96 protein-coding genes and 2 pseudogenes (2 of these 98 running past the window's edge) are annotated in these 114,835 nt (G+C 72.2%); 51 read left to right on the top strand and 47 right to left on the bottom strand.

From position 1 onward, the window contains the following. Nucleotides 1-751, top strand: the 3' portion of a protein-coding gene (locus Q5425_RS07075) for an NAD-dependent epimerase/dehydratase family protein (RefSeq protein ID WP_308671278.1). Its footprint begins 287 nt before the window's first position; the window shows 751 of its 1,038 coding nt (coding positions 288-1,038); its start codon lies off the left edge, out of view; its stop codon occupies nucleotides 749-751. A 222-nt stretch (nucleotides 752-973) separates the two neighbouring features. Continuing rightward, nucleotides 974-2,188: pseudogene (locus Q5425_RS07070) on the top strand (peptide MFS transporter); the annotation flags it as partial. Nucleotides 2,189-2,482: 294 nt separating this feature from the next. On the opposite strand, the gene Q5425_RS07065 reads toward Q5425_RS07070, so the two are convergent. Continuing rightward, complete coding sequence (locus Q5425_RS07065) at nucleotides 2,483-5,275, bottom strand: BTAD domain-containing putative transcriptional regulator (RefSeq protein ID WP_308671277.1); 2,793 nt, start codon at nucleotides 5,273-5,275, stop codon at nucleotides 2,483-2,485. Nucleotides 5,276-5,439: 164 nt separating this feature from the next. Here Q5425_RS07065 and Q5425_RS07060 point away from each other — a divergent pair, with 164 nt between their 5' ends. The 5 genes from Q5425_RS07060 to Q5425_RS07040 all read left to right on the top strand — a co-directional run bounded on the left by Q5425_RS07060 (nucleotide 5,440) and on the right by Q5425_RS07040 (nucleotide 11,205). Next, nucleotides 5,440-7,239, top strand: a complete 1,800-nt coding sequence (locus tag Q5425_RS07060) for a BTAD domain-containing putative transcriptional regulator (RefSeq protein ID WP_308671276.1) — start codon at nucleotides 5,440-5,442, stop codon at nucleotides 7,237-7,239. Nucleotides 7,240-7,758: 519 nt separating this feature from the next. Beyond that, nucleotides 7,759-8,538, top strand: a complete 780-nt coding sequence (locus tag Q5425_RS07055; protein ID WP_308671435.1) for an aminotransferase class IV family protein — start codon at nucleotides 7,759-7,761, stop codon at nucleotides 8,536-8,538. A 95-nt stretch (nucleotides 8,539-8,633) separates the two neighbouring features. Beyond that, nucleotides 8,634-9,620, top strand: a complete 987-nt coding sequence (locus tag Q5425_RS07050) for a helix-turn-helix domain-containing protein (protein WP_308671275.1) — start codon at nucleotides 8,634-8,636, stop codon at nucleotides 9,618-9,620. Between the two features lie 239 nt (nucleotides 9,621-9,859). Beyond that, nucleotides 9,860-10,846: a ParB/RepB/Spo0J family partition protein gene (locus Q5425_RS07045; RefSeq protein ID WP_308671274.1), complete on the top strand. Its 987-nt coding sequence runs from the start codon at nucleotides 9,860-9,862 to the stop codon at nucleotides 10,844-10,846. Between the two features lie 59 nt (nucleotides 10,847-10,905). Beyond that, the gene (locus tag Q5425_RS07040; protein WP_308671273.1) at nucleotides 10,906-11,205 is read left to right on the top strand and encodes a putative quinol monooxygenase; all 300 of its coding nucleotides are present in this window, start codon (nucleotides 10,906-10,908) and stop codon (nucleotides 11,203-11,205) included. An 18-nt stretch (nucleotides 11,206-11,223) separates the two neighbouring features. On the opposite strand, the gene Q5425_RS07035 is transcribed toward Q5425_RS07040, so the two are convergent. Next, nucleotides 11,224-12,513, bottom strand: coding sequence for a condensation domain-containing protein (locus Q5425_RS07035; protein WP_308671272.1), 1,290 nt, complete (start codon nucleotides 12,511-12,513; stop codon nucleotides 11,224-11,226). A gap of 55 nt (nucleotides 12,514-12,568) precedes the next feature. Here Q5425_RS07035 and Q5425_RS07030 point away from each other — a divergent pair, with 55 nt between their 5' ends. Further along, a complete protein-coding gene (locus Q5425_RS07030) occupies nucleotides 12,569-13,594 on the top strand; it encodes an Ldh family oxidoreductase (protein WP_308671271.1) in 1,026 nt (341 codons plus the stop codon). A 6-nt stretch (nucleotides 13,595-13,600) separates the two neighbouring features. On the opposite strand, the gene Q5425_RS07025 is transcribed toward Q5425_RS07030, so the two are convergent. Together Q5425_RS07025 and Q5425_RS07020 are read right to left on the bottom strand one after the other, a co-directional pair. Beyond that, entirely contained in the window at nucleotides 13,601-14,743 is a 1,143-nt protein-coding gene (locus Q5425_RS07025; protein ID WP_308671270.1) for an acetylornithine/succinylornithine family transaminase, read from the bottom strand. A gap of 8 nt (nucleotides 14,744-14,751) precedes the next feature. Further along, nucleotides 14,752-16,266 (bottom strand): aldehyde dehydrogenase family protein, encoded by a 1,515-nt coding sequence (locus tag Q5425_RS07020; RefSeq protein WP_308671269.1) that lies wholly within the window; start codon nucleotides 16,264-16,266, stop codon nucleotides 14,752-14,754. A gap of 154 nt (nucleotides 16,267-16,420) precedes the next feature. On the opposite strand from Q5425_RS07020, the gene Q5425_RS07015 reads away from it, so the two are divergent. From Q5425_RS07015 to Q5425_RS06925, 19 genes are all read left to right on the top strand, one after another. After that, a complete protein-coding gene (locus tag Q5425_RS07015; protein ID WP_308671268.1) occupies nucleotides 16,421-16,672 on the top strand; it encodes a phosphopantetheine-binding protein in 252 nt (83 codons plus the stop codon). Further along, the gene (locus tag Q5425_RS07010) at nucleotides 16,669-18,042 is read left to right on the top strand and encodes a long-chain fatty acid--CoA ligase (RefSeq protein WP_308671267.1); all 1,374 of its coding nucleotides are present in this window, start codon (nucleotides 16,669-16,671) and stop codon (nucleotides 18,040-18,042) included. Before Q5425_RS07015 ends, Q5425_RS07010 begins: the two co-directional genes overlap by 4 nt. Next, complete coding sequence (locus Q5425_RS07005; RefSeq protein ID WP_308671266.1) at nucleotides 17,999-18,319, top strand: hypothetical protein; 321 nt, start codon at nucleotides 17,999-18,001, stop codon at nucleotides 18,317-18,319. The genes Q5425_RS07010 and Q5425_RS07005 overlap by 44 nt, the downstream gene beginning before the upstream one ends. Next, nucleotides 18,316-19,422, top strand: coding sequence for a beta-ketoacyl synthase N-terminal-like domain-containing protein (locus tag Q5425_RS07000; RefSeq protein WP_308671265.1), 1,107 nt, complete (start codon nucleotides 18,316-18,318; stop codon nucleotides 19,420-19,422). Before Q5425_RS07005 ends, Q5425_RS07000 begins: the two co-directional genes overlap by 4 nt. Next, nucleotides 19,422-19,922 carry a hypothetical protein gene (locus Q5425_RS06995; RefSeq protein WP_308671264.1) on the top strand — a complete coding sequence of 167 codons (501 nt, stop codon included), beginning with the start codon at nucleotides 19,422-19,424 and terminating at the stop codon, nucleotides 19,920-19,922. Before Q5425_RS07000 ends, Q5425_RS06995 begins: the two co-directional genes overlap by 1 nt. Continuing rightward, a complete protein-coding gene (locus Q5425_RS06990; RefSeq protein WP_308671263.1) occupies nucleotides 19,922-20,635 on the top strand; it encodes a methyltransferase in 714 nt (237 codons plus the stop codon). Before Q5425_RS06995 ends, Q5425_RS06990 begins: the two co-directional genes overlap by 1 nt. A gap of 13 nt (nucleotides 20,636-20,648) precedes the next feature. After that, nucleotides 20,649-22,304 carry a class I adenylate-forming enzyme family protein gene (locus Q5425_RS06985; RefSeq protein WP_308671262.1) on the top strand — a complete coding sequence of 552 codons (1,656 nt, stop codon included), beginning with the start codon at nucleotides 20,649-20,651 and terminating at the stop codon, nucleotides 22,302-22,304. Then, entirely contained in the window at nucleotides 22,301-24,430 is a 2,130-nt protein-coding gene (gene pabB / locus Q5425_RS06980) for an aminodeoxychorismate synthase component I (protein ID WP_308671261.1), read from the top strand. The genes Q5425_RS06985 and pabB overlap by 4 nt, the downstream gene beginning before the upstream one ends. Before the next feature lie 25 nt (nucleotides 24,431-24,455). Beyond that, on the top strand, nucleotides 24,456-25,655 hold the full coding sequence (locus Q5425_RS06975; protein ID WP_308671260.1) for a methyltransferase domain-containing protein: 1,200 nt from the start codon (nucleotides 24,456-24,458) through the stop codon (nucleotides 25,653-25,655). Next, nucleotides 25,652-27,463, top strand: coding sequence for an ABC transporter ATP-binding protein (locus Q5425_RS06970; RefSeq protein WP_308671259.1), 1,812 nt, complete (start codon nucleotides 25,652-25,654; stop codon nucleotides 27,461-27,463). Before Q5425_RS06975 ends, Q5425_RS06970 begins: the two co-directional genes overlap by 4 nt. Next, complete coding sequence (locus tag Q5425_RS06965) at nucleotides 27,460-29,250, top strand: ABC transporter ATP-binding protein (protein ID WP_308671258.1); 1,791 nt, start codon at nucleotides 27,460-27,462, stop codon at nucleotides 29,248-29,250. The genes Q5425_RS06970 and Q5425_RS06965 overlap by 4 nt, the downstream gene beginning before the upstream one ends. Nucleotides 29,251-29,273: 23 nt before the next feature. Beyond that, complete coding sequence (locus Q5425_RS06960; protein ID WP_308671257.1) at nucleotides 29,274-32,456, top strand: amino acid adenylation domain-containing protein; 3,183 nt, start codon at nucleotides 29,274-29,276, stop codon at nucleotides 32,454-32,456. Then, nucleotides 32,453-35,644, top strand: a complete 3,192-nt coding sequence (locus Q5425_RS06955; protein ID WP_308671256.1) for an amino acid adenylation domain-containing protein — start codon at nucleotides 32,453-32,455, stop codon at nucleotides 35,642-35,644. Before Q5425_RS06960 ends, Q5425_RS06955 begins: the two co-directional genes overlap by 4 nt. 14 nt (nucleotides 35,645-35,658) lie before the next feature. After that, the gene (locus Q5425_RS06950) at nucleotides 35,659-37,023 is read left to right on the top strand and encodes an aspartate aminotransferase family protein (RefSeq protein ID WP_308671255.1); all 1,365 of its coding nucleotides are present in this window, start codon (nucleotides 35,659-35,661) and stop codon (nucleotides 37,021-37,023) included. 5 nt (nucleotides 37,024-37,028) lie between these two features. Next, nucleotides 37,029-37,949: an NAD(P)-dependent oxidoreductase gene (locus Q5425_RS06945; protein ID WP_308671254.1), complete on the top strand. Its 921-nt coding sequence runs from the start codon at nucleotides 37,029-37,031 to the stop codon at nucleotides 37,947-37,949. Next, nucleotides 37,946-39,997 carry a GNAT family N-acetyltransferase gene (locus tag Q5425_RS06940; protein ID WP_308671253.1) on the top strand — a complete coding sequence of 684 codons (2,052 nt, stop codon included), beginning with the start codon at nucleotides 37,946-37,948 and terminating at the stop codon, nucleotides 39,995-39,997. Before Q5425_RS06945 ends, Q5425_RS06940 begins: the two co-directional genes overlap by 4 nt. Before the next feature lie 231 nt (nucleotides 39,998-40,228). Continuing rightward, nucleotides 40,229-41,269, top strand: coding sequence for a radical SAM protein (locus tag Q5425_RS06935; protein ID WP_308671252.1), 1,041 nt, complete (start codon nucleotides 40,229-40,231; stop codon nucleotides 41,267-41,269). Beyond that, nucleotides 41,253-42,548: an FAD-dependent oxidoreductase gene (locus Q5425_RS06930; protein WP_308671251.1), complete on the top strand. Its 1,296-nt coding sequence runs from the start codon at nucleotides 41,253-41,255 to the stop codon at nucleotides 42,546-42,548. The genes Q5425_RS06935 and Q5425_RS06930 overlap by 17 nt, the downstream gene beginning before the upstream one ends. After that, nucleotides 42,545-43,570, top strand: coding sequence for a hypothetical protein (locus tag Q5425_RS06925; protein WP_308671250.1), 1,026 nt, complete (start codon nucleotides 42,545-42,547; stop codon nucleotides 43,568-43,570). Before Q5425_RS06930 ends, Q5425_RS06925 begins: the two co-directional genes overlap by 4 nt. Here the strand turns inward: Q5425_RS06925 and Q5425_RS06920 are convergent. The 4 genes from Q5425_RS06920 to Q5425_RS06905 all read right to left on the bottom strand — a co-directional run bounded on the left by Q5425_RS06920 (nucleotide 43,560) and on the right by Q5425_RS06905 (nucleotide 47,315). After that, nucleotides 43,560-44,354 (bottom strand): hypothetical protein, encoded by a 795-nt coding sequence (locus tag Q5425_RS06920; protein WP_308671249.1) that lies wholly within the window; start codon nucleotides 44,352-44,354, stop codon nucleotides 43,560-43,562. The two genes, Q5425_RS06925 and Q5425_RS06920, sit on opposite strands and share 11 nt — an antisense overlap. 32 nt (nucleotides 44,355-44,386) lie before the next feature. Continuing rightward, nucleotides 44,387-45,232, bottom strand: coding sequence for a methyltransferase (locus Q5425_RS06915; protein WP_308671248.1), 846 nt, complete (start codon nucleotides 45,230-45,232; stop codon nucleotides 44,387-44,389). Beyond that, a complete protein-coding gene (locus Q5425_RS06910) occupies nucleotides 45,229-46,065 on the bottom strand; it encodes a sugar phosphate isomerase/epimerase family protein (RefSeq protein WP_308671247.1) in 837 nt (278 codons plus the stop codon). The genes Q5425_RS06915 and Q5425_RS06910 overlap by 4 nt, the downstream gene beginning before the upstream one ends. A 689-nt stretch (nucleotides 46,066-46,754) precedes the next feature. Next, nucleotides 46,755-47,315, bottom strand: a complete 561-nt coding sequence (locus Q5425_RS06905; RefSeq protein WP_308671246.1) for an EF-hand domain-containing protein — start codon at nucleotides 47,313-47,315, stop codon at nucleotides 46,755-46,757. Nucleotides 47,316-47,835: 520 nt separating this feature from the next. Between Q5425_RS06905 and Q5425_RS06900 the strand changes: the two genes are divergently transcribed. Next, complete coding sequence (locus Q5425_RS06900; protein WP_308671245.1) at nucleotides 47,836-51,033, top strand: BTAD domain-containing putative transcriptional regulator; 3,198 nt, start codon at nucleotides 47,836-47,838, stop codon at nucleotides 51,031-51,033. Between the two features lie 179 nt (nucleotides 51,034-51,212). On the opposite strand, the gene Q5425_RS06895 is transcribed toward Q5425_RS06900, so the two are convergent. The 3 genes from Q5425_RS06895 to Q5425_RS06885 are packed head-to-tail and all read right to left on the bottom strand — an operon-like array spanning nucleotide 51,213 to nucleotide 52,118. Beyond that, complete coding sequence (locus Q5425_RS06895; RefSeq protein ID WP_308671244.1) at nucleotides 51,213-51,602, bottom strand: hypothetical protein; 390 nt, start codon at nucleotides 51,600-51,602, stop codon at nucleotides 51,213-51,215. A gap of 30 nt (nucleotides 51,603-51,632) precedes the next feature. Beyond that, on the bottom strand, nucleotides 51,633-51,836 hold the full coding sequence (locus Q5425_RS06890) for a hypothetical protein (protein WP_308671243.1): 204 nt from the start codon (nucleotides 51,834-51,836) through the stop codon (nucleotides 51,633-51,635). A gap of 27 nt (nucleotides 51,837-51,863) precedes the next feature. Next, complete coding sequence (locus tag Q5425_RS06885; protein WP_308671242.1) at nucleotides 51,864-52,118, bottom strand: hypothetical protein; 255 nt, start codon at nucleotides 52,116-52,118, stop codon at nucleotides 51,864-51,866. Nucleotides 52,119-53,362: 1,244 nt separating this feature from the next. Between Q5425_RS06885 and Q5425_RS06880 the strand changes: the two genes are divergently transcribed. Together Q5425_RS06880 and Q5425_RS06875 are read left to right on the top strand one after the other, a co-directional pair. Beyond that, a complete protein-coding gene (locus Q5425_RS06880) occupies nucleotides 53,363-54,142 on the top strand; it encodes a class I SAM-dependent methyltransferase (protein ID WP_308671434.1) in 780 nt (259 codons plus the stop codon). A 210-nt stretch (nucleotides 54,143-54,352) separates the two neighbouring features. After that, nucleotides 54,353-55,986: pseudogene (locus tag Q5425_RS06875) on the top strand (ABC-F family ATP-binding cassette domain-containing protein). A 122-nt stretch (nucleotides 55,987-56,108) separates the two neighbouring features. Here the strand turns inward: Q5425_RS06875 and Q5425_RS06870 are convergent. Next, nucleotides 56,109-56,282: a hypothetical protein gene (locus Q5425_RS06870; RefSeq protein WP_308671241.1), complete on the bottom strand. Its 174-nt coding sequence runs from the start codon at nucleotides 56,280-56,282 to the stop codon at nucleotides 56,109-56,111. 381 nt (nucleotides 56,283-56,663) lie between these two features. Next, nucleotides 56,664-58,052 (bottom strand): lysine 2,3-aminomutase, encoded by a 1,389-nt coding sequence (locus Q5425_RS06865; RefSeq protein ID WP_308671240.1) that lies wholly within the window; start codon nucleotides 58,050-58,052, stop codon nucleotides 56,664-56,666. Between the two features lie 130 nt (nucleotides 58,053-58,182). On the opposite strand from Q5425_RS06865, the gene Q5425_RS06860 reads away from it, so the two are divergent. Genes Q5425_RS06860 through Q5425_RS06845 form a run of 4 tightly spaced genes read left to right on the top strand, consistent with a single transcriptional unit; the run spans nucleotide 58,183 to nucleotide 63,023 of the window. Beyond that, nucleotides 58,183-59,778, top strand: a complete 1,596-nt coding sequence (locus tag Q5425_RS06860; protein ID WP_308671239.1) for an amidohydrolase — start codon at nucleotides 58,183-58,185, stop codon at nucleotides 59,776-59,778. An 11-nt stretch (nucleotides 59,779-59,789) separates the two neighbouring features. Then, nucleotides 59,790-61,400 (top strand): apolipoprotein N-acyltransferase, encoded by a 1,611-nt coding sequence (lnt, locus tag Q5425_RS06855; RefSeq protein ID WP_308671238.1) that lies wholly within the window; start codon nucleotides 59,790-59,792, stop codon nucleotides 61,398-61,400. Nucleotides 61,401-61,426: 26 nt separating this feature from the next. After that, entirely contained in the window at nucleotides 61,427-62,194 is a 768-nt protein-coding gene (locus Q5425_RS06850; RefSeq protein WP_308671237.1) for a polyprenol monophosphomannose synthase, read from the top strand. Nucleotides 62,195-62,234: 40 nt separating this feature from the next. Then, the gene (locus Q5425_RS06845; protein ID WP_308671236.1) at nucleotides 62,235-63,023 is read left to right on the top strand and encodes a PIG-L family deacetylase; all 789 of its coding nucleotides are present in this window, start codon (nucleotides 62,235-62,237) and stop codon (nucleotides 63,021-63,023) included. Here Q5425_RS06845 and Q5425_RS06840 read toward each other — a convergent pair. Further along, the gene (locus Q5425_RS06840) at nucleotides 62,956-63,705 is read right to left on the bottom strand and encodes a DeoR/GlpR family DNA-binding transcription regulator (protein ID WP_308671235.1); all 750 of its coding nucleotides are present in this window, start codon (nucleotides 63,703-63,705) and stop codon (nucleotides 62,956-62,958) included. The genes Q5425_RS06845 and Q5425_RS06840 overlap by 68 nt on opposite strands. 48 nt (nucleotides 63,706-63,753) lie before the next feature. On the opposite strand from Q5425_RS06840, the gene Q5425_RS06835 reads away from it, so the two are divergent. After that, complete coding sequence (locus Q5425_RS06835) at nucleotides 63,754-64,362, top strand: NUDIX domain-containing protein (RefSeq protein ID WP_308671234.1); 609 nt, start codon at nucleotides 63,754-63,756, stop codon at nucleotides 64,360-64,362. Between the two features lie 100 nt (nucleotides 64,363-64,462). Here Q5425_RS06835 and Q5425_RS06830 read toward each other — a convergent pair whose 3' ends face one another. The 3 genes from Q5425_RS06830 to Q5425_RS06820 form a co-directional block, all read right to left on the bottom strand. Further along, nucleotides 64,463-64,810, bottom strand: a complete 348-nt coding sequence (locus Q5425_RS06830) for an RNA polymerase-binding protein RbpA (protein WP_003081521.1) — start codon at nucleotides 64,808-64,810, stop codon at nucleotides 64,463-64,465. Nucleotides 64,811-65,036: 226 nt separating this feature from the next. Further along, the gene (locus Q5425_RS06825; RefSeq protein ID WP_308671233.1) at nucleotides 65,037-65,801 is read right to left on the bottom strand and encodes a thymidine kinase; all 765 of its coding nucleotides are present in this window, start codon (nucleotides 65,799-65,801) and stop codon (nucleotides 65,037-65,039) included. A 21-nt stretch (nucleotides 65,802-65,822) separates the two neighbouring features. Continuing rightward, entirely contained in the window at nucleotides 65,823-67,223 is a 1,401-nt protein-coding gene (locus tag Q5425_RS06820) for an MFS transporter (RefSeq protein ID WP_308671232.1), read from the bottom strand. A gap of 142 nt (nucleotides 67,224-67,365) precedes the next feature. Here Q5425_RS06820 and Q5425_RS06815 point away from each other — a divergent pair, with 142 nt between their 5' ends. Continuing rightward, nucleotides 67,366-68,034 (top strand): transglycosylase family protein, encoded by a 669-nt coding sequence (locus tag Q5425_RS06815; RefSeq protein ID WP_308671231.1) that lies wholly within the window; start codon nucleotides 67,366-67,368, stop codon nucleotides 68,032-68,034. Between the two features lie 44 nt (nucleotides 68,035-68,078). On the opposite strand, the gene Q5425_RS06810 is transcribed toward Q5425_RS06815, so the two are convergent. Then, nucleotides 68,079-68,870 (bottom strand): glycerophosphodiester phosphodiesterase, encoded by a 792-nt coding sequence (locus Q5425_RS06810; RefSeq protein WP_308671230.1) that lies wholly within the window; start codon nucleotides 68,868-68,870, stop codon nucleotides 68,079-68,081. Nucleotides 68,871-68,936: 66 nt separating this feature from the next. On the opposite strand from Q5425_RS06810, the gene Q5425_RS06805 reads away from it, so the two are divergent. Beyond that, entirely contained in the window at nucleotides 68,937-69,317 is a 381-nt protein-coding gene (locus Q5425_RS06805) for a hypothetical protein (protein ID WP_308671229.1), read from the top strand. 133 nt (nucleotides 69,318-69,450) lie between these two features. On the opposite strand, the gene Q5425_RS06800 is transcribed toward Q5425_RS06805, so the two are convergent. The 5 genes from Q5425_RS06800 to Q5425_RS06780 all read right to left on the bottom strand — a co-directional run bounded on the left by Q5425_RS06800 (nucleotide 69,451) and on the right by Q5425_RS06780 (nucleotide 72,736). Next, nucleotides 69,451-70,431: a tyrosine-type recombinase/integrase gene (locus tag Q5425_RS06800; protein WP_308671228.1), complete on the bottom strand. Its 981-nt coding sequence runs from the start codon at nucleotides 70,429-70,431 to the stop codon at nucleotides 69,451-69,453. Nucleotides 70,432-70,958: 527 nt separating this feature from the next. Beyond that, nucleotides 70,959-71,399 (bottom strand): SRPBCC domain-containing protein, encoded by a 441-nt coding sequence (locus tag Q5425_RS06795; protein ID WP_308671227.1) that lies wholly within the window; start codon nucleotides 71,397-71,399, stop codon nucleotides 70,959-70,961. 2 nt (nucleotides 71,400-71,401) lie between these two features. Further along, the gene (locus Q5425_RS06790) at nucleotides 71,402-71,746 is read right to left on the bottom strand and encodes a metalloregulator ArsR/SmtB family transcription factor (protein ID WP_308671226.1); all 345 of its coding nucleotides are present in this window, start codon (nucleotides 71,744-71,746) and stop codon (nucleotides 71,402-71,404) included. Next, nucleotides 71,743-72,189: an SRPBCC domain-containing protein gene (locus Q5425_RS06785; protein ID WP_308671225.1), complete on the bottom strand. Its 447-nt coding sequence runs from the start codon at nucleotides 72,187-72,189 to the stop codon at nucleotides 71,743-71,745. Before Q5425_RS06785 ends, Q5425_RS06790 begins: the two co-directional genes overlap by 4 nt. Before the next feature lie 31 nt (nucleotides 72,190-72,220). Beyond that, nucleotides 72,221-72,736, bottom strand: coding sequence for an N-acetyltransferase family protein (locus Q5425_RS06780; RefSeq protein WP_308671224.1), 516 nt, complete (start codon nucleotides 72,734-72,736; stop codon nucleotides 72,221-72,223). A 43-nt stretch (nucleotides 72,737-72,779) separates the two neighbouring features. Here Q5425_RS06780 and Q5425_RS06775 point away from each other — a divergent pair, with 43 nt between their 5' ends. Together Q5425_RS06775 and Q5425_RS06770 are read left to right on the top strand one after the other, a co-directional pair. Continuing rightward, nucleotides 72,780-73,343, top strand: coding sequence for a helix-turn-helix domain-containing protein (locus Q5425_RS06775; RefSeq protein ID WP_308671223.1), 564 nt, complete (start codon nucleotides 72,780-72,782; stop codon nucleotides 73,341-73,343). Nucleotides 73,344-73,394: 51 nt separating this feature from the next. Then, the gene (locus Q5425_RS06770) at nucleotides 73,395-74,207 is read left to right on the top strand and encodes an MBL fold metallo-hydrolase (protein ID WP_308671222.1); all 813 of its coding nucleotides are present in this window, start codon (nucleotides 73,395-73,397) and stop codon (nucleotides 74,205-74,207) included. Here Q5425_RS06770 and Q5425_RS06765 read toward each other — a convergent pair. Beyond that, nucleotides 74,194-74,808: a TetR/AcrR family transcriptional regulator gene (locus tag Q5425_RS06765; protein ID WP_308671221.1), complete on the bottom strand. Its 615-nt coding sequence runs from the start codon at nucleotides 74,806-74,808 to the stop codon at nucleotides 74,194-74,196. The two genes, Q5425_RS06770 and Q5425_RS06765, sit on opposite strands and share 14 nt — an antisense overlap. Before the next feature lie 22 nt (nucleotides 74,809-74,830). On the opposite strand from Q5425_RS06765, the gene Q5425_RS06760 reads away from it, so the two are divergent. From Q5425_RS06760 to Q5425_RS06750, 3 genes are read left to right on the top strand one after another with little or no spacing between them, the layout of a single operon-like run. Further along, a complete protein-coding gene (locus Q5425_RS06760; protein WP_308671220.1) occupies nucleotides 74,831-75,286 on the top strand; it encodes an SRPBCC family protein in 456 nt (151 codons plus the stop codon). 44 nt (nucleotides 75,287-75,330) lie between these two features. Continuing rightward, nucleotides 75,331-75,936 (top strand): TetR/AcrR family transcriptional regulator, encoded by a 606-nt coding sequence (locus tag Q5425_RS06755; protein WP_308671219.1) that lies wholly within the window; start codon nucleotides 75,331-75,333, stop codon nucleotides 75,934-75,936. Next, the gene (locus Q5425_RS06750) at nucleotides 75,920-77,542 is read left to right on the top strand and encodes an acyl-CoA dehydrogenase family protein (protein WP_308671218.1); all 1,623 of its coding nucleotides are present in this window, start codon (nucleotides 75,920-75,922) and stop codon (nucleotides 77,540-77,542) included. Before Q5425_RS06755 ends, Q5425_RS06750 begins: the two co-directional genes overlap by 17 nt. Here Q5425_RS06750 and Q5425_RS06745 read toward each other — a convergent pair. Together Q5425_RS06745 and Q5425_RS06740 are read right to left on the bottom strand one after the other, a co-directional pair. After that, on the bottom strand, nucleotides 77,539-78,030 hold the full coding sequence (locus tag Q5425_RS06745) for a pyridoxamine 5'-phosphate oxidase family protein (protein ID WP_308671217.1): 492 nt from the start codon (nucleotides 78,028-78,030) through the stop codon (nucleotides 77,539-77,541). The two genes, Q5425_RS06750 and Q5425_RS06745, sit on opposite strands and share 4 nt — an antisense overlap. A 94-nt stretch (nucleotides 78,031-78,124) precedes the next feature. After that, nucleotides 78,125-78,658, bottom strand: coding sequence for a TetR/AcrR family transcriptional regulator (locus Q5425_RS06740; protein ID WP_308671216.1), 534 nt, complete (start codon nucleotides 78,656-78,658; stop codon nucleotides 78,125-78,127). A gap of 77 nt (nucleotides 78,659-78,735) precedes the next feature. Between Q5425_RS06740 and Q5425_RS06735 the strand changes: the two genes are divergently transcribed. Further along, nucleotides 78,736-79,947 (top strand): FAD-dependent monooxygenase, encoded by a 1,212-nt coding sequence (locus Q5425_RS06735; RefSeq protein WP_308671215.1) that lies wholly within the window; start codon nucleotides 78,736-78,738, stop codon nucleotides 79,945-79,947. Between the two features lie 276 nt (nucleotides 79,948-80,223). Here the strand turns inward: Q5425_RS06735 and Q5425_RS06730 are convergent, their stop codons facing one another. Genes Q5425_RS06730 through Q5425_RS06715 form a run of 4 tightly spaced genes read right to left on the bottom strand, consistent with a single transcriptional unit; the run spans nucleotide 80,224 to nucleotide 85,611 of the window. Beyond that, the gene (locus Q5425_RS06730; RefSeq protein ID WP_308671214.1) at nucleotides 80,224-81,324 is read right to left on the bottom strand and encodes an SWIM zinc finger family protein; all 1,101 of its coding nucleotides are present in this window, start codon (nucleotides 81,322-81,324) and stop codon (nucleotides 80,224-80,226) included. Next, nucleotides 81,321-83,846 (bottom strand): DEAD/DEAH box helicase, encoded by a 2,526-nt coding sequence (locus Q5425_RS06725; protein WP_308671213.1) that lies wholly within the window; start codon nucleotides 83,844-83,846, stop codon nucleotides 81,321-81,323. The genes Q5425_RS06730 and Q5425_RS06725 overlap by 4 nt, the downstream gene beginning before the upstream one ends. Before the next feature lie 44 nt (nucleotides 83,847-83,890). Next, a complete protein-coding gene (locus tag Q5425_RS06720) occupies nucleotides 83,891-84,673 on the bottom strand; it encodes an ABC transporter permease (protein WP_308671212.1) in 783 nt (260 codons plus the stop codon). After that, nucleotides 84,670-85,611: an ATP-binding cassette domain-containing protein gene (locus tag Q5425_RS06715; RefSeq protein WP_308671211.1), complete on the bottom strand. Its 942-nt coding sequence runs from the start codon at nucleotides 85,609-85,611 to the stop codon at nucleotides 84,670-84,672. Before Q5425_RS06715 ends, Q5425_RS06720 begins: the two co-directional genes overlap by 4 nt. A gap of 78 nt (nucleotides 85,612-85,689) precedes the next feature. On the opposite strand from Q5425_RS06715, the gene Q5425_RS06710 reads away from it, so the two are divergent. Continuing rightward, nucleotides 85,690-86,469: a TetR/AcrR family transcriptional regulator gene (locus tag Q5425_RS06710; RefSeq protein ID WP_308671210.1), complete on the top strand. Its 780-nt coding sequence runs from the start codon at nucleotides 85,690-85,692 to the stop codon at nucleotides 86,467-86,469. A gap of 32 nt (nucleotides 86,470-86,501) precedes the next feature. Here the strand turns inward: Q5425_RS06710 and Q5425_RS06705 are convergent, their stop codons facing one another. Together Q5425_RS06705 and Q5425_RS06700 are read right to left on the bottom strand one after the other, a co-directional pair. After that, on the bottom strand, nucleotides 86,502-87,575 hold the full coding sequence (locus Q5425_RS06705; RefSeq protein WP_308671209.1) for an alpha/beta hydrolase: 1,074 nt from the start codon (nucleotides 87,573-87,575) through the stop codon (nucleotides 86,502-86,504). Continuing rightward, nucleotides 87,569-89,104 (bottom strand): twin-arginine translocation signal domain-containing protein, encoded by a 1,536-nt coding sequence (locus tag Q5425_RS06700; RefSeq protein ID WP_308671208.1) that lies wholly within the window; start codon nucleotides 89,102-89,104, stop codon nucleotides 87,569-87,571. Before Q5425_RS06700 ends, Q5425_RS06705 begins: the two co-directional genes overlap by 7 nt. A gap of 69 nt (nucleotides 89,105-89,173) precedes the next feature. Between Q5425_RS06700 and Q5425_RS06695 the strand changes: the two genes are divergently transcribed. Continuing rightward, nucleotides 89,174-89,602, top strand: coding sequence for a hypothetical protein (locus Q5425_RS06695; protein WP_308671207.1), 429 nt, complete (start codon nucleotides 89,174-89,176; stop codon nucleotides 89,600-89,602). Here the strand turns inward: Q5425_RS06695 and Q5425_RS06690 are convergent. From Q5425_RS06690 to Q5425_RS06650, 9 genes are all read right to left on the bottom strand, one after another. Continuing rightward, a complete protein-coding gene (locus Q5425_RS06690) occupies nucleotides 89,599-91,710 on the bottom strand; it encodes a 3-hydroxyacyl-CoA dehydrogenase NAD-binding domain-containing protein (RefSeq protein ID WP_308671206.1) in 2,112 nt (703 codons plus the stop codon). The two genes, Q5425_RS06695 and Q5425_RS06690, sit on opposite strands and share 4 nt — an antisense overlap. Beyond that, the gene (locus tag Q5425_RS06685) at nucleotides 91,710-92,900 is read right to left on the bottom strand and encodes a thiolase family protein (RefSeq protein WP_308671433.1); all 1,191 of its coding nucleotides are present in this window, start codon (nucleotides 92,898-92,900) and stop codon (nucleotides 91,710-91,712) included. Before Q5425_RS06685 ends, Q5425_RS06690 begins: the two co-directional genes overlap by 1 nt. 127 nt (nucleotides 92,901-93,027) lie before the next feature. Further along, the gene (locus Q5425_RS06680) at nucleotides 93,028-93,657 is read right to left on the bottom strand and encodes a DUF998 domain-containing protein (protein ID WP_308671205.1); all 630 of its coding nucleotides are present in this window, start codon (nucleotides 93,655-93,657) and stop codon (nucleotides 93,028-93,030) included. Nucleotides 93,658-93,717: 60 nt separating this feature from the next. Next, complete coding sequence (locus Q5425_RS06675; protein WP_308671204.1) at nucleotides 93,718-94,944, bottom strand: hypothetical protein; 1,227 nt, start codon at nucleotides 94,942-94,944, stop codon at nucleotides 93,718-93,720. Between the two features lie 31 nt (nucleotides 94,945-94,975). Continuing rightward, a complete protein-coding gene (locus Q5425_RS06670; protein ID WP_308671203.1) occupies nucleotides 94,976-96,577 on the bottom strand; it encodes an allophanate hydrolase in 1,602 nt (533 codons plus the stop codon). Further along, nucleotides 96,574-100,122 carry an urea carboxylase gene (uca, locus tag Q5425_RS06665; protein ID WP_308671202.1) on the bottom strand — a complete coding sequence of 1,183 codons (3,549 nt, stop codon included), beginning with the start codon at nucleotides 100,120-100,122 and terminating at the stop codon, nucleotides 96,574-96,576. Before uca ends, Q5425_RS06670 begins: the two co-directional genes overlap by 4 nt. After that, nucleotides 100,119-100,754 carry an urea amidolyase associated protein UAAP2 gene (locus tag Q5425_RS06660; protein ID WP_308671201.1) on the bottom strand — a complete coding sequence of 212 codons (636 nt, stop codon included), beginning with the start codon at nucleotides 100,752-100,754 and terminating at the stop codon, nucleotides 100,119-100,121. Before Q5425_RS06660 ends, uca begins: the two co-directional genes overlap by 4 nt. After that, nucleotides 100,751-101,584 carry an urea amidolyase associated protein UAAP1 gene (locus tag Q5425_RS06655; RefSeq protein ID WP_308671200.1) on the bottom strand — a complete coding sequence of 278 codons (834 nt, stop codon included), beginning with the start codon at nucleotides 101,582-101,584 and terminating at the stop codon, nucleotides 100,751-100,753. Before Q5425_RS06655 ends, Q5425_RS06660 begins: the two co-directional genes overlap by 4 nt. 12 nt (nucleotides 101,585-101,596) lie before the next feature. Next, complete coding sequence (locus Q5425_RS06650) at nucleotides 101,597-103,066, bottom strand: amino acid permease (RefSeq protein WP_308671199.1); 1,470 nt, start codon at nucleotides 103,064-103,066, stop codon at nucleotides 101,597-101,599. 175 nt (nucleotides 103,067-103,241) lie between these two features. Between Q5425_RS06650 and Q5425_RS06645 the strand changes: the two genes are divergently transcribed. Further along, a complete protein-coding gene (locus tag Q5425_RS06645; protein WP_308671198.1) occupies nucleotides 103,242-103,907 on the top strand; it encodes a helix-turn-helix domain-containing protein in 666 nt (221 codons plus the stop codon). 125 nt (nucleotides 103,908-104,032) lie between these two features. On the opposite strand, the gene Q5425_RS06640 is transcribed toward Q5425_RS06645, so the two are convergent. The 3 genes from Q5425_RS06640 to Q5425_RS06630 all read right to left on the bottom strand — a co-directional run bounded on the left by Q5425_RS06640 (nucleotide 104,033) and on the right by Q5425_RS06630 (nucleotide 107,354). Further along, nucleotides 104,033-105,256, bottom strand: coding sequence for a ribonuclease D (locus Q5425_RS06640; RefSeq protein WP_308671432.1), 1,224 nt, complete (start codon nucleotides 105,254-105,256; stop codon nucleotides 104,033-104,035). Between the two features lie 98 nt (nucleotides 105,257-105,354). Beyond that, nucleotides 105,355-106,071 (bottom strand): response regulator transcription factor, encoded by a 717-nt coding sequence (locus tag Q5425_RS06635; protein ID WP_033291604.1) that lies wholly within the window; start codon nucleotides 106,069-106,071, stop codon nucleotides 105,355-105,357. 719 nt (nucleotides 106,072-106,790) lie between these two features. Beyond that, nucleotides 106,791-107,354 (bottom strand): DUF3000 domain-containing protein, encoded by a 564-nt coding sequence (locus Q5425_RS06630; RefSeq protein ID WP_308671197.1) that lies wholly within the window; start codon nucleotides 107,352-107,354, stop codon nucleotides 106,791-106,793. 88 nt (nucleotides 107,355-107,442) lie between these two features. On the opposite strand from Q5425_RS06630, the gene hemE reads away from it, so the two are divergent. From hemE to Q5425_RS06610, 4 genes are all read left to right on the top strand, one after another. Continuing rightward, complete coding sequence (hemE, locus tag Q5425_RS06625; RefSeq protein ID WP_308671196.1) at nucleotides 107,443-108,513, top strand: uroporphyrinogen decarboxylase; 1,071 nt, start codon at nucleotides 107,443-107,445, stop codon at nucleotides 108,511-108,513. Next, nucleotides 108,510-109,925 carry a protoporphyrinogen oxidase gene (hemG, locus tag Q5425_RS06620; protein WP_308671195.1) on the top strand — a complete coding sequence of 472 codons (1,416 nt, stop codon included), beginning with the start codon at nucleotides 108,510-108,512 and terminating at the stop codon, nucleotides 109,923-109,925. The genes hemE and hemG overlap by 4 nt, the downstream gene beginning before the upstream one ends. Before the next feature lie 160 nt (nucleotides 109,926-110,085). After that, the gene (gene hemQ, locus Q5425_RS06615; RefSeq protein ID WP_308671194.1) at nucleotides 110,086-110,778 is read left to right on the top strand and encodes a hydrogen peroxide-dependent heme synthase; all 693 of its coding nucleotides are present in this window, start codon (nucleotides 110,086-110,088) and stop codon (nucleotides 110,776-110,778) included. Beyond that, nucleotides 110,778-112,115, top strand: a complete 1,338-nt coding sequence (locus tag Q5425_RS06610) for a CoA transferase (protein ID WP_308671193.1) — start codon at nucleotides 110,778-110,780, stop codon at nucleotides 112,113-112,115. The genes hemQ and Q5425_RS06610 overlap by 1 nt, the downstream gene beginning before the upstream one ends. A gap of 29 nt (nucleotides 112,116-112,144) precedes the next feature. On the opposite strand, the gene Q5425_RS06605 is transcribed toward Q5425_RS06610, so the two are convergent. Then, complete coding sequence (locus Q5425_RS06605) at nucleotides 112,145-112,942, bottom strand: helix-turn-helix transcriptional regulator (protein WP_308671192.1); 798 nt, start codon at nucleotides 112,940-112,942, stop codon at nucleotides 112,145-112,147. 92 nt (nucleotides 112,943-113,034) lie between these two features. On the opposite strand from Q5425_RS06605, the gene Q5425_RS06600 reads away from it, so the two are divergent. Then, on the top strand, nucleotides 113,035-113,961 hold the full coding sequence (locus Q5425_RS06600; RefSeq protein ID WP_308671191.1) for an NADP-dependent oxidoreductase: 927 nt from the start codon (nucleotides 113,035-113,037) through the stop codon (nucleotides 113,959-113,961). Nucleotides 113,962-113,988: 27 nt separating this feature from the next. Here Q5425_RS06600 and Q5425_RS06595 read toward each other — a convergent pair whose 3' ends face one another. Next, entirely contained in the window at nucleotides 113,989-114,327 is a 339-nt protein-coding gene (locus Q5425_RS06595; protein ID WP_308671190.1) for a hypothetical protein, read from the bottom strand. Then, nucleotides 114,324-114,835: the 3' portion of a DUF692 domain-containing protein gene (locus tag Q5425_RS06590; protein WP_308671431.1), read on the bottom strand. 289 nt of this gene lie beyond the right edge of the window; 512 of the gene's 801 nt are visible here — the last part of the coding sequence; the start codon falls outside the window, past its right edge — the gene reads right to left on this strand; its stop codon occupies nucleotides 114,324-114,326. The genes Q5425_RS06595 and Q5425_RS06590 overlap by 4 nt, the downstream gene beginning before the upstream one ends.

Genomic DNA, 114,835 nt, shown 5'->3' with positions numbered 1-114,835 from the left:
GAACCTCCTGGCGGCGATGACGCGACGGGACATCGGGCAGCTCGTGCTCGCCAGTTCGGTCGTCATCTACGGCGACAGCAGGTACGACTGCCCCGAGCACGCGCGGGTCCGGCCGTCCCGGCGCACGCGGGCCGACATGGACGCGGGCCGGTACGAGCCGCGCTGCCCGGAGTGCGGTGCCGAGCTGGTGGCCAGTGCGGTGCGGGAGGACGACCCGCTGGACCCGCCGCGCAACGTCTACGCGGTCACGAAGCTCGCGCAGGAGTACCTCGTCGGCGCCTGGGCGAACGAGACCGGCGCCGCGGCGGTCGCACTGCGCTACCACAACGTGTACGGCCCCGGAATACCTTACGACAGCCCGTATTCCGGGGTGGCGGCGACGTTCCGGTCCGCGGTGCGGGCCGGGCGCGCACCCCGGGTGTTCGAAGACGGCGGCCCGACGCGGGACTTCGTGCACGTGAGCGACGTCGTCTCGGCCAACCTGGCCGCGCTGCGGTGGACGGGCGCGGGGATGCGGGCGTTCAACGTGGCCAGCGGCGAACCCCGCACGATCGGCCAGCTGGCCACGGCGCTGACCGAGGCCGCGGGCACCCCGGCGCCGGTCGTCACGGGGGAGTACCGCCCCGGCGACGTCCGGCACATCGTCGCCTCCGCCGACCGGCTGCGCGCCGAACTTTCGTGGCGCCCGGAAATCGGCTTCCACGCGGGCATGCGCGAGTTCGCCACGACCGAGATGCGTTACGCGTCGTGACGCGCCCGGCCAAGGATTCGCGGCGCTGGCTGGCGACTCTCTACCTCACGGACGTCTGGGAACGCTTCGGCTTCTACGGAATGCAGGCGATCCTGGTGCTCTACGCCACCACGCCCGTCGCGGCGGGTGGCCTCGGCTTCGACCGCGCCGACGCCACCGCGCTGTTCGGCGCCTGGATGGGGCTGATGTTCATGCTGTCCCTGCCCGGCGGCTGGGTGGCCGACCGGTTGCCTGGGACCGCGCCGGGCGCTGGTGGCCGGCGGCGTCGTCATCATGGCCGGTTACCTGTGCCTGGCGTTCCCGGCGCGGGCGGGGGCCGCGATCGGCCTGGTCCTGGTGGCGGCCGGCACCGGGCTGTACAAGCCCAACCACCTCGCGCTGATCAACCTGCTGTTCGGCGACCGGGCCCGGCGCGAGGCCGGCATCTCGCTGATCTACACCTCGATCCAGGCCAGCGCCCTGCTCGCCCCGCTGGTCATCGGCTACCTGGGCGAGCGGGTGCGCTGGCAGTGGGCCTTCCTGGCCGCGGCGGCCGTGCTGGCGGTGTGCGTGGTGCAGCTGGTGGTGGCCGGGCGCAGGCTCGGCCCGCTGGGGGACGCCCCGGGCCGGCCGCTGGGTTCGGTGCCCCGCCGGCTGTGGTTCGCGCCGTTGGTGCTCGTCGTGCCGGTCGCGGCCTGGATCGTGTTCGGGGTGACGGGGGCGATCGCCGTGGTGGCTTTGGCGAGCGTGCTCGCCCCGTTCGCCGGCTACCGCAGGCTCGGCTCGGCCCTCGCCCCGGCGGCGAGGACCCGGCTGCGGGCGTTCCTGTGGGTGTTCTCCGGTTCGGCGTTGTTCTGGATGATCGCCGCGCAGGACGGCTCCGTGCTCGCCTTGTTCGCCCGTGATCTGACCGACCGGACCCTGTTCGGCATGGAGGTCCCGGTCAGCTGGCTGCCCGCGGCGACCCCGCTGTTCGTGCTGTTCCTCGCTCCGGCGGCGGCGTGGGCGCTGCCGCGGATGGGCGGCCTGCCCCTGAAGTTCTCACTCGGCTTGCTGTGTGCGGGCGGCAGTTTCCTGCTGCTGATCGTGCCCGCACTGGCCTCGGCGTCCGGACGGGTTTCAGTCGGGTGGCTGTTGGCCGTCTACCTGCTGCACGCGTGCGGCGAGCTGATCATCGCCGCCGTGGGGATCGCCGCCACGGCGGACGTGGTACCGGCGGCCTACCTTTCGCAGGCGCTGGGGTTGTGGTGGCTGTTCGCCGCACTGGGCGGCGGCCTGGGCAGCCAGCTGGCGCGCGTGGTCGAGGTCCTCGGGCACCCGGTCTACTTCTTCGCCCTCGGCACGGTCGTGACGGTGACCGGGCTGGTCATGATGGCTCGGCGGCACGCCATCACCCGGGCGCTGTCGCACCCGGACGACGTGGCCGACCCTGCCCCGATGAAGCCGAGCCGCGCTTGAACCTCGCACCACTGCGTGGGCGTTTTTCGTCCCCCACCGGACCGGCAGGCTGTACGCGTTCCGGTACGCGCCGACGGCGAACCGGAGGAACACCCGGTGCCGGAAGGCTGCGACCTCAGCACCGCGATCCCCTCGGCCCCATTCTGGGAGACACCCACGACGCTGGTGTTCACCCACGAGCGCGGCGGCGTGAGCCGGCTGGTGCGCTGGGAGATCCGGTCCGGCCGGTTCGAGCACTTCGACCTGCCGGCCGTTCCCCATCCTGCGCCCTGTCCCGGGTTGAGCTTCGCAGCGTCACCAGCCCGGTCCTGCCGCGGCGCCGAGCCGGGTGGTGACCCGTTCGGCGTCCTCGTGGCGGCCCTGGATGCGGTACAGCTCCAGCGCGTCTCGCCACGCACTGCTCGCGCGGTCGTGCTCGCCGAGGTGCACGTGTACGGCGCCGAGCCGCTCCAGTGTCGTTGCCTCCTCGTAGGTGGCGCCGAGTTCCGTGTAAAGGTGCAGTGCACGGCGATGGAGCTCGGCCGCGCGGGGGTAGTCCGCCTGACGGGCATGGAGCACAGCCAGGCTGGCCAACGCGTCGGCTTCGCCGCGGCGGTCGTTGCTGCCGCGGCTCAACGTGAGGGCGTTGCGGCAGTGGGACAACGCCGTGTCGAAGTCGGCGAGCTCAACGGCGTAACTGCCGATCCGGTTCAGCGCCCGCGCCTCCCACACCGTATTTCCCAGCTGCCGGTACAGGGGAAGTGCGGTCCTGGCGTGGGTGATCGCTCGCCGGTGGTCGCCGCCGGTGGCGTGGGTCTGCGCGAGCACGATCTGCGCGTGGGCCTGTGCCGGTACGTCGCCGTGCCGTTCGGCCAGGGTGAGCGCTTCCTGGAGGTGGGCGAGCGCGTCCTCCAGGCGGCCCATCCTGGTGTAGGTGTCCGCGAGCATCCGGTGCGCAAGGGCTTCGGTGGCGTAGGCGCCGAGGCTGCGGGCGGCGCGAAGGCCCTCCACCCACGCGGCGACGTCGTCGGCCAGGAAGCCGCGGCGGAGGTTGAAGGTCGTCATGGCCCACGCGAGCTGCCAGACCGCCGCGTGGTCGCGGTCCTGCACGCACCGGTCCAGCACGGCGATCAGGTTGGACCGCTCGGCTTCCAGCCAGCGTAGGGCGGCCGCCTCGCTGCTCAGCGCCAGCGGCGCCGCACCGGGCGTGGCGGTACCGAGGTCCACCTCGGCGCTGTGCGGGTCGAGCAGCCGGTCGGCCCGATGCCCGGTTTGCAGGTAGAAATCGCGCAGGCGGGCGGACGCGGCGGTACGGCGGCGCTGCGGGACGTCGGCCGCGGCGACCTCGGCGGCGAAGAGCCGGACCAGGTCGTGCATGCGGAAGCGGTCGCCGTCGAGCCGCTGGACCAGCGACACCTTTTCCAGCGCCGACAACGCGGCGGCTGCCTCGGCCACGACGCCGCCGATCAGCGCGGTCGCCGCCGCGGTGCTGATGTCCGGACCGGGCGCCAGGCCGAGCAGGCCGAACAGCTCCGCCAGCGCCGGCTCCAGCGCGGAGTACGACGCAGACAGCACGGCGCGGATGCTCGCCGCCGGATCCGGGTCGTCGAGCGCGCCCAGCCGGGTGTTCTCGTGCTCGAGCTCCGCGACGGACGCTTCGAGCGGCTTGTGGGGTTCGACGGCCGCGCGGGCGGCGACGATGCTCAAGGCGAGCGGGAGCCCCGCGCAGTAGGTCACCAGCGCGGAGACGGCGGCGGGGTCCTGAGCCAGCCGCGTCGCCGGGAGCCGCGCGGCCAGCAGGTCATGGGACTCCTGAGCGGACAGCACGTCGAGGTGGACCGGACGAGCTCCGTGCGCGCTGACCAAGCCGACCATCTGCTCCCGGCTGGTCACGATCACCGTGCAGCCGGGGCTGCCCGGCAGCAGCGGGCGCACCTGTTCGGCGTCGCGGGCGTTGTCGAGGAGCAGGAGCATCCGCCGTTCGGCGAGGAGACTGCGGAACAGGGCTGATCGCGCTTCCAGGCCGCCGGGGACGGAATCCGGCTTCACCCCCAGTGCGTCCAGGAATCCGTGCAGCGCCTCGGTGGGGTGGACGGGTTTCGCGCCGGGACCGTAGCCCCGGAGGTTCACGTACAGCTGGCCGTCAGGGAAGCGGTCGAGGTGCCGGTGTGCCCAGTGCAGCGCGAGCCAGGTCTTGCCGACGCCGCCGCTGCCCCCGATCGCCGAAATCACCGCGGTGGCACCGGTGGTTTCGTCCTCGAGCAGGGCGTCGTCGAGGAGGGCCAGCTGCGCCGCGCGGCCGGTGAACAGCCTCGGCCGCCCGGGCAGCTGCCGGGGAACCGGCTGCCGGTCGGGGGTCCGGCGGCCCGGCAGCAGGACCGGGTCGGCGAGCAGGATGCGTTCGTGCAGCGTGCGCAGCGAGCGCCCGGGATCGCACCCCAGCTCGTCGGCCAGCCGCCGCCGGAGCCGGTCGTAGCGGGCGAGGGCTTCGGCGGCCCGGCCGTCTTGGTACAGCGCGAGCAGGTGCTGGCCGGCGACCCGCTCGTTCAGCGGCAGCGCCTCGCTGAGATCGGTGAGTTCGTCGACGACGTCGCGGTAGCGCCCGTGCTCCAGCGCCAGGTCGATGCGGTCCAGGTTGACGGCGAACCGTTTGTTCTCCAGCTGCTGTCGCAGCGTGTTGAACCACGGCGTGTCCGCGGTGGCGAAGGGTTCGCCTCGCCAGAGGCTCAGCCCTTCGCCGAGGAGCGCGAGGCGAGCGCTGCCCTCGGCGTGCGACGCCTCGTCGAGCAGCTTGGTGAATCGATGCAGGTCCACCGCGACCGGCGCGACGAGCAACCGGTAACCGCCGGATTCCCGGACCAGGTCGACCCCGGCGGTACCGGAAAGGGCGCGACGGAGCCGGTGAATGTACCCATACAGCGTATTGCGGACGCTGTATGGTGGCCGGTCTCCCCACACTCGGTCGATGAGCTTGTCGGCCGGGAGCAGGTGATTGGCCTCGACGAGCAGTGCAGCCAGCACCAGGCGCTGCCTGGCGTGTCCGAGCAAAAGCGGGTGGCCCCCGGCGAAGCCTTCGATCGGACCCAGCAGGCGGAATTCGATGGGCACGCGCACTCCTCCCTCCGAACCCCGACACGCGGACTACCTGCCGATACAAGATTCATCCTAGCCTTGTGCGGAATGGTTGAAGAGGCGCTGGAATGACGCCGGCCGCCGATCTGGTGGGTGCATTCCGCACGGCCACGCAAAACGGGGATCCGGGGGATGACGCGATGGAATACCGTATCCTGGGCGCACTGGAAGTGCGTGCGGACCGGGCCGGGGCGATCGCGCTCGGCAAGCCGAAGCAACGGCTGCTGCTGGCAATGCTGCTGGTCAAGGCCAACCGTCCGGTCGGTGTGCCGGAGCTGATCGACACGATGTGGGGCGAACGGCCGCCCCGGTCGGTGCTGGGAAACCTGCAAACCTACATTTCCTCGTTGCGAGGCCTGCTCGGCGCCGATCGGCAGGGCACACCCCGCATCGAAAGGCAAAGTGCCGGGTACTTACTGCGTGTACACAACCATGAGCTCGACTTGACGAATTTCGCCCGGTTGGTGGATCAAGGCCGAGCTGCGTCACGCACCGGAAACGACCCGGTTGCCGTCGAACTGCTCCGCCAGGCATTGGTGTTGTGGCGTGGCGAACCGCTGGAAGACCTCGACTGGCCGGGTGGCCCGATGGCCGAGGTGCTCCGCATCACCGAGCTGCGGTTGTCGGCCGTGGAGGACCACGCCGAGATCGGCCTCCGGCTGGGCCAGGCCCCGGCCCTGATTCCCGAGCTGTGCGCGGCCGTCGGACGGCATCCCCTGCGGGAACGGTTCACCGGACTCCTCATGCGCGCGCTCGCCGGATCCGGCCGGACTGCGGAGGCGCTGACCGCCTTTGCCGAGCTGCGCGAACGGCTCGCCGGCGAGCTGGGTGTCGGCCCGGGGCCGGAGGTCCGCCGGATCCGGGAAGAGATTCGGCACGGCCTGCCGGCGCCCGCGCCGCGGCACGGCCCGCCCGCGCGGCCGGTGCCGCGGCAGTTGCCGGTGCCGCCGTCGATGCCCGCTGCCCGGACCCGGTTCGCGAAGGAGTTGTGCGCGCAGCTGGGGAGCCCGGCGGCGGTGGCCGTCTCGGGGCTGCCGGGCACCGGGAAGTCGGTCTTGGTGCAGCAGCTGGCCGCGGGACTGGCGGAACGGTGCCCCGACGGGCAGTTGTACATGAACTTCGGCTACGCGGCGGAGAGCGCGGCCGTGGAACGGCAGGTGCTCCGGAGGGCGCTGCGGGCGTTCGGCGTGGATCTGCCGGTCGGTTCGGCTGACGAGGCCGCGGCCGTCCTGCGCTCGACGCTCGCGGATCGCCGGGTGCTGGTGGTGCTGGACGACGTGGCCACGGCCGCCCACGCGCGTCCGTTTCTCACCGGTAGTCCCGGCTCCACCGTGCTGATCTCCGGCAGGCGGGTGCTGGCGACGCTCGACCGGGTACGCCACGTCCGGCTGCCCGCGCTCAGCCCGCCGGACGCCGAGGAACTGCTCGGTGTGCTGGTGGGCGGGCAGCCGGAACCGGGTGCGCTGCGGGAACTGGCGGAACTGTGCGGTCATCTGCCGCTGGCGCTGCAGGTGGCCGCGGCCCGTCTGCAGGCACGGCACTGGTCGCTGCCCGAACTGGCCGACCGCCTCCGCCCGGAGAGCCGGCGGCTGGACGAACTGCGCGTGGACGACATCTCCGTCCGGGACCGGTTCCGGCAGTGTCACGGCGCGTTGCGGCACCTCGGCCCGGTGGCCGGTCCGGCGGCGCACACCCTGCTCCAAGGCCTCGGTGCCGGCGAGACCGGCGAGGTCGCTCCGGGCGATGTCGCCGGCGACCAGCGGCTCTCGGTACGGGACGCCGAGGACTCGCTGGACGAGCTGGTCGACGCCGGGCTGGTGGACCGCGCACGTCGCGGTCACTACCACCTGAACCCGTTGATCCGGTTGTTCGCCCGTGAACTGGCCCGGCCCGGGCTTGTTCCCGTTCAGCGGGTTCCGGCGCTCCACGGATGCGTGTAGGGGAAGTGAAGCCGTTGTGGAGCAACGGCTTCTAGCGTCGGCCGCAGGCCTTCGGGACAGGGGAGCGACTATGTGGGTGGGCGAGACCATCAACCGTGCCCGGTGCAGGGTGCTCGGTGTCGCCGACGTGCGGCCGGAGGACAACTTCTTCGGGATCGCCGGCGGCTCGCGCCCGACGGTCGCGGCGCAGGAACAGTGCTTCGCGAACCGGACCGAGATCCCGCCGCCGGACCGGGTCCGGCCGCCCCGCAGGCCGCGGTACCCGGGCTGCTCGCGGCAATCATCGCGGCCGGCCGCCGTACCGGCGCGCCGGGTCGGTCTCGGCGCGAGCGACGCTCGGCGCACCACACGAGGACGTCACGGCCTACCACCAAGCGTTCCTCGAACGCCGGGGTTACTGGGCCCGGAAGACGAACACCGCGCCCGGGCGAGTGGCGGGAGTTCCACGAGCACTTCGACAAGCGCCGCGGCGAATTCGGTGCTTCGTCCGTGCTGCGGATACGAGACGATGCCGACTTGATGGAGCTGAACGGAGTACCGGCGGACCGCATCCAGCTGAGCGCACTCGCGATGACGAACTACGGCCACTTCACCACCATGCGAGTCGCGGACGGGCGGGTGCGGGGGTTGTCCTTGCACTTGGAGCGGTTGTCGCGGGACTGCCGGATAGTTTTCGGAACGGACCTGGACACCGAACGGGTGCGATATTTGATTCGTCACGCGCTGGGTGAGCGGAAAGGGGCGGCAACAGTCCGGGTAACCGTGTTCGACCCGGCGTTGGAGCTCGCGCATCCCGGAGCGGCGGCCGAACCGCACCTTCTGGTGACCACCCGACCCGCTCCGGCCGAGGCACTGTCGCCGATGCGGGTGCAGGCGGCCCGGTACGTGCGGGAGCGGCCGGAGGTGAAGCACGTCGGCCTGTTCGGCACGATCGACCGGCGGCGGCGCGCGCAGCTGGCCGGTTTCGACGACGTGCTGTTCATCGACGAGCGGTCGTTCGTCGCCGAGGGGGCCACCTGGAACGTCGGGTTCTTCGACGGAGAGCACTTGGTGTGGCCGCGGGCGAAAGTCCTGCCGGGAGTGACGATGGCGTTGCTCAACGAGGTCCACGGCGGCCCGGTCCGCACGGATCCGGTCCCGCTCCGTCAGCTGCCCGGCATGGGTGCGGCGTTCGCCACCAATGCCGGCGTGGGCGTCCGGGCGATCAGCGCCGTGGACGGCGTCGGGTTCGCCGAGGCGCACCCGATCCTCGACGTCCTTCGCAAGGAGTACGCGGACATCCCCGCTCAGCCGCTGTAGCCGGGCGTTCGCGAGCAGGGACGGGAACGTGCAAACCGTACGGGTCACTCGTGCGTGTACTCCTTGCGAAGGACGTCGGCTGGGGGGGAGAGAACATGACTTTGCGTATTGTCTTCGGCCGGGCGGACCTGCAGCGCGTCCGGCTGGCGGCCAATCCCGACCCGATGTGGGAGCTGGCACTCGCACTGAACCGCATGCGCGACCAGAGCATCGAACTGCGGCTTTCCCGCTGGCAGCGGCAGGTCCGCCGCCAGGTGCAGGGTGATGCCCACCGGTGGCGGAAGGTCCTGTTCAGCCTGGTGCCGTATCCCGGAAACTTCCCCGACTTCCTCACTCCGGCGCCCTCGGTCGCCGACCTCGGGGCCGGTTGCGAGGCGATCCTGGGCACCAGCCGCCGGCGGCTGCGGCAGGACCTCGCCGCCACGTTCACCGACACCGCTGCCCCCAGCTGGATTCGTGAGCTGGCCGCCGGTGGCCGTAGTGAGCTGGAGTCCGTCGTGGACTCCGTCCAGGCCGCCCACGACCTGTTGGTCGCACCGTCCTGGGACGTCGTCCTCGCCGCCGTCGCGGCCGACCGGGCCGAGCGGATGCGTGTCCTCGGCCGCGACGGGGTCGGCGCTCTGCTCGTCGGGATTCCCGGAGTGGCAGGGTGGGACGGGCAGGTGCTCAGGATCAGCTACCCGCGTGCCCGCACGGTGCACCTCGCGGGCCGCGGGATGACGTTGATCCCCAGCTACTTCTGTTCCGCGCCGGTCTCACTCATCGACGCCGAACTCCCGCCGGTCCTGGTCTACCCGGTGGCAGGTCCCTTCGGTGCCGAACCCGGCGCGTCCGGTGTGCCCCGGCAACTGGTCGCCCTGCTTGGCCGGACCCGGGCGGAGTGTCTCGCCGCACTTACCACACCGTGCACGACCAGTGCACTGGCGGACCGCCTCGGCGTGTCGGTCGGCACGGCGAGCAAGCAGGCCGCGGTGCTGCGAGACGCCGGGCTCGCGACCTCTCGCCGGCGGGGTGGCGCGGTGCTGCACCACCTCAGCCACCTCGGCGAGCGACTGCTGACGGGTGAGGACATCGCAGGTTGACCGCTCCTTTTCGATGACGGGAAAAGGTATTGCCGAGCCCCGGTGAGCTGGTCAGGCTGGGAAAGACGTCCCGGCCGTCGACGTCGGGGCGCATCACGATCGGGGCGAGTGGAGCTGCTTTGGAATTAGACACAGTGTCGGCGGGGGACGGTCCGGGGCTCGCACCAGGCCGCGCGGACCCTCTCACGGGCCCCGGTCCGGATGGGCCCGACGGTGTCGAGACGATCCGGATCGCGGACGTGACGGTGCGCGAGTCGCCCCGGCAGGCCGGGGAGGACCAGGGGCACGTGCGGTACCTCGCCGAGTGCAGCGATCCGTTGCCGCCCATTCTTGTGCACCGCCAGACAATGGTCGTGGTCGACGGTCTGCACCGGTTGCGTGCCGCCGAGCTCCGGGGCGCGCGCACGATCGCGGTGCGGTTCATCAGTTGCCCGCCTTCGGAGATCTTCGTCGAGGCGGTGCGGGCGAACATCAACCACGGACTGCCCTTGTCCTTCGCCGACCGCAAGGCTGCGGCCGCCCGGATCGTGGCGTCGCACCCGCACTGGTCGGACCGGGCGATCGCCGCCACCAGCGGTCTGTCGCACAAGACCGTGGGCAAGATCCGGCAGGCCTTTCCGGGAAACCTCGCCGACACGCCGTTCCGGGTCGGGCAGGACGGCCATGTCCGGCCACCGCGCGGCTACGGCCGCGCGGTGGCCGAGGAGATCATCAGGCGACATCCGCACGCCTCACTCCGCCAGGTGGCCGCCGCCGCGCGGATCTCCGTGAGCACCGCCCACGCCGTGCGGCGGCGCCTGAGCCTCGACGCAGATCAGGCGCCGCCCCCTCGGCGGTCCGAGGAGAACCGGCACGACCCGGCGGACCGGCCCGCGCCGGCCACCGCGGACAGCGCCGCGGATCTCGACGTCGCGCCACCCGCACCGCCGACCCGGCGGGCTCCCGCCGAAACGGAAGACGTGGCCCGCCACGGGCGGATGACGGCGGTCATCGGGCGGCTCCGGGCCGATCCGTCGCTGCGCTTCACCGACGCCGGGCGCGCGTTGCTCCACCTGCTCAGCTCCTACCACCCGACCAAGCACGAGTGGCATCAGCTGGTCCGGAGCGTCCCGGCGCACTGGGCGCCGACCGTGGCCGATTTGGCGCGCGAGGTCGCCGCCGGGTGGCAGGCGTTCGCCGGGCAACTCGACGAGGTCAACCGCCGGGAAAACCTGGCACCGAACTGACCGCTGCCCACCGTTCGACTGGGGGTCTTCCCCAGTCGAACACCGCCGGAAGGAGCCGCATGGGCGAGTTGCAGGTGATCGCGCGGTACACGATCGCGGACAACGCGCACGACGACGTCATGGCGCTGCTGTCGGAGCTCGCCGAGGCCAGCAGGACCGAGCCGGGCACGCTGTCCTTCGTGGTCTACCAGCGGCCGGACGACCCGCGCGAGGTGGTGCTGCTGGAGCGGTACGCGTCGCGGGAGGCGCTCGCGGCACACCGTGAGACGCCGCACTTCGCCCGGCTCGTGCTCGGTGAGATCGTACCCCGCCTGGAAAGCCGGGTCGTCGAGCTGTTCGACGCGACGTCCCCCGGCTGATCGCCATCCACAGTGGACCTAAATGCGCTGGTTCGGGTCGTGCGCCGCGGTGGCGAGGAGCTCACGGTACCGCGCCGCGAACGCCGCCGCCTCATCCTGACCGAGCACCCCGGCCGAGTAGCTGAGCGTGCCGGTGACCCGCTGCCCGTCGTCGTGCAGCGCGGCCTCGACCTGGCCGGGCACGAAGTCGCGGCCGAGTTCGACCGGCGTCAGCCCGATTCCCGCGAAGTCCAGTCCGGACACCGGTGGTTCGAAGAAGAAGCCGGCGCAGGCGATCGGGTCGGCGTCCTCGTCGCGGTCCGGTTCGACGAGGCGCAGGTACGCGGTCAGGTCGAGCTCCTCGTGCGCGAGAGCCGACATGCTCGCGTCGTGGACGCGACGGACAGCTTCGGCGAACGTCGTGGCGCCGCCGAGGCTCAGCCGCAGGCACACCGCGCCTGCGAAGAACCCGATCAGTGGGTGGGTCTGCGGCCGCTGCCTGCGTGCCACCGCGATCGCGACGAGCACGTCGTCGTCGCCGAGGCGGTCGCGCAACTCGATCGCGTAAGCCGTGAGCAGCAGGACGAACACCGTGGTTCTGGCCGACCGCGCGAAGGCACGCAGCTCCCCGGTCAGCTCGGTGCCGAGCGCGATCGGGACGACGCCTGCCGCGCCGGTCTCCGCGTGGCGGGGCAGTTGCTTCCCCGGCCGCCCGTACAGCAGCCGCTTCCAGTAATCCGCGTGCTCCCGCGCGTCCGCACTGGTGGCCCACTCCCGTTGCCACCGCGCGTAGTCGCCGTACTGGCTCGCCAGCGGCGGCAGGGCGGCGGGGCGCCCGGCAGCCCTGCTCCGGTACAGCTCGCCGAGCTCGTCGAGGGCGATGCGGAACGACCAGCCGTCGCCCACGACGTGGTTGCAGACGATGGCGAGCAGGTGCTCGGTCTCGGTGAGCCGGAACAGGGTGATCGTGGCCAGTGGTCCGTGCGCGAGGTCGAACTCACCGCGCAGCCGCGCTTCCACGCGCGCGACCGCGGTCGCTGCTCCGTCCGGCCGGTCGCGCAGGTCGACCACGTCGCAGGACACCATGGGCCGGCCGTGCACCCGCTGCCAGACCTCGCCGCCGTCCTCGTAGAGCGTCGTGCGCAGCACCTCGTGCCGGGCGGCCAGTTCCGCGACGCTCGCCTGGAAGGCGTCGTGGTCGAGCTCCGCGTCCAACCGCGCGGCGAAGGCCATGTTGCGGCGCGTCCCGTTGGTGGTGCGGTCGCGCCGGTACCAGTGCCGTTCCTGTTGGAACGAAGCGGGAACCGGGACGGAACTCTCGTCGGTCATGCAGCGATCCTAGGGTGTCGGCGGCGTTGTTGGTGACAGGAAAGGAATTCGACAGATGCCCGTAGTGCAGGCGGAGTTCGCGGAGGACCTGGCCGTTCGGATCCTGCGGGGAGTGGGAGCGCCGGAACCGGCCGCGCGATGTGTGGCGGAGTCGTTGGTACAGGCCAATCTCACCGGTCATGACTCGCACGGGGTGCGTAAGTTGTCCCGGTACGTCGACGACATCCGCGCGGGCATGTTGCACCCGGACGCGGAACCGACGGTCGTCCGGCAGCTGGCCGGCGCGGCTGTGATCGACGGCGGCAGTGGCTTCGGCCACCTCGCCGCCAGGGCGGGCGCGGACCTCGTGTCGGACTTGGCGACCGAGGCCGGGCTCGCCTGCGTGGCGCTGCGCCGGTGCCACCACACCGGGCGCATCGGCAACTGGTCCGAGCGGATCGCCGCACGCGGTCTGATCGCGATCATCGCAGGCGGGGAGGGGCACAAGGCGTACTACATCGTCGCGCCACACGGTGGCGCGGAAGGAGCGTTGGCCACCAACCCCTTCTCGTGTGCCGTGCCCCGCAGCGACGGAAGGCCGCCGGTACTGCTCGACTATGCGACCAGCGTGGTGTCGATCGGCAAGCTCCAGGCGGCGATGGATGCGGGCCTGCCCGCCCCGGCGGACTCGTTCATCGACGCGGACGGCAATCCGTCGGCCCGGCTCGCCGACTTCTTCGACGGCGGTCTGCTGCTGCCCTTCGGCGGCTACAAGGGCTACGCCCTTGCCGTCGTCGCCGAGCTCCTGGCCGTCGGGCTCGGCGGGGGAGACCGGGTGCCCGAAACCGACGCCGCCAGCGCGTTGATGATGATCGCCATCCAGCCCGACCTGCTGCGGCCGCGCGAGGAGTTCGACGAGTTCGTGGACGCGACCGAGGCCAGGCTGAAGGCCGTCGCACCGCGAACACCCGGCGGCACCGTGTTGCTGCCGGGTGAACCGGAGCAGCAGGCGCGGTCACGCAACGCCGACGGCGTGTCGATCCCGGATGTCACCTGGGCGGCGTTGCACCGGCTCGCCGACGAGGTGGCGGCGGGCGGGTGAGGCCGGTCAGGCCAGCACCCCGCCGAGGATGGCGAGTGCCTCGTCGATCTCGTCGTCGGTGACGGTCAGCGGTGGTGCGAAGCGCAGAGCCGTGTCGGTCACCGCGTTGACCACGAGGCCCGCGGCGAGTGCGCGGTCGCTGACCTCGTCGGCGTCGTGGCCATCGGCCAGTTCGGCGGCGACGAGCAGGCCGAGGCCACGCACCTCGCGCACCCCGGCCAGTCCACGCAGCCCCCGCGCCAGGCGCTCGCCCGCGCGCCTGGCGCTCGCGGGCGCGTCGATCCGGCGCAACTCCGAGAGCACGGCCAGCCCGGCGCTCGACGCCAACGGCTGCCCGCCGAACGTCGTGGCGTGGTCGCCAGTGGTGAACGAGTTCGCGACCTCGCGACGGGCCCAGCACGCGCCGATGGGCACGCCGTTGCCCAGTGCCTTGGCTACCGTCACGACGTCGGGCCGGACGCCGAAGTGCTGATGGCCGAACCAGCGGCCGGTGCGGCCGAGCCCGGTCTGCACCTCGTCCATGATGAGGAGCGCCGAGTACTCGTCGCACAGCCTGCGCACGCCGTGGAGGTACTCGGCGGTGGCGGGCCGCACGCCCGCCGCGCCCTGCACCGGTTCGAGCAGCACGGCGCCGACCGTGGGGTCGAAGGCCGTCGCGAGCGCGTCGAGGTCGTGCCACGGCACATGGCGGAAACCCTCCGGCAGCGGCTGGTAGGTCCGGTGCTTGGCCGGCTCGCCGCTGGCGTGCAGCGTGGCCAGCGTGCGGCCGTGGTTGCTGCCCAGCGCCGAGATCACCACGTGCTTGCCGGAGCCGCCCCGTTTGCGGGCGAGCTTGATCGCGCACTCGTTGGCCTCGGCTCCGGAGTTGGCGAAGAACACCAGGCCGTCGCCGCCCAGCAGGGTGTCCAGTTCCGCAGCGAGCCGCTCGCCCGGCAGGGAGCCGTAGAAGTTCGACACGTGGACGAGGGTGCGAGCCTGCTCGGCGACCGCGGCGGCGACCGCGGGGTGGGCGTGTCCGAGGCAAACCACCGCCATGCCACCGAGGAAGTCGAGGTACCGCTTTCCCTCGGTGTCCCACAGGATCGTGCCCCGGCCGCGGACGAAGGTCGCCGAGGCCGTTGCGTAGGTCGGCATCAGGTGCGATGTCATGCGTGCGCTCAGCCGAGGAGGTTGAACGAACCGGCGCGCTTGCCGGTGCGGATCTGCACGGTCTTGAGCTGGGTGAACTCCTCGAGTCCGGTGGTGCCCTTCTCCCGCCCGAAGCCGGATGCCTTGTAGCCGCCGAAGGCGAGCTGCGGGCTGCCGTCGATCGTCGTGTTGATGAAAACCGTGCCGCTGCGCAGCCTGCGGGACAGCAGCAGCGCCGTGTCGATGTTCTTCGTCCACACCGAGTTGCCCAGCCCGTACTCGACCGCGTTGGCCAGCTCCGCCGCCTCGTCGCGATCGGTGAACCGGGTGACCGTGACGACCGGTCCGAAGATCTCCTCCTGGAATGCGCGGTGCTCCGGCGTCACCCGGTCGAGCACCGTCGGCGCGACGAAGCAGCCGTTGGCGTGCGTGGCGCCGGTGAGGCGGTGTCCGCCGGCACGCACGCTCGCGCCTTCGCTGACGGCGGTCTCGATGTACCGCAACACCTTGTGCAGGTGTTCCGGGTGGATCAGCGCACCGAGGTCGGCCTCGTCGTGCGGGCCGCCCAGCCGCAGCCCGGCCGCGCGCTCGGTGAGCAGGTCGAGGAACCGCTCGGCGATCCGCTGCTCGACCAGCAGCCGCGAACCCGCCAGGCAGCACTCGCCTTGGTTGTGCACCACGCCGAACAGCACGCCCTCGACCGCGTCGTCGAGGTCGGCGTCGGCGAACACGATCTGTGCGGACTTGCCGCCCAGCTCCAGCGCCACCCGCGTCAGGTTTTCCTGCGCCGCGGCCATGATCTTGCGCCCGGTCGCGGTCGACCCGGTGAACGAGACCAGGTCGACATCCTTGTGCTCGGCCAGGTGCTGCCCGGCCCGGTCGCCGTAGCCGGTGACCACGTTGAGCACCCCGGCGGGCACGCCTGCCGCCGTGGCCAGCTCGGCGAGCAGCAGGGCGCTGCTGGAGGTGAGCTCCGAGGGCTTCACGACGGCGGCGCAGCCGGCGGCGAGCGCAAAGCTGAGCTTCTGGCACAGCACCAGCGTCGGGAAGTTCCACGGCACGATGAGGCCGGCGACACCGATCGGTTCGCGGACCATCATGCCGGTGAAGTCCGTACCCAGGTTGGTGTGCACGTCCCCGTGCACGACACCGGCGAGAGCGGCGGCGAACTCGGTGTCGTCGATCGCGCCGAGCACGTTCGCGCGGGCGACCCGCCGCGGGTTGCCGACCTCGTCGGCGTCCAGGGCGGTCAGCTCGTCGACGTGCTCACGCATCAACGCGGCGAACCGGAGCAGCACGCGGCCGCGCTCCAGCCCCGGCAGCTCGGACCAGACACCCGTGTCGAAGGCCGTGCGCGCCGCGGCGACCGCGGCGTCCACGTCGGCAGGGGAACCGTTGGCGAATGCCGCAACCAGTTCACCGGTAGCCGGGCTGTACCGCCGAATCGGTTCGCCGGCGCCGGGGACGACCGTTCCGTTGATAAAGTGCCCGCGCGACTCGACGGCCGTTTCGCCGTCATGGACCGCGGTTTGTGTCTCGGTCATCAAAGGATCTCCTCGCCAGGTCGTCGACGACCACGCTAGGGCGGCTCCCCGGTGAATGCGATGAACTCCGTGCCGAACACCTGGGAGCCCCTGCGCTCCGGCGGTAACATCTGCCGCGATGTGGCGTTCCGGCTCGAACGGATCGGAGTGGTTGGTGGACGATTCCATCCGCGAATTCGCGTTGACCGTCCTGCGCACCGACCTGAATTTGACCGTGCGGGACGACATCGACGCCCAGACGCCGCTCGGCGCGGGCGGCCTCGGCCTGGACTCGTTCACGATCATGGAATTGGCCGTGCGCGCGGAGGACGAGTTCGACGCCGACATCGTCCGGTTCCTCGACGGGGCGCTGCCCACCTCGTTCGGTGAGTTCGTGGACAGCGTCGAACGGGGTCGGCGAACATGATCTCCTCCGCCGACCTCGCCGATCGGCTGTGCGGCCCGGTCTCGGACGGTTCCGTGTGGCTGGACGAGACGGGTGGCGTCGACCGCCGCGCGCTGCACGACGAGGTCGGGCGTCTCACCCGGCTGCTGGCCGGGCACGGGGCCGGCGCGGGCGACTGCGTCGCGTTGCAGCTCGAGCCGTGCGCCACGCTCGCCGCGCTGCTGCCCGCGATCTGGCGGCTGGGTGCGCGGGTGATGCTGCTGGACCACCGGCTGACGGAGGCGGAGACGGCCCGGTTGACCGGGCTGTGGCGTCCCGCGTTCGTCGTGCGGGCCGGGACACGGCCCGCCTCCTTCACCGCCCGGTGCGACGTGGTGGTCGAGCGCCTCGATGACCCGGCCGAGGTGCCTGCCCCGGTCTGCCTGGTGCAGTTCACCTCGGGTTCCACCGGACAGGCCAAGGTCGTCGCCCGCTCGGCGGCCTCGCTGGACGCCGAACTCGACCGGTACGCCGCCATCGAGGACATGCCGACCCCGGCGGACCGGTTGCTGCTCCTGTGTTCCCCGGTCCACACCTGGGGCCTGGTCGGTGGCGTGCTGTACGGCCTCGCGCACCAGGTGCCGCTGGTGTTCCCGGTCGCGCAGCACGGTGGTGCGATCGCCCGCACGGCACAACGGCTCGGCGCCACCGCGATCTTCGGCGTGCCGACGCACTTCGAGCTGATGGGTGCCCTGGCCGAGCCGCCGCCGCTGGCGGGGCTGCGGATCGCCACCAGCGCGGGGATGACGACCGACCAGCGTGTGGCCGACCGCTTCCGCGACGCGACGGGCTGCCGCCTCGGCCAGGTCTACGGGCTGACCGAGGCCGGCGTGGTCACCGCGGACCTCGCGGGCCGGTATGAGCCCCCGTCCGTCGGCAGGCCGGCACCCGGCGTCGACGTGCGGGTGACCGACGGCGAGCTGTACATCCGGCTGGGGTCCTCGCCGTACCTCGTGGCCGACGGCGTCGCCCGGTTCGCCGACGGCTGGCTGCGCACCTTCGACCGGGCCGAGCTCGACCCGGAGACCGGTGCGGTGCGCGTCCTGGGGCGAGCCGACTCGGTCGTCGCCGTCGGCGGCGTCAAGATCGATCTCATGGAGATCGAGCAGGCGCTGCGGGAACACCCCGGCGTCGCGGGCGCGGTCGTGACGTTCGGCGAAGTGATCGAGGCACACGTCGCGGCCGTCCGGGGACTGACCGACGCCGAGCTCATGCGGTGGTGCCGGGAACGGCTCAGCCCGTTGAAGACACCCAAGCGTTATTTCCTGCGGGAAAAGCTGCCGGAAACTCCCAACGGAAAGGTAGTCCGTGGCCGAGAACAACTCCTCTCCGCGTTCGGCGAACAGGCCTGACCGGACCGCGCCGGAATCCATCAGCAAAGCCGACGTCCGCGGCATCCTCGCCGAATGCGTGGGAATGGGCCTCCCGGAAGAATTCGACGACGACACCCCGATCGTCATCGACTCCTACGCCGCCACCTGGATTCAACACCTGCTGGAGGAGCGGCACGGTCTGGTCGTGCGGCTCAGCCACGAAATCACGTCGGAAGTCGACTCGGTGGACAAACTGCACACCGTCCTCAATGGAGCGGTCGGGGGAACCGGGCAAGAGGGTGTGAACGGCGCATGACGGTGGACGTGGTCATCAGCGGCTTCGGCGTGCTCAGCGCCTTCGGGTTCGGCGGGCCCGCGCTGGTCGACGGCGTCTTCTCCGGAACCCCCGGGTTCCGCACCGTCACCCGGTTCGACGTGTCGGGCCAGGCGTGCGACCAGGCGGCGACCTATGAGCCGGGTGACCCGGCGCCGACCACGTTCGACGCACTGGTCACCTGCGCGGAGGCGGCCGTCGAGATGGCCCGCCGGCCCGACCGGGCGACACTGCCGCTGATCGCCGGGACGAAGGTGCGCGCGTCCTCCCTGGAGCCCGAGCCGCCCGCCGAGCTGACCGAGCAGGTCGCCCGGCGGCTCGGCCTCGGCACCCCCCGGCGCACGTTCGTCAACGCCTGCTGTGCGGGCGCCAACGCGATCATCCACGCCGCCCAGCTGGTCCGCGCCGGCGTGGCCACCACCGCGCTGGCCGGTGGCGCGTTCCTGGTGGACCGCCAGGCGTTCAGCCTCTTCGCCGCGAACTTCGCGCTCGCGACGGACGGGCGGCTGCGCCCGTTCGACCAGGACCGCACGGGTGTGCTGCTCGGCGACGGCGCCGCGGTGCTGGTGGTGGAGTCGGCCGCGAGCGCGGCCGCCCGGGGTGCGCCGCCGCTCGCCCGCATCGCGGGCTGGGCCATGACCGACGACGCGCACCACGTCGCGCAGCCGAAGCCCGACGGCGCGGGCACCGCCGCGGCGATCGGGCAGGCGCTGGGGCGCGCGGGTGTCGCCCCGGCTCAGGTCACCTACGTCAACGCCCACGGCACGGGCACCCTGCTCAACGACTCGGCCGAGGCGGCCGCACTGCACACCGCGTTCGGCCCTGCCGTCGGCGACGTGTTCGTCAGCTCGACCAAGAGCACCACCGGACACGCGCTGGAGGGCAGCGGGGCGCTCGAAGCCGTGATCACGGCGCTGGCGGTGCGGGACGCGACGCTCCCGCCCACGGCGGGCCTGAACCGGCCCGACCGCGAGCACCCGCTGCGGCACGTCCGCGAGCCACGACGGGTGGCGGTGCAGTACGCACTGAGCCTCAACTCGTCGGTGGGCGGCCTGAACACCGCCCTCTTGCTGGGTGCGGCGTGATGACGGTGACTGGGTCGACGGTCACCGCGAGCGCCGTGGTCAGTGGCGGCGACCGGCCACCGCGGCTGCCCGGGTTCATGGTGTCGGACTTCGCGCCGCTGGTGTACGCCGCGGCCCGGTCGTGTGTCGGCGCCGCGGACTCCCGGCACCTGCTGAGCGGGGCCGGCGACCGGACCGGGATCGTGCTCGGCTCACGCGGCTTCGACACGGTCACCCTCGAGCTGGCCGTCCGCCAGGTCGACGCCGGACGCGTCAGCCCCGTGCTGTTCTACCAGGTGCTGCCGACCGCGGTGCTCGGCATCATCGCCCGCGACTACCGGTTGACCGGCCCGGTGAGCTGCCTCGCCGTGACCGGCAACCCCCGAGCGGAGGCACTGGAGCTGGCCGCGGTGGTGCTGGCCGACCGGAGCGCGGACCGGGTACTCGCACTGGCGGTGGAGCTGGCCGAGGACCCCGCCGACAGCTACGCCTGCGCCGACCTCGTCACGGCGGAGGCGTGATGGCCGGGAAGACGACACCCGCGGACGCCGCCGCGCGCGGCGCCTGGCTGGCGCGCACCACCGCCGCCGGGGTGCGCCGCCCGACCACGTTCCACCTCTACGGCCGCGAATGGGACCTGCTGCCGGGGGTGTTCTCGCCGGTGCACTGCGTGTCCACCCGGTTCTTCACCGACTCCCTGCCGTTCCCGGCGGACGGGACGTTCCTGGAGGTCGGCTGCGGTGCCGGTGTGACCTCGGTGCGGGCCGCCCTCGCCGGCACCCGGGTGACCGCCACCGACATCAGCGCCGCGGCGGTCGAGAACACCACGATGAACGTGCACAGGCACGGAGTGGCCGACCTGGTCACCGTGGTCCACGGCGACATGTTCGACGGAATCCGGCGGGAGGAGCGGTTCGACGTGATCTTCTGGAACTCCCCGTTCATCGATCCGCCCGAGGCGATGCTGCCGGACGTCGACGAGCGGTTGCGGCGCGCCGTCTTCGACCCGGGATACCGGGCCCACGCCGGCTTCTTGTCCGGTGCCCGCCAGTGGCTGACCCCCTCCGGCCGGCTGCTGCTGGGCTTCAGCGATCTCGGCGACCACACCGCGCTCGACCGGCTGGCCGGGCGGGTGGGCTACCGGAAGCGGCAGCTGCGCACCTCCGGGCGCCTCGTCGCCGGGGTCGAGTTCCAGCTGCTCGAACTCGTGCCCGCGGACCAGGCCGGACAGTAGGAGGACCAGAACGATGTCGGCTACTCGCGTCGACCCGGCCGTGCGCCGGGAGATCGTCGCCGACCCGGCCGTGGGCGGCGGCAACGCGCTCGCCACGGCGCTGCGGGTGAGCCCGGACGTGCACGCGCCCTACCTGCACGCTCAGCGGCCGGTGCGGGACGGCCGCGGCCGTGACCGCACGGAGCTGAGCCTCGCCGAGCTCGCGGACCTGGTCCACGCCTGGTGCGCGTGGTACGTCGAGCGCGGCGTCGGGCCACGCGACCGGGTCGGTGTGTACCTCCGGGACGGCGCGGACAACTTGATCCACTACCTGGCGCTCAGCCGCCTCGGCGCGATCGCGGTACCGGTGAACGGCGAGCTGGACCCGGTGACCGTCGTGGCGCACCTGCGCCGGACCCAGGTGTGCGGGGTGCAGACCGACGACGCCCGCCTGGCCGGGCTCACCGGAGCCGGCGAGCGGGAGACCGACCGGTTCTGGATCTCGTCGGTCACCGGCACCGCTCCGCCGGGAACCGCGTCGGCGCCACCCCCGTTCGCGCACGTGCCGGGCGACCCGGTGCTGATCTGCCACACCTCGGGCACGACCGGTGAGCCCAAGCCGGTGATCTGGACCCACGGTCAGCTGATGCCGGGCGTCCGGGAGCACCTGATCCGGCTCGCGGACCACGCCGAGTCGGTGATCCTGTCCGCGCTGCCGCAGTCGCACGCGGCGGCGATCGGCTACGCGGTGCTGGCGATGCTGTCCGGCGTACCGCTCGTGCTCATGTCCGACCGGGACGGTCCGGCGGTCGCCGCCGCGGTGGACCGGTACCGCGCGACGGTGGTGGCGGGGTTCGCCGCGACGTTCGCCGACCTGTCCCTGCGCGGGCTGGAGGCAGCGCGCCTGGACAGCGTCGAACGGTGGGTGAGTGTCGGCGACGCGTCCCACCACGCACACGTCGCGGCGCTCGTCGAGCGGGGCAGGCACTGGAATGGGGATCGCCCCGTGCGCGGGTCGATGTTCGTGGACGGCTTCGGTTCCTCCGAACTGGGCTGGGGTGGCGTGCTCGGCGCGATCTCGGTCCGCGGCGCCACCCCGCCGTACCGGTGCGTCGGGACCGCCCAGCCGTTCGCGGAGGTCGAGGTGCTGCGACTGGACGGCACCCCGGCGGCGCACGGCGAGGTCGGCCTGCTCGCGGTGCGGGGGCCGACGATCACGCCCGGCTACTGGAACGACTCGGACCTGACCTACCGGAGCATGCTGAACGGCTACTGGCTGTCCGGCGACCTGGCCTACCGCGACGAGGCGCGCCGCTTCTACCACGTGGACCGGGCCGCCGACGCCATCCGCACCGATGCCGGTCCGGTGTACTCCGTGCTCACCGAGGAAATCCTGGTGGCCCACCTGCCGCAGGTCGCCGACTGCACAGTCGTGGCGGCCGAGCGGGACGGCCGGGTCGAGGCGGTCGCGCTGATGCAGCTGCGTGCCGGGCACACCGCGGGACATACCGCCGACAGCCTGCTGGCGGCGGCGAACGACGTGCTGAGCGGACTGGGCAAGCCACCGCTCGTCGGCGTCGAGGTCGTCGGCGCCGGGGCGGTGATCCCGGTCGGCGTGACCGGGAAGGTCCTCAAGCGGCGGCTGCGGAGCCGGTACGCCGCGGAGCGGGCGGAGGGGTCGCGGACGTGACGGCAGCAGCACCGGCGGTCCGCGCGCTCGTCGTGGACAACTACGACTCGTTCACCTACAACCTCTGCCACTACCTCGGCCAGCGGACCGAGACGGCGATCGACACCGAGGTCACCGTCATCCGCAACGACGACCCGTCGTTCACGCTCGACGACCTGCACGCGTTCGACTGCGTCGTGATCTCGCCGGGTCCCGGCCGCCCGGAGCGTGACGGGGACTTCGGTGTCTGCCGGTACATCATGCGCTCCGCGCGGATCCCGGTGCTCGGTGTGTGCCTCGGTCACCAAGGGCTCTGCCACGCGTTCGGCGGGACGGTGCTGCGCGCGCCGGAGCCCTACCACGGCCGGACCTCACCCGTGGTGCACACGGGTGAGGAGTTGTTCCGCGGCATCCCGTCGCCGTTCCTCGCGGTCCGCTACCACTCGCTGGTGGCCGGACGGATCCCGGCGGAACTGCGGGTGATCGCCAGCACCGAGGACGGCCTGCCGATGGCGATGCGGCACCGGTCCCGCCCGCTGTGGGGCGTGCAGTTCCACCCCGAGTCGATCCGCACGGAGCACGGGCTGCGCCTGCTGCACAACTTCGTCGGGATGGTCGACCGGACCAGGGCGCCCCACCGTCCCGGCACCCGGAAGCCGCCGGGCACACGGAGCCGGCCGGCCGCGTCCCCGCCCGCCCCGGTCGGGGCGAGCGGTCCCGGCCACCGGGTGCTCGTCCGGCGACTCGGCACCGACGTGGACGCCGAGTCGGTGTTCCACACGCTCTACAGCGGCAGCAACCACGCGTTCTGGCTGGACAGCAACCCGCCGGAGGACCACGGCGCCGGATGCTCCTTCATGGGTGACGCGAGTGGCCCGCTGGCGAGGATCGTCTACGCCGACGTCCGGCGCGGCGAGGTCGTCGTGTCCGGGGCCGCCGGCCGGAGTGTCCGAAAGGGACGGCTCCTGAACTGGATCCGCGCGGACCTGACGTCGCGGCGGGTGGAGATTCCCGAGCTGCCGTTCGACTTCGCGCTCGGCTGGGTCGGCTACCTCGGCTACGAGCTCAAGGCCGAGACGTCCGGTGACCTCGCGCACACCGCGGACCAACCCGACGCCGCGATGATCTTCGCCGACCGCGCGGTCGCGTTCCACCACGAGCGCGGCGAGGTGTACCTGCTGGCACTGGCCCGCGGTGACGACGAGGCACCGGCCGTCGCGTGGCTCGACGACACCGAGCGCCGGATCGCCGGGCTGCGCCCGGTGCCCGCACCGAGCGGACCGGCGGTGCGGCAGCTCGGCCCGGTCCGGCTGCGCCACGACCGGCAGACCTACCTGCGCCTCATCAAGGCCTGCCAGGAGGAGATCCGGGCCGGCGAGTCCTACGAGGTGTGCCTGACCAACATGATGGAGGTCCCGGCTGTGCTCGATCCCTGGCCCGCGTACCGGCGGCTGCGCCGGGACAACCCGGTGCCGTTCGCGACTTTCCTGCGATTCGGGGACCTGTCGGTGCTCGGGTGCTCGCCGGAGCGCCTGCTGCGGGTCAGCGCCGACGGCGTGGCCGAGTCCAAGCCCATCAAGGGCACCCGCCCACGCGGCGGCACGCCGTCCGACGACGAGAAGCTGCGGATCGACCTGTCGGAGAGCGTCAAGGACCTGGCGGAAAACCTGATGATCGTCGACCTCATCCGCAACGACCTCGGCTCCTGCGCCGAGATCGGCTCGGTGACCGTCGACAAGCTGTTCGACATCGAGACCTACAGCACGGTGCACCAGATGGTGAGCACGGTCCGGGCCCGGCTGCGTCCCGGCGTGCACGCCGTCGACTGCGCCGCGGCAGTTTTCCCCGGCGGGTCGATGACCGGGGCGCCGAAGATCCGCACCATGCAGATCATCGACCGCCTCGAGTGCGGGCCGCGCGGTGTCTACTCGGGCAGCGTCGGTTACTTCTCGCTGTCCGGCGCGCTCGATCTGAGCATCACGATCCGCACGCTGGTCGCCTCGCCCGGCCGGGTCCGGTTCGGCGTCGGCGGCGCGATCACGGCACTGTCCGATCCGGAGGAGGAGTACGAGGAGACCGCGGTGAAGGCCGCGGCGCTGCTGTCCCTGCTCGGCCAGGAATTCCCGGAGCGCACGCGCCGTGACTGAGCCGCTGTCCGCCCCAGGAGGAGACATGTTGCCGGAGCCGACCCGCACGGCCATCGCCGAGCGGCTCGACGACATCGCGGTGTCCACCATCGCCACCGTCGACCGGGTGGCCAGGGTCGCGTTCACCGACGGCGGCGCCGAGCGGCTGGTGGTGCACGTCGCCGTGCGCGAGGGCCGCGTCGCGATCGACGACCGGGAGTACGCGGAAGAGCAGACGGTCGGTGTCGCCCTGCCCTTGGCGGCGGCTTGTTCCGTGGGCAGCGGGGACGCGCTCCTGGACGACGTCTTCGACGCGGGGGCGCTGACCTTGGTGCGTGCCAACCCCGACGACTACCGGCTCGCGCCCCTGCTGGAGGTGCTGCTCGAGGCCCTGGTCGACACGGGCGTGCTCGACCCCGCCGCCACGGCACCCGCGGATGGCGGCGCCTCGGCTCGCGTCACCCTGTCGGCGTTCACCGACGTCGACGGCAGCGGGCTCGCACCTGGTCTCGTCGAATACCTCGACCTGTCCTCGGACCCGGAGCACCGGGTCAGTGCCCGTCTTGTCGCGCAGCCGGGCGACCGAGTGCTGGACGTCGGCTGCGGCGGCGGCCACGAGGTTGTGGCCCTGGCCGCCGCCGGCGTTGTCGCGGTGGGGGTGGACCGGAGCCTTCGGATGGCCAACGCCACGGCGGACCGCGCATCGCGGCTGGGCCACCCCGTCACGGTCGTGCGTGCCGACTGCCACGAGCTGCCGTTCGCGGGCGGGGTGTTCGACGGTTGCCGGATCGAGCGGGTGCTGCAGCATGTCGAGTCACCCGCCACCGTGCTCGGGGAGATGCGCCGCGTGGTGCGCCCCGGTGGCGGGGTCGTCGCGCTCGAACCCGACTGGACGTCGCTGTCGTTCGACTCGGGTGCCCCCGCGGTGTCCACCGCGCTCGTCGAGGCCAACCGCGCCGCGCACCGCCACCCGGGGATCGGCGGCGAGCTCGCCGACCTGCTCGCCGAGGCGGGTTTTCCCGAGGTGCGGGCCGACCCCGAGGTCACCACCTGGACGTCGCTGTCACGGATGAACGAGGTAGTCCCCATCGGCCCGATGATCCAGCGCGCGGTGACGGCCGGCGCCGTTTCGGCCGAGGACGGCGCCGCCTGGTTCGGCGAGCAAGAGCGGCACTCCGCCGGCGGACGGTTCCGCGCGAGCCTGACCCGCGTCGTCGCCCACACCCCGATCGGGCCGGTCCGATGACGGGACTGCCGCGGCGGTGGCCCCTGTTCGCGCTCGTCGGCTACGCGTTCCGGACGGCGCCGGTCCTTGCCGCGGTCACCGCGTCGGGCGCGCTGGTGGCCGGTCTGGCCCCGGTGGGCATCACCGTCGCGACCGGCGCGCTGGTGAACGCGCTGAGCACGGCGATCGGCGCAGGCACCGCGAGCCCGGCGGCGCGGGAGTGCTATGGGCTGGTCGCCGTCATCACCGCCCTGTTCCTGCTCACCCACCTCGCCGATTCGACGCGCACCGCCGCCGGCCGCGCGCTCGCGCACCGGGTCACCGGCAGGCTCGCCGAGCGGGTCATGGCCGCCGCGTGCGAGCCCGCCACCGTCGGTCACCTCGAGGACCCGGCCTACCTGGCCCGGATCGCCGGCGCGCGCGGCGGCGGGACCATCGAGATACCTCCGGGGGAGGCGCTCTTCGGGTTCGCCAACAAGGGGTCGGTGTGGCTGACCGGCATCGGGTCGGCGGCGTTGCTCGCCCAGCTGAGCTGGGGACTGGGACTCGTCGTGTTCGTGGTGTTCGCGGTGATCTACCGCAGGCTCGCGCACAACTTCCGCGAGAGCGTCCACGACAGTGCGGCCCAGGCCGGGGAACTGCGCCGCACGTCGTACCTGCGTGACGTGCCGACCACCCCCGCCGCGGCGAAGGAGGTCCGGGTGTTCGGCCTGACGTCCCTGTTCCGCGACGCCTACCACGCCGAGTGGCGGGCCACGATGGGCCGGATCTGGCAGCGGCGGCACGACCACGACGGCTTCGTCCTCGTCGTCGTCACGGTCGTGGGCGCCGCGGTGGGCGGAGTCTTCTGGTACCTCGGCTACTCGGTTGCGACCGGGGCGATGAACGCCGGTGGGCTGGCCGTCGGTGCGCTGGCCGTGCGGGCGCTGCTGCAACTGTTGTCGGCGGGCAGCGACGAGATCCGGATCAGCTTCGGTGCCAACGCGGCGGCGGAGTCGTTCGGCTTCCCCGCCGGGACCGTGTCACCGGCACCGGCCGACGGCTGGCGGACCCCGGTCACGGAGATCTCGTGCACGGACGTCTGTTTCCGTTATCCGGCGGCGGAAGAGGAAGCGCTGCGTGACGTCACCCTGTCCATCCCACGTGGACAGTCGCTGGCCGTCGTCGGCCTCAACGGCGCGGGCAAGACCACGCTGGTCCGGTTGCTCGCCGGTCTCGACCGGCCAAGCGCGGGGCGGGTCGCGGCGGGTGGCACGGCCGTCGACGACACCAACCGCGGCGCGTGGCAGCGCCAGGTCGTCGCGGTGTTCCAGGAGTTCGGCCGCTACGACCTGTCCCTGCGCGACAACATCGCCTTCGGCTCCCCCGCCAACGCCGAGGACTTCGAGGGCATGTGTGACGTGGCGGCCAAGGCGGGTCTGGCCGAATTCGTCGGCAGGCTCCCGAACGGCTGGGACACGGTGCTGTCGAGCGGCTACGAGGGCGGGGTGGACTTGTCCGGCGGCGAGTGGCAGCGGATCGCCATGGCGAGGGCGTTGTTCGGGCTCCGGCACGGCGCGCAGCTGCTGGTCTTGGACGAACCGGCGGCGAGCCTGGACGTGCGGGCCGAGGCGCGGCTCTACGACACCTTCCACGAGCTGACCGAGGGGGTCACCACGATCGTGATCTCCCACCGGTTCGCCACCGTGCGCAAGGCCGAGCGCGTGGTCGTGCTGGAGCACGGCCGGGTTGTCGAGGACGGGCCGCACGACAGCCTGATCGCCGATGACCGCCGCTACGCCGAGCTGTTCAGGCTCCAGGCGCGGCGGTTCGAGGAGGCCGCGTCATGACGGCGGTGCGGGAACGCGTCGCCGCGCTCGGCTTCGTGCTGGCGCTCGGGCCGCGCACCGACCGCCCCCGCTCGGTGCTCGTCGCCGCGGTCGCGATCCTGCAGCAGGCGACCGGCGTCGGGCTCGCCGTGCTGCTCGGCCTCGTCGTCGAGGTGACGGCGAACCGCTCGGTCAGCGGCGTCGTGGTGGTGTCCGGGTGCGCCGCGCTGTTCGTCGTGCTCACCCAGGGCACCTTCATCGCGGGCTACTTCACCCGGTTGCGGCTGCGTGAGGAGGCCCAGCAGTACGTCGAAACCAGGTTCATCGACGTAGTCGGCACGACGCCCACCGTCGAGCTCCACGAGCGGCCGGCGTGGCGGGACCGGACGGCCGCAGTCCGTGCGGCGCGTGAGGACATCGGCCAGTCGTTCGACACGGCCATGGTGCTGGCGGGCGCCGTGCTGCTGCTGGTCACTTCGGGGGTGTTGCTCGCCTCGATCGTGCCGGTGCTCGCGGTGCTGCCGCTGTTCGCCGTGCCCGCGCTGCTCGCGACCCAGCGCGCGGAGAACAAGCGCGGTGAGGCGGTGCGCGACGCGTTGTCCCGCACCCGGCTCGCCGGGCACCTGTTCTCGGTCGCCACCACCGCCCCGACCGGTCGTGAGGTCCGGCTGTTCGGCCTGGCGCGCGAGCTGGTCCGCCGCCACCGGGAGCAGTGGGACCGCGGCGGCCGGGACGTCGCGGTGGCCGAGGGACGCGCCCGTGTGCTGGTCGCGCTCGCCTGGCTGCTGTTCGTGCTCGCGTACGGCGCGGCGATGGCGCTGATCGTGCGCGCGGCGCTCGCGGGGGACGCCACGCTGGGCCTGATCGTCGCCGCGATCGCGGTGATGGCCCAGATCAGCGGGCAGGTGCAGATCTTGCTGTCGTGGGTCTTCTGGGTGCTGGAGGCGGTCCGGGGCGCGGGCGCGTACCTCGACGTCGTCCGCCAGGGGGAGCAGGAGAAGCGGGAGATCGTGCCTGACGCGCCCGCGGCGGTGCCCGGCCGGCTGACCGGCGGCATCACCATCGAGGGGCTCGGCTTCCGGTACGAGGGACGGGCCGAGCCGTCGTTGCGCGACGTCGGTGTCCACCTGCCCGCCGGGGCCACGGTCGCGCTGGTCGGTGAGAACGGCGCGGGCAAGTCGACGCTGGTCAAGCTGCTCGCCGGACTGTACCGGCCGACGGGCGGCCGGATCCTCGTGGACGGCACGGACCTGGCGCGGCTCGAGCCGGACGCGTGGCGTGGCCGGGTCACCGCGGCGTTCCAGGACCCCGCCCGGATCGAACTGTCGGTGCGCGACGCGGTGGGGATCGGCGACGTTGCGAACCGTGCCGACCCGGACCGGGTGGCGGACGCGGTGCGGCGCGCGGGTGGTGAGGCGATCGTCGCGTCGCTGCCCGACGGGCTCGACACCCGCCTCGGCCGCCGGTCGTGGGACGGGACCGAACTGTCCGGCGGCCAGTGGCAGACGATGGCCAACGCGCGGGCCGCGATGCGCCGCGAACCGTTGCTGCGGTTGCTGGACGAGCCGACCGCGAGTCTGGACGCCCAGGCCGAGGAGCGGCTGTTCCAGCGGTTCGCGGAGCTCGACCGGCTCGACGGCGGCGTGACGATCCTGGTCACGCACCGGTTCACGACCGCGCGGGCCGCCGACCTGATCGTCGTGCTGGCCGACGGGCGGGTCGCCGAGGTCGGTGACCACGACACGTTGCGCCGCGCCGGGGGCGTCTACGCCGAGCTGTTCACCTTGCAGGCCAGGTACTTCGCGTGAACCGAGAGGGAGGTGGCCGCGGCATGCCCGCGAACTGGCTGGCCGGAGACCGGCGCGAACTGCTGGCGAGACTCGCCGGCAGGCACGGCGTCCGGCCGCGCACCGAGCCGATTCCGGTCCGGCCGGCTTCGGACGCGCCCGCTTCCTCCGCCCAGCAACGGCTGTGGTTCCTCCAGCGGCTCGCGGGGGACAGCCCGCTCTACCACATGGCCGGGGCGATCCGATTGCGTGGCCCGCTGGACTCGGAGACCCTGCGCGCGTCGCTGACCCGTCTCGTCCACCGCCACGAGGCACTGCGGACGACGTTCAGCGACGACGGCGGATCGCTGCGGCAGCACGTGGCCGAGCCGTACGCGGTCGAACTGACCGCGGAGCCCGTCGAGGGAAACGAGGCCGCGATCGTCGACGAGTTCGTGCGCCGCCCGTTCGACCTGGCGGCCGGCCCACCCATGCGGCAACGGCTGTTGCGTACCGGCCCGGACGAGCACCTGTTGATCGTGGTGGTGCACCACATCGTGGCCGACGGCTGGTCGGTGGAACTCCTCGTGGAGCAACTGTTCGACGACCACGCCGAGGCGCCGCTGGTGCAGTACGGCGATTACTCCGCGTGGGAGTCGGCCGCACTGGCGCCGGGGCGGCTCGACGAGGAACTGGACCACTGGGCGCGGCTGCTGCGTGACGCGGAGCCACCAGAGCTGCCGACCGACCACCTCGCGCCGGCGCGGCCGACCTTCGCGGGCGCCGTCGAGCGGTTCACCCTCCCGGCCGCGACCGGTGACCGGCTCCTCGGGCTCGCGGCCGCGCACCGCACGAGCCCGTTCGTCGTCGGTCTGGCCGCGCTGGGAGTGGTGCTGGCCAGGTGGTCGCGGCAGACCGACGTGGTGATCGGCAGCCCGTTCAGCGGGCGGACCCGGCCCGAGCTGCACCGCACGGTCGGCTGCTTCGTGAACACCCTGCCGCTGCGGCTGGACGTCGCCCCTGCGCGGTCCTTCGGCGACCTGGTCGACCTGGCCCGGGAACGGGTGCTGGACGCGCAGCGGCACGAGAGCGTTCCGTTCGACCTGCTCGTGGAGCGATTGCGGCCGAGGCGCGATCGCGGCGGCCGCAGCCCGTTCGTGCGGCATCTGTTCCGTTACCAGGAGCGGCCGCCGCGGCAGGTCGCCGTCGGCGGGCTGACCGTGAGCTTCCACGAGCTGGACACGGGGACCGCGAAGTTCGACTTGACCGTCGAGCTGGCGCCCGGTACCGACGGGTCACTGGCCGGGCTCGTGGAGTACAGCACCGAACTGTTCACCGCGGCGACCGTGCGGCGCGTGATCGGCGGGCTCGGCGCGGTGCTGGCCGCGGCCGACTCCGCCGTCCCGGTGGGCCACCTGCCCGTGCTGACCGCCGCCGACCGCGCCGAGGTGCTCGGCTTCGCCGACGGCGGTCCCGCGCTGGCGGGTGCCGAGGAAACGCTGACCCGGCTGATCGAGGACGGGTTCGACCGTTGGCCGGACCGGATCGCGGCGGTCGACGACACCGAGAAGCTGACGGCCGCCGAACTCGACCGGCGGGCGAACCAGCTCGCGCACCGGCTCCGCGAGCTCGGGGTGTCGGCCGGGACGCCGGTCGCCGTGCTGGTGCCTCGTTCGACGCGGCTGCTCGTGGCCCTCGTCGCCGTGCTCAAGGCAGGCGCCGCCATCGTGCCGCTCGACCCGGGGCACCCGCCCGCCCGGCACGCCGCCGTCCTGGCCCAGGTCCCGGTGGTGATCACCGAAGGCGCCGGGACACCGCACAGCACTGTCGTCGATCTCGGCACCGAACGGCTCGACGCACTGCCCGTGCACCGGCTTGGCCCGGTCGCCGGGCCGGACTCGCTGGCCTACGTCGTGCACACGTCCGGTTCGACGGGCCGGCCGAAGGGAGCGATGAACGAGCACCGCGCGGTGGTCAACCGGCTGCGCTGGATGCAGCGGACGTTCTCGTTGGACGCCGGGGAAGCGGTGCTGCAGAAGACACCGGTCGGGTTCGACGTGTCGATCTGGGAGCTGTTCTGGCCGCTGTTCACCGGCGCCCGGTGCGTGCTGCCCGCGCCGGGTGTGCACAGCGACCCGCGCGCGCTGGCCGAGGCGATCGTGGCGCACCGGGTCACCACGGTGCACTTCGTGCCGTCGATGCTCGACGCCTTCCTGGCCTCCGGTGCCGCCAGCGGCTGCGCCGGTGTGCTCGAACGCATCGTGTGCAGTGGTGAGGAGCTGCCCGCCCGGCTCCTCGCCGAGACCGCGGCGGCACTGCCCGGCGTTCAGGTGCACAACCTGTACGGCCCGGCCGAGGCGGCGGTGGACGTCAGCTGGCACCCGTGCCCGGCCGGGCCGCCGGCCCGCCGGGTGCCGATCGGCAGGCCGATCCCGGGCGCCCGCCTGTACGTCGTCGACGACGTGGGTGCGCTCGCACCCGTCGGCATGCCGGGTGAGTTGTGGATCGGCGGGGTCGCGTGCGGCCGTGGCTACCTCGGCCGTCCGGACCTCACCGCCGAGCGGTTCGTGGCCGACCCGTTCCTCGGTACGCCCATGGCGCGGGCGTACCGCACCGGGGACCTGGCCCGCTGGCTGCCCGACGGCACGCTCGACTACCTCGGGCGGATCGACCGGCAGGTGAAGATCCGCGGCGTGCGGATCGAGCCGGGTGAAGTCGAGCACGTCCTCACCGGCCATCCGGACGTGTCCGTGGCGGCGGTCGGGCCACGTCGCTCGCCCGCGGGCGAACCGGTCCTGGTCGCGTGGTACCGGCCGGGGGGTGCGGAGGTGGACGAGGACGCGCTGCGCCGCCACCTGCGGGCACACCTGCCGCAGGCGATGTGCCCCGCCGCGTTGGTGGCCGTGCGGGACTGGCCGGTGAACGGCAACGGCAAACTCGACTGGGCGGCGCTGCCCGCCCCGGCCATGACCGGGTACCTGACCGAGCACGTGCCGCCGCGTGACGACCTCGAACGCGCCCTGGCGGACATCTGGGCGGAGCTGCTCGATGTGGCCGCCCCCGGGGTCGAGGACGACTTCTTCGGACTCGGTGGCCACTCGCTGCAGGCGGTCCACGTCCTGGCCCGGGTCCAGGAGTCCTTCGGCGTGGTGGTCCCGCTCGGCGCCGTGCTCGCCGAGCCGACCATCGCGGCACTGGCGCGGCAGGTGCGCCGCGCCCGCGACCAGGCGGGGGAGGGCTGGACGTGACCGTGCACGAGACCACGCTCAACCAGCGCGCGATGCTGTTCCTGCAGCGGCTGCTGCCCGACAGCACGGCCCTGACCATCCCGGTCGTCGCCAGGGTCGCCGGCCGGCTGGACCGGCCTGTCCTGCGGCGGGCGCTCGCCGTGCTCGTCGAACGCCATCCGGCGCTGCGCACCACGTTCCCCGACCCGCACGACGAGACGGTCGCGGTGGTCGCGGACGCGGTCGAGCCCGCGCTGTGCTGGACCGACGCGCCGGACGAGCTGGACGAGCGGGACGCCGAGGACTGGATCCAGGCCGCCATGTCGCGGCCGTTCGACGTGACGACGGGCCCGTTGTTCCGGGTGGAGGTGCTCGCCGGGGACGGTGGCGGCTGGTGCGTGCTGTGCGTCCACCACCTGATCGCGGACCTGTGGTCGATGGGCATCCTCGCCGAGGAGCTGGCCGCGGGTTACGCGGCACTCGCCGCCGGTGCCGACCCGGACTTGCCCGCGGCGGCCGGGTTCGTCGCCGCGGCGCCGGCGACGGACGAGCGGCGCGACGAGCTGCGTGAGTTCTGGCGGGCCGAGCTCGACGGCGTGCCCGCCGCACTGGCCCTGCCCCCGGCCGGGGTGCGGCCGGCGGTCCCGCGCCTGCGTGGCCGGAGCGTGCGGTTCACCCTCGAGGCCGCGCTGGTCGAGGACCTCCGCGCCCTGGGCCGTCGCTGCGGCGCAACGCTTTACACCGTCCTGCTCTCCGGCCTGCAGCTGGTGCTGGGGCGCTACGCGGGCAGCGACGACGTGCTGGTCGGGACACCCGTGCACGGACGCGGGCGCGACACGGCCCGCGCGGTCGGGCTGTTCGTGAACACCGTGGTGATGCGGGGACGGGTGCGCCCCGGCGAGCCGTTCGAGGAATGGTTGCGGCGAAACCATTCCGCCACCCGAAGGGCACTGGCCCACGGCGACCTGCCGTTCGCGGACGTGGTCGCACTCGCCGCGCGGCCGCAGGACGTGCCCCTCGTGCAGGTGATCTTCAACCTCATGCGGCCCGTTCGCGGCCGGGCCGACACCGTCGCCGGGTTCGGCCTCGGTGTCGCCGCGCCGCCGCTGGACCTCGGTCCGGTCCGGCTCGTGCCGGTCCCCGTGGCGCGCACGCAGACGCAGACCGACCTCACCCTGACCATGGCGCGGGTCGGCGACGAGCTGCACGGCCAGTGGGTTCACGACACCGACGTGCTCGACGGGGCGACGGTGGCCGCGCTGTCCGGCCACCTGGGGAACCTGTTGCGCGCGGCGGTGTCGGCCCCGGCCACCCCGGTCGGCGCGCTCGCCATGATGTCGGCAGGCGAACTGGCCGATGCCGTGCTCACCGGTGACCACGCGCCCGCGGGCGACGACCTGCCCCGGCGGGTCTTGGCCCGTGCGGCGGCGACCCCGGACGCCCCGGCCGTCGCCGGCGCCGACGGCGCCCTCACCTACCGCGAGCTGGTCCGCGCCGCCAGGTCGGTCACCGCGTTGCTCGCGGGCCACGGCGTCGGCCCGGGGTCCATCGTCGGCGTCCGGTTGCCGCGTGGCACCGGGCTGGTGGTCGCCGCCCTCGGCGTGCTGTTCGCGGGTGGTGCCTACCTGCCGCTGGATCCGGCCCTGCCCGCCGAGCGGCTCGCATTCGTGACGGCGGACGCGCGTCCCGCGGTGGTGCTGACCGACCACGCGGTGTCGCTGCCCGGACCGAGCGCCGCCGTGGTCCTGCCACCACTCCCCGAACTCGCGGCCGGAGCACCGGACGGCGTGGGCGTGACGCACCCGGAACAGCTCGCCTACGTGATCTACACCTCCGGCACCACCGGGCGGCCCAAGGCGGTCATGGTGCCGCACCGGGCACTGGCCAACCTGGCCGACGACGCGATCGGCCGGTTCGGCCTGGGGCCCGGGCGGCGGCTCTTGGCGGTGACGACCTTCTCCTTCGACATCGCCGCGCTCGAACTGCTCGTCCCGCTCGCGGCGGGGGCCTGCGTCGAGGTGGCGGGCCCGAAGGCCGTGGCGGACGGGCACTGGCTGCGTGGCCGGCTCGCCAAGGGCGACGTCACCCACCTCCAGGCGACGCCGGTGACCTGGCGGCTGCTGGTCGACGCGGGCTGGACGGGGCAGACGCCGCTGGTCGCCCTGTGTGGCGGTGAGGCGCTGCTGCCCGACCTCGGGCAGACGCTCGCCAGGACCGCCACCGAGGCGTGGAACCTGTACGGCCCGACCGAGACCACGATCTGGTCGACCGCGCGCCGGCTCACGGCGGGCGCGCCGATCACGATCGGCGCGCCGATGCGCAACACCCGCGCCTACGTCCTCGACCGCTCGCTGCGGCTCGTGCCCGTCGGCGTCCTCGGCGAGCTGTACCTCGGCGGAGCCGGCGTGACGCACGGGTACCTCGGGCGCCCTGGACTCACCGCGCAGCGGTTCCTGCCCGACCCGTGGGGGCCGCCCGGCGTCCGGATGTACCGCACCGGGGACCTCGTGCGGCGGCGCGCCGACGGGACGCTGGACTACGTGGGGCGGGCCGACAACCAGTTCAAGGTCAACGGGCTGCGGGTCGAACCCGGTGAGATCGAAGCCCAGCTCACCCGCATCGCCGGTGTCGGCCGTGCCGTGGTCGCCCGCTGTGACACCGAATCCGGTCCGGTGCTCGTCGGCTACCTCGAACCCGCGGGCGGGACGCGCGACCTCGACGCCGTACGCGGAGAGCTGGCGAAGTCCCTGCCCGCCTACCTAGTCCCTGCGCGGCTGCAGTGGGTCGAGTCGCTGCCGGTGTCGCCGAACGGAAAGCTCGACCGCGCCGCACTGCCCGCGCCCCCACCGGCCGCCCCGGCGCCCCGCGTCGCGCCGGAGGGCCCGGTCGAGGTGGTGCTGCACCGGTGCTGGTCGGCCGTGCTGGGCACGGAGGACTTCGGCGCACGCGACGGGTTCTTCGCCCTGGGCGGGCATTCGCTTGCCGCGCTGCGGATCGCCGGCGCGATCACCGAGACGTTCGGCGTCGACGTCCCCCTGCCCCGGCTGCTCGAACGGCCGACGGTGACCGAGCAGGCCGCCCTGGTGGTCGAGACCGGCCGGGCGTGCGCGGTCGACGTGGTGGCCGCCGCCGAGCTGGCGCTCATGGTCGCCGACCTCGGCGACGACGAGGTGGCCGCGCTGCTGACGGAGCCGGACCAGGACCGATGAACGGAGGTGATCAGGTGCGGGAAGCAGCAACGGCCGTCGCCAGGGCCGGACTGCCTCGGGTCGCAGACGCCGAGCGGGACTACGCCCGCCGCACCCCGGGTTCCCGGGCGCGCTGGGAGCGGGCCACCCGGGTGCAACCGAACGGGGTCAGCGGAAACGGGAAGTACTTCCCGCCCCATCCGCTGTTCATCGCGGACGCGAAGGGCAGCAGGGTGACCGACGTCGACGGCCATGAGTACCTCGACGTGCTCATGGGCAGCGGGAGCCTGTTGCTGGGACACGGCCACCCACGCATCGTCGCCGCCGTGAGCGAGCAGGTGGCCCGCTTCTCCGGCACGACGATGCCACACGAACCGGGCCTCGCCCTCGCCGAGCGCATGAGCGCGAAGCGCGGCCTGGCACGGATCCGGTTCACGGTCACGGGATCGGAGGCCACCCAGTCCGCGCTGCGCGTGGCGCGGTCGGCGACCGGCCGCACGCGCTTCGCCAAGTGCGAGGGCGGCTACCACGGTTCCGGGGACGCGTTCCTCGTCGCCACGCACTCGACGGCGATGGCGGGCCCCGACAGCGAACCGGCCGCCAAGCCCGACTACGCGGGCTTGCCGCCCTCCGTCGGCGACGACGTGATCGTGCTGCCGTACAACGACGTGGCCGCCGCCGAGCGGCTCATCCGCAGGTCCGCCGCCGACCTCGCTGCGGTGATCGTCGAGCCGGTCCTGTTCTCCTCCGGCGGAGCCGTGCCCGCGACCGGGGAGTTCCTCGACACCCTGCGCCGGGAGACCGCCGCGGCGGGCATCGTGCTGATCTTCGACGAGGTCGTCACCGGCTACCGGCTGGGACCGCGTGGCGCCGAGTCCCACTACGGGGTCACCGCCGACCTCGTGACGCTCGGCAAGGGCGTCGCGGGCGGGCTGCCGCTGGCCGCCTTCGGTGGCCGGGCGGACCTGATGGACCTCGCTCTCGCCGGCAGCGCCGAGAGCCGGGTGTTCCAGTCCGGCACCTACGTGGAGAACGCCGTTTCGGTCGCCGCGGCACACGCCGTGCTCGACGAGCTCGCCGAGCGGCCGGACGCGCTGACCCGGCTCGACGCGCTCGGTGAGCGCCTGCGCACCGGCATCGCCGCCGAACTGGACCGCGCCGGGGTGCCGGGCGTGGTCACCGGCGCCGGCTCGATGCTGCACTTCCACCTCGGCGCCACGTCCGTCACCAACCGCCGCGAGCTGCTGCGTGCCGACGTCGAATCGTCCCGGCTCGCGCAGCTCGCCCTCGTCGCCGCCGGTGTGCTGTGGCAACCGCTGCACCCGGCCGCACTGAGCATCGTCCACACCGCGCAGGACGTCGACAACGTGCTCGCGACCATGCGAGAGGTCTTGAGGTAACAACCATGCGTTTTCTCGTCACCGGTGGCGCCGGGTTCGTCGGAGCCGCGACCGCACGGCACCTGCTGGCCGCGGGCCACGACGTCGTGACCTTCGACCGCACGCCCGCCGACCACACCGGCCACGAACACGTCGTCGCGGACATCCGGGACAGCGGCGCGATCGAGCGCGCGTTGTCCGGCGGCCAGGTCGACGGGGTGCTCCACGCCGCGGCGTTCCCCAGCGTCGCCAGTTGCGACCGCGACCCGGTCGGCGCGTTCGACGTGAACGTGACCGGCACCGCCCGCGTGGTCACCGCGGCGGCCCGGCACGGGGTGCGGCGGGTCGTGACGGTCAGTTCGGAGGAGGTCTACGGCGACTTCCCCGGCGAGGTCGCCGCCGAGGACGACCGCGCCCTGCCGACCTCCGTGTACGGCGCCACGAAGCTGGCCGCGGAGGCGGCGGGCCGCACGATCGGGCGGGTGACCGGCGTCGAGCACGTCGCGGTCCGGCTGTCCTGGGCGTACGGGCCAGGCTATCCCCGGCAGCGCGCACCCCGGTCGATGATCCTCGACGCGCTCGCGGGCACCACCACGTCGCTGGCGGGCGGCGCGGACCACGCCCTCGACCTGACCTACATCGACGACGCGACCGACGCGTTCCGCCGCCTGCTCGAGGCACCCTCGCTGGCGCACGACGTCTACAACCTCGCGAGCGGCGTCGCGTACTCACCGGTCGACATCGCCGGGGCCGTGCGGGCGGTGCGGCCGGACTGGGACTTCGCCATCGGGCCAGGCCCGTTGACCACCGAGGACGGCACCCCGTTGCCGGCCAAGGGCGCGCTCGTCCTCGACCGCATCCGCGAGCTCGGTTACGTCCCCAGCGTGCCACTCGCCGTCGGGGTACAACGCGAGTACGAGGCGATCGCGAACGGGGGCGGCCGGTGAGCGACGCGCCGAGGGTGCTGGCCTACGCCTGGGACCACGAGGGTCTCGGCCACGTCTCCAGACTGCTCAACATCCTGCACGGGATCAGCGAGCTGCGGCCGGACGCGGAGGTCGGCATCGTCGCCGAGCAGGACAGCGACCTGTTGCGCAGGTCGGGGTTCCGCTACGTCGCCGTGCCGGGGCACCCGGACAGCTACGTCGGCCGGGTTCCCGGTGTCGTGCGAGGGGAGCTGCCGCTGGAGCGTGCGGTGTCCGCGGCGACGATCCGCGCCGCGGTCGAGGTCGTTCGGCCCACCGTCGCCCTGCACGACTCCGTGGTGTCGGCCGACCTGCTGCGGGCCGCGCCGCCACCGGCGGTCGCGCACGCGCTCGTGTTGCGCCGCAACACGTTCATGGGTGAGTTCCTGCAGTCTCTCGGCCCGCACCTCGACGACCTCGCGCTGGTCATCCTCCCGCACCGGCCGGACGAGGTGCCGCGCAGTGAGATCCCCGCCGGGCTGCGCAACCGGGTCACGTTCACCGGCCCTATCGTCCGCCCGGTCGTCGAGGGCGCCGTCGCCGACGTGCGGGCGCGCTACGGCGTGTCCGGGGGCGAGCGGATGGTCGTCATCACCGGCGGGGGCGGCGGCTTCGAGGACCAGTACCTGTTCGTCGAGGCCGCCGCGCGGGGGGTCGAGCGCACCGCGACCACGCCCACGGTGTGCGTGCTGGTGCTCGGCTACTTCTTCCGCGGGATCGTCGGGCTGCCCGGAGACTGCGCCGCGCCCGTGAGCTGGCGGGTCACCCGGCACGAACCGGAACTCGCGACCCTGATGCGTGCCGCGGACGTCGTGATCACGCAGGGCGGGTACAACACCCTGTTCGAGGCCCGCGCGGCGGGGGCGCGCGTGGTCGCCGTGCCGGGTGTACGGGCCACCGACAACCAGACCGCGCGCGTGCGGCTCATGGCCCGCGACGACCCGAACGTCGTCGCGGCGGACGCCCGGGACCCGGACGGCGTCGCGCGCGCCGTCAGGAAGCTGGAGGGGCAGGCGGAACGCAGACCGGTGGCGGACCTGTCCGCGGGCCGCCGCCGCGCCGCCGAGGCGGTCGTCGGCCTGGTCGCCCGGCGGACCACGGTGCGGCCGCGCACGCCGGACTGGGACCAGCACGTCCTGGCCATGCCGTCGGGCACCCCGTTCCAGCGGATCGGCTGGCTGCGTGCCCGCGCGGCCACCGACGGCGCACAGCTGCACCCCCTGCACGCCCCCGACATGCGGTGGGTGTCCGGCGTGCTCGTGACGAACGGCGCGAGCACGCCCGCCGCGTGGGTGCCGCGGGGACCTGCCGGGTACACCGTGGCCGATGTGCTGGCCGCCGTCGACGCGACCATGGCGGAGTTCCCGGACCTGCCGCTGACGGTGAGCCCGTACCTGGCGCACGGCTGTGGCGGCGAGCAGGTCGAAGCCGCGCTGCGCGAACGCGGGTTCGACGACGGGCCGGCGAAATGGGAGGCGGCCAGCGTCGTCATCGACGTCGCCGCCGAACACGACGTGCTGATGTGGCGAATGACGAAGAACAGACGAAGCCTGCTCCGGCAGCAGCTCGACGACCCGGCCGTCACGGTCACCGAGGACCTTTCCGACGAGGGGCTGAGGCAATTCGAGGAGATGTATCAGAAGTTCGGGCGGATACGCCCGGTGAGCCCGATGCCGTCCGGGTATCTCAGACAGCTGCGCGACCGCGGCCTCGGTGACGACCTTGGCACAGTTCTGCTCTGCCGACGAAACGGCGAGTTGTGTTCGGGACAGTTGTTGCTTCGCTGCGGCGATCTGGCGTGGGGGTCGCGTGCACCGCACTGGCCCGGCCGCCCGCCGCTCGGCGTCGTCCTGCAGTGGCATTCGATCCTGTGGGCGCGGGAACACGGTTGCCGGCGCTACGACCTGGGCGGGATCATCCTGGACGGACCGCGGGACGAGAGCGACGGTGTCACCAACTTCAAGCGCGGAATGGGTGGCGTCGTGCTCCGCACGGTGCCCAGCCTGCGCCGCGATGTTCGGCCGACATAAGACGAACGCCTGCCGTGCCTTTCGTGGACGACCCACCCCCACTATGTTGATGTCAATCATGGTCGCAGTCCGACAATGGCCATACCGAGAGGATTTGTGACAATGGAACACGCCGCGGTTGAGCGCGCCGGCACGTCCGGTTCGACGGTCGGCGAATCAATCCCGCCGGGCGCGCCGAATTCGGAGGACGACGGCCCTTTCAATCTCGTCCGAAAGCTCGGTCAGGAATCCGTGCACGACCGCATCTCCGGCCTCGCACCGTCCCGGCCGACCACCGGCCCGTACGTGGCCGAGATCGATCCGACAACCGCGTGCAACCTCGCGTGCCCCGAGTGCATCAGCGGAGAGCTGCTCAACCAGGGCTCGCTCGAGCACACCAAGTTGATACAGACCATCGACGACCTGGCGGAGCTGGGCACCCGGGCGGTGATCTTCATCGGCGGCGGGGAGCCGATGACCGCGCCGGGGTTCTCCGAACTGGTCCGCCGCGTGCACGGACACGGTATGGCCGTCGGCATCACGACCAACGGCACCTTGATCTCCCGGCACCTCGACGCCGTCTCCGAGTGCGCCTCGTGGACCAGGGTGTCCGTCGACGCGGGCAACGCCGACACGTTCGCGTTCTTCCGGCCGAGCAGGGGCAACCGCCTTCCGCTGCACCACGTCGTGCGGCAGATGGAGGCGCTCGCGAAGGTCAAGCGCGGCGCGCTCGGGTATTCGTTCCTGCTCCTGAAACGGGACGGCCGGACCAACATCGAGGACATGGTGGAGGCGACCCGGCTCGCCCGTGAGATCGGCTGCGACTACATCGAGTGCAAGCCGTCCATGGAAATGGACCACAAGCTCACCATCTGGACCGCGGACGAGCTGAGGCGGATCCGGGAACTCATCGACGAGTGCACCGAACTCGCGACCGGCTCGTTCCGGGTGCACATGCCGGTCTCGATGTTCCACGTCTTCGAGTCGGCGGACCTGACCCAGCCGAAGGACTACTCCTGGTGCCCGGCGACGCACATGCGCACGGTGATCACCCCGAGTGGGTGCTACGCCTGCCCGTACCACCGCGGCCGGGCCGAGTTCCGGTACGGGGACGTGGCGAAGCAGTCGTTCCGCGAGCTGTGGGCGTCCGGCGAGCGCGCCGAGATGCTCGAGCGGCTTTCACCCGATCGCGACTGCCGGTTCCACTGCATCCGGCACGCCCAGAACGAGGCGGTGCTCAGTGGTGTCGCCGCCGCCGAGCCGACGGTGGGAGACTATGACCCGTTCATCTGACCCGGTCGTGATCGTCGGCGCGGGTCCGGCCGGGCTGAGCGCCGCCTACCACCTGCCGCACGACGACTACATCGTGCTCGAGGCCGGCGCCGAGCCGGGTGGATTGTGCCGCAGCCACGAGTTCGGCGGCGCCGTGTTCGATGTCGGCGGGCACGCGTTCTTCACCCGGCACCCCGAAGTGCGCGAGCTGATCGGCCGCCTGTGCCCCGTGGAGTTGTTCGAGCAGCCCCGGTCCGCGTGGGTCTACTCGCACGGCACCTACGTGCGTTACCCGTTCCAGAGCCACCTGCACGGTCTGCCGACCGACGTGGTGCGCGAATGTCTCGTGGGCCTGCTGACCGTCGTACGGGACAAGGGGTTGCCGCCCACGAGTCTGGCCGACTGGATCGAGCGCACGTTCGGCGACGGCATCCGCAGGCATTTCCTGGAGCCGTACAACACCAAGCTCTGGGCGCACCCGCTTCGCGAGATCACTCCCGCGTGGACGGGCCAGCGGATCGTCACCCCCGACATCGACGCCATCGTTGCCGGCGCGCTGGAGCCGAGGCACAACGACGACTACGTCAACGCGCGCGTCACCTATCCCGCCGACGGCGGCTTTTCCACGCTGTACCAGGGTTTCGTGAAGCACGTGGGGGAGCGGTTGCGCTGCGGTGTCCACATCGACCGGATCGACCTGGACACCAGAACCGCCCACAGCAGCGACGGCGAGGATTTCCCGTTCTCGCGGCTGGTGTCGACCATGCCGCTCGACCTGCTCGTCGAGCGGGTCAACGGTCTGCCGGCAGGCAGCGCGGACGCGGCCCGTCGCCTGCGGCACAACTCGCTGCACCTGGTGAACCTCGCGGTGGACGCCGAGGGCGTGACCAAGCGGCAACGGGTGTACGTGGCCGACCCCGAGGTGCCGTTCCACAAATTGGTGCTGAATTCCAACTCCTCACCCGCGCTCCGGGCGCGGCCGAGGTTCGGCATCCAGGCCGAGGTGAGCTTCTCGCCGCTCAAGCACGTCGAGATCGACGGCCTGGCCGAGCGGGTGGTGGCGGCGGTAGCAGGCATGGGTCTCGTGGACCCCGGTGCGGTCCGGGAAACCGAGGTGTGCACCGTGCCCTACGCCTACCCGGTGCACACGTCCGACACCACGGCCGACCGCGAGTACCTGCTCGGCACGCTTCTGGAGGCGGGCATCGTCTGCGCGGGCCGCTTCGGCGAGTGGCTGTACATCAACTCCGACGACGCCGTGCTGCGCGGCAAGAAGGCCGCCGAGGAGGTGTGTGCGTGACCCTTCCGGAGTTCCGGCGGCCGGACGCGTTCCTCGACGACTTCCGCGACGAGTCGGGCGTGTCCCCGGCGAACCTCGGATGCCTGCTGCACTGCGTGCGGGACGTGTTGCGGGGCCACGGCGTCACCAACACGATCCGGTACGTCGTGCGCCCGCTCCAGGTGGTGCTCTCCGTGGACCCGCGGTTCCGTCCCTGGCTGTGCTCGGCGGCCGAGGAGGAGCTGTCGGAGCCGGCGTTCGAGCACGGCCTGCGTGCCACCTACCGATGGGTCGACGACGTTGCCGCACTCGGCGACGTCGTCGATGCGACGCTCGCAGCCGGCAAACCCGCGATCGTGTTCGCCAACCGGTGGCTGGTGCCGTGGCAACCACAGTCGCCGCTCGCCCAGTCGGAAGGCCACGCCAGCGTCGTGCTGGGCCGCGACGCCGGCACGCTGCACCTGGTGGACCGTCAGCCCATCGGCGACACCACCGAGAGCCGCGACGTGGACGTCGAGCTCGCGGAGCTGGCACCGAGCGTGCGGTGGGGGATGGGGGTGCTGGACTACGAGCTCGGCCCCTCGCCGTCGACACCGGCCGAGCAGGTGCGGTCGGTGCTGGCGCGCTCGGCGGACAACCTCGCGGTCGGCAGGCCGCAGCCGCAGTTGCGTTCCCGTGGCCTCGACGCACTGGCCACGCTGCGGCTCCTGTTCAGCGAGGAGACGTTCCCCCGGCTCGACTCGCGGCACCTGCGGCTGAGCATGCGGTGGCACCTGGCCGCGTGCATCCACAAGTACGTCATCGGCAGCCGTCGACTGCTGAGTGCCTACCTGGAGCTCGACGCTCCGGAGCTGGTTCGCGGGACGCGACTGGCCGAGGTCCTCGGCGAATCCTCGGCGCGGTGGGAAGAACTCGCCAGGGCGTTCGCGCACGCGAGCAGACGTGGCCTGGTCAGCCCCGTCGCGAACCTGCCGGAAGCCTTGTCCGCGACCGAGGCGGTCGACACCGAACTCGTCGAAGCGTTGCGCGCGGCTACTGGGTGAGCCCGCTGCGAAACCGGTCGTTGCTGTTGAGGATCTCCATGAGCAGGTCGGGGGAGTAGCCGGCCTTCGTGGCGGACATGATGATCGCCTGGAGGTCTTTCGGGATGCACTTGCCGTCGAATCCGGGCGTTTCACGGAACGCGGCGGTGTGGAACGCGCTCACCCTCGGGTCGAGCAACCACCCCTCGCGGACGGTGTGCCAGTCGGCCGCCAGCGCGTCGCAGATGTTGCGGAACTCGTTGACGAACGTGACCTTCGCGGCGATGTAGGAGTTCTCCATGTACTTGATCAGTTCCGCCTCGACGGCGGAACACTGGAAGTAGGTCTTGTTCGGTCCGGCGACGGGCAGCAGGAAGTCGATGAAGCGGGACCGGATGTGGGGCGCGCCGCCGAAGATGTGGAACGAGATCGCCTCGGGGCCGTCCGCCCAGAACGGGTTGTAGAACTTGGTCTCGCCGAAGTATTCCGGTGAGAAGCAGATGTTCTTGCCTGTCCGCTCGATCAGCAGATCGGTGGTGCCCGGCGGCACGGTCGACTTCAGCATGATGTCCCGCACCGGGATCCGGTCGACGGCATCGAGGACGTTCGACGTGTCGCACGACCCGTCCGGCGCGGGCGGCGTGCCGACGCAGATGATGGCAAGGGTGCACTCGCCGAGTTCGGCCATCGGGTAGTCCTCGTCGGTCCGCGCGTCAAAGCCGACGATGTCGGCGTGCGGTTCCAGCAGCCGACACATGGTCTTGCCGACGTGCCCCATGCCGATGACCGCTACGTTTTCCCGCATGTGACTCCTCAATGTCTCGTTGCGCCGACGCGTCAGCCGCGCGGCCTGGTGGCGACGAGAACGCCGCTCCACCCCGGCCGTAGCTCCCGCACGGAGATCTCGTAGCCGGGCAGGTGCCCGGCCGCGGCGGCCCGTGCTTCCCGCTCCTGGCTGATGTGGAAGGTCACCACGACGGCCTCCGGCGGCACGTCCCGGCGGCCGGCCTGTTCGAGCAGTTCGTGCTGCAGGCCCCAGCCGGACTCGCCCGCACCGAACACGGCCGTCGCGGGTTCGTTCTCCTCGACTCCCGGTTCCAGCAGGCCGCGCATGGCCGCGCTGACGAACGGGAGGTTGGCCAGGACCAGCCCGACCGGCTCCGGCACCGGTTCGAGCAGGTGACCCTCGCGAAGCACGACGTGACCGGCGAGCTCGGCGCGCTCGACGTTCAAGCGCGCCACCTCGAGCGCGTCGGCGGACAGGTCCGTGGCGTAGATGGGCCGTGCCGCGGGCGCCAGGCGTGCGAGAGCGATGGCGAGGGCCCCGTTTCCGGTGCCGACGTCGACCACAGGGAACGGTTGCGCCCCGGCAAGCCCGCGCACGAGTTCCGCGCAGACCTCGACGACGGTGCGCATCACCGGACGGGTGATCTGGACCCGAGGGTCCACCGCGAGCTCGTGACCCATGAACGTGTCGGTGCCCGCGAGGTACCCCATTGGCACGTGCCGCGCCCGCTCGGCGACGAGCCGGTCGAACACCTCGGCGACGGTGTCCTGCGCGCCGAGGGCCCTGGCCCTGTGCAGCAGTCGCGCAGCGTCCTCTTCCGGCTCGCCGATGCCCGCCTCCGTGAGCCGCGCCGCGCCGCGCCGCAGCAGCTCCTCGTCCGTCACCAATTCGGTCATGACCGGTCCGGCTGCGGCGCGACCGGCTCCCAGCCGTGGGCGCCGAGTGCCTTGGTGCTCGACCGGATGGCCAGGTCCGGATCGGCCATCCAGGTGGTCTCCAGCAGGCTCCACCCGTCGTAACCGAACTCGCGCAGCGCGTCGGCGATCGCGCCGAAGTCGATGTCGCCGGTGCCCACCGGCCAGTGGGCGGGCACGGTGCCGTCGCAGTCGGACAGGTGCACGTGCGAGATCCGGTCGCCCAGTATCCGCACAGCCGCCGCCGGGTCCTCGACGTACCGCGCGTTCGCCGAGTCGAAGACGACTCGGCAGTAGGGGTTGTCCACCTCGTCGACGAAGGCGGCGATCTCCTCGCTGCGCACCTTGTAGAGGCTCGTGATGTTCTCGAGGCCGAAGATGATGCCCTTCGCCGCGGCGTAGTCGATGCACTCGCGCATCGCGGGATGTGCCAGGCCGTCGCTGAGCTCGACTGGCTCCAGAATGAGCGGATGCCGTCGCCCCGGACCGACGACGACAATGCGCGCGCCGAGCATCTCCGCCACGTCAGTGGCCGCTTTCACCTCGCGGATGCTCTCGTTGCGGAATGCGTCACTGCGGCTGGCCAGGTTGATATCGATAAAGGTCGGGTTGATCGACAGGATCTCCACACCGGTCTCCGCCACGACCCGCGACAGTTCGTCTCGTTCGCGGGTGCCGAACGTGCGAGTGTCGAGCTGAGGAGGCGTGCTCATGATTTCCAGTCCGCGAAACCCCAGGTCCGCAGCCCGGCGAACGGCATCGGGCAGCGAGTTCTCCCAGATGAAGTTGTAAAGGCACGTTCCGAGCTTGAGCACGCGGCTGTCCCCTTCGTTCGGCGCGGCATGCCAGCGATCCTACCCCGTTGTCGTATTTCCGGTCGAATTTCACGTGCCGTTGTTCGACTGGGGATGCGACCCAGTCGAACAATGGCAGCGGCGGTGGTCACCCAAATCTACGACGCTGATTCTGGCGCTCAGATGCCACGACGTGTTCACCCGCGTGGCGGGCGCCGTGTTCGTCCTCGGTAGAGGGCGAAGACCGCTGACCCTTGGCCGCCCGCCGCTCTAAGGGGTGGAACCAAATAATCGCGGGGATGCGCGGGGGAACGCCGCCCGCGGCCGTGCAAAACCGCGAAGGACCGATGACGAGGTTTACCGGGCGACGCCGTGTAGCTCGGCCCGCCGAAAGCGACTTTCTTTGCAGAGTCCAGTACGTCGCCTGGCTATGGCGAGGTTTTACACCCTGCGCACCCTGGGCGTCGCAGTTCCGGTTCGGCGCGGCGGCGGAATACCCACCGCGAGCCGGGCCGCCTGGGCGGATCCGCCGGCGCCCGGCTTTCAGGCGGCGTCGGGGCGAAGTGGATCGAACTCGTTCTCCAGGTGGCTCGCCGACGGCGCGCTGCTGTTACGCCCGGACGTCATCGTCGCCTGGGACTCGGCTTCCGGGATACCGCTCGCTGAGGTGGTGACGCGGGTGCTCGGTACGGTCGGGATGAAGGGCGACGTCATGTGAAGGAGCGGCCCATCCACCAGTTTCCCGGGGCGTCGGGGTCGGTGCTTGACCAGAATTCCACGCAGGCACGGGTGAACTCCTCGGCGGTGAGGTGGCCGTCGCCGTCGGTGTCCAGGTGGGTGAAGGCCTCGGTGACCTCGGCTTCGGTCAGTCCGGGGAAGTGTCCGCGTTGGAAGACCAGGAATTCGGCGGGACTGACGCGGCCGTCGGCGTCGGTGTCGGCGATGGCCAGGAAGGCTTCGGCGAGCGCACCGAGGCCGGCCTGGGCGGCGTCGGGGTCGTCGGCCAGCGAACCGGTCGAGGTGGTGAACTGCTCGCGGGAGATGGCGTCGCCCCCGCCGGGGATGTGGGGCAGGTGCAGGTCGCGCCAGATGCGCAGGTAGGCGTCGATGATGGTCTTTTCCTGCGGTGATCCGGGGGTGTGGCCGAGGGCCTCGGCGGCGCGCCGGCCCATCAGGACGTGGTCCTGTTCGGTGAGCAGCCCGTCCCCGTCGACGTCCAAGTGCGAGAACCCGTGTTCGATCTTCGCTTTGAGCAAATCGTTGACCGGCACGAGTTCTCCCGACGTGGTGGGTTGAGGCGGACGGAACCCAGGATGCCGCCACCGCGAATCGCCGGACAAGATCCGAACGAGTCCTTGGCCGCCACGAACGAGTGGTGTCAGACGGGTTTCCGCCAACCTCATCGACCGGCCGAACGATTTCAGGGAAGGCGTGATCCGCCGGTGCCGCAGGGCCGGCCAGTGCGGGAAGACTCGCTGCTGGTGCGGGGCGGGGTTGATGGCGCCGGCGGTGCACAGCGCGATGCGCAGCCGGCCTGGTTCGCGGCCGACCTCACGTCGAGCACGGCGGTTTTGAGCACCGCGATCGCCGTGGCGACGATCTCCTTGGGTGCGGTGACCTTCCGGCACCAGAACGCCTGGCCACCGCATCCCGGGTGGTCGCGCCCACTTGATCGGAGCGGCCATCTCGTCGCGTGCCGGCGGCGAGCGCGCTCGCCGCCGGCAGCACCCCGTTACCCTGGTCGGCAGCGGACAGCCGTCCCACCTCGTGCTGCCCGTGCGAGGGGAAGACGTGGGCACATCCGATCTGAGGTTCGGAATCCTCGGTCCGCTCGAGGTGACACGCGGTGGCACGCCGGTCCCGGTCAACGGGCCGAAGTTGCGCATCGTGCTCGCCGCGCTGCTGCTGCGCGCGAACGCCACGGTCACCTTCGACCGGCTCGCCGAGGACCTGTGGGGCGGCGAGCAGCCCCCCACCGCGCGCAAGAGCGCGCAGCTCTACGCGCAGAGGCTGCGGCGCGCGCTCGGCGAGGCCCTGATCGAGACGCGCCCGGACGGCTACCTGCTGCGGCTGGAGCCCGGGCAGTCGGACCTGGAGCGCTTCCGCTCGCTCGTCGGACGGGCCCGCGAGGCCGACCTGGAGACCGAGCGGGCGCTGCTGGCCGAGGCGCTGGCGTGCCGGCGGGGTGCGCCGCTGGCCGACATCCCGTCCGAGTCGCTGCACCGCGACGAGGCCGTCCCGCTCACCGAGGAGCTGCTGCGGACCCGTGAGCGCTACCTGGAGGTCAGCCTCGAGCTGGGCCGGCACCGCGAAATCGTCGGTGAACTCGCCACCCTGACCCGCCAACACCCCTGGCAGGAGTCGTTCTGGGCGCTGTACATCCTGGCGCTGCACCGGTGCGGGCGGCAGGCGGACGCGCTGGAAACCTACCGTGACGTGCACCGGATGCTCGCCGAGGAGCTCGGCGTCGAGCCGGGCCCGCGGCTGCGCGCGGCGCACCGCGCGATCCTCACCGCAGCGGAAGAGCCGGCGGCCGCCGAACCGCTTCCCGCCGTCTGCCAGCTCCCCGCGGACCTGCCCAGCTTCTCCGGACGGACGTCGGACCTGACCAAGCTCGACGCGCTGCTCGGCGACCCGCCCGGAAACCGGACGCTGGCGATCGCGGGGCCCGGGGGGATCGGCAAGACCGCGCTGGCCGTGCACTGGGCACACCGGATGGCCGCTCGCTTCCCGGACGGCCAGCTGTTCGTCGACCTGCGCGGGTACGCGTCGACCTCGCCGTTGTCCAAGACCCAGGCGCTGACGCTGTGCCTGCGCGCACTCGGCGTGTCCGCCTCGCGGGTGCCGGTGACGCTGGACGAGCAGGTCGTGCTCTACCGGACGCTGCTGGCCGGACGGCGGGTGCTGGTGGTGCTGGACAACGCCGCCGGCGCCGATCAGGTCCGGCCGCTGCTGCCGCCCAACCCCGGCTGCGCGGCGCTGGTGACCAGCCGCGGCGACCTGCGCGGGCTGACCGTGCTCAACGACGCCCGGGTGCTCGCTCTGGACGTGCTGACCACCTCGGACGCCCGGACGCTGCTCACCGACCTGCTCGGCCCCGGCCTGGTCGACGCCGAACCGCGGTCCGTCGACCGGCTCGCCGGCCTGTGCGGGCACCTGCCGCTGGCGCTGCGGATCGCCGCGGCGAACCTGGTGGGTGGCAAGTACTCCTCGATCGGGGACTACGTGGGCGCGCTGCGGGCCGACCCGCTGGCGGAACTGGCCATCGAGGGCGACCCGGACGTCGCTGTGCGCGCGACGTTCCAGCTGTCCTACCAGGCGCTCGACGAACCGGCGCGGCGTGTGTTCCGGCTGCTGGGCCGGATCCCGGGACCCGATTTCGGCCTCGCCGCGGCGGAGGCGCTGGCCGGCCCGGACACCCGGCGCTGCCTCGACCGGCTGGTGGCGGCGAGCCTGCTGACCCGGCGCAGCGCCACCCGGTTCCAGTTCCACGACCTGCTGCGCGAATACGCCGCCGACCGCGCGCGGGCCGACGAGGTGCCCGGCGAGCTGGCCGCGGCCGACGCCCGGCTGTACGAGTACTACCTGGACACCGCGGTGGCCGCCACGCAGCGGCTGTACCCGCTGTTCCGCCGGATCCTGGCCACGTCGGCGCCCGAGGCGTCGTTCGAGGACGACGAGCCGGCGATGCGCTGGCTCGGCGAGGAGCGCCCGAACCTCGTCGCCGCGGTCGAACGCGCGGCTCGGTCGCCCGAGCTTCGCCGCTACAGCACGTTGCTGGCCGACACCCTGCGTGGCTACTACGCCGGGCGCGGGCTCGCGGCGGACGGGCTCGCGGTGGCCAACGCCGCCCTGGGCGCCGCCCGCGAAGCGGGTGATCGCCTCGCCGAGGTCTCGGTGCTCATGCTGCGCGGGACGATCGCCTACTACCTGAGCGACTACGACGCCGCTCTCGACCTGTACGAGGAAGCTCTCGAATGCGGCGGGACGGGCATGGACCCCGCGGCCGAGTCGGAGGCGCGGCACGGACTCGGCCGGGTGTACTCGCAGCTGGGCAGGCCGCACGACGGGATGCGCCACCACGAGCGCGCGCTGGCCATCGCCCGGCAGATCGGCGACCTGGGGACCGAGGCGCGCGAGACCAACTACGTCGGTGTCTCGCTGCTGTCGCTGGGCCGGGTCGAGACGGCGATCCGGTGGCACACCGAAGCCGTCGAGCTCAGCGCGCGGAGCGGCAACCGGTACGTCCGGCTGCTCGCGCTCAACGGGCTCGGGCTGGCCCACTGGACCGCGGGCCGGATGCGGGAGTCCGCGGAATGCCACGAGGAAGGACTGCTGCTGTGCGAGCAGTGGGGACTGTGGAACATGTTCACCAACAACCTGGTGTGCCTGGCCGAGACCTACTGCGACCTCGGCCGCTACGGCGACGCGGAAAAGCGCGCCCGTCAGGCCTTGGAAAAGGGTCGTGAGCTGGGTGAACGCCGGCAGGAAGCGGGCGCGCTGGAGATTCTCGCGACCGTCGCCCGGCGGCGGGGACGGGTCGCGGACAGCATCGAGGGGTACTCGGTGGCGCTGGAGCTGGCCCGGAAAATCCACTTCCGCTACGGCGAGACGTCCGTTCTCATCGGGCTCGCCGCCGCGCACCGCGCGATCGGCCACCCGTCGGACGCGGTGACGCACACGGAGCTGGCCCTGGCCAAGATGAACGAGACGGGCATGCGGGTGCTGGAATGCGCGGCGCTGACCGAGCTGGGGGCGGCGTGCCTGGACCTGGGCGACCGCCCGGCGGCTTCGCGGTACATCGGCCGGGCGCTGAAGGTTGCGCGGGAGAACGGACAGCGGTTGCACGAGGCACGGGCCCTGCAGGTGGCCGCCGCGGTCCAGGATTCTCGCGGGGACACGGCGGCCGCCTCGGAGTTGCGCGCGGCGGCTCTGGAGATCTTCACGGTGCTGGGCGTTCCGGAGGCCGCGTTGCCCGCCCGGAGTTGAGGGCCGGGACTTCCGGTCCGGGAAGGACGCCTTCAGTGCATCCGCGGCGCTGAAGGCGTCCTTCTTCCCCCTCGGGTGGGTGCCGTGGGTCCTCCCCCCACCGCGGCAACCACGACTTCGGTGCCGCCCGTCCTCCGGGCCGGGCGATCACCCTGGCGCAATTCTGCGGGGCGGTGGCTTCAACCTGGCATCAGACCGACCTCACGTTCTCCGGACCGCGGATGCTCGACGGCGGGATCGCCGGATTCACCGTGCCCGGCCAGGAGCACCAGGGCTTCCCGGCCTGCGTCTCCGCGGCGGTATGAGGCTCGGCGCGGGATGAGCAGCAGGGTGACCAGCCGCGGCAGCACGCGCGGACCGGCGGCCTGCGGGTGGCGGAGCCGGTCGATCCGATGCGTCGTGGCCGCTGCCGCACCGAGGGTGCCGGGTGGCGCGGCGGCGGCGCCGTGCGAGAGGCCGAGCCGCAGCGGGTAGTCGGGTTGCACGGTGCCGCGGAGGCCGCGGCCGGCACGGGTCCACGGTGGCGCTGCGGGCGGGGCGGGATTGGCCGGGTGCAGGTGCAGCACCATCGGAGCTCATGACGCGCGCGGACAGGTGAATCAGCCAAGCTCGTACTCGGGTTGCCACGGCTTACCGGGCAAGAGCGTCCGCTTGGGACCGTTCTTCGCGCGAAGATGTAGCCGCTCGCCGGTCTCGAGCCAGTTGGCCGCGACCACTTGGACATCGGTCACCGGGTCGGGCCCGAAGTTCTCGATTTTGATCGTGGGACGTGGGTTCTCTTCCTTCTGTGGCAGGTTGTTCACCCCGACGTGGGAGGTGTCGGAGTAGGCTCACGAGCCACTCACGAAGTACGCGTGCACCCGTTGGCGCTCGGCTTCCCGCCGGCTTTCCCGGCCAACCTCGTCCCGAGCGATCCGCAGCGCCGCCCACGCTGCGTAGAACGCACCGAGCCCGCCGACCCACTGGCCGAGTCCTGCCCAGTCGTCGGGGCCGAGCCGTGCGCGAGTGCCGATCAAAACGAGCACCGCGCCAGCAGCGCCGGCCAGCAGGGACCACGGGCGGGAACCGGTGAACAGCCGCTTCAAGCGGAGACGCGTGATCGCCCATTTGACGGCCGGCAAGCCGGCCGCACGAGGGCGGTGGTATCCCTCGTGGACGGTGGGCTTGCTCCGGACCGTGGGTCTGCTGCGCTGAGCTGTAGCCACGCTCAGCCGGCGCTCACACGGGAGGAGGTCGTCGGCGCTGCGTATCGCGGATAAATCATCGGTTATCGATATAGGCGTCTTCCGGATCACCGGACCGCTTGAAGTAGCGTGGCCACTGGAGGATGATCCATTGACATTCGCAGGAAGGAGGTCTGATGAAGGTCCGTGCACTCTGATCAGTCGGACCGTGCGTTTTAGCTGCACCTGGTCACCGGCATTGAAATGCTCGAATCGGTTTGCGGGAATGTCGACGGACGCCGGGCCGGGAGAACCGCTCGGCGTGGCGCACCGGTGGCAGCTTCCTGGCCGGGTGCAGGCAATCGCGACTCAACACCACGCACCTCGACCGAAGTGAGTTCCATGCCTTCCGACTTGTGGTCCCTATACGGCCTCACTGTCGTCACGCCGCGACTCGAGCTTCGCTTGCCACGAGAGGAAGAAGTGGTCGAACTCGCTCACCTTGCGGGCAAAGGCGCGCACCGTCCGGACGAGCGTCCGTTTCTGACGCCCTGGACAGATGGCGGCCCGCGAGATCGAGCGCGGTTCGTGCTCCAGAGTCACTGGAGCCAACTCGGAGAATGGACTGCGGCGGCGTGTCAGGGTGTGTCGCGTAAGCTCGGCTACGAGCACGACGGGATCTCCGTGGACGCCCGCGGCCAGGAGGCTCTTGTCTCCGACCGGCTACGACTCACAAGGAAAGCGTGGAGCAGGCAGGCGCTGGCATGCCCTGCAGCTAAGGTGGAGGGAATGGAGGGTTGTCGGCCATGGTTCGGCCTGTAATCCCATTTCCTCATGCCGCATGTTCGGCGATTCTGACCGCGGCTGACTCGAGTACTGCCGGCGGGTCGGATTCCTCTTGTGAGTGCCAGCCGGCTGCGGCGATGTTCCCTGTCAAGTCAGCGTGTAGAGCCACCCGTCGGGTACTGATCAAGGGGCTCGGCTGGAGGCGGATGAACGTCCTTTCGTTTGTGGGCTGCTTCAATCTCCCGCTCAGCGATCTGGATATGGGTGTTGGCTGGAAGCCGACATCGTGATCGGCGCGATGAGCGTCCGGGTGTCGTCGTCTTACGAGGTGTCGAAAATGGGGTGTGGAGCGCGCGGTCGCGGGCGTAGCGTCGGCGACCATGATCGGTTCGGCGAACACAGGAGATGACCCGGCGGACGGCTGGTTCCCCGAGAGCGTGGCTGCGGGCTACGACTCCCCGGGCGGTGCGAACGTGCCGGAGGTGGTGACGTCCGTGGTGGATGTCCTCGAAGACTTGGCCGATGGACCGGTGCTCGAGTTCGCAGTCGGGACCGGGCGGATCGCGGCGCCGCTGGCCGGTCGCGGTGTGCCGGTGAGCGGCATCGAGCTGAGCCGGGCAATGGCGGCGCGGCTCGCGAGCAAGCCGGGCGGTGCCGCTGTCAAGGTCACGATCGGCGATATGACGACGACGCGGTTGGCCGGTCTGTTTTCGCTGGTCTATTTGGTATACAACACAATTAGCAACGTCACCACCCAGGACGGGCAGGTCGACGTCTTCCGTAATGCGGCCGCGCACCTGCGGCCGGGCGGGTTGTTCCTCGTCGAGGTGGGCCTGCCGGACCTGCGTCGCCTACCACCCGGGCAAGACATCGTTCCGTTCGCGATGACGCCCGGCGCCGCCGACGGCGGCTATGTCGGTTTCGACCAGTACGACATCGTCACACAGCGGTTCACGTCGAACCATGTCACCGTCTCGCCGGACGGGGTGGGGCGGTTCCGACGTATTCCCTTCCGATATGCGTGGCCGGCCGAGATGGACCTCATGGCACGCATCGCCGGGCTGAAACTGAAGCACCGCTGGGCGGACTGGGATCGCTCGGAGTTCACTGCTGAAAGCACCAAACATGTGTCGATCTGGGAGGCAGGCCTGAGCACGTGACGTGTGTCATCCAGCCTGGCACGACTCCACGGGCTCGCGGTGGCCTCGACCGGTTGCGTCGGGTTTGGGGCTTATTGTCCGCTCGCCTGCAGGCGGCTCAACACATTGACGAGTAACGCAGCGACGGAACAGTGACGGCGCCGCCGGCGGTGCAGGCGGCGGGGGCGACCTCGACCGTCGCGTTCGGTGCGCCGGCGGAGGAGAGCTGACGTGGGGTATTTGGACGTGCAGAGCGTCGGGCACACGCTGTCTGACGGGCGGGTCCTGTTCGAGGATGTGTCCTTTCGGGTGGTGAGGGGACGAAGTGCGCCCTCATCGGGGCCAACGGCACCGGCAAGACCACACTGCTGCGGATGATGGCAGGCGAGATCCGGCCCACCAGCGGTCGGATCGCGCATCAGGGCGGTCTCGGCGTGATGCGCCAGTTCATCGGCTCGGTGCGGGACAACACCGAGGTGGGCGACCTCCTGCTCAGCGTGGCCGCACCGGATCTGCGGCGCGCTGGTCGACAACTGGCGGCGGCCGAGGTCCAGATGATGGAGCGCGACGACGAGCGCGCGCAGATGGCCTACGCACAGGCCCTGTCGGACTGGGGCGACGCGGGCGGCTATGAGGCCGAGACGCTGTGGGACGTGTGCACCACCGCCGCCCTGGGCGTGCCGTTCGACCGCTGCCGCTACCGCGACCTCTCCACCCTCTCCGGCGGAGAGCAGAAGCGCCTCGTGCTGGAGGCACTGCTGCGCGGTGGCGACGAGGTGCTGCTGCTCGACGAGCCGGACAACTCCCTCGATGTGCCCGGCAAGCGTTGGCTGGAGGCCGCCTTGGCCGAGTCGCCCAAGACGGTGCTGCTGATCAGCCACGACCGGGAGCTGCTGGCCAACACCGCGACCCGGCTGGTCACTCTGGAGGGACACGGGGTCTGGGTGCACGGCGGCAAGAGCAGCCGGGAGACCTGGGAGACCTACCCCAAGGCGCGCACGGCGCGGCGGGAGCGGCTGGCCGAGCTGCATCGCCGCTGGGACGAGGAGCACGAGCGCCTACGCCAGCTGGTGATCACGCTGCGGGAGCAGGCCAAGATCAGTCCGGCGATGGCGTCGAAGCTGGCCGCCACCGAGACCCGGCTGGCCCGCTTCGAGCAATCGCCCAAACCGCCCGAGCCGCCGGTGGAGCAGAAGATCACCATGAAGTTGCGCGGTGGCCGCACCGGGGTGCGGGCGCTGGTCTGCGAGTCCCTGGAACTCACCTCGCTGATGCGGCCGTTCGACGTGGCGGTGGACTTCGGCGAACGGGTGGCGGTGCTCGGCAGCAACGGTTCCGGCAAATCACACTTCCTGCGCTTGCTGGCCGGGCAACCGGTCGAGCACACCGGACGTTTCGCCCTCGGCGCCCGAGTGGTGCCGGGCTGGTTCGTGCAAACCGACGACCACCCGGAAATGCACGGCCGCACTCTGACCGAGATCCTGCACCGCGGCGACGCGGGCCGGGCGGGCCGAGACCGGGGCGCTGCCATCGGTGCGCTGCGCCGGTACGAGCTCGACGGTGCTGCCGACCAGCGTTTCGAGTCGCTGTCCGGGGGTCAGCAGGCCCGGTTCCAGGTGCTGCTGCTGGAGCTGTCCGGTTGCACGATGCTGCTGCTGGACGAGCCAACCGACAACCTCGACCTGACCTCGGCCGAGGCGCTGGAACAAGGTCTGCGGCAGTTCGAGGGCACCGTCCTGGCGATCACGCACGACCGCTGGTTCGCCGGCGGTTTCGACCGCTACCTGGTGTTCGGTTCGGATGGCCGGGTCTACGAGTCCGACGAACCGGTGTGGGAGGAGACCAGGGTGGTGCGTGCCCGCTGACCGCGGTGCCGCGCCACCGCGGTGCAACCACCCGACACCGCACGGCGCCGACCGGGCGCGGCGCGGAGACAATGACCAGACCCCCCGCGCTCAGCTCACGGACAGCGTGCCGGAACCAAGATTCACTCGTCGTTGACCCGGCAAACGGCGTTCATCGCGCGGTCGAGGAGCTCGGCCAGCGGTCGTGCCTCATCGTCGAACACCCATGACGCCAATGCTGCTTCAACGCAGGCAAAAGTGGCACCGATCATGGCCGCAGCCGCCGGATCCGCATGGTCGGTGGCGCGGAGACCCATGCGCCGCGCGATCTCCGGGCGCAGCCGCTGGGCGACGAGCGCGTCCTTCTCTCGGTGGCGGCTCGCCAGCGCGGGTGTCGCCTTCCGCGGGCAAACTGGACTTGCGGCGCCCGGTGCGCGGGCGCAGCGCGTCCTTGCGCGTGCGGCCGAACTCCCTGTGGAGCCCGGGCCTGCATTTTTCCGACCTGACAGGTTGAGGTGGCCACCTGACACACACCTCTGTCCACAGTAGAATTTCTGGCCGTATGAGGATCGGTCGCAACCGGTACTCACCGGCCCTGACCAGCTCAAACGTCTGAGACGGCCGAGGGGGCGCGCACGGCCCGGATCGGGCTTCGTGGCGCCCCCTTGGGTCTCGTCTTGGACGGTGGTGCACCGGCGTCAGTGGGAGCGGTTCGCCCACCAAGTCTGGCCGGCTTCGGGCAAGGTCGAGATCGGGTCGTAGTACGGGTACCGCCGCTGCAACGCCTCGGGGTCGTCGAGCTCGATGCCCGTCCGGTAGTTCTTCGTCCAGTACGAAATCCCCAGCTCACGGTCATATTCGGCCAGCTGGTGCACCCACCGCTTCCCGACGTAAGGCACGTCGCACACGATGCGCGGTGTCGCGTACCCCGGCAGGTACCCCATGATCGAGTGCTGCAGCTCCTGCGCCTCCCACACCGAAACCCGCCAGTGCTCGGCGTTGGGGATCATGTCGCACATATAAAAGTAGTACGGCAGGATGTTCGCTTCCCCTTGCAGGGCAAAACAAAGGTCCAGCAGCGCCGCCGGGGTCGCGTTCACCCCGCGCATGAGCACGCCCTGGTTGCGGACGTCGCGGACCCCCACGTTCAGCGCCGTCTGGGCGGCCTCCGCCACCAGCGGGGTCACCGACTGGGCGTGGTTGACGTGGGTGTGGATCGCCAGGTTGACGCCGCGGCGCTGGGCGGTCACCGCGACGCGCTCGAGGCCTTCGACGACCTTCGGCTGGAGCCAGTGCTGGGGCAGCGCCGCCAGTGCCTTCGTGGCCAGGCGGATGTCGCGGACCGTGTCGATGTCCATCAGGCGCATCAGGAACGACTCCAGCTGCGGCCACGGCACGTTGGCCACGTCGCCGCCGGAGACGACCACGTCGCGGACGCCCGGGGTCTTCTTCAGGTACGCGATCATCGCGTCCTGGCGGTCGACCGGCTTGAGCGTCAGCTTGTGCTTCTCGACCGTCTCGGTCGAGTTGCCGACGAGGTCCATGCGGGTGCAGTGGCCGCAGTACTGGGGGCAGGTCGAGATCATCTCGGCCAGCACCTTCGTCGGGTAGCGGTGGGTGAGGCCCTCCACCACCCACATCTCGGCCTCGTGCAGGGAGTCGCGCTCGGAGTGCGGGTGGCTCGGCCACGTGGTGTCACGATCGCTGTGCACCGGGAGCATGTACCGGCGGATCGGGTCGGCGTAGAAGGCCTCGGTCACCTTGGCCGGGTCGGTGCCCGCCGTCGGGGCCATCGTGTTGAGCATCTGCGGGGGCAGCAGCATCGACATGGTCGCCATCTCGCGCTGGTCGGCGAGCAGGTCGTCGTAGAAGCGCTCCTCCAGCAGGTCGCCCATCAGGGCGCGCAGCTGCTTGACGTTGCGGACGCAGTGCACCCGCTGCCACTGCGCGTCACGCCACTCGGCGTCGGTGACGTCGTGCCAGCCAGGAAAGCGGCGCCAGTCGGGTTCCACCAGCTCGGCGCGGGCGTACTCGTAGGGCTGGTCGAAGGCGGCGGCAGGCGTCACAGGTTCCTGGATCGCAGTCACTTGTACTCCTAGTCGTCGGGATAGCGTTAAAATATCCTGTCATAACGTTCTCACGGAGTAAATCTTCCTGCTTGCCGGGTCGTTGTCCCCCACGTGGAGGAAGGGCGCGACGGCGGGGGAGACTCAAGGCGTGACGGACGACAGCACGACGCTCCTGCTCGGCGGGCGCATCTACACCCCCGCCGGCCCGGACGCCACGGCGATGGCGGTCACCGGCGGCACCGTGGTCTGGGTCGGGCAGGACGCCCCGGCCCGCGCCCTGCACCCCGGCGCCCGGGTCGTCGACCTCGACGGCGCCTTCGTCGCGCCCGCCTTCGTCGACGCCCACGTCCACGCCACCGCCACCGGCCTGCACCTGACCGGCCTCGACCTCACCGGCGTCCGCAGCGGCGCCGACCTGCTGGCCCGCGTGCGCGACGCCGCCGCCGGAGGGCAGGTCCTGCTCGCCCACGGCTGGGACGAAACCACCTGGACCGACCCGCGGCTGCCCAGCCGCGCCGAGCTGGACGAGGCCGCCGGCGGCGCGCCCGTCTACCTCAGCCGCGTCGACGTCCACTCCGCGCTGGTCTCCACCGCCCTGGTCGAGCTGGCCCCGGCCGCCCGCGACGCCGACGGCTGGTCACCCGGCGGCCCGCTCACCCGCGCCGCCCACCACGCCGTGCGCGCGGCCGTGCGCGCCGCGATCACCCCGCAGCAGCGGGAACGCGCTCAGCGGGCCTTCCTCGCCGAGGCCGCGAAGCAGGGCATCGTGAGCGTCCACGAATGCGCCGGCCCGGACATCTCCGGCCGCGACGACCTCGCCGCCCTCCTCACCCTCGCCGGACCGGGCACACCCGAGGTCGTCGGCTACTGGGGCGAGCTCGGCGCCGTCGAGACCGCCCGCGCGCTCGGCGCCCGCGGCCTGGCCGGCGACCTGTTCGTCGACGGCGCCCTCGGCTCCCACACCGCCGCTCTCACGACGCCCTACGCCGACCACCCCGGCTCGGGCACGCGCTACCTCGACGCCCACCGCATCGCCGGGCACCTCGCCGCCTGCACCGAAGCCGGGCTGCAGGCCGGCTTCCACGTCATCGGCGACGCCGCGGTCGCGGAGGTCGTCGAAGGCTTCCGGCTGGCCGAGAAGGAGGTCGGGCAGCGCGCGCTCGCCGCCCGCCACCACCGGCTCGAGCACCTGGAGATGGTCACCGCCGAGCAGGCGAAGCAGCTGGCCGGCTGGGGCGCGGTCGCCTCGGTGCAGCCGCTGTTCGACGCCCTGTGGGGTGGTCCGGAAGGCATGTACGCCGAGCGGCTCGGCGCGGACCGCGCGGCCGGGCTCAACCCGTTCTCGGCGCTGGCCGCGGAAGGCGTCCTGCTGGCCTTCGGCTCCGACGCGCCGGTGACACCGCTGGACCCGTGGGCGAGCGTCCGCGCCGCGGCCTACCACCGGACCCCGGGCGCGGGCCTGTCCCCGCGTGCGGCGTTCACCGCCCACACCCGGGCCGGGCACCGGGCGGCCGGCGTCAACGACGGCATCACCGGCAGCCTCGTCCCGGGCGCGCCGGCGCACTACGCGATCTGGGACGCCACCGACCTCGTCGTGGCCACGCCCGACAGCCGCGTGCAGCGCTGGTCGACCGACCCGCGGGCCGGCGTGCCGCCGCTGCCCCGGCTCGAACCGGACGCCGCCCTCCCGCGCTGCCTGCGCACGGTCCGCGCGGGTGAAGTCCTCCACGACACCATCACCTAGAGTTCTCAGGCGTGGCAGTCACCGTGGCGGACCCCGAACCGGGCGCCCCGCACCAGCCCGCCCGCACGCGGCGGTTCCCCCGTGCCTGGCTGCTGCGCTCGGCCGCGGCGTGCGCAGCCGGATTCGCCTACTACCTGAGCTTCGCGCCGCGCCCGCTGTGGTGGCTCACGCCGCTGGCCTTCGCCGGGCTCGCCCTCGTGCTGCGCGGACGCCGGTTCCGGGCCGGTTTCGGCTACGGCTTCGCGTTCGGGTTCGTGTTCTTCCTGCCGCTGCTGACGTGGCTGCTGGACTTCCTCGGCCCGGACTTCGGCCCGTGGCCGTGGCTGGGCCTGTCGTTCGCGCTGGCGCTCTACCACGGCTTGGCGGGCGGGCTGATCACGCTGGTGTCCCGGCTGCCCGCCGCGCCGCTGTGGGGCGCGCTGGTGTTCATCGCGCTGGAGACGCCCCGCGCGTGGTTCCCCCTCGGCGGCTTCCCGTGGGGCCGGGTCGCGTTCAGCCAGCCCGAAGGCGCGTTCCTGCCGCTCGCCTCGATCGGCGGCGCCCCGCTGGTCGGCCTGGCCGTCGTCCTCACCGGGTTCGGCCTGGCCGCGCTCGCCGCCCGGCTGTGGGAAGTGCGCAAGCTCACCCGCCCGGTCGTCTTCGCCGCCGCCGGCACGCTGCTGCCCGTCGTCGCGGGTGTGGCGCTGTGGCCGTCGATCGGGACCGGCGCGCAGGACGGCGAGCTCACCGTCGCGACCGTCCAGGGCAACGCCCCGGACATCGGGCTCGCGCTGCAGGGGGAGCGGGCCCTGCTGCGCCGCAACACCATCGCCGAGAGCGAGCGGCTGCTGGCGGCCGTCCAGGCCGGGCGGGTCCCCAAGCCGGACCTGCTGGTGTGGCCGGAGAGCGCCACCACCGTCACCGGCCCGGACCCGCAGCTCGACCAGCTCGTGGCCACCTTCGGCGTGCCGGCGCTGATCGGGGCGCTCTACGCGCTCCCGGACGGGCACATCCAGAACTCCGTCATCGTCTGGGACCCGCACACCGGGCCCGGCGCCCGCTACGCCAAGCAGCAGCTGGTGCCCTTCGGCGAGTACGTGCCGGCCCGCAAGGTCGCCGAGCTCGTCACGCCGTTCCTCGACGCCGAGACCGTGGACATGGTCCCCGGTGACGGCGCGAACCCGGCGCCGGCCGTCGCGGGCACCAAGGTCGGCGTGTTCATCTGCTACGAGACCGCGTTCGACTACCCGGCCCGCGACGCCGTCCGCGCCGGTGCCGAGCTGCTGGTGGTGCCGACGAACAACGCGTGGTACGGCCGCAGCGAGATGAGCGTGCAGCAGCTGGCGATGTCGCGGCTGCGGGCGGTCGAACACGGCCGGTCCGTCGTGGTCTCGGCGGTGTCGGGGGTGAGCGCGTTCATCACCCCCGACGGGTCGGTGACCGCCTCGACCAGCCTTTTCACGGCGGACTCCCTGGTCGGGCGCGTCCCGCTGCGGACGCAGACTACGCTGTCGGATCGACTCGGTGCGTGGACGGAGTACGGGCTGCTGGCACTGGCGATCGCCGGGGTGGCCGGCGGGCTCGTGCTCCGTTTTCGCACCCGGCGCAGCAGCGCCGGCACGGCAGGGGAAGCGGCGGACTGACCGCCGCGGATATCGGAGGAGCACGGATGTCGCAGGCGCCGCGGGGGGCCCGGGGAATAGAGCCGGTGCTGGTGGTGATCCCGACGTACAACGAGCGGGAGAACCTCGGCCCGATCCTGGACCGCCTGCACAAGGTACTCCCGGACGTACACGTGCTCGTGGTGGACGACGGCAGCCCGGACGGCACCGGCGAGCTCGCCGACGAGCGCGCGGCGGCCAACGAGCACATCCACGTGCTGCACCGCACCGAGAAGGCCGGCCTGGGCGCCGCCTACATCGCCGGCTTCCGCTGGGGCCTGGCGCGGGAGTACAACACCATCGTCGAGATGGACGCCGACGGTTCGCACGCGCCCGAGGACCTGCCCCGCCTGCTGGACGCGGTCGGCGACGCCGACCTGGCGATCGGCTCGCGGTACGTGCCGGGCGGGGCCGTGGTGAACTGGCCGGTCAACCGCCAGGTCCTTTCCCGCGGCGCCAACATCTACTCGCAGGTCGCGCTGGGCATGCGCACCCGCGACATCACCGCGGGCTTCCGCGCCTACCGCCGTCCGGTGCTGGAGAAGCTGGCCCTGGACGAGGTCAACTCGCACGGCTACTGCTTCCAGATCGACCTCACGATCCGCACGGCCGACGCCGGGTTCGAGATCGTCGAGGTGCCGATCACCTTCACCGAGCGCGAGATCGGCGAGTCGAAGATGAGCGGCTCGATCATCCGCGAGGCGTTCCTGCGGGTGGCCAAGTGGGGCGTCGAGCGCCGCTGGCACCAGCTGCGCAAGCTCGTCAAGCGCGCTTGACACCTGCCGTTTTCGCCGGTTCTCGGCCATCATGGGGCCGATGACGACGATCGTGGCCTTCCACGCCCACGCCGACGACCCGGTCCTGCTCAGTGGCGGCACGCTGGCCCGCGCCGCGGCCGACGGGCACCGGGTGGTGGTCGTGGTGGCCACCGAGGCCGACGGGCACCCGACGCCGCGCTGGGCCGAGCTGGAGGCCGCCGCGGCCATCCTCGGTGTCCGGCGCGTCGTGCACCTGGGTTACGCCGACAGCGGCCACGGTCCCGTGCTGTACGCGGACCCGCCCGGACGGCAGCGCTTCGCCCGCGCGGACACCGAGGAAGCCGCCCACCGGCTCGCGGCCCTGCTGCACGAAGAGCGCGCCGACCTGTTGCTCGGTTACGACGGCAACGGCGGCTACGGGCATCGCGACCACGTGAAGGTGCACGAAGTCGCCCGCCGGGCGGCCCGGCTGACCGGGACGCGGCTGCTGGAGGCCACCCTGCCCCGCGACTTCGCGTTGCGGTTCGTGCGGGTGGTCCGGGCCCTGCGGATCCCGTTCGAGTACGACGTCGACGCGCTCGGCCACACCTACAGCCCGGCCTCGGCCATCACCCACCGGTTCGACGTGCGGCGCTTCGCCGCGCGCAAGCAGGCGGCGCTGGCCGCGCACGTGTCGGACGTGCGCGGGCGGGGGCGGCTCTCGGCGGTGCTGCGGGTGCTCGTGTGGCTGCCGGCGCCGCTGTTCGGGCTGGTGGCCGGCCGCGAGTGGTACGCCGAGGTCACGCCCGCAGCACCGGCACACCCCGGGCTGCAAGTTCCTGCACGTTCTGGTCGTCGGCGTCGGTGATGATCCCGGCAACGTCGGCGAAGGGCAGCACGGTGAACCGTGACGCCGCGCCGAGCTTCTCGGCGCTCGCCAGCACGTAGGTGTCGGCCGCGCGCCGGGCCAGGGTGCGTTTCATCGCCGCTTCGTCGGCGTCGCCGGTGGTCAGGCCGGCCTCGGGGTGGACGCCGGTGACGCCGAGCAGGAAGACGTCGGCGCTGATCGACTGGGCGGCCCCGGCCGCGGCCGCGCCGCAGGTGACCGCGGAGTGCCGGAACAGCCGCCCGCCCAGCAGGAACACCTCGATGCCGTGGTGGTCCAGCAGCGCGGCGGCGACGGTCGGGCTGTGCGTCACGACCGTGGCTTCGAGGTCGTGCGGGAGGGCCTTGGTGACGGCGAGCGTGGTGGTGCCGCCGTCGAGGATGACCGTCGATCCGGGTCGGACCAGCGCGGCGGCGGCCGCGGCGACCCGGTCCTTGCCGCCGACGGCGATGGCCGTCCGGCTCGCGTAGTCGGCGACGGCGGGGGAGACGGGCAGCGCACCGCCGTAGACGCGCTGGCAGAGCCCGGCCGCGGCCAGGTCGCGCAGGTCGCGGCGGATGCTGTCCTCGGAGACGCCGAGCTCGGCGGCGACGTCCTTGGCCAGCACCTTGCCGTCGGCGGCGAGCCGGGCGAGCAGCAGTTCACGGCGTTCCCCGACCAGCATGCACGATCCTCCTTGTTCTTTCCGATTCATGCACATTATGGTCGGGGTATGTCCTCTTCGACAAGCCTGTCCCGCAACCCGCGCGTCCGCGTCACCGACGTGGAGCTGCTGTCGTCGGCCTGGTACGTGCTGCGCCGCACGACGTTCGACTACCGGCACGCCGACGGCCGCTGGACGACCGAGCAGCGCGAAACCTACGACCGCGGCAACGGCGCGACGGTGCTGCTGTACGACCTCGAGGGCGGCACGGTCCTGCTGACCCGCCAGTTCCGCTACCCGGTCTACGTCAACGACCACCCGGACGGCATGTTCGTCGAGACGGCGGCCGGCCTGCTGGACGCCGACGACCCGGAGACGGCGATCCGCCGCGAAGCCGAGGAAGAAACCGGTGTCCGCATCGGTGAGCTGCAGCACGTCTTCGACGTCTACACGAGCCCGGGCTCGGTGACCGAACGCCTGCACTGCTACGCCGCACCCTACGACCCGGCCGCCCGCGGCGAAGGCGGCGGGCTCGCGGAAGAGGGGGAGGACATCGAAGTGCTCGAGCTCCCGTTCACCAAGGCACTGGAGATGATCGGGACGGGCGAGATCGCGGACGCCAAGACGATCATGCTCCTGCAGTGGGCCGCCCTGACCGGCCCGTTCCGCGCCGGCTGACCCGTCCCGGAAAGGGGCAACCGAAAGGCCCCCGCGGGGGGAGGTCGCGGGGGCCTTTCGTGGTGGTGAGAGCTTGGCTACTGAGCCGAGGTCCGGAGGGTTACGCCGACCGGGAAGTCCGGCGGCCCTTCAGCTCGGCGAGACGTTCGTTGAGCAGATCCTCGAGCTCGGGGATCGTGCGCCGCTCGAGCAGCATGTCCCAGTGGGTGCGCGGCGGCTTGACCTTCTTCTGCTCGGGCTGCCCGCCATCGACGATCTCCGATTCGCTCCCGTGCAGGCGGCACTCCCAGACCGTCGGGATCTCGGCGTCGTCGGAGAACGGCACCTCGAACTCGTGGTTCTTCGGGCAGGCATAGCGCACGGTGCGGCGTGGGGCGAGGTCGTGGTTGCGGTCGGTCTCGTAGCTGACCGCTCCCAGCCGGCTTCCACGAAGAACACGGTCGGCCATAGTGGGGTCCTTTCAGTCAGCTCCGGGGTGGAGCCAGGGTGATGCTCACCCTATGCAACGACCCGGGGTCCCGGAGGATTCCCGGGACACCATGTCGTTGCTCACGATGAGCTGCGTCACCCGCCTGCAACAGCTTCCACTAGTAGGAGGCAGTTCGCGCTCCGGCGTGACGTCAATACGGCCTTCTTAGTGCTGATATCCCCCGGATGGGCTACTCGCGCCTCAGTCAGGTCAACCGTAACTGACCGTGATGAGCAGTAACCGGCCCCAAGTCACCCGATCGAAAGTGGCGGCGACACAATACCTGATAACGCACCGTAGCGAACTCGGCCTCAAAACGTGCTGAAGCTGAAGTTTCAACTACGGATTGTTCGGTATCTGCCACCACCACCGTATCGCCCTCGCGCACGACCTCGCCGTCGACCACCCGCGCGTTGAACCGCCCGGGCAGCCCGCACCAGCACAACACCTCCACCTGAACCGGCTGCAGCTCGTCCGCCAGTTCGAACAGACGAGCGGCCCCCGGGAACAACCGGCTCCGGAAGTCCGTGGCGATCCCGAAGCAGTAGACGTCGATCTCGACCCCGTCGGCCAGCTCCGCCAGCTGGTCGACCTGACCGGGGGAGAGGAACTGCGCCTCGTCCACCACGACGTAGTCCACGTGCTGCCCCCGCGCCCACTCCTGGCGCACCAGCTCCCGCACGTCGGTGTCCTCGCCGACCTCCACCGCCTGCCGGGTCAGCCCGATCCGGCTGGAGATCTGCGGCGCCCCCGACCGGTCGTGGCGCACCAGCACCAGGCCCCGGCGGCCCTGTCGCGCGTGGTTGTGGTCGATCTGCAGCGCCAGGGTCGACTTCCCGCAGTCCATCGGCCCGTAGCAGAACTTCAGCCTGCCCACCGGCGGCGTCCCACGGCGCGAACCGGCCGCGGGGACCGACGAGAGAGCGTCCGTGGGATCGGAACCGGCGGCTTGGTCGTTGAGCAAGGTCACGACGCCCGACCCTATCGGTGCTTACAGAACCTCCGGCGGACGGTTGCCCGCCGCCACGATCGCCCGCCGCACCGGCACCAGCCACACCAGCACCAGCCCCACCGCGAAGAAGATCACCAACGCCACGATGGCCAGCCGGAACGACCCCGTCGCCTGCCCCACCCCGGCGAACACCAGCGGCCCCAGCCACGACGTCCCCCGCTCACCCACGACGTAGAGCGAGTAGTACTGCGCGTCCTTGCCCGCCGGGATCATCTGGCTGAACAGCGACCGCGACAACGCGTTCGTCCCGCCCAGCACCAGCCCGATCCCGACCGCCACCGCCAGGAACTGCAGCATCTGCTTCGGCTGCACGAAGTACGCCCCGCCCAGCACCACGATCCACAGCACCAGGCTGCCCAGGATCGTCCGCTTCGCCCCGATCCGCCGCGCCACCAGCCCGTGCAGCGTGCCACCCAGGTACGCCACGAACTGGATCACCAGGATCGTGACGATCAGCACCTCGTTGCCGAACCCCAGCTCGTCCTTCCCGTACTGCGCCGACACCGTCACCACCGTGTTGATCCCGTCGGTGAAAACCAGGTAGCTGCCCAGGAACGCCAGCGTCAACGGGTACGCCTTCGCCGCCACCAGCGTCTGCCGCAGCTCCGCGAACCCCGCCCGCAGCACCGACCGCCCCGGCGCCACGTCCACCGGCGTGTGCCGGCGGGGGAGCGCCCGCACCGCCGGGAAGGTGAACGCCGCCCACCACAACCCCGAGGTCAGGAAGCAGATCTGCACCGCGAGGTCCTTGTCCACCCCGAAGCTGTCGTGCTTCAGGTAGAACACCAGCTGCAACGCCAGCGCCAGCCCACCGCCCAGGTACCCGAACGCCCAGCCCCTCGCCGAAATGCCGTCCCGCTCGTCCGGCCCGCCGATGTCGGCCAGGAACGAGTAGTAGACGACCAGCGAACCGCCGTAGCCGATGTTGGCCACGATGAACAGCGCCGCACCCAGCTGCCAGTCCGACCCCGTCAAGAAGAACATCGCCGCCGCGGCCGCCGCACCCAGGAACGCGAACCCACCCAGGATCCGCCGCTTGTGGTGACTGCGATCGGCCACCGCCCCCGCGATCGGCAGCACCAGCACCTGCACGACCGTCGCCACCGACAGCAGGTAACCCCACACCGAACCGGCCGGGAAGTGCAGCCCGAACAACGACACGTCGCAGTGCTGCAGCGTGTCCGGCTGCCCCGCCGCGTCGACACACGGCCGGTCCCCGTTAAGGGTGAAGTTCCGCTTCGCGTCCTCCGCCGCGATCGGGCTCATCGACAGCGCGCCGAACACCGTCGTCGTCGACGAATAGAACGGCGAATTCGCCCAGTCGTAGAAATACCAGCCCCAGCGCTCGCGCCTGGTCGAGCGCGTCCCGGCCAGCGTCATCCACGGCTCCTCACCTCGGGAAATTCCAGGTCAGCGCGGAGACTACTGGGCAGACACCGGCACCGGTGACCACACCACCGAAAAGCGTGTCCGGTTTGTCGCTTCTGTTGTGGCCACCGGGACACGCTCCTACTGTGCACCCATGATCCAGCACCGCCGACGCACCGTGGCGAGACTCCTGCTCCTCGCCCTCGCCGCCGTGGGGCTGCCGCTCACCACCCCCGCCGTCGCCGCCGCGGACCCCGCGTCGAGCGCCTGGGCCAAGCTCCGCATGTGCGAGTCGAGCAACCGCTACGCCACCAACACCGGCAACGGCTACTACGGCGCCTACCAGTTCGACCTGCCCACCTGGCGCAGCGTCGGCGGAAAAGGCCGCCCCGACCAGGCCACCCCCGCCGAACAGGACTACCGCGCCCTCTACCTCTACCGCATGCGCGGCTGGCAACCCTGGCAGTGCGCCGGCATGCTCAAGCTCCCCGGCGACGCCGACGCCCGCAGCAAACGCGTCCCCACCTACAGCGAATCCGCCTACATCGGCGGGGGCGGCCAGCCCACCCCACCCCCCGGCCCCGGCGGCCCCAAACCCGCCTGGCCCGGCGTCGTCTACCGCTACGGCGACTGCGCCGACCCCCTCAAAACCTTCCAGCTCCGCATGAACGCCTTCGGCTACGGCTTCACCGGCACCGGCTGCTACCTCGAAAAGACCCGCACCGCCGTCCTCGACCTCCAGCGCGCCAACGGCATCAAGGACAGCGGCCTCCTCGGCCCCAAGACCTGGGAAGCCGCCTGGACCGGCAAACCACCCCGCTGACCCGCGTCGTGAGTGGTAAAGCGGGTGCTAACCGGCTTTACCACTCACGACTCCTGGGACTGCTGCCACGCACCCCGCTCGACCAGCACCTCACGCAGCAGATCCGGCCGGTCCGTCACGATCCCGTGCACCCCGAGATCCAGCAGCCTCCGCATCTCCGCCGGATCGTCGATCGTCCACGTGTGCACCTCGATCCCCGACCGCCCCGCGATCGACAGGAACGCCTTGTCCACCACCCGCAACGCCCCCTGCCGCACCGGCACCTGAGCCATCGCCCCCAGCACCAGCCGCCCCAGCGGCAGCAACGGCAGCTTCCCCCGCGCCCACAACGCCAGCGCCGACCGCGGCCCCATCGCCGTCACCAGCCTCGGACCCGCCAGCTTCCGCAACCGCACCAGCCGCGCATCCGAAAACGCCGCCCCCGCCACCCGGTCGAACGCCTTCGCCCGCTCCAGCACCCGCACGAACGGCTCCACCGCCCGATCGGCCTTCACGTCCACGTTGAACCGCGCGTCCGGCAGCTCCTCCAGCACGTCCTCCAGCCGCGACAACGGCGCCTTCCCACCCACCTTGACGTGCTTCAGCTGCTCCCACGTCTGCATCGCGATCGGCCCGGTGCCATCGGTCGTCCGGTCCAGGTGCGGATCGTGGTGCACCACCACCACCCCGTCCGCCGTCGCGTGCACATCCGTCTCCAGGTACCGGTACCCCTCCGCACACGCCCGCTTGAACGCCGGCAACGAGTTCTCCAGCCCCTCGAGCTCACCGAGGTGCCACCCCCGGTGAGCGAAGGCGCGGGGGAGCGGATCGGCCAGGTACGGGAACGACGCGTGCATCCCCCAAGTGTGCACTTCCGCCATGACCCCGGCATGAGCAAACGATGGCCAGCTAGGGTCTCCCGGGTGAGGGAAGCCGCCGAACTGACCCAGCCGACCACGATCGAACTCGCCCCGGCCCGCCGAGGCGCCCCCAAGCACTGCGGCTGGTGCGGACGACGCCTCCCCGAAGGCGGCAACGTCGGCCGCCGCCGCCGCTACTGCGGCCAATCCTGCCGCCAGCGCGCCTACGAACGCCGGACCGCACTGCAGCGCAGCGGCCTGCCCGAGGACGCCGTCGTGCTCTCCGACACCGAGATCGCCGCCCTCCAGGACCGGCTGTTCCAGCTCCGCTGCGCCGCGGAAGACATCGTCACCGCCGCCGACGACGGCGCCGACGTCCGCGAACTCCGCGGACTGGCCGAGGAAATCGCCCGCGCCGCCAAGGACCTCGAACAGCTCCGCTGATCACCCGCACGGGGGAGAAGGCCGCTCGCTGGCCGGGCCCCGCCGCAAGCACCGCCGCGCCGGCCGGCCGTGAACGAACCATCTCGTCCGTTCCGCGTGCGCCGGGCATGGACAGCCCGCACTCGCGCCGCCCTCAGTCCAAGCCGTCCAACGCCCGGTAAGTCCGGTTGCTCGCCGCCGCCGCGCGCTGCTCCCGGCCCGTCGCCTCGATGTAGTTCTGGCTCGTCGCCAAGCTCGCGTGCCCCAGCAACGCCATGATCTCCGACGCCGTCGCCCCGTCCTCCGCCAACCGCGTCGCGAACGTGTGCCGCAACGCGTGCAGATTCGCCCCCACCGGCACCCGGTCGTGCAACCCCGCACCCCGGTAACACGACTTCACCAAGTACTCCAGCGCACCCCGCCCGATCGGCTCACCCGACCGATCCAGCAACAACCGCGAACCAGGGGAGAACCGCACGTTCGGGAACCGCACCCGGCACGACTCCCGGTACCGCCCGATCAGCTCCGCCAGCACCGGCTGCACCGGGATCGACCGATCCCGGCTGCCCTTCCCCGTCACGTGCAACCGCAGCTCACCGGCGCGCCCCACCAGCGACCGCGACGTCAGCGCCCGCATCTCCGCCGCCCGCAACCCCGCCACCAGCCCCAGCGCGATCACCAGCACGTCCCGCTCCGGCCACGGATCCCGCGCCCGCCGCGAACCCGCGGCCGCCGCCGACAGCAGCTGCTCCGGGGTCTCCTCACCCCGCAACGGTTTCGGCGTCAACGCCGGCGTCCGCGGCCGCGCCACCGCGCCCATCGGGTTGCCGGCCAGCAGCCCGTCGGCCACGCAGAACGTGAGGAACTGGTTCCACGTCGACCACGCCCGCAGCACCGAGCTCTTCGCGTGCCCGTCCGCGAACGCGCCGAACACCGACCGCAGCGCCGGCCCGGTGAGGTCGGCGACCTCCAGGTCCTCGGCCGGGCGCCCGAGCTCCGAAACCAGGAGAGCGGTAATGCCGGCGAGATCGCGGCGGTAGGCGTCGGTGGTGTGCGGGGAGTCCTTGCGCGGACGGCGGGCAGCGAAGAAGGCTTGCTGGGCCTCGGAAACCTTCATGTGGATCTTGTACCGCACACCACCGACAGTTTCCGCACCCGGCTCGGAACCCGGCTTTTCATGCATAATTGCCATTATGCATGAAAAGCCGGTGTGACCCAGGTTCTTCCCCCTGGGGGACACGGAACTCTCCGGAGGCCGTTTCCGGCCCCTTGAGTGCCCCGGCGGGGCATGCGTACACATGTTCGACAGCGACTGACGTCAGCGACCTGGGGGTCCGGGCAGTGTCATGAATCGAGCGTCGCCATCTGTGCCGCGACGGCGAATCCACTCACAGAAACGTCCGCCAGTTTCGTCACCGTGACGTTTTAGGGTCGAGTGGAAGGACCTCGAGTCCACGTCCTTCAGGGGATGCTCTCACGGCCCGCAGAGCGTCCCGAGAGGCTCACCCGTCGGCGGCCCATCGCGCAAACCCTCTCAGGAGCCGTCCTGGCGAAGCGAACCCTTCCGCCAACCAGGCAGTCCGACCTGCGTTCGTCCGCCCCTCTCGGCCCTCGGTCCAGCACGTCACGAAGTGCCGATAATGTACATTATGTCAAGTAACGTCAGTGCCAGTCGCTGATCATCACGTCCCGCGGTGCCGGAGCGCCCTCCCCGGTCTCCACAAGCTGTTTGAGGCTCATCAGGTAGATCGCCCACTTGGTGCTGCAGTGGTGCATGAACTCGCCCGCCTCGCGCCAGTCTTCGTGCTTGAACAGGACGATCGTGTAGTCGCCGCGCTGTTCGAGTTCCCAGCGGATGGTCGTGCCGATCCACTCCGGCGGGCCGTCGACGACCTCCCAGCGGACGAGCCGGCCCGGGTCGAGTTCGAGGACCTTCATGTCGAAGCCGCCCGGGATGAAGCGGAACGCGATGACGCCGCCGGGTTCGGTGTCCCCTACGGTTTTCTCGGTCCACCAGCCGGCGAGGCCGTCGATCGTCGTGATGGCTTCGTAGACCTTGTCCGGCGTGGCGTGGTGGATGCCGATGCGGTGCAGGATGTCCATTTTCACCGGTTCCTTTCGGTGGTTTGCTCGATGGTTTCGGCGATGCGCTTGATGCGGCGCAGGCGGGCGTCCCAGGTGTTGCCGACGTCGGCGAGCTGGGCGACGGCGCGGGCGAGCTGGGTTTCGTCGACGCGGAACTGTTTTTCACGGCCGGCGCTGTGGGCGTGCACGAGTCCGGCGCGGTCGAGGACGGCGAGGTGCTTGGCGACGGCTTGGCGGGTGACCGGAAGGTGTTCGCTGAGGCTGGTGGCCGTGCCGCTCCCCTCGTTCAGCAGCAAGTCGAGCATGCGGCGGCGGGTGGGGTCGCCGATGGCGGACCAGAGGTCGTCGTCGACGGTGGTGCTCACCGGGTGGCTCCGACCTTGGCGGCGTAGGCGGGCAGGCGGGGCAGGAAGTGGTCCCAGCCGCTGGCGTGGTCGGTGTATTCGGCGGCGATCTTGGCTTCGTCCCAGCCGCGTTCGCGGAAGCCGGTTTCGGTCATGCGGAGGCGGGTGCCGGTGCCGGCGGGTTCGAGTTCGAAGACGACGAGGAAGGAGTTGCCGGGTGCGGCGGTCTCCCCTTCGGCGTGGGTCCAGCGGAAGGAGAAGAGTTTCGGGGGGATGGCGTCGACGACGGTGAACTGGACCCAGGAGCCGCCGAAGCCGATGCGTCCCGCTCCCCCGGGTTCGGCGGGGTATTCGGCTTCGTCGGGCCACCATTCGCGGAGGTGCTGGGGGCTGCTGACGACGTCGAAGACGACGTCGGGGGTGGCGTCGATGTGGATTTCGCGGTCGAGTGTGCCGTGTTCCATGCTTGCTCCTCGTGCAACGTTTGGTTGCGTTTCACGTTAGCTCGCCGGGCGCTGATGTGCAACCTTCAGTTGCGCGAAGGTCCTTCTGGACCCAGGCGACGTCGCGCCAGGCGCCGTGCTTCCAGCCGACGCGGCGGTAGACGCCCGCGGGCTCGAACCCGAGGGCGCGGTGGAGTCCGGCGCTGGCGTCGTTCGGCAGGGTCATGCCGGCGAAGGCTTGGCAGAACCCGCGTGCGCGCAGCCGTTCGAAGAGTGCTTCGTAGAGTGCGCGGCCGGCGCCGGTGCGGCGGCGGCCTTGTTCGAGGTAGATGCTCGTTTCGCAGGACCAGCGGTAGGCGGCGCGTTCGGCGAAGCGGGTGGCGTAGGCGTAGCCGGCGATCCTCCCCTGGTCTTCGAGGACGAGCCAGGCGTGGGCGCCGGTGATGCGGCGGGCCATTTCGCCGGCGTCGGGTGGTTCGGTTTCGAAGGAGACGGCGGTGTCGGTGACGTAGGGCGCGTAGAGGGCGGCGCAGGCGGTGGCGTCGTGGGTGGTGGCGTGTCGGATCATGGCTCACATGGTAGCCACAATGACTCGTATAGTATCCAGAGTCATGACCGATCCCCTGACTGCCCGTCTGGCCGCCACCGTGCACGCCGCCCGGACGTCTCAAGGCCTCTCGGCCGCGGCGCTCGCCGACCGGTCGGGGGTGTCGCGGGCGATGATCGGCAAGATCGAGCGGGGTGACGTCCAGCCGACGGCGGCATTGCTGGCGAAGCTGTCGGCCGCGCTGGGCCTGACGCTGTCGGAGCTGATCGCGCGGGCCGAGGGTGACGAGCGGCGGCTGGTGCGGGCGGCGGAGCAGCCGGTGTGGGTGGATCCGGACACCGGGTACCGGCGGCGGTCGGTCTCCCCCGCGGCCGGCCGTCCGCTGGAGCTGGTGGAGGTGGAGCTGCCGCCGGGGGCGGAAGTGCCGCTGACGTCGGGGACGTATGCGTTCCTGCACCAGCAGATCTGGGTGCTGGCGGGCCACTTGCGGTTCCACGAGGGGGCGCAGGTGCACGAGCTGGACGCCGGGGACTGCCTGCAGCTGGGGGCCGCGGCGGACTGTGTGTTCGCGAACCCGGGACCGGTGCCCTGCCGGTATCTGGTGGCGCTGGTGAAGCGGGGTACTTGAGCCGGAGTACCGTCGCGCGGTGATCGGTGACCGACGAGCGGAAGGAACCCCGTGCTGAGGCAGGTCGCGGCGGGTGTGCTGGTCCACGAGAGCGAGTTCTGCCGGAGCAACGCCGTCGTCGTGCTCGGCGGGGACGGCGTGCTGCTCGTCGATCCCGGGGTGCTCGGCCGTGAGATGGAGTGCCTCGCGAACGACCTGCGCGAGCTGGGCCGGCCGGTGGTGGCGGGGTTTTCCACGCATCCGCACTGGGATCACCTGCTCTGGCACCCGTCGTTGGGTGAGGTGCCGCGTTACGGTACGGCCGGCTGTGCGGCGACCGTCCGGGAGCGGTTGCCGGACGCGCAGGCGAAGGCCCGGGTCACCGGGCTGATGCCGCCGGACATCGTCGAGGAGGTTCCGCTGGGCCTGCTCGGCTTGGTCACCGGTCTGCCTGCCGATGCGGCGCGGGTTCCGTGGGACGGTCCCGGAGTCCGGATCGTGGGGCACCGGGCGCACGCGCCGGGGCACGCGGCGCTGGTGATCGAGGAGCAGGGGGTGCTGGTCGCCGGGGACATGCTGTCCGATGTCCTGATCCCGATGCTCGACCTGAGCGGCGCCGCGGATCCGATCGAGGACTACCTCGCCGCGCTGCGGTTGTTCGAGGGCGTGGCGGGCGAGGTCGGTGTGGTGGTCCCCGGGCACGGGTCCGTCGGTGGTGCCGGTGAGGTGCGGGCGCGGATCGACCGGGACCGGGCGTACGTCCACGGTCTGCGCGAGGCCGCTGGTTCCGGTGATCCGCGGCTCGGCCCGTCGGCGGCGTTCGGGCGGGATTGGCTGCCCGGCGTGCACGAACGGCAGCGCCGGCAGCTGATCACCGGGGAGTGAGCCGGAGTGCGGCGACGGCGTGGTCGGTCCACGCCGCGAGGAAGCGGTCCGGGTCGAGGTCGCCCGGGGTGTGTCCGATGAGGACGTCGAGGATCGGGTAGTAGGTCAGTGCGGCGACGAGCACCGCGGCGGTCGCTTCCGGGTCGGTGACGTCGGCTTTGCCCTGGTCCCGCAGGGTGGTGATCCAGGCGGTGCCGCGGCGGTAGACGGTGGCGACGACGGCTTGCCACATGGCTTCGAACAGGTCCGGGAAGCCGGTGAATTCGCGGATCATCAGGCGGATGAGGTCGCGGTCGGCGGCCATGAAGGCCCAGACGACGTCGGCTAGCACGCGCAGCGCTTCGCGGGGGTCGTCGGGGAGCTGGGCGTCGGCGGTTTCGGCGGTGCGGGCGGTCAGGCGCGCGAGGTTGTCGTGGACCGCGGCCTCGAGGACGGCGGCTTTGGACGGGAAATGCTTGTAGAGCGCGCCGCTGCCGGGGTGCAGGCCGCAGGCGGTCTGGATGTCGGCGACGGAGGTGGCGTCGTAGCCGCGGGTGGCGAAGAGGTGGACGGCTTCGTCGAGGATGCGCCGGCGGGTGAGGCCGGGGGTTGTTCGAGCCATAGTGAGAAACTACTCTCTTTCTATGGTGGAAGTGACCGTGGAAGAGACCGTGGGGTGCACTCCGGAGGCCTTCCTGGCGCTGGTCATGGACCCGCGGCGGTACGCGGAGGTCGACCGCAAGCTGGGCCGGATCGATTGGGTGCGCTCCGACGGTGCCGTGACCGAATTCCGGTTCCGCTCGGCGCTGCCCGGGCTGGGGCGGGGGCCGAAGGTCGTGTCCCGGATGACGCTGACCCCGGGCCGGCGGGTGGACGTGCGGTTGCCCGACCGGCCGGAGAACCGGCTCGCGCGCCGGGTTTCGACGTTCGAGGCGCACTTCGAGTGTGTGCCGGTGGACGGCGGGATCCGGGTGCGGCGGCGGATCGCGTTCGGGTTCGCCGCTCCCCTGCGCTGGCTGGCGGAGCCGGTGCTGCGGCGGAAGCTGCGCGCGGACGTGGAGGCCGGGGTGCGGGGGGCCAAGCGGCTGCTGGAGCATTGACGGGAGTATTGCTGAAGCAATGAATCAGTGCTTCACTTCTTGACGTGCCCTACCGCCGCACCCCGAAGGTGCAGGAACGCCTCGACGCCCAGCGGGAGACGATCGTCGCCGCCGCGACGCGCCAGCTGGCCGAACACGGCTACAGCGGCTGCTCCGTCGCCGCGGTCGCCGAACGCGCCGGTGTGGCCGTGGGCAGCGTCTACCGGCACTTCCCCACCAAGGCCGATCTGGTGGTGCACGTGTTCCGGCAGGTCGTGACGCGAGAAGTGGCCGCGGTCCGTGCGGCGTCCGCGGCGCCGGGTGAGCCCGCCGAACGGGTGCTGGCCGTGGTCGAGACGTTCGCCCAGCGCGCGCTGAAGGCCCCGAGGCAGGCCTATGCCTTGCTGGCCGAGCCGGTCGACGCGCTGATCGACGCCGAGCGGCTGGAGTTCCGGCGGGCGTTCACCGAGGTGGTCGCCGAGCACGTCACCGCCGGGGTGGCGCAGGGCGCGCTGCCGCCGCAGGACGGCCGGCTGACGGCCGCCGCGCTGGTGGGCGCCGCCGCCGAGGTCTTGATCGGCCCGTTGACCAGCGGCAACGCCGGTGACGTCGCCGAGCTTCGCACGTTCGTCATCCGCGCTCTAGGAGGTTCCGATGCCCGCCACGCATGAGGTCACCAACCAGGTCCCGCCGCTGGCGGGGCACGACGTCGCCGACGACCCGGCGCTGCTGGCCGGGCTCGAGCGGGCCGGCGCGGGCTGGGTCGCCGATGAGCTGCACGAGCTGGGCCGGCGGGCCGGGAGCGAGCAGGCGCAGGAGTGGGGCCGGCTGGTCAACGAGAACGAGCCGGTGCTGCGCACGCACGACCGGTACGGCCACCGGGTCGACGAGGTGGAGTTCCACCCGTACTGGCACGAGCTGATGGGGGTCGCGGTGGCGCACGGCCTGCACGGCACCCCCTGGCGGGATTCCCGCGAGGGCGCGCACGCGGCGCGGGCGGCGAAGTTCTACGTCTGGGGTCAGGTCGAGGCCGGGCACAGCTGTCCGATTTCGATGACGTACGCGGCGATTCCGGCGTTGCGGGCGAACCCGGAGCTGGCGGCGCGGTACGAGCCGCTGCTGGCGGCGACCGAATACGACTTCGGGCTGCGCGAACCGGGCAGCAAGCGCGGCCTGATCGCGGGCATGTCGATGACGGAGAAGCAGGGCGGTTCCGACGTCCGGGCCAACACGACGACGGCGAGCCCGAGTGCGGACGGCAGCTACACCCTCGTCGGGCACAAGTGGTTCACCTCGGCGCCGATGTCGGATCTGTTCCTGACGCTGGCGCAGGCACCCGGTGGGCTTTCGTGCTTCCTGCTCCCCCGCGTCCTGCCGGACGGTTCGCGCAACCCGATCCGGTTGCAGCGGCTGAAGGACAAGCTCGGCAACCGGTCGAACGCGTCGTCGGAGATCGAGTACGACCACGCGGTGGGCTGGCTGGTCGGCGAGGAGGGCCGCGGGGTCCGCACGATCATCGAGATGGTCAACAACACCCGGCTGGACTGCACGCTGGGCAGCGCGTCCGGGATGCGGCTGGGCGCGGTGCGCGCGGTGCACCACGCGACCCACCGGCACGCGTTCGGCAAGGCGCTGGTGGACCAGCCGCTGATGGCGAACGTCCTGGCTGACCTGGTGCTCGAGTCGGAAGCGGCGACGACGGTGGCGATGCGGCTGGCCGCGGCGGGCGACCGGCCCGGCGACGCCGGTGAGCGGGCGTTCCGGCGGCTGGGGCTGGCGGTGTCGAAGTACTGGGTGTGCAAGCGGGCGCCGATGCACGCGGCCGAGGCCCTGGAGTGCTTCGGCGGCAACGGGTACGTCGAGGAGTCGGGCATGCCGCGGCTCTACCGGGAGGCGCCGCTGTCGTCGATCTGGGAGGGTTCGGGCAACGTCGCCGCGCTGGACGCGTTGCGGGCGATGGGCCGGCAGCCGGAGTCGGTCGCGGCGTTCTTCGCCGAGGTCGAGCAGGCCGCCGGGGCCGATGCCCGGCTGGACGACGCCGTGGACCGGCTCCGCAAGGAGCTGACCGACCTCGACGGCATCGAGTACCGGGCGCGGCGGCTGGTGGAGTCGATGGCGCTGGTGCTGCAGGGGTCGCTGCTGGTCCGCCACGGTCATCCGGCGGTCGCCGACGCGTTCTGCGCCTCCCGCTTCGGCGGCGACTGGGGCATCGCGTTCGGCACGCTCCCGGCCGGCGTCGACACGGGAGCGATCATCGAGCGCGCCGTGGTCCGCTAGCCGCGGCCGGCCCGCTGCTTGACCAGTTCCTCGACGGCGCTGGGCAGGGTCTCTTCGAAGTCGATGAGCTTCGCCCAGGTCGGGGTGATGACGATGCGGACCATGCCGTCGTAGAGCGAGCGGACTTCGCGTTCCCACTCGACGCGTTGCTCGGGGCTCATCTCGTAGCTGCCGTTCAGCTGCAGGTACTCCTGCGGGATGCCGTCGACGACGTCGAGTTCCGCGTGGCCGCGCAGGAGCAGGATCTTGGGTGGGTGCACCTCGGTGTCGATGGTCAGGGCGACCGCGGGGTTGGCGCGCAGGGACGGCAGTTTCGGGGCGTTCTTCGTCGTGCACAGGACGATCTGCGAGCCGTTCCAGGTGAAGGCGATGGGGATGCTGCGCGGGGTGCCGTCCTGGGCGACGTAGGCGAGCCGGGTCAGGTCGCGGGCGAGCAGTTCGCGGCTGAGCGGCTTGGCGAGGACCTCGGCGATCTCGGTCGGCTGCATGGTGGTCTCCTTCTCGGGGCGTGGCCTCCTGATGTCCCCGGGACGGAGCCGGCGGCGCGTTCTCGACACGCGCGGGCGGCGGATTTTCCCGGCTTCAGCGGCCGAGTGCGTCGAGGGCGCCGGCGACCGCGGCGGCCCTGAGCCGCTCGACCGGGACGTCGGGGAACTGCATGCAGACGTCCTGCAGCCCGCCGAGCGCCAGGATGGCTCGGGCCTGCTGTTCGAGGGTGGGTGACGGGCCGCAGATCAGCTCGGTGAGCCGGGTCCGCCAGCCCAGGACGCGGTCGATGAGCCCGAGGTCGGCCAGGGTCGGCATCTCGGCCAGCAGCATGACGACGTCGGCGCGGTGCCGGTAGTTGAAGTCGAAGAAGCCTTCGATCAGCTCGCGCACCGGCGCGTCGCCGCGGGCTTCCTGGTCGAGGAGGAATTTCTCGCCGTCGTCGAGCAGCGGCTGGACGATGCTGCGGACGAGGTCTTCGCGGGACGGGAAGTGGTAGTAGAGCGCGGGTTTGGTGATGCCGAGCCGGTCGGCGATGTCCTGCAGGCTGGTGCGCTGCACGCCTTGGCTGGTGAACAGGTCGCGGGCGACGTCGAGGATGCGCTGCTTGGTGTCGGAGGGTTTCGGCACACCCCCAGCATAACTGACTTAACGATAGGTAAGGAGCTGTGGTACAACTTACCTACCGTTAAGTCAGGGAGGTACTCATGCGGATACTCGTCTCCGGCGCCAGCATCGCGGGGCCGGTACTGGCGTACTGGCTCACCCGGCACGGCTTCGACGTCACCGTCGTCGAGCGTGCCCCGGCGCTGCGCAAGACCGGCGGCCACGCCGTCGACCTGTTCCGGCCCGCCATGGACATCACCGAACGGATGGGCGTGCTGCCCCGGGTCGAGGCCCTCGCCACCGGCACGACCCGCATGACGCTGCACCGCGAAGGCGCGGCCCGGCCGGTGCGGGTCGACCTGTCCAAGATCTACCGCGCCACCTCGGACCGGCACGTCGAGATCATGCGCGACGACCTCAGCGAGATCTACTACGACGCCGGCCGCGACGACGTCGAGTACCTCTTCGGCGACTCGATCACCGCCCTCTCCCCCGACGGCGAGGTCACCTTCGAGCACGCCGCGCCGCGCCGGTTCGACGTCGTCGTCGGCGCCGACGGGCTGCACTCGAACGTGCGGCGCCTGGTGTTCGGGCAGGAGGCGGGGCTGACGAAGTTCATCGGGGCCTACCTGGCCGTGCTGTCCCTGCCGGACACCCTCGGCCTCGACGGCGAGACCGTCATGCACCTCGGGCTGGGCCGCACGACGGGGATCTACCGCGCCCGGCACATGGACGAGGCCCGCGCGGTGTTCCTGTTCCGCCGCGCCGAGGAGCTCGACTACCACCACCGGGACGTCCCGCGGCAGAAGGAGCTGCTGCGCGAGGCGTTCGCCGGGATGCACCCGCAGGTCGACGGCTGGCTCGCCGAGCTGGACGGCCCGGGCCCGTTCTACTTCGACTCCATCACCCAGCTCCAGCTCGACACCTGGTCACGCGGGCGCGTCACCCTCGTGGGCGACGCCGGCTACTGCCCCGGCCCGGCCGTCGGCGGCAGCACCAGCCTCGCCGTGCTCGGCGCGTACGTCCTGGCCGGCGAGCTGGACGCGGCGGGCGGCGACCACGAGCGCGCCTTCGCCGCCTACGAACGGGAAATGGGCGAGCTGGTGCGGCAGAGCCGGGCCTTCGCGGCCGGGGCAGCCCGGAGCCTGATACCGGCTTCCCGCGCCGGGGTGTGGGCACTGGCCAACGGTGGCCGGCTGGTCTCGGCGCTCCCGGCCGGGCTGACACGGGCGATCGCGAAGCTCAACACCGGCGGTGTGCGCATGCACGACTCGATGCGGGTCAAGGACTACACGGTGAAGACGACGGCCTGACGCTGGAGGGGGCCCCTTGCGGAAGCCCCCTCCAGCTCGACAGCGGGGTTCTTTCGAACGTCACCGGCGGAAACCGGGCGGGCGCGCGGAAGGGATCTCCGCGCGCCCGCACCCCCAGTGGCCCGGCGGAACCCGCCGTCGGGGGACAGGAGACAACGAGTACCGCGCTGGATACCGGGAAAAGAGGCGGATTTCCGCCCGCGATCGCCCGGCACCGGAATCACGGGTGATCCCGCCCCGCTGCCGGACAACCCGGCCCCATGGCCGGTCCGCGCTTCAGCCCAGCAACAGCCCCGGATCGCTTTCCGGCGCCCCCGCCGGCCACCACACGTCGCCCTCCAGCCGGTACGGGTGCCACCGGCCCCGGCGATCCAGCCGCAGCTGCACCTGGCCGACCGTGCAGTGGTTGCGCTCGAACCGGGGTTCCTCCTCCGTGACGTCGGCGAGCGCGGCCCGCGCGGCCGCCAGGACCGCTTTCGGCGGTGTCCACGGCGTTTCCGACACCTCCAGACCGTCCGGCCCGCCCCACCGCCACGCCGCGACCGCGCGCTCGAAGCCGCTCCCCTCGCCCAGCCGGCCGGCCGCCGCCGGGAAGTCCGCGGCCAGGCGGACCGCGTCGTGCCGCCGTCCCGGCCACGGCTGCCCCGCGAGCAACGCCTGGGCCCGGCCCGAGGCGTTGGCGGCCAGCAGGGCGAACGCCTCGGCGGGCACCCCCGGCGCGGCCGGGATCGACGGCGCCCCCGACGGCCGGAACCGCGTCAAGTCGGGCAGCTCACCCGGCGTCCGGTCCGCCGCGGCGAACTCCGGCTCCCGCGGTGCGGTGCGGCTTTCCAGCTCCTCGCGGATCTCCCGCTCGCCCTTGCCGCGCATCAGCAGCAGCACGAACGGGTCCGCGTCGAGCAGCCACGACGCCTGGAACGACAACGCCGCCGCGTGCCGGCACGGCAGCTCCCAGCCGGGGCAGTCGCACTCGGGCTCGAGGTCCCCGATCCCGGGCAGGAGGTCGACGCCGGCGTCCGCGGCCGCCTCGACCAGGTCGTGCGGCATGTCCCGGTCCAGCAGCGCCGCCAGGTGCCCGGCACGCGAAGCGACCCGGTCGAAGAACCGCGTCCAGTCCGCTTCGGACAGTTCCGCCAGCTCCAGCTGCGTCCGGTACGGGCCGCCGTCGGCGTCGTCGACCACCGCCGCGATCCGGCCCGGGCTGACCGTGATCGACCCGACCAGCCCGGCCGCGGCGTACCGGCGGCCCTTCTTCAGCTGCCGCAGGTCCAGCGCCGTGTCCTCCATCGCGCGCACCCACGCCCGCCCCCACCACGAGCGCGCGAAGCGCCCGGCGGCCCCGAACGCGGGAAAACCGCGTACCCGGTCGTCGCTCATCCGCGGCTCCTCAGTTCGACGAGCTCCGCCAGCTCGGTGTCCGACAGTTCCGTCAACGCGGCTTCGCCACCGGCCAGCACCGCATCCGCCAGCGCCCGCTTCTCCCGCAGCATCGCCGCGATCCGGTCCTCCACCGTGCCTTCCGCGACGAGCCGGTGCACCTGCACCGGCCGGGTCTGCCCGATCCGGTACGCCCGGTCGGTCGCCTGGTCCTCCACCGCCGGGTTCCACCAGCGGTCGAAGTGCACGACGTGGTCGGCGCGGGTCAGGTTCAGCCCGGTCCCGGCGGCCTTCAGCGACAACAGGAACACCGGCACCTCCCCGTCCTGGAACCGCCGGACGAGGTCTTCGCGGCGGGCCACCGGTGTCCCGCCGTGCAGCAGCTGCGTCGCGATCCCGCGCCCGGCCAGGTGCTTCTCCAGCAGCCGCGCCATGGCGACGTACTGGGTGAACACCAGCACCGCGCCGCCCCCGGCGAGGATCGTGTCCAGCAGCTCGTCGAGCAGCTCCACCTTGCCCGAGCGGCCGCCGCCCTCGGTCGGAGACAGGGCCTTGAGGTACTGGGCCGGGTGGTTGCAGATCTGCTTCAACGCGGTCAGCAGCTTGACGATCCGGCCGCGCCGGGCCATGCCGTCGCTCGCGGCGATCTCGGCCATCATCTCCCGCACGACCGCCTCGTACAGCGCCGTCTGGTCCGCGCTGAGCGCCACCGGCCGGTCGGTCTCGGTCTTCGGCGGCAGCTCGGGGGCGATCCCGGGATCGGACTTGCGCCGCCGCAGCAGGAACGGCCGCAGCAACCGGGCCAGCCGGTCCGCCGCGCCCGGATCACCCGCCTCGATCGGCTTCGCCCAGCGCTCCCGGAACTCGCTCAGCGACCCCAGCAGGCCGGGTGCGGTCCAGTCGAGGATCGCCCACAGCTCCGAGAGCGTGTTCTCCACCGGCGTCCCGGTCAGCGCCACCCGCGCCGCCGCGGGCACCAGCCGCAGGGCCTTGGCCGTGCCGGAGCGGTGGTTCTTGACGTGCTGGGCCTCGTCGGCGACCAGCAGCCCCCAGCGCACCCCGGCCAGCGGCGCGGGATCGGTGCGCAGCGTGCCGTAGGTCGTGAGGACGAACCCGGCGGCGTCCTCGACGTCCTCGAGCGACCGGGCGCTGCCGTGGAAGCGCCGCACCGGCACCCCGGGGGCGAACCGGCGGATCTCCCGTTCCCAGTTGCCCAGCAGCGAAGCCGGGCAGACCACCAGGGTCGCCCCCGAAGCCCGGTGCAGGTGCAGCGCGATCAGCGTGACCGTCTTGCCCAGGCCCATGTCGTCGGCGAGGCAGCCGCCGAGGCCGAGCCCGGTGACGGTGGCCAGCCACTGCAGCCCGCGCAGCTGGTAGTCCCGCAGGGACGCGGCCAGCCCGGCCGGTGGCGTCTGGGGTTCCGGTGGCGCGGACAGCCGCTCCCGCAGCCGTGCGAGCCAGCCGTCGGTGACGACCTCGACCGGCTCGCCGTCGACCTCGGTGGTCCCCGACAGCACCGCACCCAGCGCGTCGACCGGGTTCAGCGGCTTGAGCGCCCGCTCCCGCGCCTTGGCCGCCAGCGCCGGGTCGACCAGCACCCACCTCTCGCGCAGCCGCACCACCGGGCGGCGGGCCTCGGCGAGGGCGTCCAGCTCCGCCTCGGTCAGTACTTCACCGCCCAGCGCGAGCTGCCAGTCGAACGCCAGTGCGCGCCCGCCGCCGAAGAACGACGGCAGGTCACCCGGTGCGTCGCCGGCGCGGACGACGGCCCGCGCGGTCAGCGACCCCGCCAGCTCGGCCGGCCAGTGCACGTCGATCCCGGCGGCCGCCAGGCGCGGAGCCGCGGCCGCGACCAGCTCGGTCACGTCGTCCTCGCCGAGAGCCAGCTCGTCCGGCACCGCCGAGGTCAGCAACGGGCCCAGCGCCGGCCACACCTGCGCACCGCGCCGCAGCGCCAGCACGACGTCGATGCGCGCCCGCGGCCCGAACCGGCCGGTCGCCCACAGCTGGGCCGCGTCCGCGACCTGCCCGGGGTCGGCGAGGCTGTGCACCTGCACCACGGCGCGGAAGCGTCCGGCGTCGAAGCCGTCCGGCGCCTCCACCCGCAGCGACACCCGGATCCCCGAATCCAGGCCCGCGGCCAGCTCGTCCGCCCAGTCGCGCAGGGAGTCCGCGCGCTGCGGTGCGACGGCGGCGAACAACCGCGTCCCGGCCGCTTTCGCCGCGGCGGGCGTGCGGGGCAGCGTGTCGGCGACGGCGTCGAGGAACGCCCGCAGCAGCGGCCCCGGCGCGCGCTCGTCCGGTGGCATCGCGGCCGCGAGGTCCCGCAGCCACGCGGCTTCCGCCGGTTCCAGCGGGCCGGCGCGCCAGGCGTCGTGCCCGGCCCCGGTGACCCCGGGCAGCAGCCGTCCCGCCGCGACCAGCCGCAGCGCCGCCTGCGCCGCCGTCGCCCAGAACGGATCGGCGCCGCCCAGCAGTTCCGGCAGACCGTCCGTTATGGACAGCTCGCGGCCGTCGACCACGAGGCGTCCCGCCCGTGGTGGTTCGCCCGGTTCGAAGTGGACGTTCAGTTTCCCAGCCTCCCGTACCGGCGCACCGACAGCGGCACGAACACCGCCAGCAGCACCAGCGGCCAGCCGACCGCCATCGCCACCGCGTGCGCACTCACCCAGGACGTCCCGGCCGCGCCGGGGTTGCCGAACAGCACCCGCGCCGCGGTCACCGTGGAGGACAACGGGTTCCACTCCGCCACGGTTCCCAGCCACGCCGGCATCGTCGAGGTCGCCACGAACGCGCTGGAGAGGAACCCGAACGGGAACTCCAGCGTCTGGGCCAGCGTCACCATCGACGGGTCGGCGGTCAGCAGGCCCAGGTAGATCCCGGCCCACACCAGCGCCGTCCGCAGCAGGAGCAGCAGGCCCAGCGCCGCGAGGGTCTCGCCGAGGCTGCCGTGCGGCCGCCAGCCGACGGCGTACCCGCAGCCCAGCAGCACCGCCAGCGCGAGCACCGCGTTCACCAGGTCCGCCGCCACGCGCCCGGTGAGCACCGCCGACGGCGCCATCGGCAGCGACCGGAACCGATCGGTGACGCCCTTGGCGGCGTCGTCCAGCACCGCGATCATCGTCCCCGACAGGCCGAACGCCATCGTCATCGCGAACATCCCGGGCATCAGGAACTCGCGGTAGGAGCCGCCGCCGGGCACGCTCATCCCGCCGCCGAGCAGGTAGGCGAAGATCAGCACCATCAGGATCGGGAACGCCACCACCGTGGCCAGCCGCGCCGGGCGCCGCGCCAGCTGCGCGAGGTAGCGCAGGGTCAGCGTCCAGCCGTCTTCGATCGCCCACCTCATCGCGCCACCTCCGCCTGGCCGGTCAGCTGCAGGAACACTTCGTCCAGCGTCGGGCGCCGCAGCGCCACGTCCGCCACCGCGAGCCCGGACGCGGCCAGCTCGCGCACGACGTCGGTGAGCACCGACGCCTCGTCCGGCGCGGCCGCGCTCACCCGCAGCTCCTCGGTGACCGGCTCGGCGCCGGTGACCCGGGCCAGCAGGCCCGCCGCCGCGCCGAGCGCGTCCGGGTCGGTGAGCACGAGCTCGATCCGGGTCGCGTTCAGGGAACCCTTGAGCTCGGCCGGGGTGCCTTCGGCGATCACCCGGCCGTGCTCGACCAGCGAGATCCGGTCGGCCAGCTGGTCGGCCTCCTCCAGGTACTGCGTGGTGAGCAGCACGGTCGTGCCGTCGGCGACCAGTGACCGCACCGCGCGCCAGACCTCGGTGCGGCTGCGCGGGTCCAGCCCGGTCGTCGGCTCGTCGAGGAAGAGCACCTTCGGCGTGGCCAGCAGGGAAGCGGCCAGGTCCAGCCGCCGCCGCATCCCGCCGGAATACGCCGAAACCGGCTTCGGCCCGGTATCGGCCAGGCCGAAGCGCTCGAGCAGGGCGTCGGCGCGGCGCGCGGCCTCGCGGCGGCCCAGGTGGTGCAGCCGGCCGAACAGCACCAGGTTCTGCCGCCCGGACAGCAGTTCGTCCACCGCCGCCTGCTGCCCGGCCAGCCCGATCGCCGACCGGACCTTCGCCGGTTCGGTGGCGACGTCGAAGCCGGCCACCCGGGCGACGCCGCCGTCGTGGCGCAGGAGGGTGGACAGCACGCGCACGGCCGTCGTCTTGCCCGCGCCGTTGGGTCCCAGCAGGCCGCACAGGGTGCCGGCCGGAACGGAGAGATCGAACCCCTCGAGGGCGTACGCGTCGCCGTAGCGCTTGCGAAGCCCCTCGACGTGGATCTGCGGAGTCATCCTGCCCCTTACTCTGTACGTTGTACAAAGAAGAAGTTAGCACAACTCTGTACGTCGTACGGAGATAAGGCGGGCAGAATGACCGGCGTGCGCACGCAGGACAACGGCGACGGTGACCCACGACGGGCGATCGAGCTGCTCTGGGGCGTTTCGGCGCCCCCGCGCCGCGGCCCGAAACCCAAGCTGGCCCCGGCCGACGTCGTGCGGGCGGCCGTGGCACTGGCCGACGCAGACGGCATCGAGGCCGTCACCATCCGCCGGGTCGCCGAGCAGCTCGGCGTCTCCCCCATGTCGCTCTACACCTACGTCCCGGGCCGGGCCGAACTGCTGGACCTGATGATCGACCACGCCCACGGCGAACTCACGGCCCCGGAAGACGGGCTCGGCTGGCGGGCGGCGCTGACCGCGATCGCCGACGACCAGTGGGCGCTCTACCACCGCCACCCCTGGCTGCTGCAGGTCACCACCAGCCGCTCCGCACTGGGGCCCCACAGCTTCGCGAAGTACGAACACGAACTGCGCGCCGTCGAGGGCATCGGCCTCGGCGACGTCGAAATGGACGCCGTGGTCGGCCTCGTCACCGGCCTGGTCCGCACGACCGCGCGCAGCTCGCTGGACAACGCCCGCCTGGTCCGCTCCAGCGGCCTGACCGACGCGCAGTGGTGGGAGCGCGCCGGGCCGGCCCTGGCCGGCATCCCGGCCGCCGACCCGGCGCACTTCCCGATCTCCAACCGCGTCGGCACCGCCGCGGGGGAGTTCCACAACGCTGCTGAGAACCCGGCCTACACCTTCCGCTTCGGCCTCGCCCGCGTCCTCGACGGCATCGAAGCCCTGATCGGCACCCGCAGCCGGTCGTGAGTGGTAAGGCGGGTTAGAACCCGCCTTACCACTCACGACCGGCTGAGGGCGAGGCCGGCGCGGAGGACTCCGGCCGCGTGGAGCATGGCTGCGCGGGCGTCCGGGTCTATGCCGACTCGGTTCGCGAAGCCGTGCAGCTGGCCTTCGTGACGGCGGTGGATCAGGGGGACTCCGGCGGACGCGAGCCGGCGCGCGTAGGCCTCGCCTTCGTCGCGGAGGAGGTCGAAGCCGCACGTGGCCACGAACGTCGGTGGGAGGCCGGCCAGGCTGTCGTCGTACAGGACCGAGGCGCGGGGGTCGCGGTAGAGGGCCGGGTCGCGGACGTACTGCGCGCGGTACCAGGCCCACTCGTCGCGGTCGAGGCGGAAGCCCGAGCCGAACTGCCGGTGCGACGCCGACCCGCCGAGCGCGTCCGTCGCCGGGGTGAGCAGGAGGCTGAACGCCGGGCGGGGCAACTCGCCGCGGGCCGCCGCGTGGGCGACCACCGCCGCGAGGTTGCCGCCGCTGCTGTCGCCGCCCACCGCCAGCCGGGCCGGGTCCACGCCGAAGTCCGCCGCGTGCGAAAAGACGTGGGAAAACGCCGCGATCGCGTCCGTGGCCGCCGCCGGGAACGGGTGTTCCGGAGCGAGCCGGTAGCCGATCGACACGACCCGCACCCCGGCTTCCTCGGCGAGCAGCCGGCACGCGCCTTCGTGCGTGTCGAGACTGCCGAGCACGAACCCGCCGCCGTGGAAGTACACGATCGCCGGCCCGGGGGCCGGGAGGCCCTCCGGTTCGTACAGCCGCAGCGGCAGCGGCCCGGCCGGCCCCGGCCACGACGCGTCCCGGGTCCGGACGCCGGGGCAGATCCCGGCCCCGGCGAGCGCACCGGCCAGGTTGAGCTCGGTCCGGGCCCGCGCGAGGCTGCCGTTCCGGTGCGGCGCGTCGAACGGCGCGAAGCGCGCCACCCGCATGAGCACCCGGGCGGTGGGCACCGGCTGACGGCCGTCCACCACCACCGGACGGCCCGCGATCGCGCGCAGCACCGGTGAAGGCAGGCGCAGCAGCCACCGCAGCCCGCTCATGATGGACCACACGAGCACCCGCCGGGACAGTCCGTTCAGCACAGGTCCACAAAAATCGGGTTCGCGTACAACCACAAGTCCTCGAACGGGTTCGCCTGCCCGATGACGTCCGGCGTGGGCTCGGCATCGCCGTTCGAGCCCCGGATCCGCAGGTAGAACGGCTCCCGCACGTTCCGGAAGGTGTGCCGGAAGACGACCGTCCGTCCCGGCGCCCAGCGCGGTTCGAACGACTCGACGACCCGCGTGCCCGGCGCGGTCGTCGTGTCGCGGTCGCCGGCCGGGCCGGTGACCGGGCCCGCGACGACGTCCAGGCGCGCCAGCCGCGGCACCGAGCCGCCGCCGTTCGGCCGCGACGCGAGCCGCGCCGAGACCTCGACCGTGACGTCCGAACCGCGCCGCACCCGCAGGCGGCCGCCCAGCGTCGCCGAGGATCCGCCGCCGTGCGCGCCGACCTGCAGGTCCTGCACCAGACCGCCGTGCGACAGCCAGATCCGCCCGGCCCGCAGGCCGTCCAGGACGCCTTCGAGGCTTCGCCGCGTGACACCCACGTAGGTGCGGCTGAACTCACCGGGGTAGAAGTCGGCGTAGGGGGCGAGCAACTGCGGCGTGCCGGTGTCGACGGGGTCGGGGAACTTGCCGTGCGTGTCGTACCAGTCGCCCGGCACGTCCGGGCGGACCAGCGTGTCGCCGCGGTTGTAGTGCGAGTCGGAGTTCGTGGTGATCCACCACGGCTTGCCCTCGGCGAGCAGCGAGTCCCACAGCCCGCCGACCTTCGCCGTCGCCCAGTCCCAGCCGCCGTGCGTCCGGTACGCCTCGGGCGGGTAGCCCGGCCACGAGTTCGCGCCGGGAGCGTTGGCGTAGCCGCCGCGCGCACCGCCGTTGCCGAGCGGCTTCGGGAAACCGTCCGCCTGCGCGCCGGGCGCGCCCTCCATGCCGATGACGATGCCCGGCGCGGCGTCGCGGTAGGCGCGCACCTCGTGCGGGGCGACGCGGCCGTTGCGCAGCGGGTGGTTGATCAGCACGACCGGGGCGTGAATCCGCTTCGCCTGTTCCTCCGCGGCCAGCCAGCGCAACGCCCGGAGCGCGAGGGCCTCGTTCGCCGGGCTCGACGCCTCCGAATTCGTCAGCCGCCAGTCGAAGGCCCGCTCGAATTCGCGCAGCTTCGCCGCCTGCCGGTCCCCGGCCTGGAAGAAGACGGTCGCGTGCTCGGCGCCCGGGACGTTCCACTCCATCCCGTGCCACAGCAGCAGGTCCGGGTACTTCCGCCGGGCGGCGAGGAAGTCGGCTTCCGTCGGCTCGACCGCCACCTTCTCGTGCTCGGCGTGGCCGTGGTCGGTGAAGACGATCCAGTCCGCGCCGTGCGCCCGCCCGCCGGCGGCGATCTGGTCGATCCGGTACATCGCGTCGTAGGAGTACTGGCTGTGCGTGTGGTGATCGCCCACCAGCCACTGGTAGCGGCCGCACAGCCGGCCCAGGTCGAGATCGGGGAGAGCGGGGGCCGGGAGGGGCACGCTCGCGGCGGCGGCCGCGAGACCGGCGCCCTTGAGGAACCGGCGTCTGTCGGTGGTCACGGCGGGACGCTAAGCCGCCGGGGTGAACGGGCGGTGTCCCGGCGGCCAACGTGTGTTGTGATCTTCGGTGTGGAGCACAAGCCCCTCACCCGCGTCCTGGTGCCGGTGATCGCACTGGCGCTGGCCGCCGGCGTCGGGCTGGCGTTCTTCATCGCCGCGCTCGTCCGGCCACCCGAGCTGCCGGTGGACACGAACCCGGCCCCCCTGGCCGGGCACACGCTGTGCGCGGCGGTTGTCGTGGTCTTCCCCTCCGACGCCGAGGTGCAGGCGGCGGCGCAGTCCTTCCACGACGACCCGAAGGCCCGGCGGGTGTTCGTGGACCCGCCGTCGGTTTCCCTGCTCGCCGTCCCGGGCACCGACCTGAAGGCCTGGGCGCAGGAGCTGCACGCCCGCTTCCGGACCGCCGAGCGGGTGACGGTGATCGACTCCGACACGACGGCGGCGCAGCTGAAACTCACCGCGCCGCCGCCGAAGTGCCCGAGAGAGGGCGAGTACTAGCGAACCGGGACCGACGCCACGCCCGGAGCGAGGAACGGCTTGCCGTTCACGCGCTCGGAGACGCCGGAGCGGTCCAGGTACGGCGTGATGCCGCCGTTCCAGAACGGCCAGCCGGCCCCGAGGATCAGGCACAGGTCGATGTCCTGCGCCTCGGCGACCACACCCTCGTCGAGCATGATCCGGATTTCCTCGGCGATCGCGGACAGGGCCCGCTCGCGCACCTGCTCCGAAGTGGACGGCCGGTCACCCTGGGTCCACAGCTCGACGACCTCGGGATCGGCCGAGGCGTTGCCCTGCGCGTCCCAGATCCAGACGCCCTTCTTGCCCGCCTTGACGAACTTCGCGAGGTTCTCGGACACGGTGAACCGGTCCGGGAACGCCTCGTGCAGCGTCTCGCCGACGTGCAGCGCGATGGCCGGGCCGACGAGCTGCATCAGCGTCAGCGGCGTCATCGGCAGGCCGAGCGGTTCCAGGGCCTTGTCGGCGACGTCGAACGGCGTGCCTTCGTCGACGGTGACCAGCACCTCGCCGAGGAAGCGCAGCAGCAGCCGGTTGACGACGAACGCCGAAGCGTCCTTCACCAGCACGCTGGACTTCTTCAGCTGCTTGCTCACCGAGAACGCCGTCGCCAGCGCCGCGTCGTCGGTCTGCTCGCCGCGGACGATCTCCAGCAGCGGCAGCACGGCCACCGGGTTGAAGAAGTGGAAGCCCACGACCCGCTCGGGGTGCTGCAGCTTCGACGCCATCGCGGTGATCGACAGCGACGAGGTGTTCGTCGCCAGGATCGCCTCGGGCTTGACGTGCTGCTCCAGCTCGGCGAACACCTGCTGCTTGACGCCCAGCTCTTCGAAGACGGCTTCGATGACGAAGTCGGCGTCGGCGAACGCGGCCTTGTCGAGCGAGCCGGAGACGAGCGCCTTGAGCCGGTTGGCGCCGTCCGGGGAGAGGCGCTTCTTGCCCAGCAGCTTGTCGATCTCGGCGTGGACGTAGCCGACGCCCTTGTCGACGCGCTCCTGGTCGACGTCGGTGAGCACGACCGGCACCTTCAGGCGGCGCACGAACAGCAGCGCGAGCTGGCTGGCCATCAGGCCGGCGCCGACGATGCCGACCTTGTTGACCTTGCGGGCCAGCGACTTGTCCGGCGCGCCGGCCGGGCGCTTGGCGCGCTTGTTGACCAGGTTGAACGAGTACAGCCCGGCACGCAGGACGTCGGACATGAGCAGCTCGGCGAGGCCGTCGGTCTCGGCCGCGTAGCCGCGGTCCAGATCGTTTTCGCGGGCCAGCTCCAGCAGTTCGACGGCCTTCGTCGCGCCCGGCGACGCGCCGTGCGTGCGGCCGTCCACAATGGACTTGGCGCGAGCGATGGCCGCGTCCCAACCGGACCCGCGGTCGATCTTCCGGCGCTCCGGGGTGATCTCGCCGTTGACCACGCGAGCCAGCCACAGCAGCGACTGCTCGAGGTAGTCGGCCGAGCCGAAGACCTCGTCGACGATGCCGAGCTCGGCCGCCTGCTTGACGCTGAGCATCTTGTTCTGCGCCAGCGCGTTCTCGATGATCACCGTGACGGCGGCGTCCGCGCCGATCAGGTTCGGCAGCAGCTGCGTGCCGCCCCAGCCCGGGAACAGGCCGAGGAAGACCTCGGGGAACGCGATGGCGGCGGTGTTCTCCGACAGCGTCCGGTAGTGGCAGGACAGCGCGAGCTCGAGCCCGCCGCCCATGACCGCGCCGTTGACGAACCCGAACGTCGGGATCTTCGACTCGGTGAGGCGGCGGAACACGTCGTGCCCGGTCTGGGCGATCTCGCGCGCCAGCTCCGGGTCGCTGACGGCTTCGACGCCGGACAGGTCGGCGCCGACGGCGAAGATGAACGGCTTGCCGGTGACGGCGATCGCGGCCGGTTCGGCGGCGAACGCCTCGTCCAGCGCGGCGTTCAAGGAGACGAGCCCCTGGGGGCCGAAGGTGTTCGGCCGGGTGTGGTCGTGGCCGTTGTCGAGCGTGATCAGCGCGACGGGCTTCTGGAGCCCGGGCACCTTGATCAGCCGGGTCTTCGCGACCGTCACGACCTCGTCCGGGAACGCGGCCTTCGCTGCTTCAGCGGTGAAAGTCATTACTTGGCCCCCTCGAACGCCGGGTTCTCCCAGATCACGGTGCCGCCCATGCCGATGCCGATGCACATCGTGGTCATGCCGTACCGCACGTCGGGCCGCTCGGCGAACTGGCGGGCCAGCTGGGTCATGAGCCGGACGCCGGACGAGGCCAGCGGGTGGCCGCACGCGATCGCGCCGCCCCACTGGTTCACGCGCGGGTCTTCGTCGTCGATGCCGAAGTGGTCGAGGAAGGCCAGCACCTGCACGGCGAAGGCCTCGTTGATCTCGAACAGGCCGATGTCGTCGATGGAGAGACCGGTGCGCTTGAACAGCTTCTCGGTGGCCGGCACCGGGCCGATGCCCATGACCTCCGGCTCGACGCCGGCGAAGGAGTAGCCGACCAGCCGCATCGCGACGGGCAGGCCCAGCTCGCGGGCGGTTTCCTCGTCCGCGAGGATCGAGGCGGTGGCGCCGTCGTTGAGGCCGGCCGCGTTGCCCGCGGTGATCCGGCCGAACGGGCGGAACGGCGTCTTGAGGTTCGCCAGCTGCTCGACGGTGGTGCCCGGCCGCGGCGGCTCGTCCTCGGTGGCCAGGCCCCAGCCTAGTTCCTTCGAACGGGTGGCGACCGGGACCAGCTCCGGGCCGATCTTGCCGGTCTTGACGGCTTCGGCGTAGCGCTCCTGGCTGCGCGCGGCGTAGGCGTCGGTGCGCTGCTTGGTGATCGCCGGGAACCGGTCGTGCAGGTTCTCGGCGGTCTGGCCCATGACGAGCGCGGTGGGGTCGACGAGCTTGTCGGCGATGATCCGCGGGTTGGGGTCGACGCCCTCACCCATCGGGTGGCGGCCCATGTGCTCGACGCCACCGGCGATGGCGATGTCGTAGGCACCGAAGCCGATGCCGGACGCGGCGGTGGTGACGGCCGTCATGGCACCGGCGCACATGCGGTCGATGGCGAAGCCGGGCACCGACTTGGGCAGCCCGGCCAGCAACGCGGCCGTGCGGCCGATGGTCAGGCCCTGGTCGCCGATCTGGGTGGTGGCGGCGATGGCCACCTCGTCGACGCGCTCGGGCGGCAGCTCGGGGTGCCGCCGCAGCAGCTCGCGAATGGCGTTGACGACGAGGTCGTCGGCGCGGGTCCCGGCGTACATGCCCTTGTCGCCGGCCTTGCCGAAGGGGGTGCGGACCCCCTCGACGAAGGCGACGGTGCGCACGCCTCGCGCGGTCGGCGCGAGCGGCGTTGCTGGTGCGGCCACGAATGCTCCATGAAGTAGAGGTTGGTAGCCGCACGATAGCCCTTGTTACCGGTCGGTAACCAGTGATGTGGCCCGGTCGAGTGGGCTACGGCACACTCTTGGGCTCCAGCGTCCGTCCTTTCACGAGCCACGCGACGCCGAACGCCTCCACCGCGATCGCCTCCAGCCACAGCGCCGGGTGCAGCGACGGCGCGATCCCGAGGTATTTCGAAAGCGCGATCAGCACGAGGCAGGCGAGGATGACGCCCCCGCAGGCGCGGTAGAGCGCGCCGGACTTCTCGGGCTGCTCGCCGTCGTGGGGGAACAGCCGCAGGCAGAAGTACGCCAGCGAGAGGAAGAACACCGCAGCGAAGGCGAGGTGCAGGACGCCCGCGGTCCGGTCCCAGGCCGTCACGTCGTGGTCCGGGGTGGTCGGGAAGAGCGCCAGCCCGATCGCCCCCAGCCCGGCCACGGTGCTCGCGACGTTGTCGACGTAGTCGTGGCCGTAGTAGGCGAGGAGGAACACCCCGACCGCGCACATCGCGCCGACCAGGACGTCGCGGAGGTCGGTGTAGTAGTAGCCGCTCAGTGAGCCGATCAGGTCGCCGCCCTGGACGAGCTGCTTGCCGAGGATCAGGACGAACGGCAGGGCCAGGCCGATCAGCCCGATGGCCCGCCGCAGGAACAGGTACGAATGGACGAGGGTGTTCTGCGGGGATGTGGTCGCCGTCGTCATGGCCGCCTCCGGGGGTCTACTGAGGAGAATCGGCCTCGAAGTGCCCCGGGGTGAGGCTTGTTACCGCGGAGTTGTCCAAGTTCTCAGCTGATCGTTACGCAGCTCGGCGAAGGTGCCGTCGCGGTGGGCGATGGGGTGGAATCCCGGGGCGAAGCCGACGCGGGCACCTTCGGCGGGGTCCCAGACCTCGAGCCCGGCTTCGGCGGCGACGTACAGCAGGCCGCCGTGGCCCCACATCCGCCCGGCGGGTCCGGCGAAGGACCCGGTGTAGTGCCCGGTCGCGGCGTCGCGCAGCTCGATGCCGTCGAGCAGGGGCCTCCCGCTGCCCTGCAGCGCCACAGTGGTCTCGTCCAGCCAGGCCATCGGGGTGTCCCAGACGTCGCCGCGGTCGGCGAGGTGGCGTCCGTGTTCGGGGGCGTGCCGGTCGCCCGCGAGCCACGCCGCGCAGTCGATGACCAGCGGGATGCCCACCGGGTGCCAGGCCCAGCCGTCGGTGAGCAGCGAACGGCCGGACGGGCTCGGCAGCAGAGCGCCGAAGAAGTAGTCGAGGTAGTCGTCGGGGTTGTCCTCGCGAGTGGTGGGGCGCTCGGTCAGCAGGCGGCCGGTGGCCGCGTCGAAGACGTCGAGCCGGTTCGAGTCGGTGGCCGCGACGAACCTGCCCCCGTCGAGGAAGGCGAACGGGAAGCGGGTCCACTCGTTGTCGTTCCAGTCCCGGTCGAGGTCGAGCACGGTGATCCACTCCACCAGGTCGACGACCGTGCCGTATTGCCCGTAGTCCGAGACGATCGCCGCGAACCGCCCGTCGGGTGAGACGTGCAGGGCGGGCCCACGTGGCCGGTCCGGCCCGTCGTTCCGCTCGACGTCACGCTCCTCGGGCAGCACGGCCGGCCCGAGGAGCCACTGGTCCTCCTCGTCGATCCGGACGAACCCCGCTGCGGTGAGCGCGAGCCAGCCCTCCGGGTGGGGAGCGAGGCATCGGTCGTTCAGCGGGGTGATCGGACAGGGCCGGGTCGCCCAGGTCCCGGCGAGTTCCCGGTCGCGCAGGAGGATCTCGGGCGAGCCGCGCCAGCCGATGTGCGCCAGTACCTCGGCGCGGTCGAAGCAGCCGACACAGGCGTCGAGCAGCTCCGGTGCCTCGGCATCGGCGCAGTCCGGGCACTGCAGGTCGAAGTGGGTCTTGATCCCGGTGAGCACGCGGAAGCACGCGGGTCCGTTGTCGGTGGTGAGGTGGGCGCAGACCCGCGCCCCGGCGGCCGGAGCGACGTGGCCGCACGAAAGAACTTTCACCACTTCAGTGTCGACAGGCCGTGCAACCCATTTACCGGACGCCGAGGTGCGCCAGCCAGCCGCCCTTCGCCGAGATGTCCTCCGCTCCCTCCGTCGCCTCCGGCTCGCACAGGAAACCCGGCACCCGCGTGCCGTCGGCCAGTTCGAGCTTGCCGATGGCCAGGGGGGCCGGGATGCCGGCCACGAACTCGCCGAAGCCCTTCGCCGGCAGCTCCCAGACCTCCGCGGCCACCGCCACACCCCCGGACGCCACCCGCACCAGTCCCGGCTTCGGTGGGACCGTGTCGAGCGCGTACAACCGGTACGCAGCCGCGGTCGAAACCGCGGACACGAACCGGCCGCCCCGGGACGTCAGCTCGTGGTTCAGCGGCTGGCCCCGCAGGTGCGCGCCGACCACCACGATCGGGATCCGCTCGCGGCGCAGCCCGGCCAGGGCCGCCAGCTTCAGGTCGTCGTGCGGGGCACCGAGGAACATCACGCCGAACGGGCGCCCGGCCACCGATCCCGCCGGGACCGCCAGTGCCGGAAGCCCGAACAGGTTGGTGGAGTTGGTGAACCGGCCCAAGCGCGCGTTGACCGCCACCGGGTCCGCCGCGACTTCGGCGAGCGTGGGGTGCTCGGTCGTCGTCGGCAACAGGAGCGCGTCGACGCCGGCCAGTGCGGCCAGTGCCTTCGCTCGCAGGCCGGCCAGTGCCGCCTGGTCGGCGAACAGGCGGTGCGCGGGGATGTCCCGCGCCGGGGCGATGATCGAGCGCACGACCGGGTCGACGGCGTCCGGGTGGGCGTCGATGAACTCCCCGACCGCGGTGTACCGCTCGGCGACGAACGCGCCGCCGTACAGCAGCTGCGCCGCCTCGAGGAACGCGGAGATGTCCACAGTGGTCACTTCGGCCCCGGCGGCCGCGTAGTCCTCGACGGCGGACGCGAACGCCTCGGCCCAGCCGGGCGCCAGGGGGCCCAGCTGCTCCGGCGACGGCACGCCGAGGCGGAACCGTCCCGGGTGGCCCTGCGCGGGCTCGGCCAGGAAGGTCAGCGCGAACGACGCCTCCTCGACCGTCCGCGCGAACAGCGACACGCAGTCGATGCTCGCGCACGCCGGCACGACCCCTTCGGTGGGCAGCGGGCCCGGGGTCGGCTTGAGACCGACGATCCCGTTGAACGCCGCCGGCACCCGGCCCGAGCCCGCCGTGTCCGTGCCGAGTGCGAGGTCCACGATGCCCAGCGCGACCGCCACCGCCGACCCCGAACTGGATCCGCCGGCCACGTAAGCCGGGTCCACGGCGTTGCGGACTGCGCCGTACGGGCTGCGCGTCCCGACCAGCCCGGTCGCGAACTGGTCCAGGTTCGTCGTGCCGAGCACCAGCGCCCCAGCCGCCCGCAGCCGCGCGACGACCGGTGCGTCGGCCTCCGGCTTGTACGCGTAGTCCGGGCAGCCTGCCGTCGTCGGCAGGCCGGCGACGTCGATGTTGCCCTTGACCGCCACGAGCTTGCCGTACAGCGGCAGCCCGCGTTCTTCCAGCGCGGCGGCCTCGGCCACGACGTCGGCTTCGGGCCGGAGGTCGATCCAGATCTCCGGCCGGTCCACCCGCTCGATCCGCCGGTACGCGGCCCGCACCCGCTCGACGGCGCTCATCCCAGCACCACCAAGGGCGTACCGGGGGCCACCTGATCACCGGGGGACACGAGCACTTCGACCACCTCACCGCTCGCCGGCGCGGGGATCCGCGCCTCGGTCTTCATCGCTTCCAGCGTCACCAGCGCCTGCGCGTTCTCGACGCGCTCGCCCGCGGTGACGTCGACCCGCCACACCGTCGCCGCGAACGGCGCCTCCACGACGTGGCCGCCCGGCGGTGCCTCGACCCGGGACGGCGGCCGGGTGACCGGCTCCGGTTTCGGGTCGAACTCGCCCGCCGCGGCCCACGCCCGCCGCTCCGCTTCGAACGCCGCCGCCTGCGTCGCCCGGAACCCGGCGATGCTCTCGGCGTTGTCCGCGAGGAACTTCTGGTAGTCCGCCAGGGCGAAGGAACCCTCGGTGGTGTCGAGTTCCAGCGTCCCGGACGCGCTCTGCGCCCGCAGGTCCAGCAGCTCCCCGGCCGACACCGGGTACCAGGAGATGCGGTCGAAGAACCGCAGCGCCCACGGCTGGTCCCCGCCGCGCCAGCTGTTCCACACCTGGACGGTCCGCCCGACGAACTGGTAGCCGCCCGGGCCCTCCATGCCGTAGATGCACAGGTAGGCGCCGCCGATGCCGACGGAGTTCTCCGCCGTCCACGTCCGCGCCGGGTTGTACTTCGTCGTCACCAGCCGGTGGCGCGGGTCCAGCGGCGTCGCCACCGGTGCGCCGAGGTAGACGTCGCCGAGGCCGAGCACGAGGTACTCCGCGTCGAACACCGTCCGGTACACCTCGTCCACACTGGACAGCCCGTTGACGCGCCGGATGAACTCGATGTTCCACGGGCACCACGGCGCGTCGTCGCGCACGCCGGTCATGTACCGCTCGATCGCCTCGCGCGTCGCCGGATCGTCCCACGACAGCGGGAGCCGGACGCGGCGGCTGGGCACCACGAGGTCGTGGGTCGGCGGCAGGTCCCGCTCCAGCTCGCGCACCAGCCCGAGCGCCTTGCCGACCGGCAACGCGTCCGGGTCGACGTGCACCTGGAGCGACCGGATGCCCGGCGTCAGGTCCACGATCCCCGGCACGCCTTCGGCCGCCAGGCGCTCGGCCAGCGCGTGCACCCGCATCCGCAGGGCGAGGTCGAGCTTCATCTCGCCGTACTCGACGAGCAGGTTGTCGTCGCCGCTGCGGCGGTAGGTGACCGGCGGCTCGCCCGAAGATTCCGAACTGTCCGAAGGGGACAGCCGCGCGAGCACGCCGCCGTCGTCGCGGGCCGCCCGGCTCGGCTCGACCGCTGACGCGGGCCGCGTCCGCAGCGCCGCCGCGTGGTCGGTGCCGATCGGCACGAACCGCACGGTGTCGCCCGGCCGCAGCTGCCCGAGCTTCCACCGCTCGCCGGTGGCGACCGTCGCCGGGCAGACGAACCCGCCCAGGCTGGGCCCGTCCGGGCCGAGCAGGATCGGCAGGTCGCCGGTGTAGTCCACGGCACCGATCGCGTACGGCGTGTCGTGGATGTTCGACGGGTGCAGACCCGCCTCACCGCCGTCTGCGCGGGACCATTCGGGCCGCGGCCCGACGAGCCGGACACCGGTGCGCGCCGAGTTGAAGTGCACCTGCCAGTCGGTGGCGTAGAACGTGTCGACGTCGTCCGGGGTGAAGAACTCCGGGGCCGCGTGCGGCCCTTCGAGCGCGCCGATCGTCCACTGCGGAGCAAAGGCCGGCCGGTCGGCCGAAGCGACCGGCCCGACAACCGGGTCCGCGGGCGCCGGCCCGGGCCGCAGGACGTCCCCGGCGGCCAGCGCGCGGCCGCCGTGCCCGCCGAACTTCCCGAGCGTGAACGTCGCCGCGCTGCCGAGGAACTCCGGCACGTCGACGCCGCCGCGCACCAGGACGTAGCTGCGCAGCCCGGCCGTGCACGCCCGGACGTCCAGTGTCGCACCCGCCGGAACTTCGACGGGTGTCCACAACGGAACCTCGGCGCCGTCGACCAGCACGGTGGTCGGTGCGCCGGTGACGCACACTTCGGTGGCGTGCGAAAACCGCAGCGCGACGCCGTCCACAGTGCACTCCAAGCCCGGTGCGCCCTCCGGGTTGCCGAGCGCGACGTTGCCCAGCCGCAGCGAAAGGTCGTCCATCGGCCCGCTCGGTGGCACTCCGACGGCCCAGAACCCGGTACGGCCGGGCCAGTCCTGCACGGTCGTCATCGTGCCGCCGCGGACCACGTCGATCCGCGGCTCGGCGTCGTCGATGTCGTCCAAAGTGGACGTGTCGTGGACCGCGGCGCCGAACGCGGTGTCGGCGGCCGCCGCGCGCAGCTGCCCCAGGTTGGTCTGCACCCCGTCGAACCGGGTGACGGCGAGCGCTTGCCGCAGGTTCGCCAGTGCCCCGGCGCGGTCGGTGCCGGTGCAGATCACCTTGGCCAGCAACGGGTCGTAGTGCGTGGTGACGGTCGTGCCCGGCTCGACCCAGGTGTCCACCCGCGTGTCCGGGGGCAGCGTCACCCGCGTGACGAGACCCGCGCTCGGCCGGTGCCCGGCGTTCGGGTCCTCGGCGTACACGCGCGCTTCGACGGCGTGCCCGCGCGCGACCGGGACCGCGCGGAACATCGCGCGGTCGCCTTGGGCCAGCCGCAGCATCCAAGCGACCAGGTCGACGCCGTACACCGCTTCGGTGACCGGGTGTTCGACCTGCAGCCGGGTGTTGACCTCGAGGAACGCCGCTTCGCCGCGCTCCGGGTCGTAGACGTACTCGACCGTGCCCGCCGAGCGGTACCGCACCGACGAACACAGTGCGACAGCCGACTCGACGAGCTGCTGCCGGACGTCCGCGGGCAGGCCGGGCGCCGGGCACTCCTCGACGACCTTCTGGTTGCGCCGCTGCAGCGAGCAGTCGCGCGTGCCCAGGGCCATGACCTCACCGAAGCCGTCGCCGAACACCTGGACCTCGACGTGCCGCGCGCGGCGCACGAGCCGTTCGAGGAAGACGCCGGAACTGGCGAAGCTCTTGGCCGCCACGCTGCGGACGGTGTCCCAGGCGGCGCGCAGCTCCTGCGGCGACGCGCAGGCGCGCATCCCGATCCCGCCCCCGCCGCCGGTCGCCTTGAGCATCACCGGGTAGCCGATGGCCGCCGCCCCGGCCAGCGCTTCGTCCACATCGGCCAGCAGACCGGTACCGGCCAGCAGCGGCACGCCCGCCGCGATCGCCGCCTCGCGCGCGGTGTGCTTGCTGCCGAACACCTCCAAGTGCTCGGGAGTGGGGCCGGCGAACGCGATCTCGGCGTCTTCGCAGGCCCGCGCGAAAGCCGCGTCCTCCGAGAGGAAGCCGTAGCCGGGGTGGATCGCGTCGCAGCTGGTCTCCAGCGCCGCGGCGATGATCGCGCCGGCCCGCAGGTAGCTCTCCGCCGCGGGCGCCGGGCCGAGCCGCACGGCCCGGTCGGCGAGCCGCACGTGCGGGGCGAGGCGATCGGCGTCGGAATGCACCGCGACGGTCTCGAGGCCCAGTTCCTTCGCGCTGCGCAGGATCCGGACGGCGATCTCGCCGCGGTTGGCGACGAGCAGCCTCACTCGCCGCCTCCGGGGGAGATGACGATCATCCGCACCGGCGTCGGGTCGAACCCGTTGCAGGGGTTGTTGATCTGCGGGCAGTTCGAGACGAGCACCAGCACGTCGGTCTCGGCGCGCAGCCGGACTTCCAGGCCCGGCGCGGAGATGCCGTCGACGATGCCGAGCGTGCCGTCTTCTTCGACCGGCACGTTCATGTACCAGTTGACGTTGCTGACCAGGTCGCGCTTGCCCAGGCCCCACTTCGCGCCTTCGATGAGGAAGTTCTCGACGCAGGCGTGCTGGTGGCGGGTGTGCTGCCCGTAGCGGAGGCTGTTGGACTCCTTGCTGCACGCGCCGCCGAGCGTGTCGTGGCGGCCGCAGGTGTCGCCGACGACGGTCAGCAGCGGCGCGCCCTCCTGGGTGCGCAGGACGCTGCCCGTGGTCAGGAAGATGTTGCGCTGCGCGGCGATCGTCGCGGCCGCGCTGTAGCGCTTCGAGGTGTCGGCCGCGTCGTAGCAGAGGAAGTCGACGGCCTGGTTGCCGCCCAGGTCCATGATGGCCAGCTCCTGGCCCTGCTTCAGCACCGTCGAAAACGGCGCCCGTGCGGGAACGTCGAAGCTGACTTCCAGCTGGGACTCGTACGCCGTGCTCATGCGATCCCCCGGGCGGTCAGGTAGTCGGCGGTGTTCTCGAAGGCGCGCTGCGCTTCCGGCGTGTGCGTCCACTCCGGACTGTCCGGATTGGTCGGCCGGTCGCGCCACGCGAGCACTTCGAGCTTGGACACGGTGTAGTCCGGGCGTGGGTCGACCGGGTGGGCGACGTTGGCGAGCAGCACGATCGACGGGATCTCGATCCGGAGGTCGACGGACTGGCCGGCGCCCGCGGAGCCGGTGAACTCCAGCCCGCCGTCCGGCTGGACCCGCACGCCCTGGAAGAACGACAGGCTGGGCGGGAGGTCCCGCGGCCCCAGCCCGTTCTTGGCCGCCGCCAAGGTGAACAGCCCCGTCCCGGCGGGGGCGAGGCCCTGCGGGGAACCGTCGCCGTAGCGCTCGGAGTTTCCGTCCACAGTGGACGTCCCGCACAGGGCGTCGTGCCGTCCGCCGGAATCCGCGACGATCGTGGCCAGCACCCGCGCCTGGTCCGACAGGAGCGCCACCGACTCGCCGAGGTAGGCGTTCCACTGCACCTTGACCGTGTCGGCGACGTTGAGCCGTTCCCACGGCTGGTCCGCGTTGAACAGCAGCAGGTGCGCGCAAGCGTCGCCGTCGACGTCGGTCAGCCGCAGCCGCGTGCCCCGGGCCAGCACCTTGTGCGTGTACCCGCCGCCGGCCACGGTCTCGGCCCAGGTCAGCGCCTCGGGGGCGACCCCGGCCGGTGGGGCCGGCCAGCCGCTCGCCGGGATCGACGGCATCGTGTCGACCACGGTGCCGGCCTGGGCGCGGGCGTGGTCGCGCGCTCCGTAGGTCGTCGCGGTGGTGCTCATGGTCGTCCTCTCTCAGGTTGCGGGTTCGAGGGCGGGAGCGGGGCGCAGCCGCAGCCAGCAGAGCCAGCCGATCACCAGTGCGCCGCCGACGAACTCTATCGGGAACAAGAGCATCCAGGGTGCGCCCGAACCGGCGAGATCGTAGATCTCCGCCCGTGGCCAGGCGATGTTCACGATCATGCCGATTCCGTACAGAACGGCTGCTCCGTTCAGCGGAACACCCCAGCGACCGAGGGAGAACCGGCCCGGCTCGGCCGGGAACCGCCCGCGCAGCCGGTGCACCAGCAGCGGACCGGTGACCAGCAGGTACGCCAGGTAGACGACCACCACCGACGTCCCGGTGATCGTGCTGAACAGCGTCGGGTTGCCGACGTTGAGCAGCAGCAGCCCGATGGCCAGCCCGCCGGACAGCAGCGCGGGCGCGACCGGTGTCCCGGTGCGCGGGCTGACCCCGGCGAGACGGGCGGAGGCGGGGAGTGCGCCGTCGCGGGCCATCGCGTAGATCAGCCGGACGGTGCCGGTTTGGATCGTCAGGGTGCAGACGACGACGGCGATCGCGACGTCGGCGAGGAAAACGCGGCCGAGGGTGTCGCCGAAGACGGCCGTGATGACGTACGGCAAGCCGTGGCCGGCGAGCTGCCCGTCGGTGAGGCTCGGCGCGGCCATCAGCGCGGTGACGACCACCGCCAGGCCGCCGATCCCGGAGACGAGCACGGCGCGGAGCACCGCGCGCGGGGCCGCCCTGCGCGCGTCCTTCGTCTCCTCCGCGACCGACGCGGCGGTGTCGAAGCCGTAGAGGACGTACGCCGCCATGAGCGCCGAAGCGAGCACGCCGCCGATCCCGGCGCTCGTGCCGGGTGCGTCGTGCAGCACCACCTGCGGGCCCCGCACGGCGAACAGCCCGAGCCCGGCGACCAGGACGAGCACGCCGAGCAGTTCGGCCGCGACGCCGACGTCGTTGATCCGCGCCATCAGCCGGACGCCGCCGGTGTTGACGGCGGTGGTGAAGACGAGCAGCAGGGTGCCGAGCAGCACGGCGTTGGCCGCGCCGGACGGCGACGTCACCGACGGGTCGCCGCCGACGAACTGGAAGCCGTCCCACACCGACGGGAGCACGACCTGCAGCGCGATCGCGGCCGCGGCGAGGGCGACGACGCAGCCGAGCAGCATCATCCAGCCCGCCAACCAGCCGAGGAACCCCTTTGTCAGTTGTTTCGCCCACTGGTACACCGATCCGGCGAGCGGGTAGCGCGCCGCGAGCTCGGCGAAGACCAGCGCGACGAGCAGCTGGCCGGCCAGGACGACCGGCCAGGTCCAGAAGAAGAGCGGGCCGCCGAAGGTGTAGCCGAAGCCGAAGAGCTGGAAGACGGTGGTGAGGATGGAGACGAAGGAGAAGCCGGCGGCGAAGGCGGAGAACCCGCCCAGCGACCGGCGGAGCTCTTGGCGGTAACCGAAGGCGGCGAGTTCGTCGGGTGGTGTCATGCGGGCTCCTTGTTTCGGTCGCCTGACAGAAATTAGGTTTCCGCCGCGACGCGATGATCTCCGCCGGGTTAGGGGCCCGTTAACGGCGTGCTCGACACCGCGTCAATGACGACATCCGGGCGTAACCACACCTCCGTGCGCGTGGCACGGCCCGAGACCTGGCAAGATCACGTGCGTGGTCAAAGGGTCGGGAGTCGGCAGGCCGAGGGCGAGCGGGGCGGCGGCGAACCGGCCGGACGCGCGCCAAGCCGTGCTCGACGCGGCAGGGGAATTGTTCACCGGAGCCGGCTACGCGGCCACGACGACAAGAGCGATCGCCGAGCGCGCCGGCCTGCGCCAGGCGTCGCTGTACTACCACTTCCCGGCGAAGGAAGACATCCTCGCGGCGTTGCTGGCCGAAACGGTCCGCCCGTCACTGGCCCTGGCGGCCCGCCTCGCGGCCGGCGCGGCCCCGGCAGCGGTCCGGTTGTGGGCGCTGGCGTACGCGGACATCGGCCTCCTCGGCGGCGCCCGGCACAACCTGGGCGCGCTGTACCTGCTGCCGGAGGTCGGATCGCCCAACCTGGCCCGCTTCCGCACCGAGCGCGCGGACCTGAAGGCGGCGTACGGCCGGCTGGTGGCGGCTTCCGGCGTGGCCCCGGCGGCGGCGGGGATCCGGACGGATCTGGTGTTCGGGCTGGTGGAGAGCATCGCGGTGATCCGCAGGGACGACCCGGCCCTGGACGTCGAGGCCCACGTGCGAGAAGGCGCCGACGGCGTGGTCCGGCTGGTGGGCCTGCCCGAACCGTCGGACGACCTGCGGGCGGAGGCCCACCGCCTGCTGGCGGCGGTCGAGGACTGACCAGGTCCCAAGCGCCCCAATGTGGCGTTGGTTGCGTTCAACGCACCGAACGCCACATTGGTTGCGTCCAACGCACCGAACGCCACATTGGGGCGCTCGGGGTGGGGCAGGGCAGGCGGGATCTGTCAGGAAGCGGTGGTCTGCAAGGCCTTGCTCAGCACCGACGCCGTCAGTTCCACCTGCCACGGCCGAGCGCCGCCCGCCCGCAGGACTTCCGCCACCGAGTCCTCGTCGGTCTCGGCCGGGGGGCGCCAGCACGTGCGGCGGACCAGGTCCGGCAGCAGCAGGTTCTCCACCGGGAGCCGGCGGTCCTCCGCGATCGCCGCCAGGGCCGCGCGGGCCGCCGACAACCGGGCCGCCGCGTCGGGGTCCTTGTCCGCCCAGCGGTTCACCGGGGGCGGGCCGTCCGTCGGCTGGGAGGGCGACGGCAATTCCGACGCCGGGAGCGCGCGGGCCGCCTGTAGGTGCCGCAGCCAGCTCGCCGTGTACTTGCGCTGGACGCGGCCGCTGAACACCGGCAGCGCCTGCAGCTCTTCGACCGTCTTCGGGTCGGCCGTGACGGCGTTGACGATCGCGCTGTCCGGCAGGATCCGGCTCGGCGCGCGGTCGCGTTTGCGGGCCAGCTCGTCCCGCGCCTGCCACAGTTCGCGCACCGCCGCGAGGCCGCGCGGGCTGCGGATCTTGTGCACGCCGGACGTCCGGCGCCACGGCTCGGCCCGCGGCGGGGACGGCGGGGCCGTCCGCACGAACTCGAACTCCTGCCGGGCCCAGTCCAGCTTGCCCTGGGCGCCCAGCTCCGCTTCCAGCTTTTCGCGCAGCTGGACGAGCAGCTCGACGTCGAGGGCGGCGTAGTTCAGCCAGTCGACCGGCAGCGGCCGCTTCGACCAGTCGGCCGCGCTGTGGCCCTTTTCGAGGGTGTACCCCAGCAGCAGCTCGACGAGCGTGCCCAGCGCGACGCGTTCGTAGCCCGCCAGCCGTCCGGCCAGCTCGGTGTCGAACAGCGCCGCCGGGTGCAGGCCCAGCTCGGCGAGGCAGGGGAGGTCCTGGGAGGCGGCGTGCAGCACCCACTCCAGGGAGTTGAGGACTTCGCGCAGCGGGGCGAGTTCGCCGTCCAGCGCGATCGGGTCGATCAGCACCGTGCCGGCACCTTCGCGGCGCAGCTGCACGAGGTAGGCCTTGGGGAAGTACCGGTAGCCGGACGCGCGTTCGGTGTCGACGGCGACCGCACCGGAGCCCGCGGCGAGCTTCGCGCAGGCGTCGGCCAGCGCGGCCGGGTCGGTGATCACCGGGGGCGTGCCCTCGGCGGGTTCGCGTAGCAGCACAGGGCCGCCCGTGGACTCGATCTCCATCCCGGTGTCCTCGGCCTCTGTGCTTCCCATGGTTGACGACCCTACGGGACGGGCGTACCGCGCCTGGTCCGCCCGCCCCGCAGGGAGGTTTGCTTTCGTCAGCGGATGACGCCGGCTCGCATGGCCAGTGCCACCATCTGCGCCCGGTCGCCCGTGCCGAGCTTGCGCCCGATCCGGGAGAGGTGGGACTTGACGGTGAGGGCGGAGAGCGAAAGCTCCTCGCCGATCTCCTTGTTGGACTGCCCGTCGGCGACCAGCTGGAGCACCTCCACCTCACGAGCGGACAGCTCGCGCGGGGTGTTGTCGGTGCCCGCGACGCGGGTCCCGGTGGCCAGCACCGGAGCCACGCTCGGGTCGGCGTAGACGCCGCCCTCGAGCACACGCCGCACGCCGTCGGTCACGACGACCGGCGACGCGGACTTCAGCAGGTACGCCTGGGCCCCGGCCTGGAAGGCCGAGCGGACCGCGTACGGGTCGTCCGAGGATGCGAGGACCACCACGCGCGGCCACCCGTGGCTACGGAGTTCCGTAACCAGCTCGATGCCGCTGCCGTCCGGCAGTCCGAGATCGAGGATCGCCAGGTCACAAGGCCCGGTGGCCTGTGCTCGCGCCCTCGCCTCGGCCACCGTGGCGGCTTCGTGGACGGTACCCGCACCCATTTGTGCGAGTCTTGCTGCGATTGCCTCCCTCAACAGCGGGTGGTCATCGACCACCAACACGGAAAAAAGCTCTTCCCGCGGGTGCGGAACCATGCTCGCCGGCAAAGCACCGGCTGGCGTGGATCGGACGGCCTGAGATAAGCCGACGGTAGCCACGTCACTACCTCCCTGGAGTCGGTCGTGCCCCCCGACCGGCACCGGGACCTTCGGCCGTTCAGCCGCGCCAGCTTTAGACCGAAAGTGGTGTCGTCGAAGGCACTGTAGCCGCCCTGAGGCCGTTGCGGGGGGATCGAATGGGTATCTATCTCAAACGAACAGTCACTCAGTGGGTTCGTAGTAACACGATCGGGCTAGTACACGGCCGGTTGCTAACGGATAGCCCAGCGAACACGATGCACAGTGGTTACCGGCGTCCAAATGGCCGTGCAGATGAGGCGTGCAGCTTCCGGTGCGCCTAGTGCCGGAGGGCCGGATGGGCGCCCACGGCCCCCGGAATGTGGCCCCCGCCGGGACTCGACCGGCACCCGTGTGCGGCGCCGGCGGGGCTGGTCGTGGCGGGGGACTGTGACTGTCCGTGTCCGTGGCGCGGTGCCAACGGCCGCCCGCGCGTCCCTTTGATCTTGTTGCGGTGCGTGACCACGGGAAGTCACGAACGAGGAGACGTGAAACGGCCTCGGAGATCGGCGGAGTGCGCCGGGCGCCTGATGGTCATCCGGGCCGCCGAGGGCGTCCGGCGGCGGCTCAGAGCGCCGGAGGGGGTGAACGGTGTTCAGCGGACGTGAATTTTGCTCACATCCGTACAAGGGAGTGCTCCCGGACGGCGGCCGGCGACCCGTCGTTGCCGATTTGTTGCCGAAGATCGCCCGGACGGCCGGTCAGGAGCCCTGGCGCTGCCCGAAGAGGGTCACCCCGACCGGGGGCAGGCCGACGACGCTGGCCATCACCTGGCAGAACGCCTGCCCGTGCGGCAGCAGCTCGTCGTCCGCCGGGGTCCACGACGCCCGCAGCTCGAGGTCGTCGGTCCGGGCCGGCCCGGAGAGGTCGCCGAAGCGGGCCGACGACGTCTCGGTCACCGTGCCGCCCAGTGCCTTCCAGCTCGCCCCGGACACCTCGAGCGCGTCGGTCAGCCAGGACCAGCCGACGGCCGGCAGGAACGGGTCCGTCGCCAGTTCCCGGTCCAGTTCCGCGCGCACGTACATGACGAGACGCAGCACGCCGTCCCAGCCGTCCTGGCCGTCCGGGTCGTGCAGCAGGACCAGCCGTCCCGACGCCAGCACGTCGGCGGGCCCGGACACTTCGCAGCTGACCGCGTACGACCACGGCGCGAGCCGCTGCGGCGGGCGCATCGGCTCCAGCAGCACCTCCGGGCGGGGCCGGACGGACTGCAGCGCCGCGACTGCTTCGCGGAAGAGTTCGGGCACTGGCGTCATCGCGGTCACGCGCCGACTTTAGGGCGGGCACGCCCAGTTGCGGGCGCAGGCGCGCCGAGAGAACGGCCCTCCCGGGCTCGTGGCACGATTGACGGCGATGTCTCAGACCACGCCCCTGCCGCGCCGATCCGCCACGTCCGGCCGCCGCGAGCTGCCCGAAGCCCCGTTCCTGGCCGCCGCGCGCGGCGAACGCCCGGCACGCACGCCCGTCTGGTTCATGCGCCAGGCCGGTCGTTCGCTGCCCGAGTACCGCGCGCTGCGCGAGGGCGTGCCCATGCTCGACGCCTGTTTCGACCCCGAGATGCTGGCCGAGATCACGCTGCAGCCGGTCCGCCGCCACGGCGTCGACGCGGCGATCCTCTTCAGCGACATCGTGGTGCCGCTCAAGGCCGCCGGCGTCGACATCGACATCGTGCCCGGCACCGGGCCGGTGGCCGCGGCGCCGGTGCGCGACCTCGCCGCCGTCAAAGCGCTGCCGGAGCTCGAACCCGGGCAGGTCGCCCAGGTGGCCGACGGCGTCCGGCTCCTGGTCGAGCGGCTCGGCGACACCCCGCTGATCGGCTTCGCGGGCGCGCCGTTCACGCTGGCCAGCTACCTCATCGAGGGCGGCCCGAGCCGCAACCACGAGCACACCAAGGCGCTGATGCACTCCGAGCCGGCGCTGTGGCACGAGCTGGCCGGCCGCCTGGCCGACGTCGCGCTGACGTTCCTGCGCGCGCAGCTCGACGCCGGCGTCGACGCGGTCCAGCTGTTCGACTCCTGGGCCGGGGCGCTGTCCGAGCGGGACTACCGCGAGTTCGTGCTGCCGCACTCGGCGAAGGTCCTCGACGGCGTCGCCTCCTACGGCGTGCCGCGGATCCACTTCGGGGTCGGCACCGGCGAGCTGCTGGCGGCGATGCGGGACGCGGGCGCCGACGTGGTCGGCGTCGACTGGCGGATCCCGCTGGACGAAGCCGTGCGGCGCCTCGGCGGGCGGGCGGTCGTGCAGGGCAACCTCGACCCGGCTCTGCTGCACGCTTCGTGGCCGGTGCTGGAGGCCGAGGTCCGGCGGATCGCCGAAGAGGGCAAGGCGGCCGACGGGCACATCTTCAACCTGGGCCACGGCGTGCTGCCGGGGGTCGACCCCGACGTGCTGACCCGCGTGGTCGGGCTGGTGCACGAGCTGTGAAGCGCGTCGCGGTCGTCGGGGGCGGCGTTTCCGGGCTGACCGCGGCGTACCGGCTGCGGCGGCTGCTCGGCCCCGAAGCCGAGATCACCGTCTTCGAGAAGACGACGGCGCCGGGCGGGAAGCTGCGCACGGCCGAGCTCGCCGGGGTGCCCTACGACGTCGGCGCCGAGGCGTTCCTCGTCCGCCGCCCCGAGATGCTCGCGCTGGTCCGCGAGCTCGGGCTGGACGTCGTGCACCCGACGAAGGCCCGCGCGAAGATCCACGCCGGCGGCGCCGTCACCGGGCTGCCGCCCGGCACGGTCATGGGCGTGCCGGCGTCGGCGGAGTCGGTGGCCGGCGTGCTTTCCGAGGCGGGGCGCCGCGCCGTCGAGGCCGAGCCGTCGCTGCCCGGGCTGCGGCTGCCGGGCGGGGACGTGCCGCTGGGGCCGCTGCTGCGGGAGCGCTTCGGCGACGAACTGGTGGACCGGCTGGTCGACCCGCTGCTCGGCGGCGTCTACGCGGGCGGGGCCGACGGCCTCGGCCTGCGCGCGACCATGCCCGGCCTGGCCTCCGCACTGGCCGCGGGCGCGGGCTCGCTGACCGCGGCGGCGGCCGCCCAGCTGCCCGCGAACCCTTCGACGGCGCCGGTGTTCGGCACCGTGCCGGGCGGCCTCGGCACGGTGATCGACCGGCTCACCGCGGCGTCCGGCGCCGAGCTGCGGACCGGCCTGCCCGTGTGCGACATCGAGCGCCACGGCGACGGGTGGCGGCTGCGCATCGGCGCGGCGCCGGCCGCCCACGCGCCGGCGGACAACCTCGCCGACGCCGACGCGGTGGTGCTCGCGGTGCCCGCGCCGTCGGCCCGCCGCCTGCTCGCCGACCTCGTCCCGGCGGCTTCGGCGGCCTTCGGCGAGGTCGAACTGGCGTCGATGGCCGTGGTCGCGCTGGCGCTGCCGCCCGGCACCGCGCTGCCCGGGGCCTCGGGGATCCTGATCGGCGCCGGCGAAAGCGACGCCTCGGGCAAGCCGTACGCGTCGAAGGCGTTCACGTTCTCTTCGCGCAAGTGGGCCCACTTCGGCACCGGCCCGGTGCTGGTCCGCGGTTCGGTCGGCCGGTTCGGCGAGCCGGGCGCGCTGCGGGCCGACGACGTCGAGCTGGTCCGCGTGGTCCGCGACGACCTCGCCCGGCTGACGGGCGTGACGGCGGCACCGGTGGAGACGCTGGTGACGCGGTGGGGCGGCGGGCTGCCGCAGTACGGCACCGGGCACCTCGACCGGGTCGAGCGGATCGAGAAGGCCGTGGCGGAGGTGCCGGGACTGGCGATCGCCGGGGCGACCCTGCACGGCGTCGGGCTGCCGGCGTGCGTGGCGACCGCGGAGGCGGCGGCCCAGCGGATCGCGGCCCACCTGACGGATCCGGGAGGTCGCGAATGACTCATTCGCGACCTCCGAGGTCCCGAATGAGTCATTCGCGACCTCGGTCCGGACGGTCGCCGCTCGGCCGGGCGGCCGGGGTGCCGGCCCGCCGGGCTTCGTGAGTGCTCTCACCTGACCCGTGGCAGCGGCCGGGCCGCCGCGGTGACAGGATGGACCCATGGCGCGGGTCAACTACAACGAGCTCAACGACACCATCCGCTACACCACCTGGTCGGTCTTCCGGATCGAGCCGGGCCGGCTGGGCGAGGACCGCGGGACGGCCGGCCGCGAGACCGCGGAGTACCTGGACGGCCTGGAGGCCAAGGGCGTCACCGTCCGCGGTGTCTACGACCTCTCCGCGCTGCGGGCCGACGCCGATTTCATGATCTGGTGGCACGCCGAGGAGATCGAGCAGGTCCAGGCCGCCTACACCGGGTTCCGCCGGACCCCGCTCGGCCGCGCGGCGACGCCGGTCTGGAGCCAGACCGCGCTGCACCGGCCCGCCGAGTTCAACAAGAGCCACATCCCGGCGTTCCTGGCCGGGGAAGAGGCCCGCAAGTACATCTGCGTCTACCCGTTCGTGCGGTCCTACGAGTGGTACCTGCTGCCGGACGCCGACCGCCGCAAGATGCTCGCCGACCACGGCAAGGAAGCCCGCGACTACCCGGACGTGCGTGCGAACACCGTCGCGTCGTTCGCGCTGGGCGACTACGAGTGGATCCTCGCCTTCGAGGCCGACGAGCTGCACCGGATCGTCGACCTCATGCGCCACCTGCGCGGTACCGAGGCGCGGCTGCACGTGCGCGAGGAAATCCCGTTCTACACCGGCACCCGCGTGCCGCCCGCCGAGCTCGTCGCGGCCCTCCCGTAGTGCGCGACATCGTCGAGGGCGTCTGGCACGCCCTCACCGGGTCGAAGCCCGGACCGTTCGAGCTGACCGGCACCGAAGACGTCCTGCCCGGTGAGTACCGGGTGGCGGCGGCGGCTTCCGCGACGATCGCGGCCGCGACGCTGGCGGCCGCGGAAATGCTCAAGCTGCGCGAGATCGAGCCGGGTGTCGTCACGGCGGACACGCGGCACGCGGCGGCGGCGTTCCGGAGCGAGCAGCTGCTGCGGGTGGACGGCGCCGGCGCGGAACCGGCCTGGGCGCCGCTGTCGGGCGACTACCGCACCGCCGACGGCTGGGTCCGCCTGCACGCGAACTACCCGCGGCACGAAGCGGCGATCTGCTGGGGCCTCGGCGTACCCGGCACCCGGGAGGCGGTCGCGAAGGCCGTCGCGGGGCGGAGCGCGCGGGAGGTCGAGCACGCCGTCGTCAGCGCCGGGGGAGCGGCCGCCGAGCTGCGCTCGCCCGAAGACTGGGCCGCGCACCCCCAAGGCGCGGCCGTGGCGTCCTTGCCGCTGGTGGACCTGGCCCCGCTCGGGGACGCGCCGAAGCGGACGCTGTTCTACTCGGACCGGCCGCTGGGCGGGATCCGCGTCCTGGAGCTGACGCACGTGCTCGCCGGGCCGGTGGCCGGCCGGGTGCTGGCCGCCCACGGCGCCGACGTCCTGCACATCGGGGCGGCGCACCTGCCGCGGGTCGAGGCGCTGGTGCGGGACACGAACCAGGGCAAGCGCTCGGCGTTCGTCGCGCTGGACACCGAAGGCGGCCGCGCGCGGCTCAAGAAGCTGATCAGCCGGGCCGACGTGCTGGTGCAGTCGTTCCGCCCGGGTGCGCTGGCGAAGATCGGCTTCGGCCCGGAGGAGCTGGCCGAACTGCGGCCGGGCCTGGTGGTCGCGGAGCTGAGCGCGTACGGGTGGGAAGGCCCGTGGGCGCGGCGGCGCGGGTTCGACAGCCTGGTCCAGATGTCGAGCGGCCTGGCCTGGGGCGACCCGCCGTCGCCGCTGCCGGTCCAGGCGCTGGACCACGCGACGGGCTGGCTCACGGCGGCGGCGGTGATGACGGCGTTGCGCCGCCAGGTCACCGACGGCGGCACGTGGCGGGCCCGGCTTTCGCTGGCGGGCACGGGCCACTGGCTGGATTCCCTGGGCCGCAAGGATTCTGCCGCTGCCGACGTCGATCACCGCGACTTGCTGGAGGAAGCGGACAGCGGTTACGGGCGGCTGACGCGGGTGCGGATGGCCGGCGGCCTGCCGGGCGCCGAGCCGTACTGGGAGTTCGGGACGCGGGTGCCGGGAGTCGACAAACCGACCTGGACGCCCTGAGCAGCCGGTCGTGAGTGGTAAAGCGGGTTCTAACCCGCCTTACCACTCACGACGAGCTGCGGCAGGCGCGCCGCGGCGCGGTAGCGGCCCGGTGTCTGACCGACGAGGTGGGTGAAGGCTTCGATGAAGCTGCCCGGGTTCGCCCAGCCCAGCCGGATCGCGGTGTCGGTGACCGAGGTGCCCTCGCCGAGTTCGAGCAGGGCCCGCTGGACCCGCAGCAGCGTGCGCCACTGGTGGAAGCTCATCGACAGTTCGCTGCCGAACAGGCGGCTGAGGGTCCGCTCGCTCGAGCCGGTCCGGCGTCCCAGCGCCGCCAGGGTCGCCGGGCTCGCCGGATCGGCGTGCAGCAGGTCGGTGACGGCCTTGAGGCGAGCGTCGCCCGGCTCCGGGAGGCGCAGTGGTTCCCGCCGGGCGCGAGCGAGTTCCTCGATGACGACCTCGAGCAGCAGCCGCGCGCGGGGGCTGCCGTCCGGGTCGTGGTCGCCGGCCAGGGCCAGGTAAGCCTCGCGCAGCAACGCACTGGCCGCGAACACCGAAGGTTCCGCGGGCAGCCGCCCGGCCGGTTCCGCCGGAACCCGGAGCAGCCGGACGTCGGTCTCGCCGTGCGAGCGGCTGCGGTGGACGTGGAAAGCCGGCACCCAGGTGATGCGGTTCGCCGGCGCCACCCAGGTGCCGGCCTCGGTGGTGGTGACCAGCGCCCCGGAGGCGGCGTACCTGAGCTGGCCGAAGTCGTGGAAGTGCGCGGCGATGTCCTGGCCGTGGGCCAAGGGCTCGCAGACCGGCGGATCACCCGCCGACAACACCGGCTCGGGGACGGGTTCGGACACGCCGTCCAGCCTAGCCCCGCTGTGGCGGGTTTCCGGAATTTCCTGTCCGGACACCGGTGGTACGCCGTTCCGGGGGCGGCCATCGTGGAGTCATGCGAACCATCACCCAGCACACCTTCGGGGGCCCCGAGGTCCTCACCATCGTCGACGCGCCCGAGCCACGGGCCCAGCCGGCCGAGGTCCTCGTCCGCGTCGAGGCGATCGGGCTGAACCCCCTCGAACCGCGCCTGCGCGCCGGCGAGTTCCCGCTGCTCGGCCCGCCGCCGTTCGTCCTCGGCTGGGACATCAGCGGCGTGGTCGAAGAGGCGCAGACGTGGCGGTTCCGGCCCGGCGACGAGGTGTTCGGGATGCCGCTGTTCCCCCGGGCGGCCAACGCGTACGCCGAAGCCGTCGCCGCGCCGGCCCTGCACCTGACGCGCAAGCCGGCGTCGCTCTCCCACGTCGAGGCAGCGGCGTTGCCCATCGCCGGGCTGACCGCGTGGCAGGGTCTCGTCGACCTCGGCGGCGTGACCGCGGGCGACCGCGTCCTGGTCCACGGCGGTGGCGGCGGCGTCGGCCACCTCGCGATCCAGCTCGCCAAGGCGCTCGGCGCGCACGTGACCACCACCGCCGGCCCGGGCAAGCGGGAGTTCGTCGAAGGCTTCGGCGCCGACGAAGTGATCGACTACACCGCGGTCGACTTCGCCGAGGCCGTCCGCGACATCGACGTCGTGCTCGACACGATCGGCGGCGAAACCGCCGAGCGGTCGCTGGCCGTGCTCCGCCCCGGCGGTCACCTGGTGACGGCGGTCGCCGAGGAGGACGTGGCGCTCATCGCGAAGTACGAGGCGGCCGGAATGCGCTTCAGCGGCATCGGGGTCGACCCCGACCCGGTCGCCCTGCGCGGTCTCGCCGGACTCGTCGACCAGGGCAAGCTGCGGGTCCACGTGCAGGAGACGTTCCCGTTCGAGCGCATCGCCGACGCGCACCGGCTGCTCGAGCGCGGGCACCTCCGCGGCAAGGTCGTCCTCACCGTCTGACCCCGCCGCCCGGGGCACCGGGACGGCCTAACGGCGCCGGAGCCGGGCCCGCCAGCCCCGTTTCGGCTTCGGCAGGTGGCCGCCCGCGATCAGCCACGTCACGAACTCGTCCGCGTAGGCCCCCGATCGCTCGGCCGCCTTCTTCGGCCGCTGCGCGCTGAACTCCGCGAACAGCGGCCCGTACCGGTCGCCCAGTGCCTCGGCCAGTTCGGGCCGCTGGTAGGCCAGCACCCGCCCGTGCTTGCGCCGCAGCACGGTCGCCTCGACCCGCAACCGGGCGGCGTCGAAACCCGGCGGCGGCGGGCCGCCGGCCAGCAGCGCGTGCAGCAGTTCCGCCTGCCGCCGGGCCAGGTCCTCGCGGCTCACCCCGTCACCGCCGCCCGCAGGGCCGCCAGCTCCGCCGCCAGCTCGTCGTCAGCCGGGTAGTCGTCGTCGCGTTCCAGGAGCACGCCCGGCGGGTCGGTGCGGCGGCGCAGCTCGGCCAGCAGGTCGAGCACCTCCGGCAGCACCGGGTGCGCGTGCGTGTCGTGGTAGACGCCGTCGCGCTCGACGCCGCCCGCCATGTGCACGTACGCCAGCCGCTCCCACGGGATGCCGTCCAGGAACGCCGCCGGGTCGGTGCCGATGTTGCGGGCGTTGGCGTAGAGGTTCGCGACGTCGATGATCAGCCCGCAGCCGGTCCGCTCGGTCAGCTCGGTGAGGAACTGCTCCTCGGTCAGCTCGGCGTCCGGCCAGTCGAGCACCGCGGCGATGTTCTCCAGCGCGAACGGGACGTCCACGATGGACTGGGCGAGCCGGACGTTCGCCACCAGCACGTCCAGTGCCTCGCGCGTGCGGGGCAGCGGCATCAGGTGCCCCGAGTCGAGCCCGCCCG

Origin of the sequence: Amycolatopsis sp. A133 (assembly GCF_031082405.1) — a bacterium.
Taxonomy (GTDB): domain Bacteria; phylum Actinomycetota; class Actinomycetes; order Mycobacteriales; family Pseudonocardiaceae; genus Amycolatopsis.
This window is presented reverse-complemented; position numbering and strand designations above follow the sequence as displayed.

Excerpts from the sequence above, each read along its gene's own strand:
- Q5425_RS07060 (WP_308671276.1), top strand. The coding sequence starts at position 5,440 with ATGGAATACCGTATCCTGGGCGCACTGGAAGTGCGTGCGGACCGGGCC.
- Q5425_RS07055 (WP_308671435.1), top strand. The coding sequence starts at position 7,759 with ATGGAGCTGAACGGAGTACCGGCGGACCGCATCCAGCTGAGCGCACTC.
- Q5425_RS07050 (WP_308671275.1), top strand. The coding sequence starts at position 8,634 with ATGACTTTGCGTATTGTCTTCGGCCGGGCGGACCTGCAGCGCGTCCGG.
- Q5425_RS07040 (WP_308671273.1), top strand. The coding sequence starts at position 10,906 with ATGGGCGAGTTGCAGGTGATCGCGCGGTACACGATCGCGGACAACGCG.
- Q5425_RS07035 (WP_308671272.1), bottom strand. The coding sequence starts at position 12,513 with ATGACCGACGAGAGTTCCGTCCCGGTTCCCGCTTCGTTCCAACAGGAA.
- Q5425_RS07030 (WP_308671271.1), top strand. The coding sequence starts at position 12,569 with ATGCCCGTAGTGCAGGCGGAGTTCGCGGAGGACCTGGCCGTTCGGATC.
- Q5425_RS07025 (WP_308671270.1), bottom strand. The coding sequence starts at position 14,743 with ATGACATCGCACCTGATGCCGACCTACGCAACGGCCTCGGCGACCTTC.
- Q5425_RS07020 (WP_308671269.1), bottom strand. The coding sequence starts at position 16,266 with ATGACCGAGACACAAACCGCGGTCCATGACGGCGAAACGGCCGTCGAG.
- Q5425_RS07010 (WP_308671267.1), top strand. The coding sequence starts at position 16,669 with ATGATCTCCTCCGCCGACCTCGCCGATCGGCTGTGCGGCCCGGTCTCG.
- Q5425_RS07000 (WP_308671265.1), top strand. The coding sequence starts at position 18,316 with ATGACGGTGGACGTGGTCATCAGCGGCTTCGGCGTGCTCAGCGCCTTC.
- Q5425_RS06995 (WP_308671264.1), top strand. The coding sequence starts at position 19,422 with ATGACGGTGACTGGGTCGACGGTCACCGCGAGCGCCGTGGTCAGTGGC.
- Q5425_RS06990 (WP_308671263.1), top strand. The coding sequence starts at position 19,922 with ATGGCCGGGAAGACGACACCCGCGGACGCCGCCGCGCGCGGCGCCTGG.
- Q5425_RS06985 (WP_308671262.1), top strand. The coding sequence starts at position 20,649 with ATGTCGGCTACTCGCGTCGACCCGGCCGTGCGCCGGGAGATCGTCGCC.
- Q5425_RS06975 (WP_308671260.1), top strand. The coding sequence starts at position 24,456 with ATGTTGCCGGAGCCGACCCGCACGGCCATCGCCGAGCGGCTCGACGAC.
- Q5425_RS06970 (WP_308671259.1), top strand. The coding sequence starts at position 25,652 with ATGACGGGACTGCCGCGGCGGTGGCCCCTGTTCGCGCTCGTCGGCTAC.
- Q5425_RS06965 (WP_308671258.1), top strand. The coding sequence starts at position 27,460 with ATGACGGCGGTGCGGGAACGCGTCGCCGCGCTCGGCTTCGTGCTGGCG.
- Q5425_RS06960 (WP_308671257.1), top strand. The coding sequence starts at position 29,274 with ATGCCCGCGAACTGGCTGGCCGGAGACCGGCGCGAACTGCTGGCGAGA.
- Q5425_RS06945 (WP_308671254.1), top strand. The coding sequence starts at position 37,029 with ATGCGTTTTCTCGTCACCGGTGGCGCCGGGTTCGTCGGAGCCGCGACC.
- Q5425_RS06930 (WP_308671251.1), top strand. The coding sequence starts at position 41,253 with ATGACCCGTTCATCTGACCCGGTCGTGATCGTCGGCGCGGGTCCGGCC.
- Q5425_RS06920 (WP_308671249.1), bottom strand. The coding sequence starts at position 44,354 with ATGCGGGAAAACGTAGCGGTCATCGGCATGGGGCACGTCGGCAAGACC.
- Q5425_RS06915 (WP_308671248.1), bottom strand. The coding sequence starts at position 45,232 with ATGACCGAATTGGTGACGGACGAGGAGCTGCTGCGGCGCGGCGCGGCG.
- Q5425_RS06895 (WP_308671244.1), bottom strand. The coding sequence starts at position 51,602 with ATGGTGCTGCACCTGCACCCGGCCAATCCCGCCCCGCCCGCAGCGCCA.
- Q5425_RS06880 (WP_308671434.1), top strand. The coding sequence starts at position 53,363 with ATGATCGGTTCGGCGAACACAGGAGATGACCCGGCGGACGGCTGGTTC.
- Q5425_RS06870 (WP_308671241.1), bottom strand. The coding sequence starts at position 56,282 with ATGGGTCTCCGCGCCACCGACCATGCGGATCCGGCGGCTGCGGCCATG.
- Q5425_RS06850 (WP_308671237.1), top strand. The coding sequence starts at position 61,427 with ATGTCGCAGGCGCCGCGGGGGGCCCGGGGAATAGAGCCGGTGCTGGTG.
- Q5425_RS06845 (WP_308671236.1), top strand. The coding sequence starts at position 62,235 with ATGACGACGATCGTGGCCTTCCACGCCCACGCCGACGACCCGGTCCTG.
- Q5425_RS06840 (WP_308671235.1), bottom strand. The coding sequence starts at position 63,705 with ATGCTGGTCGGGGAACGCCGTGAACTGCTGCTCGCCCGGCTCGCCGCC.
- Q5425_RS06835 (WP_308671234.1), top strand. The coding sequence starts at position 63,754 with ATGTCCTCTTCGACAAGCCTGTCCCGCAACCCGCGCGTCCGCGTCACC.
- Q5425_RS06830 (WP_003081521.1), bottom strand. The coding sequence starts at position 64,810 with ATGGCCGACCGTGTTCTTCGTGGAAGCCGGCTGGGAGCGGTCAGCTAC.
- Q5425_RS06820 (WP_308671232.1), bottom strand. The coding sequence starts at position 67,223 with ATGACGCTGGCCGGGACGCGCTCGACCAGGCGCGAGCGCTGGGGCTGG.
- Q5425_RS06815 (WP_308671231.1), top strand. The coding sequence starts at position 67,366 with ATGATCCAGCACCGCCGACGCACCGTGGCGAGACTCCTGCTCCTCGCC.
- Q5425_RS06810 (WP_308671230.1), bottom strand. The coding sequence starts at position 68,870 with ATGCACGCGTCGTTCCCGTACCTGGCCGATCCGCTCCCCCGCGCCTTC.
- Q5425_RS06795 (WP_308671227.1), bottom strand. The coding sequence starts at position 71,399 with ATGGACATCCTGCACCGCATCGGCATCCACCACGCCACGCCGGACAAG.
- Q5425_RS06785 (WP_308671225.1), bottom strand. The coding sequence starts at position 72,189 with ATGGAACACGGCACACTCGACCGCGAAATCCACATCGACGCCACCCCC.
- Q5425_RS06780 (WP_308671224.1), bottom strand. The coding sequence starts at position 72,736 with ATGATCCGACACGCCACCACCCACGACGCCACCGCCTGCGCCGCCCTC.
- Q5425_RS06775 (WP_308671223.1), top strand. The coding sequence starts at position 72,780 with ATGACCGATCCCCTGACTGCCCGTCTGGCCGCCACCGTGCACGCCGCC.
- Q5425_RS06765 (WP_308671221.1), bottom strand. The coding sequence starts at position 74,808 with ATGGCTCGAACAACCCCCGGCCTCACCCGCCGGCGCATCCTCGACGAA.
- Q5425_RS06760 (WP_308671220.1), top strand. The coding sequence starts at position 74,831 with ATGGTGGAAGTGACCGTGGAAGAGACCGTGGGGTGCACTCCGGAGGCC.
- Q5425_RS06750 (WP_308671218.1), top strand. The coding sequence starts at position 75,920 with ATGCCCGCCACGCATGAGGTCACCAACCAGGTCCCGCCGCTGGCGGGG.
- Q5425_RS06745 (WP_308671217.1), bottom strand. The coding sequence starts at position 78,030 with ATGCAGCCGACCGAGATCGCCGAGGTCCTCGCCAAGCCGCTCAGCCGC.
- Q5425_RS06735 (WP_308671215.1), top strand. The coding sequence starts at position 78,736 with ATGCGGATACTCGTCTCCGGCGCCAGCATCGCGGGGCCGGTACTGGCG.
- Q5425_RS06730 (WP_308671214.1), bottom strand. The coding sequence starts at position 81,324 with ATGAGCGACGACCGGGTACGCGGTTTTCCCGCGTTCGGGGCCGCCGGG.
- Q5425_RS06720 (WP_308671212.1), bottom strand. The coding sequence starts at position 84,673 with ATGAGGTGGGCGATCGAAGACGGCTGGACGCTGACCCTGCGCTACCTC.
- Q5425_RS06715 (WP_308671211.1), bottom strand. The coding sequence starts at position 85,611 with ATGACTCCGCAGATCCACGTCGAGGGGCTTCGCAAGCGCTACGGCGAC.
- Q5425_RS06710 (WP_308671210.1), top strand. The coding sequence starts at position 85,690 with ATGACCGGCGTGCGCACGCAGGACAACGGCGACGGTGACCCACGACGG.
- Q5425_RS06690 (WP_308671206.1), bottom strand. The coding sequence starts at position 91,710 with ATGACTTTCACCGCTGAAGCAGCGAAGGCCGCGTTCCCGGACGAGGTC.
- Q5425_RS06680 (WP_308671205.1), bottom strand. The coding sequence starts at position 93,657 with ATGACGACGGCGACCACATCCCCGCAGAACACCCTCGTCCATTCGTAC.
- Q5425_RS06670 (WP_308671203.1), bottom strand. The coding sequence starts at position 96,577 with ATGAGCGCCGTCGAGCGGGTGCGGGCCGCGTACCGGCGGATCGAGCGG.
- Q5425_RS06660 (WP_308671201.1), bottom strand. The coding sequence starts at position 100,754 with ATGAGCACGGCGTACGAGTCCCAGCTGGAAGTCAGCTTCGACGTTCCC.
- Q5425_RS06655 (WP_308671200.1), bottom strand. The coding sequence starts at position 101,584 with ATGAGCACCACCGCGACGACCTACGGAGCGCGCGACCACGCCCGCGCC.
- Q5425_RS06650 (WP_308671199.1), bottom strand. The coding sequence starts at position 103,066 with ATGACACCACCCGACGAACTCGCCGCCTTCGGTTACCGCCAAGAGCTC.
- Q5425_RS06640 (WP_308671432.1), bottom strand. The coding sequence starts at position 105,256 with ATGGAGATCGAGTCCACGGGCGGCCCTGTGCTGCTACGCGAACCCGCC.
- hemE (WP_308671196.1), top strand. The coding sequence starts at position 107,443 with ATGTCTCAGACCACGCCCCTGCCGCGCCGATCCGCCACGTCCGGCCGC.
- hemQ (WP_308671194.1), top strand. The coding sequence starts at position 110,086 with ATGGCGCGGGTCAACTACAACGAGCTCAACGACACCATCCGCTACACC.
- Q5425_RS06600 (WP_308671191.1), top strand. The coding sequence starts at position 113,035 with ATGCGAACCATCACCCAGCACACCTTCGGGGGCCCCGAGGTCCTCACC.